This is a genomic window from Kribbella sp. NPDC023972 (genome assembly GCF_040639075.1).
Taxonomy (GTDB): domain Bacteria; phylum Actinomycetota; class Actinomycetes; order Propionibacteriales; family Kribbellaceae; genus Kribbella.
In genome coordinates, this window is the sequence record NZ_JBEZZH010000005.1 from 279,818 (window position 1) to 391,147 (window position 111,330).

The 111,330-nt window shown below is 69.2% G+C and carries 116 protein-coding genes and 1 pseudogene (2 of these 117 only partly in view); 39 read left to right on the forward strand and 78 right to left on the reverse strand.

Annotated features, from left to right (window positions below; genetic code table 11):
• Positions 1–135: the 3' portion of a J domain-containing protein gene (locus AB0F43_RS21925; protein WP_360479613.1), read on the forward strand. It extends 288 nt beyond the left edge of the window; only the last 135 of its 423 coding nucleotides appear in the window; its start codon lies off the left edge, out of view; it ends in the stop codon at positions 133–135.
• A 77-nt stretch (positions 136–212) separates the two neighbouring features.
• Here the strand turns inward: AB0F43_RS21925 and AB0F43_RS21930 are convergent, their stop codons facing one another.
• The gene (locus AB0F43_RS21930) at positions 213–1,169 is read right to left on the reverse strand and encodes a TIGR03557 family F420-dependent LLM class oxidoreductase (RefSeq protein WP_360479616.1); all 957 of its coding nucleotides are present in this window, start codon (positions 1,167–1,169) and stop codon (positions 213–215) included.
• A 278-nt stretch (positions 1,170–1,447) separates the two neighbouring features.
• Here AB0F43_RS21930 and AB0F43_RS21935 point away from each other — a divergent pair, with 278 nt between their 5' ends.
• The 4 genes from AB0F43_RS21935 to AB0F43_RS21950 all read left to right on the forward strand — a co-directional run bounded on the left by AB0F43_RS21935 (position 1,448) and on the right by AB0F43_RS21950 (position 3,890).
• Positions 1,448–1,723, forward strand: a complete 276-nt coding sequence (locus AB0F43_RS21935; protein WP_360479619.1) for a hypothetical protein — start codon at positions 1,448–1,450, stop codon at positions 1,721–1,723.
• Positions 1,724–1,794: 71 nt separating this feature from the next.
• Complete coding sequence (locus AB0F43_RS21940) at positions 1,795–2,028, forward strand: hypothetical protein (RefSeq protein WP_360479622.1); 234 nt, start codon at positions 1,795–1,797, stop codon at positions 2,026–2,028.
• A 64-nt stretch (positions 2,029–2,092) separates the two neighbouring features.
• A complete protein-coding gene (locus AB0F43_RS21945; RefSeq protein ID WP_360479625.1) occupies positions 2,093–2,983 on the forward strand; it encodes a PfkB family carbohydrate kinase in 891 nt (296 codons plus the stop codon).
• Entirely contained in the window at positions 2,976–3,890 is a 915-nt protein-coding gene (locus AB0F43_RS21950; RefSeq protein WP_360479628.1) for a pseudouridine-5'-phosphate glycosidase, read from the forward strand. Before AB0F43_RS21945 ends, AB0F43_RS21950 begins: the two co-directional genes overlap by 8 nt.
• Here AB0F43_RS21950 and AB0F43_RS21955 read toward each other — a convergent pair whose 3' ends face one another.
• The 18 genes and pseudogenes from AB0F43_RS21955 to AB0F43_RS22040 all read right to left on the reverse strand — a co-directional run bounded on the left by AB0F43_RS21955 (position 3,891) and on the right by AB0F43_RS22040 (position 14,542).
• Entirely contained in the window at positions 3,891–4,088 is a 198-nt protein-coding gene (locus AB0F43_RS21955) for a DUF3072 domain-containing protein (RefSeq protein WP_360479631.1), read from the reverse strand.
• A 226-nt stretch (positions 4,089–4,314) separates the two neighbouring features.
• Positions 4,315–5,034, reverse strand: coding sequence for a GAF and ANTAR domain-containing protein (locus AB0F43_RS21960; RefSeq protein ID WP_360479634.1), 720 nt, complete (start codon positions 5,032–5,034; stop codon positions 4,315–4,317).
• A gap of 48 nt (positions 5,035–5,082) precedes the next feature.
• Complete coding sequence (locus AB0F43_RS21965) at positions 5,083–5,517, reverse strand: DUF302 domain-containing protein (RefSeq protein WP_360479637.1); 435 nt, start codon at positions 5,515–5,517, stop codon at positions 5,083–5,085.
• Between the two features lie 149 nt (positions 5,518–5,666).
• Positions 5,667–6,050: a phage holin family protein gene (locus tag AB0F43_RS21970; protein ID WP_360479640.1), complete on the reverse strand. Its 384-nt coding sequence runs from the start codon at positions 6,048–6,050 to the stop codon at positions 5,667–5,669.
• Positions 6,051–6,063: 13 nt separating this feature from the next.
• Entirely contained in the window at positions 6,064–6,402 is a 339-nt protein-coding gene (locus AB0F43_RS21975) for a hypothetical protein (protein ID WP_360479643.1), read from the reverse strand.
• Between the two features lie 9 nt (positions 6,403–6,411).
• The gene (locus AB0F43_RS21980) at positions 6,412–6,705 is read right to left on the reverse strand and encodes a gas vesicle protein K (RefSeq protein ID WP_360479646.1); all 294 of its coding nucleotides are present in this window, start codon (positions 6,703–6,705) and stop codon (positions 6,412–6,414) included.
• Positions 6,702–6,887, reverse strand: a complete 186-nt coding sequence (locus tag AB0F43_RS21985; RefSeq protein ID WP_360479649.1) for a gas vesicle protein — start codon at positions 6,885–6,887, stop codon at positions 6,702–6,704. Before AB0F43_RS21985 ends, AB0F43_RS21980 begins: the two co-directional genes overlap by 4 nt.
• On the reverse strand, positions 6,884–7,651 hold the full coding sequence (locus AB0F43_RS21990) for a GvpL/GvpF family gas vesicle protein (RefSeq protein ID WP_360479652.1): 768 nt from the start codon (positions 7,649–7,651) through the stop codon (positions 6,884–6,886). The genes AB0F43_RS21985 and AB0F43_RS21990 overlap by 4 nt, the downstream gene beginning before the upstream one ends.
• Positions 7,644–7,976, reverse strand: a complete 333-nt coding sequence (locus AB0F43_RS21995; RefSeq protein ID WP_360479655.1) for a gas vesicle protein — start codon at positions 7,974–7,976, stop codon at positions 7,644–7,646. The genes AB0F43_RS21990 and AB0F43_RS21995 overlap by 8 nt, the downstream gene beginning before the upstream one ends.
• Before the next feature lie 10 nt (positions 7,977–7,986).
• Positions 7,987–8,250, reverse strand: a pseudogene (locus AB0F43_RS22000) (gas vesicle protein); the annotation flags it as partial.
• A 201-nt stretch (positions 8,251–8,451) separates the two neighbouring features.
• Positions 8,452–8,691 carry a gas vesicle protein GvpG gene (locus tag AB0F43_RS22005; RefSeq protein ID WP_360479658.1) on the reverse strand — a complete coding sequence of 80 codons (240 nt, stop codon included), beginning with the start codon at positions 8,689–8,691 and terminating at the stop codon, positions 8,452–8,454.
• 8 nt (positions 8,692–8,699) lie between these two features.
• Complete coding sequence (locus AB0F43_RS22010) at positions 8,700–9,455, reverse strand: GvpL/GvpF family gas vesicle protein (RefSeq protein WP_360479661.1); 756 nt, start codon at positions 9,453–9,455, stop codon at positions 8,700–8,702.
• 2 nt (positions 9,456–9,457) lie between these two features.
• The gene (gene gvpJ, locus AB0F43_RS22015) at positions 9,458–9,931 is read right to left on the reverse strand and encodes a gas vesicle protein GvpJ (RefSeq protein WP_360480493.1); all 474 of its coding nucleotides are present in this window, start codon (positions 9,929–9,931) and stop codon (positions 9,458–9,460) included.
• A gap of 74 nt (positions 9,932–10,005) precedes the next feature.
• The gene (locus AB0F43_RS22020; RefSeq protein ID WP_360479664.1) at positions 10,006–11,589 is read right to left on the reverse strand and encodes an SRPBCC family protein; all 1,584 of its coding nucleotides are present in this window, start codon (positions 11,587–11,589) and stop codon (positions 10,006–10,008) included.
• Positions 11,590–11,594: 5 nt separating this feature from the next.
• Entirely contained in the window at positions 11,595–12,545 is a 951-nt protein-coding gene (locus tag AB0F43_RS22025; protein WP_360479667.1) for a histone H1-like repetitive region-containing protein, read from the reverse strand.
• Positions 12,546–12,632: 87 nt separating this feature from the next.
• On the reverse strand, positions 12,633–12,860 hold the full coding sequence (locus AB0F43_RS22030; RefSeq protein ID WP_360479670.1) for a hypothetical protein: 228 nt from the start codon (positions 12,858–12,860) through the stop codon (positions 12,633–12,635).
• 16 nt (positions 12,861–12,876) lie between these two features.
• Positions 12,877–13,089, reverse strand: a complete 213-nt coding sequence (locus tag AB0F43_RS22035; RefSeq protein WP_360479673.1) for a DUF6458 family protein — start codon at positions 13,087–13,089, stop codon at positions 12,877–12,879.
• Positions 13,090–13,282: 193 nt separating this feature from the next.
• Positions 13,283–14,542: a serine/threonine-protein kinase gene (locus AB0F43_RS22040; RefSeq protein ID WP_360479676.1), complete on the reverse strand. Its 1,260-nt coding sequence runs from the start codon at positions 14,540–14,542 to the stop codon at positions 13,283–13,285.
• Positions 14,543–14,691: 149 nt separating this feature from the next.
• On the opposite strand from AB0F43_RS22040, the gene AB0F43_RS22045 reads away from it, so the two are divergent.
• Positions 14,692–15,405: a GAF and ANTAR domain-containing protein gene (locus AB0F43_RS22045; RefSeq protein ID WP_360479679.1), complete on the forward strand. Its 714-nt coding sequence runs from the start codon at positions 14,692–14,694 to the stop codon at positions 15,403–15,405.
• Between the two features lie 379 nt (positions 15,406–15,784).
• Here AB0F43_RS22045 and AB0F43_RS22050 read toward each other — a convergent pair whose 3' ends face one another.
• From AB0F43_RS22050 to AB0F43_RS22075, 6 genes are all read right to left on the reverse strand, one after another.
• Complete coding sequence (locus tag AB0F43_RS22050) at positions 15,785–17,059, reverse strand: hypothetical protein (RefSeq protein ID WP_360479682.1); 1,275 nt, start codon at positions 17,057–17,059, stop codon at positions 15,785–15,787.
• Positions 17,060–17,108: 49 nt separating this feature from the next.
• Complete coding sequence (locus AB0F43_RS22055) at positions 17,109–19,169, reverse strand: AAA family ATPase (RefSeq protein ID WP_360479685.1); 2,061 nt, start codon at positions 19,167–19,169, stop codon at positions 17,109–17,111.
• Between the two features lie 618 nt (positions 19,170–19,787).
• Positions 19,788–20,129 carry a hypothetical protein gene (locus AB0F43_RS22060; protein WP_360479688.1) on the reverse strand — a complete coding sequence of 114 codons (342 nt, stop codon included), beginning with the start codon at positions 20,127–20,129 and terminating at the stop codon, positions 19,788–19,790.
• Entirely contained in the window at positions 20,116–20,412 is a 297-nt protein-coding gene (locus AB0F43_RS22065) for a hypothetical protein (protein WP_360479691.1), read from the reverse strand. The genes AB0F43_RS22060 and AB0F43_RS22065 overlap by 14 nt, the downstream gene beginning before the upstream one ends.
• Positions 20,409–21,638: a divalent metal cation transporter gene (locus AB0F43_RS22070; protein WP_360479694.1), complete on the reverse strand. Its 1,230-nt coding sequence runs from the start codon at positions 21,636–21,638 to the stop codon at positions 20,409–20,411. Before AB0F43_RS22070 ends, AB0F43_RS22065 begins: the two co-directional genes overlap by 4 nt.
• The gene (locus AB0F43_RS22075) at positions 21,635–22,066 is read right to left on the reverse strand and encodes a hypothetical protein (RefSeq protein ID WP_360479697.1); all 432 of its coding nucleotides are present in this window, start codon (positions 22,064–22,066) and stop codon (positions 21,635–21,637) included. The genes AB0F43_RS22070 and AB0F43_RS22075 overlap by 4 nt, the downstream gene beginning before the upstream one ends.
• Before the next feature lie 95 nt (positions 22,067–22,161).
• Between AB0F43_RS22075 and AB0F43_RS22080 the strand changes: the two genes are divergently transcribed.
• On the forward strand, positions 22,162–22,944 hold the full coding sequence (locus AB0F43_RS22080) for a DNA-formamidopyrimidine glycosylase family protein (protein ID WP_360479700.1): 783 nt from the start codon (positions 22,162–22,164) through the stop codon (positions 22,942–22,944).
• Between the two features lie 126 nt (positions 22,945–23,070).
• Here AB0F43_RS22080 and AB0F43_RS22085 read toward each other — a convergent pair whose 3' ends face one another.
• Positions 23,071–25,062, reverse strand: coding sequence for an acyl-CoA dehydrogenase family protein (locus tag AB0F43_RS22085; RefSeq protein WP_360479703.1), 1,992 nt, complete (start codon positions 25,060–25,062; stop codon positions 23,071–23,073).
• 116 nt (positions 25,063–25,178) lie between these two features.
• Between AB0F43_RS22085 and AB0F43_RS22090 the strand changes: the two genes are divergently transcribed.
• Positions 25,179–25,907, forward strand: a complete 729-nt coding sequence (locus AB0F43_RS22090; protein ID WP_360479706.1) for a GAF and ANTAR domain-containing protein — start codon at positions 25,179–25,181, stop codon at positions 25,905–25,907.
• A 2-nt stretch (positions 25,908–25,909) separates the two neighbouring features.
• Here AB0F43_RS22090 and AB0F43_RS22095 read toward each other — a convergent pair whose 3' ends face one another.
• The 4 genes from AB0F43_RS22095 to AB0F43_RS22110 all read right to left on the reverse strand — a co-directional run bounded on the left by AB0F43_RS22095 (position 25,910) and on the right by AB0F43_RS22110 (position 29,679).
• A complete protein-coding gene (locus AB0F43_RS22095; RefSeq protein WP_360479709.1) occupies positions 25,910–27,487 on the reverse strand; it encodes an alpha-amylase family protein in 1,578 nt (525 codons plus the stop codon).
• A 70-nt stretch (positions 27,488–27,557) separates the two neighbouring features.
• The gene (locus AB0F43_RS22100; protein WP_360479711.1) at positions 27,558–28,241 is read right to left on the reverse strand and encodes an NAD(P)-binding domain-containing protein; all 684 of its coding nucleotides are present in this window, start codon (positions 28,239–28,241) and stop codon (positions 27,558–27,560) included.
• A gap of 4 nt (positions 28,242–28,245) precedes the next feature.
• Positions 28,246–29,277, reverse strand: coding sequence for an LLM class flavin-dependent oxidoreductase (locus AB0F43_RS22105; RefSeq protein WP_360479714.1), 1,032 nt, complete (start codon positions 29,275–29,277; stop codon positions 28,246–28,248).
• A gap of 207 nt (positions 29,278–29,484) precedes the next feature.
• The gene (locus AB0F43_RS22110; protein WP_360479717.1) at positions 29,485–29,679 is read right to left on the reverse strand and encodes a hypothetical protein; all 195 of its coding nucleotides are present in this window, start codon (positions 29,677–29,679) and stop codon (positions 29,485–29,487) included.
• Positions 29,680–30,281: 602 nt separating this feature from the next.
• On the opposite strand from AB0F43_RS22110, the gene AB0F43_RS22115 reads away from it, so the two are divergent.
• Complete coding sequence (locus AB0F43_RS22115) at positions 30,282–30,407, forward strand: hypothetical protein (RefSeq protein WP_360479719.1); 126 nt, start codon at positions 30,282–30,284, stop codon at positions 30,405–30,407.
• Positions 30,408–30,662: 255 nt separating this feature from the next.
• On the opposite strand, the gene AB0F43_RS22120 is transcribed toward AB0F43_RS22115, so the two are convergent.
• Both AB0F43_RS22120 and AB0F43_RS22125 read right to left on the reverse strand, forming a co-directional pair.
• On the reverse strand, positions 30,663–31,091 hold the full coding sequence (locus AB0F43_RS22120) for a hypothetical protein (protein WP_360479722.1): 429 nt from the start codon (positions 31,089–31,091) through the stop codon (positions 30,663–30,665).
• A 14-nt stretch (positions 31,092–31,105) separates the two neighbouring features.
• Complete coding sequence (locus AB0F43_RS22125; RefSeq protein WP_360479725.1) at positions 31,106–32,218, reverse strand: NAD(P)/FAD-dependent oxidoreductase; 1,113 nt, start codon at positions 32,216–32,218, stop codon at positions 31,106–31,108.
• 129 nt (positions 32,219–32,347) lie between these two features.
• Here AB0F43_RS22125 and AB0F43_RS22130 point away from each other — a divergent pair, with 129 nt between their 5' ends.
• Positions 32,348–32,782: a hypothetical protein gene (locus AB0F43_RS22130; RefSeq protein ID WP_360479728.1), complete on the forward strand. Its 435-nt coding sequence runs from the start codon at positions 32,348–32,350 to the stop codon at positions 32,780–32,782.
• Positions 32,783–32,979: 197 nt separating this feature from the next.
• On the opposite strand, the gene AB0F43_RS22135 is transcribed toward AB0F43_RS22130, so the two are convergent.
• A complete protein-coding gene (locus AB0F43_RS22135; protein ID WP_360479731.1) occupies positions 32,980–34,713 on the reverse strand; it encodes an FAD-dependent oxidoreductase in 1,734 nt (577 codons plus the stop codon).
• A gap of 165 nt (positions 34,714–34,878) precedes the next feature.
• Between AB0F43_RS22135 and AB0F43_RS22140 the strand changes: the two genes are divergently transcribed.
• On the forward strand, positions 34,879–36,216 hold the full coding sequence (locus AB0F43_RS22140) for an FAD-dependent oxidoreductase (protein WP_360479734.1): 1,338 nt from the start codon (positions 34,879–34,881) through the stop codon (positions 36,214–36,216).
• Here the strand turns inward: AB0F43_RS22140 and AB0F43_RS22145 are convergent.
• From AB0F43_RS22145 to AB0F43_RS22155, 3 genes are all read right to left on the reverse strand, one after another.
• Entirely contained in the window at positions 36,208–36,525 is a 318-nt protein-coding gene (locus AB0F43_RS22145; RefSeq protein WP_360479737.1) for a hypothetical protein, read from the reverse strand. The genes AB0F43_RS22140 and AB0F43_RS22145 overlap by 9 nt on opposite strands.
• A 102-nt stretch (positions 36,526–36,627) precedes the next feature.
• Positions 36,628–36,963 (reverse strand): enolase C-terminal domain-like protein, encoded by a 336-nt coding sequence (locus AB0F43_RS22150; protein WP_360479740.1) that lies wholly within the window; start codon positions 36,961–36,963, stop codon positions 36,628–36,630.
• Positions 36,964–36,976: 13 nt separating this feature from the next.
• On the reverse strand, positions 36,977–37,324 hold the full coding sequence (locus AB0F43_RS22155; RefSeq protein ID WP_360479743.1) for a hypothetical protein: 348 nt from the start codon (positions 37,322–37,324) through the stop codon (positions 36,977–36,979).
• A 125-nt stretch (positions 37,325–37,449) separates the two neighbouring features.
• Between AB0F43_RS22155 and AB0F43_RS22160 the strand changes: the two genes are divergently transcribed.
• On the forward strand, positions 37,450–38,967 hold the full coding sequence (locus tag AB0F43_RS22160) for a hypothetical protein (protein ID WP_360479747.1): 1,518 nt from the start codon (positions 37,450–37,452) through the stop codon (positions 38,965–38,967).
• On the opposite strand, the gene AB0F43_RS22165 is transcribed toward AB0F43_RS22160, so the two are convergent.
• The 4 genes from AB0F43_RS22165 to AB0F43_RS22180 are packed head-to-tail and all read right to left on the reverse strand — an operon-like array spanning position 38,964 to position 42,984.
• Complete coding sequence (locus tag AB0F43_RS22165; protein ID WP_360479750.1) at positions 38,964–39,221, reverse strand: HPr family phosphocarrier protein; 258 nt, start codon at positions 39,219–39,221, stop codon at positions 38,964–38,966. The two genes, AB0F43_RS22160 and AB0F43_RS22165, sit on opposite strands and share 4 nt — an antisense overlap.
• A 12-nt stretch (positions 39,222–39,233) precedes the next feature.
• Positions 39,234–41,240 (reverse strand): fructose-specific PTS transporter subunit EIIC, encoded by a 2,007-nt coding sequence (locus AB0F43_RS22170; RefSeq protein WP_360479753.1) that lies wholly within the window; start codon positions 41,238–41,240, stop codon positions 39,234–39,236.
• An 11-nt stretch (positions 41,241–41,251) separates the two neighbouring features.
• The gene (locus tag AB0F43_RS22175) at positions 41,252–42,220 is read right to left on the reverse strand and encodes a 1-phosphofructokinase family hexose kinase (protein WP_360479756.1); all 969 of its coding nucleotides are present in this window, start codon (positions 42,218–42,220) and stop codon (positions 41,252–41,254) included.
• Positions 42,217–42,984: a DeoR/GlpR family DNA-binding transcription regulator gene (locus tag AB0F43_RS22180; RefSeq protein ID WP_360479759.1), complete on the reverse strand. Its 768-nt coding sequence runs from the start codon at positions 42,982–42,984 to the stop codon at positions 42,217–42,219. Before AB0F43_RS22180 ends, AB0F43_RS22175 begins: the two co-directional genes overlap by 4 nt.
• 127 nt (positions 42,985–43,111) lie before the next feature.
• On the opposite strand from AB0F43_RS22180, the gene AB0F43_RS22185 reads away from it, so the two are divergent.
• Genes AB0F43_RS22185 through AB0F43_RS22195 form a run of 3 tightly spaced genes read left to right on the forward strand, consistent with a single transcriptional unit; the run spans position 43,112 to position 46,561 of the window.
• Complete coding sequence (locus tag AB0F43_RS22185; RefSeq protein ID WP_360479762.1) at positions 43,112–44,761, forward strand: putative PEP-binding protein; 1,650 nt, start codon at positions 43,112–43,114, stop codon at positions 44,759–44,761.
• 58 nt (positions 44,762–44,819) lie between these two features.
• Positions 44,820–45,788 (forward strand): ATP-binding cassette domain-containing protein, encoded by a 969-nt coding sequence (locus tag AB0F43_RS22190; protein ID WP_360479765.1) that lies wholly within the window; start codon positions 44,820–44,822, stop codon positions 45,786–45,788.
• Complete coding sequence (locus AB0F43_RS22195) at positions 45,785–46,561, forward strand: ABC transporter permease (RefSeq protein ID WP_360479768.1); 777 nt, start codon at positions 45,785–45,787, stop codon at positions 46,559–46,561. The genes AB0F43_RS22190 and AB0F43_RS22195 overlap by 4 nt, the downstream gene beginning before the upstream one ends.
• Before the next feature lie 3 nt (positions 46,562–46,564).
• Here AB0F43_RS22195 and AB0F43_RS22200 read toward each other — a convergent pair whose 3' ends face one another.
• Genes AB0F43_RS22200 through AB0F43_RS22230 form a run of 7 tightly spaced genes read right to left on the reverse strand, consistent with a single transcriptional unit; the run spans position 46,565 to position 52,411 of the window.
• Positions 46,565–46,945, reverse strand: a complete 381-nt coding sequence (locus AB0F43_RS22200; protein WP_360479771.1) for a hypothetical protein — start codon at positions 46,943–46,945, stop codon at positions 46,565–46,567.
• On the reverse strand, positions 46,926–48,218 hold the full coding sequence (locus AB0F43_RS22205; RefSeq protein ID WP_360479774.1) for a BNR-4 repeat-containing protein: 1,293 nt from the start codon (positions 48,216–48,218) through the stop codon (positions 46,926–46,928). The genes AB0F43_RS22200 and AB0F43_RS22205 overlap by 20 nt, the downstream gene beginning before the upstream one ends.
• A gap of 60 nt (positions 48,219–48,278) precedes the next feature.
• Entirely contained in the window at positions 48,279–49,244 is a 966-nt protein-coding gene (locus AB0F43_RS22210; protein ID WP_360479777.1) for a zinc-binding alcohol dehydrogenase family protein, read from the reverse strand.
• 8 nt (positions 49,245–49,252) lie between these two features.
• A complete protein-coding gene (locus tag AB0F43_RS22215; RefSeq protein WP_360479780.1) occupies positions 49,253–49,612 on the reverse strand; it encodes a hypothetical protein in 360 nt (119 codons plus the stop codon).
• Positions 49,609–50,472: a hypothetical protein gene (locus tag AB0F43_RS22220; RefSeq protein WP_360479783.1), complete on the reverse strand. Its 864-nt coding sequence runs from the start codon at positions 50,470–50,472 to the stop codon at positions 49,609–49,611. The genes AB0F43_RS22215 and AB0F43_RS22220 overlap by 4 nt, the downstream gene beginning before the upstream one ends.
• Before the next feature lie 11 nt (positions 50,473–50,483).
• A complete protein-coding gene (locus AB0F43_RS22225) occupies positions 50,484–51,263 on the reverse strand; it encodes a citryl-CoA lyase (protein ID WP_360479785.1) in 780 nt (259 codons plus the stop codon).
• On the reverse strand, positions 51,260–52,411 hold the full coding sequence (locus AB0F43_RS22230) for a CaiB/BaiF CoA-transferase family protein (protein ID WP_360479787.1): 1,152 nt from the start codon (positions 52,409–52,411) through the stop codon (positions 51,260–51,262). Before AB0F43_RS22230 ends, AB0F43_RS22225 begins: the two co-directional genes overlap by 4 nt.
• Positions 52,412–52,595: 184 nt before the next feature.
• Between AB0F43_RS22230 and AB0F43_RS22235 the strand changes: the two genes are divergently transcribed.
• The 3 genes from AB0F43_RS22235 to AB0F43_RS22245 are packed head-to-tail and all read left to right on the forward strand — an operon-like array spanning position 52,596 to position 55,757.
• Positions 52,596–54,059 (forward strand): amidohydrolase family protein, encoded by a 1,464-nt coding sequence (locus AB0F43_RS22235; RefSeq protein WP_360479790.1) that lies wholly within the window; start codon positions 52,596–52,598, stop codon positions 54,057–54,059.
• Positions 54,060–54,106: 47 nt separating this feature from the next.
• On the forward strand, positions 54,107–54,931 hold the full coding sequence (locus AB0F43_RS22240) for an IclR family transcriptional regulator C-terminal domain-containing protein (protein WP_360479793.1): 825 nt from the start codon (positions 54,107–54,109) through the stop codon (positions 54,929–54,931).
• Positions 54,932–54,983: 52 nt separating this feature from the next.
• Complete coding sequence (locus AB0F43_RS22245; protein ID WP_360479796.1) at positions 54,984–55,757, forward strand: inositol monophosphatase family protein; 774 nt, start codon at positions 54,984–54,986, stop codon at positions 55,755–55,757.
• Between the two features lie 28 nt (positions 55,758–55,785).
• Here the strand turns inward: AB0F43_RS22245 and AB0F43_RS22250 are convergent, their stop codons facing one another.
• Complete coding sequence (locus AB0F43_RS22250) at positions 55,786–56,226, reverse strand: SRPBCC family protein (protein WP_360479798.1); 441 nt, start codon at positions 56,224–56,226, stop codon at positions 55,786–55,788.
• A gap of 96 nt (positions 56,227–56,322) precedes the next feature.
• Here AB0F43_RS22250 and AB0F43_RS22255 point away from each other — a divergent pair, with 96 nt between their 5' ends.
• Positions 56,323–56,718, forward strand: coding sequence for a hypothetical protein (locus tag AB0F43_RS22255; RefSeq protein ID WP_360479801.1), 396 nt, complete (start codon positions 56,323–56,325; stop codon positions 56,716–56,718).
• A gap of 70 nt (positions 56,719–56,788) precedes the next feature.
• Here the strand turns inward: AB0F43_RS22255 and AB0F43_RS22260 are convergent, their stop codons facing one another.
• The 4 genes from AB0F43_RS22260 to AB0F43_RS22275 form a co-directional block, all read right to left on the reverse strand.
• The gene (locus AB0F43_RS22260; RefSeq protein WP_360479804.1) at positions 56,789–58,036 is read right to left on the reverse strand and encodes a DUF6596 domain-containing protein; all 1,248 of its coding nucleotides are present in this window, start codon (positions 58,034–58,036) and stop codon (positions 56,789–56,791) included.
• Between the two features lie 137 nt (positions 58,037–58,173).
• Entirely contained in the window at positions 58,174–58,533 is a 360-nt protein-coding gene (locus tag AB0F43_RS22265) for a YciI family protein (RefSeq protein ID WP_360479807.1), read from the reverse strand.
• An 81-nt stretch (positions 58,534–58,614) separates the two neighbouring features.
• Positions 58,615–62,040: an error-prone DNA polymerase gene (locus tag AB0F43_RS22270; RefSeq protein ID WP_360479810.1), complete on the reverse strand. Its 3,426-nt coding sequence runs from the start codon at positions 62,038–62,040 to the stop codon at positions 58,615–58,617.
• 44 nt (positions 62,041–62,084) lie between these two features.
• The gene (locus AB0F43_RS22275) at positions 62,085–62,816 is read right to left on the reverse strand and encodes a Type 1 glutamine amidotransferase-like domain-containing protein (RefSeq protein ID WP_360479813.1); all 732 of its coding nucleotides are present in this window, start codon (positions 62,814–62,816) and stop codon (positions 62,085–62,087) included.
• Positions 62,817–62,997: 181 nt separating this feature from the next.
• On the opposite strand from AB0F43_RS22275, the gene AB0F43_RS22280 reads away from it, so the two are divergent.
• Positions 62,998–63,333, forward strand: a complete 336-nt coding sequence (locus AB0F43_RS22280; protein WP_360479816.1) for a hypothetical protein — start codon at positions 62,998–63,000, stop codon at positions 63,331–63,333.
• A 44-nt stretch (positions 63,334–63,377) separates the two neighbouring features.
• Here AB0F43_RS22280 and AB0F43_RS22285 read toward each other — a convergent pair whose 3' ends face one another.
• The 6 genes from AB0F43_RS22285 to AB0F43_RS22310 all read right to left on the reverse strand — a co-directional run bounded on the left by AB0F43_RS22285 (position 63,378) and on the right by AB0F43_RS22310 (position 73,846).
• Positions 63,378–65,645, reverse strand: coding sequence for a transglycosylase domain-containing protein (locus AB0F43_RS22285; RefSeq protein ID WP_360479819.1), 2,268 nt, complete (start codon positions 65,643–65,645; stop codon positions 63,378–63,380).
• 18 nt (positions 65,646–65,663) lie between these two features.
• Positions 65,664–71,168: a carboxyl transferase domain-containing protein gene (locus AB0F43_RS22290; RefSeq protein ID WP_360479822.1), complete on the reverse strand. Its 5,505-nt coding sequence runs from the start codon at positions 71,166–71,168 to the stop codon at positions 65,664–65,666.
• 136 nt (positions 71,169–71,304) lie between these two features.
• Complete coding sequence (locus AB0F43_RS22295) at positions 71,305–72,186, reverse strand: LLM class flavin-dependent oxidoreductase (RefSeq protein ID WP_360479825.1); 882 nt, start codon at positions 72,184–72,186, stop codon at positions 71,305–71,307.
• A 33-nt stretch (positions 72,187–72,219) separates the two neighbouring features.
• The gene (locus AB0F43_RS22300; protein ID WP_360479828.1) at positions 72,220–72,624 is read right to left on the reverse strand and encodes a Rieske (2Fe-2S) protein; all 405 of its coding nucleotides are present in this window, start codon (positions 72,622–72,624) and stop codon (positions 72,220–72,222) included.
• 11 nt (positions 72,625–72,635) lie between these two features.
• Complete coding sequence (locus tag AB0F43_RS22305; protein WP_360479831.1) at positions 72,636–73,187, reverse strand: DUF6529 family protein; 552 nt, start codon at positions 73,185–73,187, stop codon at positions 72,636–72,638.
• An 8-nt stretch (positions 73,188–73,195) separates the two neighbouring features.
• Positions 73,196–73,846: a hypothetical protein gene (locus AB0F43_RS22310; protein ID WP_360479834.1), complete on the reverse strand. Its 651-nt coding sequence runs from the start codon at positions 73,844–73,846 to the stop codon at positions 73,196–73,198.
• A gap of 73 nt (positions 73,847–73,919) precedes the next feature.
• Between AB0F43_RS22310 and AB0F43_RS22315 the strand changes: the two genes are divergently transcribed.
• From AB0F43_RS22315 to AB0F43_RS22325, 3 genes are read left to right on the forward strand one after another with little or no spacing between them, the layout of a single operon-like run.
• A complete protein-coding gene (locus tag AB0F43_RS22315; protein WP_360479837.1) occupies positions 73,920–74,573 on the forward strand; it encodes an alanyl-tRNA editing protein in 654 nt (217 codons plus the stop codon).
• Positions 74,516–74,647 (forward strand): hypothetical protein, encoded by a 132-nt coding sequence (locus tag AB0F43_RS22320; RefSeq protein ID WP_360480496.1) that lies wholly within the window; start codon positions 74,516–74,518, stop codon positions 74,645–74,647. The genes AB0F43_RS22315 and AB0F43_RS22320 overlap by 58 nt, the downstream gene beginning before the upstream one ends.
• A gap of 43 nt (positions 74,648–74,690) precedes the next feature.
• Complete coding sequence (locus AB0F43_RS22325; RefSeq protein WP_360479840.1) at positions 74,691–76,043, forward strand: FAD-binding protein; 1,353 nt, start codon at positions 74,691–74,693, stop codon at positions 76,041–76,043.
• Here AB0F43_RS22325 and AB0F43_RS22330 read toward each other — a convergent pair.
• The gene (locus AB0F43_RS22330; protein WP_360479843.1) at positions 76,040–76,888 is read right to left on the reverse strand and encodes an NAD(P)-dependent oxidoreductase; all 849 of its coding nucleotides are present in this window, start codon (positions 76,886–76,888) and stop codon (positions 76,040–76,042) included. The two genes, AB0F43_RS22325 and AB0F43_RS22330, sit on opposite strands and share 4 nt — an antisense overlap.
• A gap of 109 nt (positions 76,889–76,997) precedes the next feature.
• On the opposite strand from AB0F43_RS22330, the gene AB0F43_RS22335 reads away from it, so the two are divergent.
• Complete coding sequence (locus AB0F43_RS22335) at positions 76,998–78,137, forward strand: pyridoxal phosphate-dependent aminotransferase (protein WP_360479846.1); 1,140 nt, start codon at positions 76,998–77,000, stop codon at positions 78,135–78,137.
• On the opposite strand, the gene AB0F43_RS22340 is transcribed toward AB0F43_RS22335, so the two are convergent.
• Complete coding sequence (locus AB0F43_RS22340) at positions 78,134–79,477, reverse strand: sulfatase-like hydrolase/transferase (RefSeq protein ID WP_360479849.1); 1,344 nt, start codon at positions 79,475–79,477, stop codon at positions 78,134–78,136. The two genes, AB0F43_RS22335 and AB0F43_RS22340, sit on opposite strands and share 4 nt — an antisense overlap.
• A 76-nt stretch (positions 79,478–79,553) precedes the next feature.
• Here AB0F43_RS22340 and AB0F43_RS22345 point away from each other — a divergent pair, with 76 nt between their 5' ends.
• A complete protein-coding gene (locus AB0F43_RS22345) occupies positions 79,554–80,507 on the forward strand; it encodes an MBL fold metallo-hydrolase (RefSeq protein ID WP_360479852.1) in 954 nt (317 codons plus the stop codon).
• A complete protein-coding gene (locus tag AB0F43_RS22350; protein WP_360479855.1) occupies positions 80,500–82,068 on the forward strand; it encodes an FAD-dependent monooxygenase in 1,569 nt (522 codons plus the stop codon). The genes AB0F43_RS22345 and AB0F43_RS22350 overlap by 8 nt, the downstream gene beginning before the upstream one ends.
• Before the next feature lie 38 nt (positions 82,069–82,106).
• On the opposite strand, the gene AB0F43_RS22355 is transcribed toward AB0F43_RS22350, so the two are convergent.
• On the reverse strand, positions 82,107–82,565 hold the full coding sequence (locus AB0F43_RS22355) for a GNAT family N-acetyltransferase (protein ID WP_360479858.1): 459 nt from the start codon (positions 82,563–82,565) through the stop codon (positions 82,107–82,109).
• Complete coding sequence (locus AB0F43_RS22360; RefSeq protein WP_360479861.1) at positions 82,555–82,932, reverse strand: DUF5997 family protein; 378 nt, start codon at positions 82,930–82,932, stop codon at positions 82,555–82,557. Before AB0F43_RS22360 ends, AB0F43_RS22355 begins: the two co-directional genes overlap by 11 nt.
• A gap of 39 nt (positions 82,933–82,971) precedes the next feature.
• On the opposite strand from AB0F43_RS22360, the gene AB0F43_RS22365 reads away from it, so the two are divergent.
• The gene (locus AB0F43_RS22365; protein ID WP_360479864.1) at positions 82,972–83,661 is read left to right on the forward strand and encodes a LysR substrate-binding domain-containing protein; all 690 of its coding nucleotides are present in this window, start codon (positions 82,972–82,974) and stop codon (positions 83,659–83,661) included.
• A gap of 57 nt (positions 83,662–83,718) precedes the next feature.
• Entirely contained in the window at positions 83,719–84,237 is a 519-nt protein-coding gene (locus AB0F43_RS22370; protein WP_360479867.1) for a VOC family protein, read from the forward strand.
• A gap of 15 nt (positions 84,238–84,252) precedes the next feature.
• On the opposite strand, the gene AB0F43_RS22375 is transcribed toward AB0F43_RS22370, so the two are convergent.
• A complete protein-coding gene (locus AB0F43_RS22375; RefSeq protein ID WP_360479870.1) occupies positions 84,253–85,380 on the reverse strand; it encodes a GMC family oxidoreductase in 1,128 nt (375 codons plus the stop codon).
• 163 nt (positions 85,381–85,543) lie between these two features.
• Here AB0F43_RS22375 and AB0F43_RS22380 point away from each other — a divergent pair, with 163 nt between their 5' ends.
• Positions 85,544–86,638, forward strand: a complete 1,095-nt coding sequence (locus AB0F43_RS22380) for an aldo/keto reductase (protein WP_360479873.1) — start codon at positions 85,544–85,546, stop codon at positions 86,636–86,638.
• On the opposite strand, the gene AB0F43_RS22385 is transcribed toward AB0F43_RS22380, so the two are convergent.
• Positions 86,625–87,215, reverse strand: coding sequence for a TetR/AcrR family transcriptional regulator (locus AB0F43_RS22385; protein ID WP_360479876.1), 591 nt, complete (start codon positions 87,213–87,215; stop codon positions 86,625–86,627). The genes AB0F43_RS22380 and AB0F43_RS22385 overlap by 14 nt on opposite strands.
• Before the next feature lie 116 nt (positions 87,216–87,331).
• Here AB0F43_RS22385 and AB0F43_RS22390 point away from each other — a divergent pair, with 116 nt between their 5' ends.
• On the forward strand, positions 87,332–88,291 hold the full coding sequence (locus tag AB0F43_RS22390) for a TIGR03885 family FMN-dependent LLM class oxidoreductase (RefSeq protein ID WP_360479879.1): 960 nt from the start codon (positions 87,332–87,334) through the stop codon (positions 88,289–88,291).
• Positions 88,292–88,301: 10 nt separating this feature from the next.
• Here the strand turns inward: AB0F43_RS22390 and cpt are convergent, their stop codons facing one another.
• From cpt to AB0F43_RS22445, 11 genes are all read right to left on the reverse strand, one after another.
• Positions 88,302–88,832 (reverse strand): chloramphenicol phosphotransferase CPT, encoded by a 531-nt coding sequence (gene cpt, locus AB0F43_RS22395; protein ID WP_360479882.1) that lies wholly within the window; start codon positions 88,830–88,832, stop codon positions 88,302–88,304.
• Positions 88,833–88,879: 47 nt separating this feature from the next.
• Positions 88,880–89,566 (reverse strand): GAF and ANTAR domain-containing protein, encoded by a 687-nt coding sequence (locus tag AB0F43_RS22400; RefSeq protein WP_360479885.1) that lies wholly within the window; start codon positions 89,564–89,566, stop codon positions 88,880–88,882.
• A 29-nt stretch (positions 89,567–89,595) separates the two neighbouring features.
• Positions 89,596–90,840 (reverse strand): MFS transporter, encoded by a 1,245-nt coding sequence (locus AB0F43_RS22405; RefSeq protein ID WP_360479888.1) that lies wholly within the window; start codon positions 90,838–90,840, stop codon positions 89,596–89,598.
• A 51-nt stretch (positions 90,841–90,891) separates the two neighbouring features.
• Positions 90,892–91,506: a maleylpyruvate isomerase family mycothiol-dependent enzyme gene (locus AB0F43_RS22410; RefSeq protein ID WP_360479891.1), complete on the reverse strand. Its 615-nt coding sequence runs from the start codon at positions 91,504–91,506 to the stop codon at positions 90,892–90,894.
• Between the two features lie 49 nt (positions 91,507–91,555).
• Positions 91,556–92,362: a class I SAM-dependent methyltransferase gene (locus AB0F43_RS22415; RefSeq protein ID WP_360479894.1), complete on the reverse strand. Its 807-nt coding sequence runs from the start codon at positions 92,360–92,362 to the stop codon at positions 91,556–91,558.
• Between the two features lie 12 nt (positions 92,363–92,374).
• The gene (locus AB0F43_RS22420) at positions 92,375–94,249 is read right to left on the reverse strand and encodes an FAD-dependent monooxygenase (protein WP_360479897.1); all 1,875 of its coding nucleotides are present in this window, start codon (positions 94,247–94,249) and stop codon (positions 92,375–92,377) included.
• Positions 94,246–95,403, reverse strand: coding sequence for an MFS transporter (locus AB0F43_RS22425; protein WP_360479900.1), 1,158 nt, complete (start codon positions 95,401–95,403; stop codon positions 94,246–94,248). The genes AB0F43_RS22420 and AB0F43_RS22425 overlap by 4 nt, the downstream gene beginning before the upstream one ends.
• 40 nt (positions 95,404–95,443) lie before the next feature.
• On the reverse strand, positions 95,444–97,120 hold the full coding sequence (locus AB0F43_RS22430; protein WP_360479903.1) for a hypothetical protein: 1,677 nt from the start codon (positions 97,118–97,120) through the stop codon (positions 95,444–95,446).
• A 112-nt stretch (positions 97,121–97,232) separates the two neighbouring features.
• Positions 97,233–97,775 (reverse strand): BTAD domain-containing putative transcriptional regulator, encoded by a 543-nt coding sequence (locus tag AB0F43_RS22435; RefSeq protein WP_360479906.1) that lies wholly within the window; start codon positions 97,773–97,775, stop codon positions 97,233–97,235.
• Positions 97,776–97,790: 15 nt separating this feature from the next.
• A complete protein-coding gene (locus AB0F43_RS22440; protein WP_360479909.1) occupies positions 97,791–98,201 on the reverse strand; it encodes a PRC-barrel domain-containing protein in 411 nt (136 codons plus the stop codon).
• Positions 98,202–98,356: 155 nt separating this feature from the next.
• Positions 98,357–99,220 (reverse strand): hypothetical protein, encoded by an 864-nt coding sequence (locus AB0F43_RS22445; protein ID WP_360479912.1) that lies wholly within the window; start codon positions 99,218–99,220, stop codon positions 98,357–98,359.
• 83 nt (positions 99,221–99,303) lie between these two features.
• On the opposite strand from AB0F43_RS22445, the gene AB0F43_RS22450 reads away from it, so the two are divergent.
• The 6 genes from AB0F43_RS22450 (at position 99,304) to AB0F43_RS22475 (ending at position 107,351) form a co-directional block, all read left to right on the forward strand.
• On the forward strand, positions 99,304–100,515 hold the full coding sequence (locus AB0F43_RS22450; protein ID WP_360479915.1) for a helix-turn-helix domain-containing protein: 1,212 nt from the start codon (positions 99,304–99,306) through the stop codon (positions 100,513–100,515).
• A gap of 249 nt (positions 100,516–100,764) precedes the next feature.
• A complete protein-coding gene (locus AB0F43_RS22455) occupies positions 100,765–102,621 on the forward strand; it encodes a PQQ-binding-like beta-propeller repeat protein (protein ID WP_360479918.1) in 1,857 nt (618 codons plus the stop codon).
• Entirely contained in the window at positions 102,618–104,579 is a 1,962-nt protein-coding gene (locus AB0F43_RS22460) for a hypothetical protein (protein ID WP_360479921.1), read from the forward strand. Before AB0F43_RS22455 ends, AB0F43_RS22460 begins: the two co-directional genes overlap by 4 nt.
• A 68-nt stretch (positions 104,580–104,647) precedes the next feature.
• Positions 104,648–105,883, forward strand: coding sequence for a DegT/DnrJ/EryC1/StrS family aminotransferase (locus tag AB0F43_RS22465; protein WP_360479924.1), 1,236 nt, complete (start codon positions 104,648–104,650; stop codon positions 105,881–105,883).
• The gene (locus AB0F43_RS22470) at positions 105,880–106,605 is read left to right on the forward strand and encodes a hypothetical protein (protein WP_360479927.1); all 726 of its coding nucleotides are present in this window, start codon (positions 105,880–105,882) and stop codon (positions 106,603–106,605) included. The genes AB0F43_RS22465 and AB0F43_RS22470 overlap by 4 nt, the downstream gene beginning before the upstream one ends.
• Positions 106,602–107,351 (forward strand): amidohydrolase family protein, encoded by a 750-nt coding sequence (locus tag AB0F43_RS22475; protein WP_360479930.1) that lies wholly within the window; start codon positions 106,602–106,604, stop codon positions 107,349–107,351. Before AB0F43_RS22470 ends, AB0F43_RS22475 begins: the two co-directional genes overlap by 4 nt.
• 55 nt (positions 107,352–107,406) lie before the next feature.
• Here AB0F43_RS22475 and AB0F43_RS22480 read toward each other — a convergent pair whose 3' ends face one another.
• Positions 107,407–107,931: a GNAT family N-acetyltransferase gene (locus AB0F43_RS22480; protein WP_360479933.1), complete on the reverse strand. Its 525-nt coding sequence runs from the start codon at positions 107,929–107,931 to the stop codon at positions 107,407–107,409.
• A 72-nt stretch (positions 107,932–108,003) separates the two neighbouring features.
• On the opposite strand from AB0F43_RS22480, the gene AB0F43_RS22485 reads away from it, so the two are divergent.
• The 3 genes from AB0F43_RS22485 to AB0F43_RS22495 all read left to right on the forward strand — a co-directional run bounded on the left by AB0F43_RS22485 (position 108,004) and on the right by AB0F43_RS22495 (position 110,436).
• Positions 108,004–108,816 (forward strand): endonuclease/exonuclease/phosphatase family protein, encoded by an 813-nt coding sequence (locus tag AB0F43_RS22485; RefSeq protein ID WP_360479935.1) that lies wholly within the window; start codon positions 108,004–108,006, stop codon positions 108,814–108,816.
• Positions 108,817–108,837: 21 nt separating this feature from the next.
• Positions 108,838–109,605 carry a helix-turn-helix transcriptional regulator gene (locus AB0F43_RS22490; protein ID WP_360479938.1) on the forward strand — a complete coding sequence of 256 codons (768 nt, stop codon included), beginning with the start codon at positions 108,838–108,840 and terminating at the stop codon, positions 109,603–109,605.
• A 75-nt stretch (positions 109,606–109,680) separates the two neighbouring features.
• Positions 109,681–110,436, forward strand: coding sequence for a glucose 1-dehydrogenase (locus tag AB0F43_RS22495; protein WP_360479941.1), 756 nt, complete (start codon positions 109,681–109,683; stop codon positions 110,434–110,436).
• A gap of 79 nt (positions 110,437–110,515) precedes the next feature.
• Here the strand turns inward: AB0F43_RS22495 and AB0F43_RS22500 are convergent, their stop codons facing one another.
• Together AB0F43_RS22500 and AB0F43_RS22505 are read right to left on the reverse strand one after the other, a co-directional pair.
• Complete coding sequence (locus tag AB0F43_RS22500; protein WP_360479944.1) at positions 110,516–110,791, reverse strand: hypothetical protein; 276 nt, start codon at positions 110,789–110,791, stop codon at positions 110,516–110,518.
• A gap of 54 nt (positions 110,792–110,845) precedes the next feature.
• Positions 110,846–111,330: the 3' portion of a type II CAAX endopeptidase family protein gene (locus tag AB0F43_RS22505; protein ID WP_360479947.1), read on the reverse strand. The gene runs 313 nt beyond the window's last position; the window shows 485 of its 798 coding nt (coding positions 314–798); its start codon lies beyond the right edge, outside the window; the stop codon is at positions 110,846–110,848.

The following is a 111,330-nucleotide window of genomic DNA, read 5'->3' on the forward strand; positions in this document are numbered from 1 at the left end:
GCCCCGATCCGGGTTGGACCGGGGACCCGCCGAGGCGGGCCGGAAATCCGGGTCGGGCCGGCGATCCGGGTCGGCCCAGTGCACTGGAAGCCACTCGCACAGCCCACCCCACCAAGGGATCCGCCGCTGCGCTGAGCGTCATGAACCGAGTCATCCGGCTGGGTCGCCTCACCGAGCAACATCGCCTGTCCATCCCTGGGTCGCACGAGTGTTCAGAGTTCGCGCAAGGCGGGCGCCAGTTCCTTGGTGAAGAAGTCGAAGAAGCCGTCCATGTCCGGGCCGGCGTTGATCAGCGCGAGGTGGTCGTAGCCGGCCTCGGCGTACTGACGGGCGACCTCGACGTGCCGCCCGACGTCCGGACCGCACCCGAACTGCTCCTTCAGGTGGTCGGCGGTCACCAGCTGCGTCGCGGCGTCGAAGTTCACCGGGTTGGGCAGCTCGGCCTGCACCTTCCACCCCGTCACCCCGAACCGGAACAACCGCCGCGCCGACTCCGCGCCCTCGTCCACCGACGGCGCCCACGCCAGCGGAACCTCGGCGTACCGGGCCCCGCTTCCGCCGGCGTCCTCGTACGCCTCGATCAAGTCCGCGCTCGGCTCGGTCACGAACAGGGCGTCGCCGAGCTCGGCGGCGAGCTGCGCGGCCTCCGGTCCGCCCGCGGCGACCGCGATCTCGGGCAGGTCGTCGGGCAGGTCGAAGACGCGCGCGTCCTCCAGCCGCAGGTGCTTGCCGTCGTACGAGTGGTACCCGCCGCTCCAGAGCAGCCGGATGATCTCCAGCGCCTCGCGCAGCATCTCGTGGCGGGTCGCTACCGCCGGCCAGCCGGCGCCGACGACGTGTTCGTTGAGCCGCTCCCCCGACCCGACACCCAGCGTGAAGCGCCCGCCGGACAGCAGTGCGGTGGTGGCGGCGGCCTGCGCGACGATCGCCGGGTGGTAGCGGATGAAGGGACAGGTCACCCCGGTCGCCAGACCGATCGCCGACGTACGCGCGGCGATGGCGGCCAGCATCGAGAACGCGAAACCCGAGTGCTCGTGCTCACTCACCCAGGGATGAAAGTGGTCGCTCACCTCGACGAAGTCGAACCCGGCCTCCTCGGCCCGCACCGCCTGAGCGACGATCTCAGTCGGCGCGTATGCCTCGGCGATCAACTTGAGTCCCACCTTCATCGAGCACCCTCCTGTCCGGCTCCGGGTTCAGTGGTCCCCGCGACTCCGCAGGTCCCTCGAGATCGACCCAGCCGCCGGTAACCACGCACGTACGCCGTCAAACGCCGCTTCATCCCGAAACCAATCGATGCGCCGAAGCCACGCGTCCACCTGCGCTCGTGCGCCTGCCGCCTGTTCACCGCGGGCCGCGAGGCATCCCAAGCCGCCGGATCGCCCCCGTTTCTCGATGGGTCGCTCGGGCACCGGGGGGTCACCAGCCCGACGATGGAGGAGCGCCGATGTCGATCTGGGAGCGGTTCAAACGCTGGCGCCTGCGCCACAAGCTCAACGAGGCCGACGCACCGGCAGACCCGAGTACGGCGATGACGCGAGCCGAAGGCGGGGATCCTCGCGGAGACACTCCGACCACCACCGGTACAGGTCGCAGCGGCGAGTTCGTCGGCCGGGTCGCGGGAGACGACACCGACACCGGGCAGTCCGGCGCGGAGGCCCGATCCCAGGCGAACGGCCCGCAGGCGCGATCACAGGCGAAGGAGGATGCCGCCGGCGACTGACCGCCGTACGGCGCGTTGAGCGTGATCGACGGGCCTCAGGATAGACAGCGTAGCGACATCTGGAGGCGACAATGAGTTTCGACCGGCCCGGCGTGGACGACAAACACCAGACCGTCAGCGACACCGAACTGAACGAGGCGCTGGAGAACGACGAGCTCGACAAGGGCGGCCTGGACTTCGACCGGGTCGAGCAGGACGAGGACCAGCGATCCCCCGGCCCTGAGCCCAACCCCGGGCGACGGCCGCCGCAAGACCAGGACGTCACCGCCGGCGAACAGGGCCGCCCCGTCGAACCACCCGACTGACAGCCACGAGGTCCTGCACCCCTACCCTTTCACCGAGACGCCCAGCTCGGAGGGAGGTGCAGCCGTGACTGCCGATTCGACGCGCACGCTCGTGTGCATCGGGGACCTGGTCGAGGACGTCGTCGTCTGGTCGGACGGTACGACGCGATCCGGAACCGACAACCCGGCTCGGATCCGCCGTTCCCGCGGTGGCGGAGCCTCCAACGTCGCCGTCTTCGCGAGCAGCCTCGGTACGTCGGTGCGGTTCATCGGCCGGGTCGGTGACGACCCCGCCGGCGGGGCACTCGTCCGAGACCTGGCGACCGCGGGCGTTGACGCCAGAGTCCAGCGTGAGGGCCGGACCGGAACGATCGTCATCCTCGTCGACGGCTCTGGTGAACGCACGATGTTCCCCGACCGAGCGGCCGCGGCCGAACTGGCCGATGTTCCGGATTCCTGGCTCGCCGGCGGCAAAGCCTTCCACATCTCGGCCTACTCGCTCGCCGGACCGGCACGGTCCGTCCTCTGCCGAGCCGCAGAGATCGCTCGCGCCGAGGACGCCATCGTCTCGGTCGACGCGTCGTCGGTCGCCCTGATCGACTCCATCGGCCCGGCGGCCTTCCGTGATCTGATCAGCAGCCTCCGACCGACGTACGTCTTCGCGAACGGAACCGAGGCCGACCTCGGTTCCCTGCGGTCCATTCCCGGTACGACGGTTGTGGTCAAGAACGGCACGCAACCCACCGAGATCCATGTCGACGGCAACAAAGCGGCCACCGTCGCGGTCCCCTCGGTGGACGATGTACGGGACACGACCGGTGCCGGCGACGCGTTCGCGGCGGGCTTCCTGTCAGCCGTTCTCGACGGCGCCGGGGCCGTCGAGGCGGTCGAAGCCGGACACGACCTCGCCAGGCGGGTCCTCAGCGAGCCTGGCGCCACCTTGACCACGAACGCAAAGGGAGCAATCGGTGACTGACACTGCCGGCCGACTCGTCCGATCCGACGATGTGGCGCAAGCGCTGGCCGAGGGTCGTGCGGTCGTCGCGCTGGAGTCGACCATCTTCTCGAACCTCGGGCTGCCTGCTCCCGCGAACGCCGAGGCGCTCGAGATCTGCAAGCAGGCGGTTCTCGACCAGGGCGGCACGCCGGCCGTGACCGCGATTCTCGACGGCCGCCCGTACGTCGGTCTGTCGCCGGACGAAGAGAAGCGGGTGCTGCAGGGTACGCGGAAGGTCGCCGAGCGCGACCTGGCGGTGGCCCAAGCACAAGGCTGGGATGTCGGCGTGACCACGGTCTCGGCGTCCGTGGCACTCGCCCACGCGGCCGGGATCTCGGTCTTCGCCACCGGCGGCATCGGTGGCGTCCATCGCGGATCCGAACTCACCGGAGACATCTCGGCCGATCTCGATGCCATCGCCAACCACCCGGTCATCACTGTCAGCGCCGGCGCCAAGGCGTTCCTCGACCTGCCGCGAACCCTCGAGTACCTCGAGACCGCCGGCGTACCGGTCCTGGGCTGGCAGCACGACTGGTTCCCGGCCTTCTACACCCGGTCGAGTGGTCTGCCGGTTCCGCATCGGGTGGAGGACGAGCGACTGGTCTGCGACGTCCTCCGCTTCCGGACGCGGCCGACGACCGGAGTCCTGCTGACGGTTCCGATTCCGGTCGAGGACGAGATCCCCGAGTCGCGCATCAACGCCGTCCTCGCCGCCGCCCTGGACGCGAGCGCCCGGGCCGGAGTCACCGGCCCCGCCGTCACGCCGTACGTCCTCGAGAGGATCGAGAAGGAGACGGACGGACAGAGCATCCCAGCCAACCTCGCCCTGGCCCGGAACAACGCCGAGATCGCCGCCCGGGTCGCCGTCGCACTTGCAGCTGCCTGATCAGCTGCTCCCCCGGCCGGTGCGGGATTGGAGCTCATCGATCAGGCGCGACGCTTCTGCCTTGCTGAGCTCGTCCGGGGCCTCGACACCGGCCTCTTGGGCGAGCGTGCTCAGGTACGAGTGCTGGGGCCCGGTCATGGGCTCGTCGCCGGTGGTCCACTCGGCCGGATCCTTCTCCGGTACGGGGTGCACAGTCATCTCAACTCCATCCGAACATACGATCGAATACAGCTCCCGTACCCAGCTGTCCCCGAGTCATGCATGCTCTGTCCTCGGCGACGCCTGGTCGTCCTCGGCCGTGTGCCAGCGGTAGAGGTCACGGAGAGAGGGCAATCTCGGCGCCGTTCACGCAACCGCTCCCCGGAGGTCCGCCACTGCCGGTGCAACACACTGACGACGTCCATGCCTACGCAGTACCCCTGGTTCAGCCGGGCAGTTGGCGGGTGTCGATCAGTTCCTGGGCGACGTCGCGGAGCTTCCGGTTGTTCTGCTGTGAGAAGCGCTTCAGGACCTCGAACGCCCGGTCGGGGTCCAGGTCGTAGCGTTCCATCAGAATGCCCATCGCCTGGCCGACCAGCTTGCGGGCGTCGATCGCCTGAGCCAGCGTCACCTCGTGGCGGGCCGTCGCGATCGCGACCGAGGCGTGCCGGGCCAGGATGTGCGCCACGGCCAGCTCGTCGGCACCGAACGCGTCCGGTACGTCGCCGTACAGGCTCAGCACCGCCGCGGCGCGGCCCCCGACCAGCAGCGGCAGGTGGGCGGCGCTGCGGATCCCCACCGCGCGGGCCTGGGCGATCCACTCAGCCGACCACCAAGTCTCCGTCTCCACGTCGCCGATCACCACAGGGCACGGCTGCCGGATCGCGGCGATCAGCGGGCCCTCGTCGGCCTCGATCTGCAGCCGGTGCAGCGCCGCCACCCGCGGATCGGTCGACGCCAGCACCTCCGGCCGGCCGCCGGTCACCAGCAGCACTCCGGCCGCGGTGCACTGCAACGCATGCAACGCGAACTGCACGACCGCCTCGACCGTCTCGTCGATGCCGTCGACGTCATGCAACTCCATCGCAAGCTGCGCGAACTCGGCGGCACCAGCGCGGTCCCCCGGCGCTCCGACAGCAGCGTGCGACTCCCCTACCTCCGCCACAGCGCCATCATCCACCACGACCCGCCGGCGGGGCGCATTCAACAGGCGCTAATCCGTTTCTTCCGCCGTTGCCTGAGCGATCAGCTGCTCCACGCCTTGCAGGGGTACGGCGAGCTCCTCCGGCAGATGGTGTCGCTTGGCCAGCCAGGCCGGGTCGACGTACGACACCCAGACCACGCCGCCGTCGTCCTTCCAGACGAGCAGCCGAAGCGGGAGATCGAGCGCGGCGAGCGGCGACGCGAGCATGATCGGCGCCGCGGTGACCGGGTCCTCGAAGCCCAGCACCTTCGTGTCCCGCAGTTCGGTCCCGGCGCGCTGGGCCTCGCCGCTGTGATCGATGACGAAGAAGGGAGTACTGCCCGCGCTCCGGATCGCGGCGGACAGCCGGAGGACGGTCTCGGCGACGGAGACCGGGCTCCGCTGGTGGGTGACACCGCTCAGCGAGCGCACACCGGCGGGGCCGGTTCGGTGCTCCGTCGCCATCTCGTACCTCCACTGTCGACAGCAGTTGTCAGGCGCGGCGCACGGCCTTCTCGAGTTCCGCCTCTGTCATCCTGGAACGCCTACTTCCCGCCTTTTCGCCCGCTGGCGGTTTCGCCATGATCGCCCCTTCGACGCCGCAAAGAAATGCCTCAGTCGGTTTCGAGTTTGTCCGGGAGGAAAACATTCACCAGCCAACTGACCACGGTGATGATGAGTGCGCCGAGCAGCGCCGTACCGAATCCTTCGACCTCGAACGGTACGTTGAGACCGCCACTGATCCACGACGTGAGCAGTAGCATCACCGCGTTGATGACGAAGATCAGCAGCCCCAGCGTCAGCACGATGAACGGCAGCGACAGCAGCGTGGCCAGTGGTTTCACCAGCGCGTTGACCACCCCGAAGATCGCGGCGACGACGAGCAGGGTGACGACTCGGCGGGTGGTGCTCGTACCGCTGATGGTGATGTCGTTCAGCAACCACGCGGCAACCCCGACGGCGATCGCGTTCACGACCAGCCTCATCACGAGTTTCATGATCAGTCTCCCATCAGCTGTGGACGGCGCCGGACAGCTTCTTCCGAAGCTTGCCGGACTTCTTCCGCAGCTTGCGGCCGGACTTCTTTCCCTGCTTGCCTGCGCGCTTCACGTCGCCGCCGACAGAGCCGTGCGCACGCAGGCCCAGCCGCTTGCGCACCCCGCGCTTGACCTCAGGAGCCCGCGGAATCATCAGCTGTACGCCGTAGCCGTACATCCGAAGTCCGAGCGCCATCAGCGGCAGTCCGAGCGGCAGCAGAATCAGCGTGACGCACAGCAGGGCGGCAACGATCATCACCACCGTGGCCAGCAGCCACACCAGCGCTGCCCCGATCCCTCGAAGAACTTTCATCCTCATCACCTACTCAGCGAGAAGCGAACCCAGCGGACCGAGATCGATGTTCAGATCCGCCGCGCTCAGACCGAACTGCTCCCGCAGCGCGGTCATCGCCTCGTCGAGTCGCATCAGGCCGAGCCCGAGCTCCTCGACCTGCGTCGGGCTGAGGTCGCCCTGGTCCATCCGGCGAATCGCCTGGCGTTCCATCAACTGGCGGACGAGTTCGACGATCGTCAGCACCAGTTTCAGCAGCTCGCGTTCGACGGTGTCCGCGTTGGCCTCGATCCGCTCGGTGAGCGGGAGAAGGGGTTCGGTCATCGGGGACTCATCTCCTTGCGAACCGACTGGATGACGGCCGACAGCTGGATCCGCACCAGGTCGACCTCGGCCAGCGATATGACGACGTCGCCGGAGATGACGACGCCCTTTCCCAACAGCCTGTCCAGCAGGTCCACCAGGCTGGGCTCGGTCCCGACCTTCTGGGCCGCCTCGACCGTCATGGCTTGTCCAGTACGGCGAAGGAGTACGGCGGCCAGGGGCCGTTCACCTCGATCTCGAACGACGGGTACCTGCTTCGCAGCTCGCTGACCAGCTCGAAGAACTCAGTACTGCGGTCGTCGTCGACCAGGAAGGTCGCGTTCAGGGCCATCGTCTCGCGCCGGCCGGTCAGCCGCTGGTCCTGCGGCGCGAGGCGCCGGGTCGCGGCCGCACCGGGCGCCAGGTCCAGGAACAGCTGGTCAGCGAGCACCTGCTGATCCACGGCGGCCTCCTGCCGGCCGCGAATCTCGGCCCGGCGCCGTTCCAGGTAGGCGACGCCGGAGCCGGCCGCCTCGGCCTCGACCGGTGCCGAGGGCATCAATCGCTCCCGGCTGAAGACCTTGACGCTCCACTCGCTGCGCCGCTCGATCCGGTCCAGCGCCAGCACGAGATCGTCGTACAACTCCTCGATCCGGTCCCGCGCGGCATCGTCGGACCGGTAGATGGTGACGAGCCGGAACGGCGCCAGGGCGGTGGTGATGGCGGCCGCTCGCCGGACGATCTCGTCGTGCCGGCGAGCGGTCTTCTCCACCCACGCAAGGCTTTCGAGGTTCTGCCGCAGCGCCTCCTCGCCGAACTCCTCGAGATCGACAGTGCTCACCACCGCGGTCAGATCGCGATGACCGAGCGTCCTGACCGGTGCCTCGCCGACACCCTCCAGCCCGGCGAGCACCTCCGCGTCCAGGTCCCGGCCGACGGCGTAGACATAGGTTCCGGTGTCACTCACGGCCGCGCTCCAGCTCCTCGACGCGCTCCCGGAGTTTGCGGTTCTCGTCCGCCAGCTCCTGGGCGTCGCCGGACAGCATCGGGTCGCGGGTCCACCAGTCGATGCCCATCTCCATCGCCTTGTCGACCGAGACCACCAGCAGCCGGATCTTGATGGTCAGCAGCTCGATGTCGAGCAGGTTCACCCTGATGTCGCCGGCGATGATGATGCCCTTGTCGAGCACCCGCTCGAGGATGTCGGCCAGCCCTTCCGGCCGCGGCGCGGCGGACGCGAAACCGTAGCGGTCCACGCCCGCACGGCGGGGTGAGATCGTCGGTTCGGTCATCGCGCGTCCCTCACTCCTTGATCCGCCCACGGACGTAGCGGTCCATCCGCCGGTAGCCGGTCACCGTGGCGTCGGAGTCGACGTCGACCTCGTAGACGGCCATGATGTCGGTCGTCTCGGGGATCCGGCGCGACTCGACCACTTCGACCAGGACACGCCAGCCGTCCTCGAACTTGTCGACAGCAACGATTCCTTCGGGGGTCTGGCCGATCAGGTCGGCCAGTTCTGCGGCGGCGGTCACCGCGATCATCCGCAGGGACTTCGGTTTCGCCCGGGCGGACTCATCGTGCCCGTTGCTCGACGTCCTGGCCGTACGACGGTTGGCCGGCGCACTCCGTTGGGCGGAGGTTCGGGGCGTCGACTTACCCTCGGTGGACTTGCGCGGCGTGGACTTGCCCGACGCGGATTTTCGCGGCGTCGACTTACTCGCGGTGGACTTTCTCGGGGTGGACTTTCGCGGGGTGGGCATGACAGCTCAGATTCCCCTCTGCAGTCGATCGTTGGCGACCAGCAGCCGGCCGATCAGCTCGTCCTCGAGCGCATCGGCTTCGTCCGGGTCGATCTCGCCGCTGTCCCGCAGCGCGCCGATCTGTTCGAGCTGCAGCCGGATCCGGGCCGGGTCGTAGTACTCGTTCTCGGCCTGCCGCCGGATCTGCTCCGCCAGCGCGACCGTGGCCCGCACCGGCGCCAGCGGCAGCGTGAGAAGGCTCATCATCAGGCCCATCATTCCTCCGCGGCCACGAAGTCGTAGGGCGCGGTCGGCCCGATCAGCTTGAGATGGGCCCGGCCTGCGAAGGCCTCGGCCAACTCCTCCACCGCCTGCTCGAACGCGGCCCGCCGATCGTCCGCGACCAGCAGGGCGACATCGAGCAACCGGTCCAGCCCGGCGCTCTCGCGAATGTTGACGGCGGCAACATGACGCTCGAGCTCGGTCAGCAGCACCTGCCCGTCCTTGGCGCTCTTGGCTTCCAGCGCCCGGGCAACCAACTCGCCCAGCCGGACCCGTTCGCTGTACGACGCGTCGTCCGGCTGATCGCGGGTCGCGGCGCGCAACTGGGCGATCTCCTGGTTCTCCGCGACGACCTCGGACAGGATCTGCTGTTCGTCGTACCGGGCCCGGACGGTGAACTGCGAGTGGCCCGCCAGCTCCGCCAGCATCGCCTGGAAGCGGTCGTGGCTGGGCTCGAGCAGGTCGGTCTTGACCGCGTCGCGATCCTGCAGCAATGAACCGAAGCGGATCGGGAGGACGGGCCCGAGCCCGGCGATCGCGTCGAGTACGCGGCCGTGGGCCAGGAGGTCCGCCCGGCCGGCCAGCGTACGTTCGGTGTCCAGCAGGCTCGTGACCGCCGCGACGTCGCCGTACGGAATCAGGCTGACGGTCTGGTCATCGACGCCCGTGAGGTCCGCCGGTACGACCAGATCCGCCGCCACGATCCCGTACAGATAACACCCGAGGCCGACGTCGCTCGGCGTGGTCACCGTCACTCCTCATTCCTCCGGCGACGAGCCGCGGCCTTCTTGGCGGGCCGCCGGCGTGGCCGTGCTTCCTCGAGCTCGCGCTCGTCCTCGTCCCTGCTCTGGCGGTCCTCCTCCCTGCCCTGGCGGTCCTCGTCTCTGCGCTCGCGGTCCTCAATGCTCGATTGCTCCTCGTCCCGCCCGAACAGCGCTTCCTTGGCGCCGGTGAGAAGACCGCGCGTCTTGCTCTCCGCACCGCCCTCGGTCATGTCGCCCATCAGCTCCGGCAGGTCCTTGCCGCCCTTCTCGTACAGATCGAGGCGGTTGGTGGCCTCGGCGAAGCGCAGATAGGTGTCCACGCTGGCCACCACGATCCGGGCGTCGATGGTCAGCAGCTCGATGCCGACCAGGGAGACCCGGACATAGACATCGATGACGAGACCTTTGTCGAGGATGGTGTCGATGACATCGGCGAGACTGCTCGGTTGGGGCCTTTCCAGATAGCCGCCGCCAGAGCGGCGTGGGCCTGTGGCCGCGACGGTCATGGTTCTACCTTCCAGTCGACTGCATGGGCTCAGCTCGCGCGGCGACGCGGGCGGTCGCCGGGCTCTTCCTCGTACTCGTCCTCGTCGTACTCGTCTTCCTCGTCGTACTCGTCCTCGGGCAGGTCTTCCTCGTCGACCTCGTCCTCGTCCTCGTACTCGTCCTCTTCGTCGTACTCGTCCTCGTCGGCGGCCTCGTCGACCGGCTCTTCCTCGTCGGCAGCCTCTTCCTCGTCGGCGGCCTCTTCCTCTTCGTCGTACTCGTCCTCTTCGTCGTACTCGTCCTCGGGCAGGTCTTCCTCGTCGCCCTCGTCCTCGTCCTCGTACTCGTCTTCCTCGTCGTACTCGTCCTCGTCGGCGGCCTCGTCGACCGGCTCTTCCTCGTCGGCGGCCTCGTCCTCTTCGTCGTACTCGTCCTCGTCGGTGAGCTCGTCCTCGTCGGCGGCCTCGTCCTCGTCGCCGGCCTCGTCCTCCTCGTACTCGTCCTCAGGCAGGTCTTCCTCGTCGGCCTCGCCCTCGTCCTCGTACTCGTCCTCTTCGTCGTACTCGTCCTCGTCGGCCGGCTCTTCCTCGTCGTACTCGTCCTCGGGCTGGTCCTCGTCCTCACCCTCGCCCTCGTCCTCGTACTCGTCCTCCTCGTCGTACTCGTCCTCGGGCAGCTCTTCCTCGTCAGCCTCGTCCTCGTACTCGTCGGCTTCCTCGTCAGCGCCTTCCTCAGCGCCTTCCTCCTCGGCGGCTTCGGCTTCCTCGTCGTCGCCACGCTGCACGCGACCGCGATGGATCTCGCCGCGCCAGCCCTCGACCTCGTCGGGATCGAGGATGACCTTGGTCATCACGTGCCGTTGGAACTGCTTCATCTCGACGCGGGTCCGCCGGCCCTGGGCCCGCCAGATGTTGCCGACGCGCTCGAAGAGCCCCTGCGGGTAGTACTCGAGGACGACGAGAATGCGAGTCAGGTTCGGCGCCAGCTCGTGGAACGTGACGGTGCCGTCGACGTGCCCCTTCTCGCCCTTGGAGCGCCAGACGATCTTCTCGTCCGGAACCTGCTCCAGGATGCTCGCCTCCCAGGTCCGGTGCGACCACAGGATCTTCGCCTTGAAGTCGAGCTTCTCGTCGGACTTCTGCTCGACCCGCTCGACCTTCTTCATGAACCCGGAGAAGTCCTGGAACTGGGTCCACTGGTTGTACGCGACCTCGATCGGTACGCCGACGTCGATCGACTCGATGATGGTGGTCACCTTGGTGGTCTTCTTCTTGTCCCCCGCCCCGGAGCCACCGCCGAGTGCGTCCATCACCATGTCCTTGGCTCCCATGACCCCACCCTTCAGTGCCCCCATCAGCGGTGACTTGCCGGTCACCGCTGCCTTGCCGCCGCCGGCGAGCGCCTTCCCGGCGATCCCGCCGCCCGATGCGACATCGCCGAGCCGATCGGTCAGATCCGAGACCTTGTCGGCGGCAGCCTCAGCCGCGCGCCCGGCGGCCGCGGAGAGCGCGTTCTGGAGTTCACCCTTCAACCGGTCGACCGGGAGCTCGTCGAGGATGGACTTGAAGCCGTTCTGCTCCTCGGTGCGCGATTCCTTGGTGCGCGATTCCTCGGTGCGCGATCGTTCGGCCATGTCGGTCACCCGCGCTTCCTCGCCGCGGAGGTCTTCTTCGCCGCGGTCTTCTTCGCGGCAGTCTTCTTGGCCGCTGTCTTCTTCGCCGCCGTCTTCCTGGGCGGCGACGACTGCTTCGCGGCCGTCTTCTTCGCGGCAGTCTTCTTCGCCGGCGTCTTCTTGGCCGGCGTCTTCTTCGCCGTGGTCTTCTTCGCCGGTGCCGTGCTCTTCTTCGCCGCGGTCGTCTTCTTCGCCGGAGACTTCCGCGCGCCCGAGCCGGAGTCGCTTCCGTTCGAGCCGGAGTTGTTACTGCTCGCGGCCTTCGCGGCTGTCTTCTTGGCGGCGCCGGTGCGACGCGCGCCGGAGCCCTCGCCCGACGAGCGTCGGCGAGTGCCTTCGTCCGACGAGCCGCGGCCTTCCTCCGACGACCTACGGCGACCCGCGCCCTCGCCCGACCTGCGTCGGCGAGTTCCTTCGTCCGACGGGCGTCGGCGGGCGCCTTCGTCCGACGAGCCGCTGTCCTCGTCCGGGGAACCGCCGCCGGATTCGTCCTCATCTGTCGCCGCGCGGCCCTCGCCACCGCGACGCGCACCGCGCCGGCCAGGCTTCATGCGGCGCCGCGGACGCTCGTCCTCTTCCTCCGCCTCTGCCTCGTCCTGACCGCTCCCGGTCGACAGCATCCGGTCAGTCCGGTTCTTGATCGAGTCGCTGACCCGGTTCAGCCGGTTACTGGCAGCTGCCACCGCGGCTTCCCGGCCGGCCGTCACGAGCCTGCCCCGGACCTGGTCGGACAGCTTCGACAGCTCCGGGTTCTGCTCCACCACCGTCGACAACTGCTGCACGATGGCGCGTGGATCCGTTGCGATGCGCTTGCCGGCCAGCAGTCCACCGACGGTGATCGCCAGCCTGAGCTTCTTGGTGCGGCCGAGCAGATAACCGCTCGCGACGGCAGCGGCCACCTTTGCGGTGGTATTCATGGACTCTCCCTCAAACAGTGGTGGTGCCACCCCGGACGGTCTCGCCCAGTGGCCTTCGGCAACGAACGGCAACGTCTGCGGGCCGGATCACTCCGCCAAAGCGGCGATCCGCTGGAGCATTGGAATGCTGGGAAACGTCTCCCGGCGAACCTTTCGCAGCAGCACTCGCGCGTAGATCTGCACCTCGTCCGGTGTGAGCAAGGACTCGATCAGGTCGAGCATCGTGACGGATGGAAAACGGTCCTCGGCCACCTTGTCCAGCAACGCGTCCAGCAACAGCTCGCGGGCTGCGGGTGGCTTGCCTGAATCAGCCATGGTCGCTCCGTCCGGCTCAATCGTGGATGTCGCGGCGCTCGTGCACGGAGGTGTGCGACGTCCGGCCACGCTGGTTCGCGAACAGCAGCGCCACCGCGAGTCCGACCGCTCCCGCACCCATCAGCACCCACCCGACCGCGGTCAGGTCCACACCGCTGAGCCGGTCCGACACCGCGAAGGCCAACACGCCTCCGACGGCGAGCAGGAATACGGACACACCGATTCCCATGGGAATCCTCCTAACGACCCGCCCCGTTTCGAAATTGCGTTAAAAACGCGGTACCCCACCGGGAAAGCAGCAAAACAATGATCAGGACGGCTACTTTCCGCAGAGAAATGAACGCGATACGCGTCAGTTCAAGTAAACGCTCACTTCAAATCGTTTCAAAATTCAAGCAGGGTGGCCCGCGAACAGTGCACGCTCACCCGGCCTTCTTCTTCGGCTTGCCGGGCTTGTCCGACTTCGCCTCCTCGCCGCCCTTCTCCACGCCCTTCTCGCCGCCCTTCTCGACGCCCTTCTCGGCGGCCGGCCTGTCCTGAGGTCCGGCCTTCGCCTTGCCGGGGCCGGAGTCGTCCTGCGTCTGCTGCTGCGTCGTCGGGCGGCTGCTCGATGCGGTTGGGACCGGACCGGTCGTCTTCGGCGTCGCCCGCGTAGTAGGCACCACTGCCGGCGTGGTCGCCGTGCCGTTGCCCGGGAGAAGCTCATTCGTCGTCGGCAACCGCGTTCCTTTGGTGTCCAGGAGGATGCCGAGGGTTGCCGAGACCGCCAGAGCAGTCGCCGCGGCCAGCCCGGCCAGGACCGGCCTCGAGGTGGTCCGACGTACTGGCAGGACTTCGGTTGTCACGGCGTCCAGGTTCGCGGTGATCGGCGACGAGTCGCCGGCGGCAACCTGGGCCGCGGTCGGCCGACGGAGCGGGTCCTTGTCGAGCATCCAGAAGATCAGGTCCTCGAGCTCCCCGGCCAGCTCGGGTCGCAGGTCACTTGGTGGTACCGGCTCGTTCTGCACGTGCTGGTACATGATCGACGCGGGCGCTTCACCCATGAACGGCGGATGACCGGTGACGAGCTGGTAGAGCACGCAGCCGAGCGCGTAGACATCGGACGGCGGTTCCGCCGGCCTGCCCAGCACGCGCTCGGGTGCGAGGTAATGGCTGGTGCCGACGATCTGGCCGGTGGACGTCAGCGTCGTCGTGGTGTCATGCAGAAATCTGACGATGCCGAAATCGGCGACCTTCACCGTCCCGTCATCGGCCAGCAGCAGATTGCTCGCCTTCACGTCGCGATGCACGATGCCTTGCCGGTGGGCGGCGGCCAGCCCGGCCGCGGCCTCTCGTACGACACGCACAGCCTGCTCGGGCGAGAACAAGCCGGTGCGCTTGAGTTCGTCCGCAACGGTACGGCCGCTGACCAGCTCCATCGCGAGGTAGTAACCGTCGCCGTACGCACCGAAGTCATAGGCGGCGACCACGTGCGGGCTGTGAATCCTCGCCGTCGCCCGCGCCTCACGGACAAAGCGTTCCGCCGCGGCCAGGGTGCGCGGAACCGGCAGCATCAGCTTGACCGCGACCTCGCGGCCCAGCAGCTCGTCTGTCGCACGGCGGACCTCCCCCATGCCCCCACGGCCGAGCACCTCACCCAACCTGTACCGGCCGGCTACCAGACCCTCCGTTGATTGGCTCACCGCAAGTCAGTACCCGCTGATCACCAACGCATGTACGTCCCCCAGCAGGCAGCGTAGTGTGGTCTGAACCCGTCAAGATGCGGCGGGGAGCGACATGACCCGACGCGGGCATCGGCTGGCCGGTACACGCGCCTGAACCGAGGCACCGCATGACCCAGTCCATCGTTCCCCCGCGCGTCGATCGGAACGCTCGCGCCTTCGCAGATCTGGCGGTGCAACTCCACGAGTCGCCGACCACCGCAGAGACCGCCGACGCCGTAGTCCGCTACGCGATCCCCGCGATCGCCTGCAGCCACGCCGGCATCGCGCTCCAGGATGCCTCCGGCAACATCACGATCGGCACGGTGAGCAGCGACGTACCCTGCGTGCTCTACACCATCCAGCTCCAGCACGGCGACGGCCCGATGATCGCCTCGATCCAGCACGGCGTGGTTCTCTACATCCCGGACGCGGCGGCCGAGACCCGTTGGCCGGCGTGGAGCCGGCGAGCTGTCGACCTGGGCGTCGGCAGCGTCGTACATCTACCGCTGACGGCCGGAAGCACCACCCTCGGCGTACTCAGCCTCTTCAAGCAGGTTTGCCACGGATTCAGCGATGACGACCTCGCCATCGCCCACGTCCTCGCCCGGCACGCGTCGGTCGCGGTCGCCACCGCCCAGCGGCGCGAGGACATGTCCAGCAGAGTCGACGCCCGCAAGCTGGTCGGACAGGCGATGGGCATCCTGATGGAACGCCACGACCTCGATGCCGACCAGGCCTTCGCCGTGCTGCGGCGCTACGCCGAGAACAACGACCTCAAACTCCAGCAGGTCGCCGAACACCTCGTCGCCACCCGCCACCTCACCGAGCCGACGCAAGGCTGAACGTGTGGACGGCCCCGGTGCTGCTGGTCTGAACACCGGGACCTGGAGCCCCCGGCCTCGCGCGCGACCCGACGCCCCTTCGCCACACCGGTGCCCCAGGCAATTCATCCTTGTGAGCGGTCCCAGGTGCTGCTGAATTCAACACCGGGAACCTGGACAGCCCTGACCCTCGAGAAACCCGGAGCCGTCCTACCCCGCCTGTGCCCCAGCAGCCATCAACTATTCGCTCATGCCCACCGGGCCCTGGCCGAAGGGCGTGGGAAAGGAGCTGAGCCAGGTGGGTGGAGCGACGGGTTGTGGTATCGGCTATCTGGGTCCGGCAGCTGTAGCCGTCATCCGCTAACCAGGCTGCGCGGTGACCATGGCAGCTAGGCGGTATCTAGGCCGGGGGCAGAACGGCGGTGTCGAGCGGCGGGTAGGGGGTGTCGGACAGGCCGAGGTCGCGCCAGACGAAGCGGGGGATGCGGGAGAGGAAGCCGTGGATGAAGGCTGAGCAGTGGGCGATCGTCAGGTGGCTGTGCTGACCTGGTGAGAACCACACCCAGTTGTCGGCGATCCGGAAGCCGACCGGTGGGTTCGCCATCAGGTACTCCATCTGGCGTGGGTGGATCACGTCGTACGCGAACTTGGCGTCCTGCGCGGAGACGGCGAACTGGTCGTTGAACGCCTCGCTCTCGAAACTGATCCCGCGGCCGAAGCCCCGGCGGTTCACCTGCAGCCACGGCATCCAGGCCGGCAGCTCGAACCCGAGGATCGGCTCGCTGTGGTTCTCGGTCACCGTCCGGGTCTGGGTCCGGCCCTCGCTGTCGGTGTAGCTCTCGGTGCGGGTGGTCTTCCAGTGGTGCGTGAAGGCGACGAACGGCGGGCCGTCACCGTCGCGGCCCCGGATCACCTCACTGGTGCTGTGATCATGGCCGGACTGCGTCACGGGAGGCAGGTTCAGCAGGCTGTCGTCGACGCCGATCCAGTGCCAGTCCGGGTGGTGGTAGAAGGTCAGCCGCGGTGGCAGCTCCGGCATGATCCAGCTGTCCAGCGACGCGGAGTCGATAGCGTCCGCGACGGTGGCGAGCTGCTCCAACCATGGACCGAGCAGATCGGCGTCCTTGCGCGGCGGCTCCAGCACCACCAGCTGGTCGGCGTCGATGCTGAGGTTCACACCGCGTTGTCCCGCGGCCATCGCGTTCAGCCGCTCGCACACCTGCGGAGTCAGCACCTCCGCGGCGAACGCCGGATCGAGCGCACCGATCTGCCAACCCGCGCCCAGCTGCGGCGGGGACGGCACACCAGTCGCCGCCACACCGAACCGGGGCTGGGTCTGACCGCCGGTGATCCACAGCTCCGGGAGCCGGCGGCTGAGCGTCACCATGCCGACCCAGCCCGACCAGTGCTCGGAGGTGTACTCGATCACCTGGAAGGCCCGGCCTGAGCTGGTCCGGCCCATGATCTGGTCGTCGGGCCGGCGGCGGAAGCCGATCCCGAACGGCGGATTGCCGAGCCTGGCCACGGCGTCGAACGTCGGGCTGTTCACGAACGTCCAGCCCCGCTGCCGCAGCGACTTGATGTACTGCTGCCGGCGCACGATCGCGACGATGCCCCAGACGATCCCCGCCGCCACGAGCAGCACGAGCACTACCACCACAGTCGTTGAGCTCACGTCCGCCTCCTCGGTCGCTCCGGATCGGAGGATAGCCGGGCCGAGGGCCTCAGGACTCGGACAAGGCCGTGGGCAAGGGTGCCGCGTGGACGATCTGGAGCCGGCTGACGGCTCGCGTGAGTACGACGTACAGCCGGTGAAGTCCGCGTGGTTCGGCGGCCACGATCCGCGCCGGTTCGGCGACCACGACCGCGTCGAACTCCAGGCCCTTCGCCAGGGTCGCCGGAACGCAGACCAGTCGCGCCGTGTCCATCGTGTCCTCAGCCTCGCCGAGCAGCGCCGGCTCGAGCCCGGCGGCGGCCAGCGCGTCCCGCAGGTCGGCGACCTGCTCGTCGGCCGCGATGACGGCGACCGACCCCTCGCCGGCCAGGGCGGACCGGCAGGCAGCGACGAGCTCGTCCGGCAAGGACGGCTCGTCGGTCTGGATGATGCTCAGCGCATCGGCGACCGTCCGGACACCGCGCGGCACGCCCAGCGTTGGCGCGATCTGCGGCAGCAACTTCGCCGCGAAGTCGATGATCTGATCCGGTACGCGGAAACCCCGATCGAGCTCGGCCACCACCCCGTCACCCTTCTCGAGGTGGTCGAGCACCCGGTCCCAGGAACCCGCGGCCCACGGAGTCGTCGCCTGGGCGAGGTCGCCGAGGACCGTTGCCGATCCGGTGCGGCAACGGCGGCCCAACGCACGCAACTGCATCGCGGACAGGTCTTGTGCCTCGTCCAGGACGAGATGGCCGAGCGAGCCGGTACGGCGTTCGATCAGGTCGTCCAGCTCGTCGAGCAAAATGGTGTCCGCGCCCGACCACTTGGCTGACTTCCACGACCTCGGCGGCTTGTTCCACAGCAGCGCGGCGCGTTCCTCCTCCGCGAGGTCGTCGCCGGCCGACTGCGCCAGGAAGTCGGCGTCGGAGAACAGCCGGTACAGCACCTGCTCGGGGACGACGCGGGGCCACACCGCGTCGACCAGCGCCTTGACCGGCTTGGAGCGAGCCACGGCATTCTGCACCCGGTCGTCGGGCGATTCGCCGCGCCGCTCCATCAACACGAGGACGGCGTGCGCGATCCGCTGCGCCAGGGCGTTGCGTCCGGCGGCGTACCTGGTCGACCCTCGCAGCGCGGCCACGATGTCCACCACCTCGTCGTCGTGCACCCGATAACGCTGAGATCCCTTGCTGTAAAGGATTCCTTCGGTCGGCGTACCGACGTACGACCACAGAGCGCGGCGCAGCACACCGGCCATCCGGGCGTCACCTTTGACCCGCGCGGCCTCCGCCTCGTCCGACGCCCCGGCCGGCAGGTTGATCAGCTCGTCGATGGTGATCTGCCGTACGTCGACCTCGCCGAGCGCGGGCAGGACCTTGCGGATGTAGGACAGGAACGAGCGGTTCGGGCCGACGATGACGACACCGCCGCGGCTCAGCCGCTTCCGTTCGGTGTAGAGCAGGTACGCGACGCGGTGCAGGCCGACCGCGGTCTTTCCGGTGCCGGGAGCGCCCTGCACGCAGACAGTCGGGTGCAGCGGTGCGCGGACCAGGTCGTCCTGCTCCGGCTGGATGGTGGCCACGATGTCGCGCATCGGTCCGGTGCGCGGGCGTTCGATCTCCGCACGCAGGAACGCGTCGGCCTGATCGACGTCGGCGGTGCCGGTCATCGGCTCGTCCTCGAAACCGGTCAGCTCCGCCGTGTCTGAGAAGCCGTACCGGCGCCGCAGCAGCACCCGCTGCCGATCGCTGCGCGTGGCTCGGTAGAACGGCACCGACACCGGTGCGCGCCAGTCGATCACGAGCGGGGCGCCGCTGCCGTCGTGAACGTGGCGGCGGCCGATGTAGATCTGGTCGAGCTCCTCGATCGTGCCGTGCTCGTAGTCGAGCCGGCCGAAGAACAGCGGCACGTCCGGCAGGTCGATCAGGGCCTGGGTGCGCTGCTCGTAGGCGCGGGTGCTGGCCTCGTTGGTGAAGCGCTCGTCGTTGTCCTCACCGCCGATCATCGGGATCTCGCGTCCCTCGACGTCGCGATACATCCGGGTGAGGGCGGCGCGTGCCTCGGTGAGGAAGGCCCGTTCAGCCTCGAGTTCGGGGGTGCCGGCAGGGGTCAGTGCGGATTCGACCATCGTGAAGAGCCTCGACTCGGGTTGGCAGATGCGAACGACGGACTGGCGGCGATCACTCGAGATCCCGCCCCGGAGCACCATCCGGTTCGATTCGATCCTTCACAGCTACAGGAAGCCACCGAAGAAACAGCTCCAGGACGCTACCAACCCAACCGTTCCCCCGCCACCGAATTTCCGCGCAACAGAGCTGACCCGGCGCCTTGAGCGGCGTCGGGTCAGGTCATCGGCGTACTGGAACGCCCTACCCGTCGAGCTTCGAGTGAGGCGTTCTCATTTCCAGCGTGGAGCTACGTCGTGGGTCGCGCTGCGGTGTTCTTCGTGCGGCCGTTTCCACTGCGCGTGGTCGGGCCGGCTGGGTGCTGTTCCTGAGCTGCTGTTCTCGGCGCCGGGCACACCGGGCCCCGGCGGATCGGACCGCCGCCGAGTTTGCGGCTCTTCCATTGCTTCTCGTCGTAGTCGTAATACGTATCGACGCCCCCGACTGTCATTGCTCCTCCAGGCAGCCCAAACCTCCCCAAGCGGCCGCTGACTGCTCAACAGACCGGCGTTCGCAGTTTGCCATCCAGCCGCCGTTCCGCACTAGTCCCCTAACTACATCAACCGGATTGCGAACTCCGCTCAGTGCCGTGCCACCTGCTCGAGCGGCGTCAGGTCGTCCCGGCCCGGCCTGATCGTGACGACACCGGCCGAGATCTGCTCGACGTCGTCCCAGGACAGGTACCAGACCTGGCCGAGCCGGCGATGGACGAGCCACCGCAGCAGCGCCGGCCCGACGTGACGCTCGTACCCGAGCAGCCTGGTCGCCCGGTGCTCGACCACGATCAGCCCGTCGACCCGCAGGGCACGCTGCATCGACGGCAGCAACGGCCCGTCCTGGACCAGCCGGACGTCGGCGACGCCACCGATCTCGGCGCCGGCGCGGTCGACCACCCGATGGCCGAGGAGCTCATTCAGTCGCATCGCCGGCTCCGGGGATCTTGTCGATGATGTGCCGCTCCACCCAGTCGTCGTGGCGATCCAGGTCGAGGTCCTGGCGCAGGATCTTGACCGCGGTGTCGATCTCGGCGATCTGGTGTGCGGGGATCCGCAGCCCACCGGAGATCAACGCCGACACCACCGGCGGGCCGGCGTCCAGGTCGAGCTCGACGTCGTCGATCTTGCCGAGCAGGCGACCGGTGTGCTCGTCGATCAGCTGACGGTCGAGGAGGTGGAGCTGCGCGTGCAGCACGCGTCCGGACATCATTGCCCCGCTCTCGTCACGATCATCAAAGGAATGGCGGCGGCCGACGCCAGCGTCAGCAGGCCGAGGTAGATCAGCGCGAAGAAGTTCCGCACCGGCCCGTTCGTCTCCCGGCCGACGTAGTCGGGATCGTTGGCGATGATCAGGATCGGCAGATAGGTCAACGGCAGCGCCATCGCCGCGAAGACCACGGAGTACTCCGTCACCTTCACCGGATCGACACCGGTCAGCAGCGTCAGGATCGCCAGCACCAGGCAGATGATCATCACCACGTGGAAGCGGGACGCCTCCCGCGGCCGGACGAACTTGCCCCACTGCCAGCCACGGTACTGCGCGATCGTGTAGCCGCACGACAACGCCGTCTCCAGGGCGGCGCCGAACGTCGCCGCGAACACGCCGAGCAGCACGATCGCCAGCCCGATCTTGCCCACGGCAACGGCCACCGGCAGCGTCACCTGGCCGAGCGTGCCGACCTGGATCCCGGCCGGCAGGAACACCACCGCCGCACAGCCGGCGATCGCCAGCGAGAGCAACCCACCGAGCGGGAACCCGACGAACACGTTCGTCCGCGCGGTGATCAGATCGCGCGGCCGCCACTTCTCCTCGACCCCGCCGGAGGAGAAGAAGAACACCTCGTACGGCGTCATCGCGGCACCGAACAACGCGATCGCGTAGTACGCGTAGGTACCCCAGTTCTCATGCCCGGCCGGTCGCGGAGTCGTTGCCTGATGCAACAGCTCGCCCCAGTCCGGGCCGAGCTTGAACAGCGCGACCGCGAACACGATCAGCAGCAGCCCGAGCAACCCGAAGGTCTGCTCGAGCCGGGAGAACTTCACCCGCCAGATCACCAGCCAGACCGCGAACGCGGCCAGCGGCATCCACAGCAGGTAGTGCACCCCGCTGGCCAGCTCCAGCGCCAGCGCGACGCCGCCGATCTCGGCGATCAGCGTCAGCAGCGTGACCAGGAACGACGCGACCAGAGTGATCAGTCCGGTCCGCCGCCCCAGCCGCTCCCGGATCAGGTCGAACACCGGCCGGCCGGACATCGCCACCACGCGGCCCGACATCTCGGCGTACAGGCAGATCCCGATCACGCCGACCACGACCACCCACGCCATCCGCATCCCGAACCGGGCACCGACCAGCGCGTTGGTGACCAGGTCGCCGATGTCGACGAATCCGCCGATCGCGGTCAGAATCCCGAGCGTGACGGCGAGGATCCGCTTCACTGGGCGAGCTCCCCGATCCGGTCGAGCGTCTGCTCCGACCGCTGCAGTACGGCGAGCTGCCGGGACGCGGCCCCGAGATCATCGTTGCCCAGGGCAATCCGGGTCGCGGTCACCGCCTGCTGCGCGTCACTCAGCGCCTTCTCGGTCTGGTCGTAGATCCGGCGCGAGTTGTCCGTCTGTGGTTGCTGGGACTCGAAGGAGCTGGTCAGCTTGCCGAGGTTCTTCTCGGCATCACGGACCATCTGGTTCGCCGGCCGTGACCACAACTTGTCCGCGAGCAGCTGCTCGACCGCGAGTTGCGCCGAACCGACTTCCGAGGCTGCCTCCCGGGCCGACTGTGCGGCGGCGTCCGTCAGCTGCTGATCCGCGGACCCGCACCCCGCCACCATGAGTAGGCAGGCGACGCCGGCCACGACCATCCGTCCCATCCCGCAGGTCCTCCTCTGGTCCGATAGTCGAACGGACGACCAGTACCCAGCCCCGCTGGCCCGCACACGCGTCGCGGTTGGGTACGACGGTAGACATGCCGGAGCTACCGGACGTCGAAGGATTCCGCCGAGTGCTGGCCGACCACGCAGTCGGGCGCCGGATTCGCCGTGTCGACGTCATCGACGAGGGCGTCCTGCGCAACGTGAGCAGCGACGGCCTGCAGCGGAGGTTGCGCGGTCGCCGATTCCGTCAGCCTTGGCGGCACGGCAAACGACTCATCGTGCCGGTCACCGGCGGATCGGCCGTGCTGCTGCACTTCGGCATGACTGGCTCGCTTTCCTGGGCAGACAGCGTGCAGGCCCGGCACCAGCACGACCGGGTGGTCTTCGAGTTCACCGGAGGCGAGTTGTGCTACCGGGACATGCGCAAGTTGCACGGCCTGTGGTTCATGCGGGACGACCGTGAGGTCGAGGGGATGCTCGCCGATCTCGGGCCCGACGCGGCAGACGTGTCACGCGACCAACTGCGCGACCTTCTCACCGGACTGCGCCGGCAGGTCAAGGTCGCGTTGATGGACCAGGCTGTCATCGCCGGACTCGGGAACCTGCTCGCCGACGAGATCCTCTGGCGGGCGTACGTCAACCCACGACGCCCATGCACCGGGTTGCAAGCGGACGACGTCGCCAGACTGCACGCCAGGATGCGCACGGTGCTGCGACACTCCATCGAGGTTGGTCGCGTGCCTCCGCGCAAGACGTGGCTGACCGGCCGCCGGGACGAGAAGTCAGGCTCGTGCCCACGCTGCGGCACGACGCTCTCCCATGGCCGGGTCGGCGGCCGAGGCACCGTCTGGTGCCCCAGTTGCCAACCCTCCTAGTGCCGCGTGGCGTACGTTTCCTCGCGAAAGCCGGCCGTCCAACGACTTCGAGGTCCATCCCGCCCCATTTCCGCGACGGTGTGCTGCAGGCCGGCCATGCGCTGAGTGTACGTACGACACGCGGCCCTAGGAGCGGTACCGGCGGGAGACGTTCTCCGCGCTGGACTCGCCGGGTTGCCATTGGGCGATCCACGGGCCGGTCCCCTCGGACGGGTCGAGGATGCCGTCTTCGAGCCAGCGGTAGGAGCCGTCCAGCACCTTCTTCGCCAGCCGCCGATCACTGTTGTCGGTGTTGCTCCACAGCTGGTCGAAGAGGTGGTCGACCCGCAGCCGGGCCTGTTCGCAGAACACAGTGGCCAACTCGTACGCCGTTTCGCCTCGCGACCGATCGTCGTTCCGCAGCATCTCGGCCCGGGAACAGGCCGCCGCCATCGCGAACAGCTCCGCGCCGATGTCCACGATCCTGGCCAGGAAACCCTGGTGGTACTCGAGCTTCGCCTGCCACCGGCCCATGCCGTAGAACGTCTGCCGCGCGAGTTTGCGCGACGCCCGTTCGACGTACCGAAGATGTTTGGCGAGCGGCCCGAACTCGGCGTACGACGTGGGCACCGCTCCCTTGCCGACCGCCAGTTGAGGTAGCCACTTCGCATAGAAGCCACTGGCGCTCACCGCTGCCCGCGCCTTGGCTTGCAGCCTGGCGTCCGGTGACGCGAGGTCGCCGGCCGCGGCCAGGTGTGCGTCGACCGCCTCCCGGGCGATCAGCAGGTGCATGATCTCGGTCGAGCCCTCGAAGATCCGGTTGATCCGCAGATCGCGCAGGATCTGCTCCGCCGGCACCGCGCGTTCGCCCCGGGCGGCCAGCGAGTCGGCCGTCTCGTAACCGCGCCCGCCGCGGATCTGCACCAGCTCGTCGGCGATCTGCCAGGCCATCTCGCTCGACCACAGCTTGGCGAGTGCGGCCTCGATCCGGATGTCCTTGCCGCCCGCGTCGGCCAGTTGCGCCGACAGGTCGAGCACCGCCTCGAGCGCGAACGTGGTGGCCGCGATGAACGAGATCTTCTCCGCCACGGCCGCGTGGCCGCCGATCGGCCGCCCCCACTGGACCCGTTCCGCGGACCACTCACGGGCGATCTTCAGGCACCACTTGCCGGCCGCCGTACAGGTCGCCGGGATGGACAGGCGACCGGTGTTCAGCGTGGTGAGCGCGATCTTCAGGCCTTCGCCCTCGCGGCCCAACCGGTTCTCGGCCGGTACCCGGACCTGGTGGAAGCGGGTGACGCCGTTCTCGATACCTCGCAGCCCCATGAAGGCGTTGCGGTTCTCCACCGTGATTCCCGGCGAGTCGGCCTCGACCACGAACGCGGTGATGCCACCCCGGCTGCCGTCGTGCTCGGGCACTCGCGCCATCACCACGACCAGCTCGGCGATCACGCCGTTCGTGGTCCAGAGCTTCACACCGTCGAGCACGTACGCCGTGCCGTCGTCGGTCGGGGTCGCGGTCGACCCCAGCCGCGCCGGATCCGAGCCGACGTCGGGCTCGGTCAGCAGGAAGGCCGACACCGCCCCGGCCGCGCAGCGCGGCAGGAACTCCTGCTTCTGCTCCGGTGTGCCGAACATCTTCACCGGTTCCGGTACGCCGATCGACTGGTGCGCGGACACCAGCGCGCTGAGGCTCGGATGAACCGACGCGACCAGCATCAGCGCCTCGCCGTAGTACGACGTCGACAGGCCGAGGCCGCCGTACTCGGTGGGGATCTTGATGCCGAACACACCGAGCTCGGCGAGTCCTTCGAGGTACTCGTCCGGGATCTTCGCCTGGCGCTCGATCAGCAGGCCGTCGAGCGTCTCGCAGTACGCCGTGAGCCGGGCGAGGAACTCCTGGCCCCGGCTGACATCGTCCGCGGCCGGCCGTGGGTGCGGGTGGACGAGGGACAGGTCGAACTCGCCGAGGTACAGCTTCTTGGCGAAACTCGGCCGGGTCCACTCGGTCTCGCGCGCCGCTTCGGCGACTTTCCGGGCCTCACGCTCACTGACGTTCCGCGCCGTACCCGGCCCGTTCGCGGCCTGCTCGGCGGTCTGGTCGGCGGTCTGCTCCCTGGATATCCGGTCCGTGGTCATGCCACATCCCTTCCTGGCTGGGGCGCGCACTACCCATCAGTCTTACCCGGAAGTAGCCTCTTGGGAACCGCCTGGCGCGTGCGCTTGCCGATGGACCGGTGGGGCATCATGGGTGCATGGATCAGGCCAGTTTCGAGCGGACTGCTCCCGGTGAGCACGAGACAACGGACCTCAGCGGGACGGCCGAGAGGTTTGCCCGGCTGGCGGTCGAACTGCACGACACCAGCGGTGTGCAGGAGACCGTGCAGGCCGTGGTCGAGTTCGCGCTCCAAGCCCTCAACTGCTCCCATGCCGGCGTGGCGCTGTCCGTTCGCGGTGGGCCCGACATTCCCGCGGTCACCGATCCGGTCGTGGCAGAGATCTACAAGTTCCAGATGGACAGCCGCGAGGGCCCGCTGGTCGAGGTGATGCAGGGCACCACGTCGATCCTGGTCACCGACACCGCGACCGAGCAGCGGTGGCCGGACTGGGCCTTCAAGGTCCGCGAACTCGGCGTCCGGACCGTTCTCGACGTGCCCCTCACCACCTCCGGGGGAACGATCGGCGTCCTCGGCCTCTACAGCACCAAACCCGACGCCTTCGACACCGACGACGAGGCGATCGCGCACATCCTCGCCCGGCACGCGTCGGTCGCGGTCGCGAACGCCCGCCACGACGAGTCGATGGCCCAGGCGATCGACGCCCGCAAACTCGTCGGCCAGGCGATGGGCATCCTGATGGAACGCTACGGGATCGACGGCGACCGGGCCTTCGAAGTCCTCAAGCGCTACTCGCAGGACACCAACACCAAGCTCCGCGACGTCGCCCAGCAACTCATCGACACCCGCAAACTCCCGCAGAGCTAGGCCTAGCGGCTCACCCGAAGCCAGCGGTAGCCGTAGGGGCCCAGGACGATCGGGGCACTGGTGGCGGGCTCGTAGCTGTTGTCGGCGAGGAGGTCGGCTGCGACGTCGTACGGGAGGGAGAGCTGCGCCTCGGTCCCGGCGAGGTTGACCAGCATGAGTACGGCGTCCTCGTCGCGGTGATGCAGCAGGCCGAGAACCGAGCGGGGTTCCAGAGCCAGGGGCTCGCAACGTCGGGGCGGTAGGTCGCCCAGTTCGCGGCGGCGGTGGACCAGTTGCGCAACGCGGCTGAGCAGTGATCCGGAGCGCAGTTCCTGATCGGCCACGTTCACGCGCGTCGCGGCGTACGGGCCGTGCTGGATCGGTGCGGGCTCGACGACCGGCCCGCGGCTGAAGCCGGCGTTCGCCTCGCCCGACCACTGCATCGGCGTCCGGACCGAGACCCGATCCGGGAGCGACAGGTCGTCGCCCATGCCGATCTCGTCGCCGTACCGGACGACCGGGACACCCGGCAGCGACTGGACGATCGCATGGGCCATCGCGACCCGCCGGTCGTCACCGAGCATCGGCGCGAGCCGCCGCCGGATGCCGCGACCGAAGGCCCGCATCTCCTCTTCGGGCGCGAAGGCCGCACACACCTCGTCGCGTTCGTCCGGTTCCAACCGCTCGAGGTCGAGCTCGTCGTGGTTGCGCAGCCAGTTGACGTACGTACAGTCGTCCGGTGGCTGCGGCTGTTCGCGCAGCGCCCGGAGCAGCGGTGCGGCGTCACCCCGGGCGATGGCGAGGAAGAGCAGGTTGTTCATCCAGAAGTTCAGTACGGCGTGCAGCCGGTCGCCTTGGCCGAAGTAGCGCCGGTACTCGCCGGGCGGCGCGTCCACCTCACCCATCAAGGGAGCTCCGTCGGCCGCGGCGGCCAGCTCGGTCAGGAACCAGTAGCCCTCGTCGCGGTCGTCGGACTGCGCGGCCTGCCGCACCATGTACGGCACCGCGTCCACCCTGAATCCGTCCACCCCCCGGTCCAGCCAGTGCCGGACGATGCCGGCGATCTCCTTCCGGACCGCGGGATGCCCGACGTTCAGGTCCGGCTCGTGCCGGTAGAACGCGTGCCGGTAGTACTTCCGGGCCCGGTCGTCGTACGCCCAGATCGAGTCCTCCACGCCGGGAAAGATCGGCCCGCGGATGACCGGATCGTCGCGCGGTTCCGCGGCCCAGACGTAGTAGTCCCGGTACGGCGAATCGGCGTCCTCTCGTGCCGCGCGGAACCAGGGGTGATCGACCGACGTGTGCTGGACGACCAACTCGATCATCACCCGCAACTCCAGTTGGTGGCAGCGCCCGACCAGCTTCTCGAAGTCCGCCATCGTGCCGAAGCGTGCGGACACGTCGCAGTGGTCGACGACGTCGTACCCACCGTCGCGGTACGGCGAGACGTAGAACGGCTGCAGCCAGATGGTGTCGGCGCCCAGCGCACGGACGTGGTCAAGCCGCTGCAGCACACCAGTCAGGTCACCCAACCCGTCCCCGTCGGTGTCGAAGAACGTTGCCGGGTCCACTTGGTAGATCGCGCGTCCATCAAGTTTCACCTCTGTCGAGTACCCGGCACATCCGAGCACAATCAGACACCGCCCGGCCCGCGCGGCCGGGCGGTGCGGACTACGCCGACAGCTCGACGGAGCGGGCTCTGCTGATCAGCTGGCCACGCGGCGTGCCTGGGAAGCGGTCGAGCATGGCGCGGACCTCGGTTGCGGCGACGTTGGCGCCGAACAGTTCGGTGTTCGGCTCGAACCGGACCCCTTCGGCCAGTGGACCGGCGACCACCGGGTCGAAGCCGAGCGCGTCGACGATCTGGGCGACGGTCGCCGCATCGGCCGGCTCGCCGGCGATCGCGATGGCCTTGCGGTCCGGGGATCCGGCCGGGCGGGCGCCGTCCTCGAGGTCGTGGTAGCCCATGTGGTTGAACGCCTTGACCACGCGCGACTCCGGCAGGAAGGCCTGGACCGTCTCGCTGGACGAGGTCCGCGGGTCGGTCAGGTCGTCGCGGACGCCGTCGACCTCCCACCAGTAGTTCATCGCGTCGATCACGAGCTTGCCGCGCAGCGCCTCGGCGGGAATCGTGCGGTACTTGCCCAGTGGCAGCGCGAGTACGACGACGTCGGCCCGCGCGGCGGCGTCGGCCGCGGTGGTCGCGACGGCGCCGGGTGTGACGATCTCGACGATGAGCGCGATCTTCTCCACCTCACCGGAGCCTGCGATCAGCACCTGGTACCCGGCCGCGACGGCGAGCCGGGCCAGCACGGTGCCGACCTTCCCCGCGCCGAGAACGGCGATGGTTGTCATCACGTCACCCGGCCAGCATTTCGCGCACCATCGGGATCACCTTCGTGCCATACAGCTCGACCGCCTTCAGCCGTGCGCTGATCGGCAACGTGCCCGCGGTGTAGATCAGGTCGAACCGCCCGACCCCGAGCCGCTGGATGGCGCCGGCGATCCGGCGGGCCACGGTTTCCGGCGAACCGACGTACATCGAGCCGTGCGCGACGTCGGCGTCGAACTCCTCCCGCCTGATCGGCGGCCAGCCCCGCAACGCGCCGATCCGGTCGCGAACGACCTGGTACCGCGGGTAGAAGATCTCCTTCGCCTCCTCGTCGGTGTCGGCGACGAAGCCGGGCGAGTGCATCCCGACCGGGTGCGCGACCGTGCCGAACTGCTCGGCCGCCCGCCGGTAGAGATCCAGGTACGGCGCGAACCGGTCCGGCGCGCCACCGATGATCGCGAGCATCAACGGCAGGCCGTGGTACGCCGTACGCACGACGGACTGGGGTGATCCGCCGACCCCGACCCACGTGGTCAGCCGGCCGGACTCGGTCTTGGGGTAGACGTCGGCGTTGTCCAGCGCGGCCCGCGTGGTGCCGCTCCAGCTGACCGGCTTCTCGTCGAGCAACTGGACGAACAGCTGCAACTTCTCCTCGAACAGGACGTCGTAGTCCTTGAGGTCGTACCCGAACAGCGGGAACGACTCGGTGAACGAGCCGCGCCCGAGAATGACCTCGGCCCGCCCGTTCGACAGCGCGTCCACGGTGGCGAACCGCTGGAACACCCGCACCGGGTCGTCCGAGCTGAGCACGGTCACCCCGGACCCGAGCTTGATCCGCGACGTGCGCCCGGCGATCCCGGCCAGCACGGTCTCCGGCGTCGAGATCGAGTACTCGGGACGGTGGTGCTCGCCGAGCGCGATCGCGTCGACGCCGAGCTGGTCGGCCAGCACCGCCTCCTCCACCACCTGCCGAATCGCCGCGGCATCCGAAACCGGCGCACCGGTGTCGTCCTCCGGAATGTCACCGAACGTGTCCAGCCCGAACACGACGTCGCTCATGAACCCACTTCTCCTCTGCTCAAAAGTCTAGGTTGACATGTCAACACCTCGGATGTCGGGGTCATTCCTCCCGCCGTAGCAGTAACGGCGTGTAGCCCGGCAACGGACATGTGGTGATGTACGCGTTGGCAACGGCGTGGATTCCTCACTGGTCAGTCATGACGTCATTCACTAACGCCGCGCCCCGGTGGCGCGTACCGGGACGTATCAGTGTTCGGGGTACAGCGGTATCGACGCGAAGGTCCCGCTGCCGGCGTTCCTGCGGGACACGTCCGCGTGGGGTGACGATCCGCCGTACCGCGTCGGCGACGGCTCAGGCAACATCCGGTGGCGGTCCGACCCGTACAGCAAACCGAGTTGGTACATGTGGTTGCACTCGCTGCGCTGCCTGGGCCAGGGCATCGAAGCCGGCCGTAAAGGTGACAAGCGTGCGTTGACGCACGCGATGGCCGTGATCCAGGACTGGGTTCGCGACAACCCGCACTCCTGGAAGCGCGACGTCGGTGCGTGGGAGTCGACCATGCACCGCACCAACGTGCTGATCTGTGCGCGGCAGGCCGTGCTGGCGGGACTGCGGGTCCGCCAACTCCCGCCGCAGTACACCTGGCTTGACCAGGCGCTGCTGGATCACGCGCCACCACAGCGACCGGGCACCTCCCCCAGGTCGGCGACGCCAGCCGCCAGCGACCCGACGCGGTGGCCGGAACGCCCTTGGAGTACGCCGCCTCACTCGGCAAGAAGGGGTCGCGACCGACCCGGAGGACCGCCGTGTTCGACGCCGGTTACGTCTTCGGCCGGACCGGCTGGGGCGAGAGTCGAGCGTTCACGCAGGAATCGTCGTACACCATCAGGTTCGGACCGGTGGGCGCAGGTATCACGGTCACGAGGACCACACCTCGATCACCTACACCTCGCACGGCCGGGACATCCTGATCGATCCCGGTCACTCCGGCTACCAGCTGGACAAGTGGCAGGGCTGAACCAAGAGCCAGTCGGCGCACAACATGATGACGATCCCGTCCGGCAAGGCCACCGGAGCGGAGACCCGACTGCTCAGCGCGGCGATCGCATCACCTGACAACCGCAGCTATGACGACGACGCTCCACTCCTCGGGCTGTCCGTTGTCTGACAGACTGCGGGCATGGTCGAGGCCGCTGGGGTGGTGAACCGGGATGGCCGGGAGAACGATGCGGAGTTCGAGGCGGTCATAGCCGGGTCGAGCGAGAAGGTGCAGAAGCTGGCCCGCGCCGTACGCGCGACCTGGTGTACGACGTCCTGCCCGCAGCCTGAAGATCACGAGCCTCGACGACGTACGCCGACCGGCTCTGCGCGATCTGATCGCCGTCTCAACGCGAACCGGCATCTGAGCGCGACGGACTTCAGGTCAGCTGTGGTTGTCGATCTCTTCGAGCCGGAGGGCCAGGAGTTGGCGCAGGGGCATGGACTCGCCGTCGCGGGCGCCCAGGCCGACGGTCAGTGGTGGGTCGGACGGCAGGATCCGGACGCCGACGAGGCGGGACTTCAGGCTGGCGGGAGTCGCCAGGATGTAGAAGTTGCCGTCGGTGTCGACGCCGAGTGAGTGGTTGCGGCGGAGGTACCAGCCGGTGATCGTCGTGCGATAGGCCGCGCCCGATCCAGAAACCGGCGCGCGCAAGGCCTCCGGCTCGATGCCCCGAGCCTTCATCGTCTGGACGAAGTCGGCGAGCAGCGCCCGAGCCTGCGCGGTCTCTGCCGCCTTCCGCTGTTCGAGCGCGGCGGCATGGGCCGCGGACGCCTCTCGCCGTTTCTCGCGCCAACTGGGCTCACTGTCCACCGTCCCACCCTAGATCACTCGCTGGTGGGGAAAGACCTGTCACCGAAGAGGATCCGGCGAGCCGCCGATTGCCCGAGTGGTGTGCGCAGGAGCTGGAACCCCATCGAGGCAGCAGCAGGCGTCCGCACCTGAGCCAAGCCTCTGCGCAACAAGAGCCGCCCGCGGAAGTGCGCACGCAAAGCGGCCCCGTCGTACTGATCCAAGGCACCCCGCTCACCTCGCAGCGCGTCATCGAGTGCGCGGGCCGCGAGGGAGGACAATCGCAGACACGGATCAAGACCGCCGGCCGTGAGCGGCGAGACCGCCCCGGCCGCATCGCCCACGAGAAGTCCCTCCGCACAACTGATCCGCCGCAGCAGACCACCGACCGGAATCGGACCGCCCCGCCGTTCCACCTCGACCGGACGGTCCGTCCCAGGCAGCCCCGGCGCTTCCTTGCCGAATCGCTCCAAAGCCTTACGCAGACCGTCCGGGAACCGATCGCCGTACCCGGCAACTCCTACGTGAGCGTGCTGCCCGTCGTTGACCACCCACGCCAGATACCCCGGAGCAAGCGAGGGATCGAGTACGCAGTGAAACGTCGGCGGCTCCTCACTTCGGGTAATGGCAAACACCTCTTCGGCCCCGACCAGTAAATGCCGGTTGCGCTCCAGCCCGAGGTCGCGCGCCACCCCTGACCGCGCTCCGTCAGCTCCGACGACGTACCGCGCCCGTACCTGCAACGGCCCATCGCGATCGACCAAGACAAAGACGTCACCGCGCCGACCCGCGTAGCGCGTGCCCAGTGCGATCTGTACGCCGGCTGCGGTCGCGCGCTCGGCCGCGGCCACGTAAAGCGGCGCCATGTCACCCACCCGGTACTCGTCCCGGCCGCTGATCAACGTCACCGGCCGGCGCAGATCAGGCGGATACAGCACCACGCGGCGAATCGGTGGCCCGAGACACTCGGCGGGCAAAGCGAAGTCGTCGAGTGTCTTCCGTACGAAGATGCCCGTGGTGCGAATCGCGGTTGTCAGGCTGGTACGACGCTCAGCCAGCAACACGTCGTGGCCTTGCTCAGCCAGCATCGTGGCGGTGTGGAGCCCCGCCAGCCCGGCTCCCACCACCAGTACGTCGCTTGTGCTCATCGGTCGCGTCGGTCCTGAGCCGTGGTCACCTATCGATAATCGATGATCACCTATCGAGTGTCAACAGGCAACCAATGACTCTCGATCGCGGTAGGCTGCCGACGGATCGGACGAAGGAGGGGGCAGCCAGTGGGTCTCGTGCTGTTCATGCTGGTGGTCGTGGGGCTGGCCGGGGGTGCGGTGTGGTTGTGGGTGCGGGCCTTGGTGGGCGGGCGGTGGTGGCGCAGCGCCGGATGGTTCGCCGGGACGGCGATCCTGCTGGTCCTCGGGATGGGGGTCGTCTATCTCGTCGGGGCGTTAGCGGGGGCGAGCCTGGATCCGGAGGAGGCGTGTCATGCCGATGGGCAGCGGTACGACGCGGAGTACCGCCGGGCGAATCTCGACGAGTACGGGCAGTGGTTTCCGCTGCATGACAAGTGCCACGCGGGCTATGACCTGGTGCCGGTCTGGGTGAATCCGACGCTGGTCGCCCTGCCGGTCCTGGCAGTCGCGTGCCTGGCCTATGCGGTGTGGTGCCGATCACACTCGTGGGATGCAACTATCAAACCCCGCTTTCCCAGCTGACGAAGGACGATGGCCGGCAGGTTGAGCAGCCCGGAGTCCAGGAAGTCAGCGGCGTGGTCGATGTCCTGGAGGTCGAAGCGGCGGCCGAATCGCGCGGTGAGGGATTCGGCCAACGGCTTGAGGTATTCATCGACCGCCAACGCGCTCCTCAGTCCAGGGCGGGAGGGCCCCATGACCAACCACCACCGGGCAATCGGCTACTCGACCAGCTTCCCCTCGGTGGAGATGTCGTCGCGCATGAGCTTGCGGAGCTCCTCCGGGATCGGCGGGATCTCCTCGCGCTGCACCGAGCCGGCGCCGGACCAGACCAGGTTGACCTGGAGGGATTCGTCAAGGTCGGGGTAGTCGGAGCGGTTGTGGCAGCCGCGGGACTCGCGGCGTTCGAGGGCGGCGTCGAGGGTGGCCCGGGCAGCCAGCGCGGACGCCTTCAGGTCGAACGCGTGGGCCAGATCCTGGAAGCCGGCGATATCCGGGTGCACGCCGATCCTCGTCATCCGGTCCTCGATCTCGGTCAGCTCGGAGAGGCCGGCCAGCAGTCCGGCCTCGTCCCGGACGACACCGGCCCGGTTGGTCATCGTGTCGCGCAGCGCCCGCTGCAATGCCCGGACGTTCTCCTCACCGTCAGCTGCCAGCAGCGCGTCGACCTCGGCCCGGGCTTCCGCGATCGCCTGCGCGGATCGCAGCTGCGACTGCCGGCCGATCGAGTACTTCGCCGCTTCCTCCGCGACGATCCGGCCGAACACCAGCAGCTCGATCAACGAGTTGCCGCCCAGGCGGTTCGCACCGTGCAGGCCGCTGGCCGCCTCACCGATCGCGTACAGCCCGTCGACGCCGGTCCCGTGGTCTTCGGGACGAACCCAGACACCGCCCATCGAGTAGTGCGCGGTCGGTGCGATCTCGATCGGCTGCTTGGTGATGTCGAGCATCTGCAGCTCGAGGAGTGTCTGGTAGACCCGCGGCAGCCGGCGCATGATCGTCTCCCGCGGCAGGTGCGACACGTCGAGCCAGACACCGCCGTTCGGCGTACCGCGGCCTTCCTTGATCTCCGTGTACGCCGCCAGCGCGACCCGGTCCCTGGTGGACAGCTCCATCCGCTCGGCGTCGTACCGGGCCATGAACCGCTCCCCCAGCGCGTTGCGCAATTGACCGCCCTCACCACGGGCCGCCTCGGACACCAGGGTCCCGGCCGCGTTCTCGGGCTCGATCAGGCCGGACGGGTGGAACTGGACCAGTTCGGGGTCCCGGATCCGCCCACCGGCCTCGACCGCCAGCCGGAAGGAGTCACCGGTGTTCTCGTCACGACGCGACGACGTACGCCGCCAGATCCGGGTGTGCCCGCCGGCGGCGAGGATCACCGCGTCGGCGTGGATGACGTACCGCCGCCCGGTGGTGAGATCGAAGCCGTACGCGCCGAACACGGTGTTGTCGCGGACCAGGATGCGGGTCACGTAGACCGTGTCCAGGATCGGGACGCCCAACTGGACCGCGCGGTTGATCAGCGTCCGCTGGATCTCGAGGCCGGTGTAGTCACCCGCGAACGCCGTCCGCCGGTAGGTGTGGGCGCCGAAGAAGCGCTGCGAGATCCGGCCGTCGGCCTCCCGGGCGAACGGCATGCCGTAGCGCTCCAGATCGGCGATGCCCTGGGCCGCTCCCTCGGTGACGATCCGGACCGTGATCGGGTTCGCCAGGAGATAGCTCTCCTGCAGGGTGTCCGCGGCGTGCTGCTGCCAGGTGTCCTCGGAGTCCATCGTGGCCAGCGCCGCGTTGATGCCCCCGGCGGCCAGCGAGGTGTGTGCGTCCGCCCGCGGGCGTTTGCCGAGAGCAAGCACCTCGACACCCTGCTCGGCCAGCTCGATCGCGGCGCGCAGCCCGGCACCACCGGTTCCGATCACCAGGACGGACGTGGCGATCTGCTGCTCGGTGGTCTTCATCAAGTCTCCTTTGACTCGTGGCAATGGTCTACACCTAGGACAACTCAGCGCACCGGTCTGTGACTGTCACCGCTGTCACACCCCGCCTGTCTGTCACGTCTCACTCTCTCGTCACAAATCGGCCGGCTGTCTTGTCCTACCTAGTGAACAGACAGAGGAGGCAAGGTGCGCAGGATCGTAGTGGTCGGCGGCGGGTACGCCGGTTTCTATGCGGCGTGGAAGCTGGAGAAGAAACTTCGCACGGGTGAAGCCGAGGTCGTGGTGATCGATCCGCGGCCGTACATGACCTATCAGCCGTTCCTTCCCGAAGTCTTGTCCGGATCCGTGGAGGCACGGCACGCCGCGATCTCGCTGCGGCGGAACCTGCGCCGGACCAAGATCATCGCCGGGGCGGTCACCTCGATCGAGCACGCCCGGCACGTGGTGACGGTCCATCCGGTCCAAGGGGCTGATTTCGAGCTGCCGTACGACATCATCGCCGTGACCGCCGGTGCGGTCACGCGGACGCTCGACCTGCCCGGTGTGGCCGAACGCGCTATCGGCATGAAGCACGTCGAGGAGGCGGTGGCGATTCGCGACCGCCTGCTCACCGCGTTCGACGAGGCGTCCGTCCTCCCGCCCGGTCCGGAGCGGCAACGCCTGCTGACCGTCACCTTCGTCGGCGGCGGCTTTGCCGGTGTCGAAGGCTTCGCGGAGCTCCTCGCCCTCGCCAACGCCCTGCTCAAGTCCTACCCCGAGCTCACGCCGGCCGACCTGGCCTTCCACCTGGTCGAGGCGAGCCACCGCATCCTGCCGGAAGTCGGTGACGGCCCGGCGCAGTGGGTGCGCTCGATGCTCGAGCGCCGCGGCGCGCGGGTCCATCTCGACACCACGCTCGAGTCGGCCGCTGACGGTCAGGTCGTGCTGTCCGACGGTACGACGTTCGCCTCGGACCTGATCGTCTGGACAGCCGGCAACGCCGCGACCCGGCTGGTCCGCGGCCACACCGACCTCCCGGTCACCCGGCGTGGAATGATCCACACCCGGGCCGACCTTCGCGTCGGCACCGAGACAGAGTCCGTGCCGGACGCATGGGCGGCGGGCGACGACGCGGCGATTCCCGACCTCGCGTCGCCAGTGGCGGGCTCGCTCACAGTGCCCAATGCGCAGAACGCCGTACGGCAGGGGAAGCTGCTGGCGAAGAACCTGGTGCGGACGCTGCGGGGCCGGGAGCCGAAGAAGTACGTCCATCACACCCTGGGTGCGGTCGCCACCCTCGGGCTCGGCACGGGGATCTTCCAGTACAAGCGGATCGTCGTGAAGGGCTTCCTCGCCTGGCTCATGCACCGCGGCTACCACGTCCTGGCGGTGCCAACCTGGGACCGGAAGATGCGCGTACTCGCCGTTTGGCTGACCGCCGCGCTCTACGGGCGGGACATCGTGTCGCTGGCCTCGGTACAGCGGCCGCGGGACGCTTTCGTCAACGAGGCCGACGTCCCGGCGCTCACCTCGCGCTCAGCCTGACGGGTTCTCGCAGAGGAACGGCGGGCGCGAGCCGCCGGAGTGGTAGTGGTACTGCTTGCCGCCGGCTTCGAGGATGATGCGTGAGCCGTCGATCAGGGCCTGGGTGTAGACCATGCCGGGCTGCGGGCAGCCAAGGCTGCCGTCGGGCCAGGTGACCTCGCTGGAGCTGACCACCGTGACCTGACCGGGGTCGACACCGAGCCGGTTGGCGAGGTCAGTCCTGGCCCGCTCGACCGGCCCGCCTGTCGGGTCAGGGCTCGGTGTGCTGCTGCTCGGTGTGCCGCCGCTCGGTGTGCTGCTGCTGGTCATCGGTTGTCCTTCCGCTCCAGACTCGTCGCCACACGCAACCAAGAGGCCCGCCACCGCGACGATGACGCCCAAACCGACCTTCCGCATCCCGATCACCTCCCACTATGGACGACCGCCGGGCACGTTTCGTTGCAGCCTCAGCTGTTCAGCCCGCCAAGGGATGCCGAAGCCGGGACGGTCGGAGAGGGTGAGGTGGCCGTTGGACAGGTCGTAGCCGTCGCCGTCGGTGCCGAGGGTGTGACCGGGCACGCCTTCGATGATCGCGACGTTTCCCAGGCCGGCTGCGATGTGGGCCGCGTACAACGTCTTGAGCGGCGCGCCCCAGGCATGCGGTGAGGCCTCAGTGGACACGGCCGCGAGTTGCGGCATGAGCCCGGATGTACTCGGCTCCGACTTCGCCGTACTGACACCAGTCACCACATGCCGGGAAAGGCTCACAGCGCCTCCGTGCTCAACCGCGGTCGATCATGCCGTGCAGGTGGGCCACCGCCCGGTCGATGTCGTCGTACCCCTGCTGCGCGGCCCGGGACTCGGCGGCCAGCAGACCACACCGATGGACCTTCCCGAAGTCGCCGTACGGAAACTTGTAGTGCCCCTTGGTGTCGTCCCCCATCTCGTCGTCGACACCCAGGTACCACAACCCGTAGTCCTTCCACCCCTGCTTGTCCAGGTACTCGTTCTCCTCGTCCGTCGACGGCTGGTCCTCACTCCAGTCGTCCCGCTCGTCCGCGACGAACTTCCCGTCCTTCACCAGCTTCTTGGCATGCTCGAACGCCCGCTCGTTCAACTTCACACTCATCAGCTTCTCCTTCCAGACGCCCCGATCGCCTGGTTCCCCCTCACCCCCATCTCAACCACCGGGGGCGGTGACGACCCTGTGAGGCGGGATGCTTGGGGGGCTGGGTCGGGTGACGGGAGTGGTGGATGTCGGACTGGTACGTGGAGCGGCGGCAGGATCGGGAGCTCGAGGAGCTGCGGAGTGAGATGTCGCTCGCGCTCTCCGAGGCGTCGAGTCTGCGGTCGAAGGTGTCGCAACTGCAGGGCAGTCTGGATTCGCGGCTGCGGCAGTTGAGCGATGCGTTCGATGCCTTCGTGGAGTTGTCCGACATCCGCTACGAGCTGATCGGGTTCGCCGACGCGGCCGAGGTACGGCGGCATGCCGGCCAGGTGCTGGCCGCACTCGCGTCCGGTCAGCAGCCGCCGGCTCCCGGGCCGAAGGTCGCGAACTACTGGTTGCAGCCGGCCGTCGCGACGCTGCACAGCTTGTCGAGCGACGTCACCGAGCTGCCGGACGGACCGTTGTCCGAGGCAATGGCTCTCGACCAGGCCCGTACGTCGGCCTTCCTCTGCCTGGCGCTGGCCGCGCTGGGTCGGCGCGACCTGGTCCGCACGACCTGGCTGGAGACAGCCTTCGGTACGCCGGCCGACGGCAAGGCCACCCGGTTGCAGCGCGCGTTGTGGTCCACCGGTGCCCGTGGTGGACTCGGCGCGGACGGTCTCACGCTGATCGTCGGGCGGTTGCAGGAGCAGGTCAAAGGCCTGACCTGGCTCGACACCGTCGTGAGCCGGGCTCAGCTGGTCCGGCTCGCCGGTCCGGACTTCACCGAGATCGCCACGGCGCGGAACGCCCGGGCCCGGCTCGGCCAGCTCAAGGCCGCCGTCGAGACGATCGCCGGCGATACCGCCGCACGCGAGCCTGACCGTGAACTCGCGTACGGCGAACCCGACCCGGACAGCGCGTCCGCCGTACTGCGGCTGCTGATCTCCGAGGGCAGTGAGCCCGAGCGCGAGCCGCTGGCCCGCGTCACCGAGCTGCGCAGCCGGATCACCGACACCGCGGCCGCGACGGGCGCGATCACCGACCCGGTCGACACGATCGAGAACCTGCTCCGGGCCGACCTGCGCCGCGACGACGAGCCACATCTGTCTGCGACCGCGTTGCGAGTGGTGGCGGACGGCGTACTGACCGACGCCGAGGAGTTGGCCAGGACCGCGAACACCCTCGTCCCGACCGAGGTCGTCTGCGCCTCCGGCCGGCGCGAGGTCACCGTGCTTCCGGATGGTCCGGACCCGCAGTCGCTGGCGGCTGCGGTGGCCAAGATCAACGCGGAGGCGCCGCCGTTGACAGTGCGGGCGCTGGGCGGACCGATCGCGATCGCCGCGACCGGTCTGGCGGTGGCTGCCGGCTTGGGTGGCCTCCTGCACCCGTTCTGGATCGTCATCGGCCTGGTGATCCTGGGCTACGCCGCCGCTCGCTTCTGGCAGGCCCGTACTCAGGCCGCGCAGGCGAAGGCCGATGCCGAGGTCCAGATCGCCGGGCTGAAGGAGAAGGCGAACGAGACCGCCGCGGAGCTGGCGTCGTACAAGGCGAGCACCCGCGACCGCGAGGCCTCGATCGCCGCCGACCTCGAGGCGATCCGCAGGCAGCTGACCCAGACTTAGGCGTCCAGGTCGGCGGCGACCAGGTCGGCCACCTTGCGCAGGACCGCGTCGTCGTCGCACGTCACGGTGACGTCATCGCCACACTTCGCGCCGAGCGTCATGATGAGCAGGGCCGACCCCGCGTCGACCGGTGCGCCGCCGTTCGTGGCGAGCGTGACCGGTACGCCGGCCTCGGTGACAGCGGCTGCGATCACCGCAGCGGGACGGGCGTGCAGGCCCACGGACGAGCCGACGGTGATGGTGGTGCTGGACATTGGATGTTCCTCTCAGACCGTGACAGCAGTAGGAGTTTGAGCGGTGGCGGGTTTGCGGCCGAGTTGCTTGGCGAGCGCCACCGTGGCCGCGGCCACCACCGCACCGGCGATCAGTGCGAGGACGAACCACACGATGTGGCCGATGGCGAAGAAGACGAAGATGCCGCCGTGCGGTGCGGACAGGGTGACGCCGCCCGCCATCACGGCCGCACCGGTGACGGCGGAGCCGAGCATGATCGACGGGATGACGCGCAGCGGGTCGGCGGCCGCGAACGGGATCGCGCCCTCGGTGATGAACGATGCCCCGAGCAACCACGCGGCCTTGCCGTTCTCGCGCTCCGCGGTGCTGAACAGCTTCGGGCGGACGGCGGTCGCCAGCGCCATCGCCAGCGGCGGCACCATCCCGGCCGCCATCACCGCGGCCATCACCTTCAGCGAGGCCGGGTTGTCGACGGACAGACCGGCGGTCGCGAACGCGTACGCCGCCTTGTTCACCGGACCGCCCATGTCGAAGGCCATCATCAGGCCGAGGACGATGCCGAGCACGATCGCCGACGACCCGGACAGGCCGTTCAGCCAGCTCTCCAGACCCGAGGTGATCGCGGCCAGCGGCCGGCCGAGAACCAGGAACATCAGCCCGCCCGCGATCAGCGTCGCACCGAGCGGGATCACCACCACCGGCATCAGCCCGCGGCCCCAGGCGGGCACCTTCAGCCGGCTGATCCACAGGGCGGCGAAGCCGGCCAGCAGGCCGCCGACGATACCGCCGATGAAGCCGGCGCCGACGGTTGTCGCGACCACACCGACGGTGAAGCCCGGCGCGATCCCGGGCCGGTCCGCGATGGCGAACGCGATGTAGCCGGCCAGTGCGGGAACGAGGAATCCGAAGGCGAGCGCACCAAGACTGAACAGCACCGCACCGAGGTACTGCGCGAGGCCACCGCTCGGCAGGTTCGCCAGCGAGTTGTTCGCCACGATGTCGGTCGCGGACGCGTTGATCTTGTAGCCGCCGAACAGGAAGCCGAGCGCGATCAGCAGGCCGCCGGCCGCGACGAACGGGATCATGTAGCTCACGCCGGTGAGCAGGATCTGCCGCATCCGCACGGCCCAGGACACGTCGCCGGAGCGGGCGTCCCTCCGGGGCGGGCCGGACGCGCCGGCCTCGACCCGGGGAGCATCCGGATCGGCCGCGGCCGCCAGCGCGTCCGCGACCATCGCGTCCGGCTCGTTGATCGCCCGCTTCACCCCGGACGCGACCACGGGCTTGCCCGCGAACCGGCCGCGGTCCTTCACCCCGACGTCGGTCGCGAAGATCACGGCTTCCGCCGAGTCGATGTCGTCCGCGCCGAGCGGTGTCGAGGCGCCGGAACCCTGCGTCTCCACCAGTACCTTCACGCCGGCCCGCTCGCCGGCGGCCACCAGGGAGTCCGCCGCCATGTAGGTGTGCGCGATACCGGTCGGGCAAGCCGTGACGGCCACGATCTGCCGCTGCGCAGCCGGAGCGGCCGCGGCAGGCTCGGCCGCGGCAGGCTCGGCCGCGGCAGGCTCGGCCGCGGCAGGCTCGGCCGCGGGCGCGACCGCCGACTGCACCAGGGCGACCACCTCGTCCGCAGATGTTGCCTCGCGCAACGATGCGGTGAACTCGGGCTTCACCAGCGAACGCGCCAGCGCCGTCAGCAAGGTCAGATGGTCGGCATCCCCTCCGGCCGGAGCGGCGATCAGGAAGACCAGATCGGCCGGTCCGTCCGGCGCGCCGAAGTCGACGCCCGGGTTCAGCCGGGCGAACGCCAGGGTGGGCTCGGTGACGAAGGACGATCGGCAGTGCGGGATGCCGATCCCGCCGGGCAGCCCGGTCGCCGCCTGACCCTCACGGGCCAGCGCGTCGCCGTACAGGCCCTCGACGTCGGTGGCGCGGCCGGTGGCCACCACCCGCGACGCTAGCTGCCGGATCACATCCTGTGACGTGCTGCCGAGGTTCTCGTCCAGTACGACGAGTTCGGGTTGGATGATCTGGGACATGGGGGTTCCTCTCAGCCGCGTGGGGTCGCGACGGAACGCGGAGCCAGGGCGACAACGCTGACGCCCGCAGGACGGAGATCGTCGGGCCGCGGCATCGCGGACCCGGCGAGCTGGACCGCGGCGGCGCCGAACGCCACCGCCTGACGCAACCGATCGGCCGGCCCCGCTCCGGCCAGATCGGCAAGCAAGTAGCCGGCCAGGGTGGCATCACCCGCGCCGACGGTGTTGATCGGTACGACGGCCTCGGCCTTCCCGAGCAACGCCGTACCCGAGCCGTCGACCAGCACCGCGCCATGACGACCGAGCGTCGCGAGCACAGCTCCGACGCCACGAGCGATCAGGGCCCGGGCCGCGTCGGCGACGAACGACGGGTCGGCCTCGAGGCGCGCCACGTCGTACCCGGTGAGCTCGGCGAGCTCCTCGGCGTTCGGCTTGAGCAGATCCGGTTGCACAGCCGCCGATGCGACCGCCCGCAGCGGCTCGCCGGACGTGTCGACGGCTACCGCGCATCCCTGCTCACGCAGTGCCGCGACCAGGTCGACGTACCAGTCGGCAGGCACCTCCGGCGGCAGTGAGCCCGACAGGACTGCCCACCGGGCGTCCACGGCCTCCCGCAGGACGGCGGTGACCAATGCGTCGAGCACAGTCTGGGTGAGTGGCATCCCAGCCTCGTTGAGCTTGGTCGTCGTACCGTCGGGCTCGACGACAGTCACGTTCACCCGCACCGGATGCGGTACGTCGACCGCTCGGTAGGCCACAGCCTGGTCGCGCAGCGCGGCCAGCATCCGGTCGTCGGTTCCGGCCGGCAGCACCGCGATCGCGGGCGCACCAGCCGACGTGAGCGCCCGGGCGACATTCACGCCCTTGCCACCCGGCTCGCTGCGAACGGTGATCGCGCGCTGGACCTCGCCGCGACGCAGTTCGCCGGCGAGCTCGATCGTCCGGTCGACACTCGGATTCGCGGTCAGCGTGACGATCATGCGATCACCACCTCTACCTCGCGTGCCTCGAGCTCGCGGACCACCGCCGGGTCGATCCCGTCATCGGTGACCAGTACGTCGACCTCGTCGAGAGACGCGAACCGGACCAGGTGCTCGCGACCGATCTTGGCCGAGTCGGCGACCACGACGACCTGGTGCGCTGCGGCGACCATGGCCCGCTTGACAGCGGCCTCGTCCGGGTCCGGGGTGGTGAGGCCGTGGTCGACCGTCAGCGCGTTGGTCCCGATGAAGGCCAGGTCGACCCGTAGGTCTGTCAACAATCGGACAGTCTGATCGCCGACAGCCGCCTGAGTCTCGCCCCGGACCCGGCCGCCGAGCAGGTGCAGCCGGATGCTGTCCGACCCACCGAGCCGGGCTGCGATCGGCACCGCGTTCGTGACCACCACGAGCCGACGGTCGACGGGCAACAGGGAGGCGATGCGGGCGGTCGTCGTACCGGCGTCGAGGAGGACGCTGCCGCCGCTGCCCGGGAGCAGCTCGACCGCGGCCTTCGCGATGCGGTCCTTCTGGTCCGCCTGGGTGGCGTCGCGCTCGGCGACACCGGGCTCGATCACGGTCAGCGCGGTGGTGGAGACCGCGCCGCCGTGGACGCGGCGGAGCAGGCCGGCCCGCTCGAGCTGGGCGAGGTCGCGGCGCACGGTCTCGGTGGTGACGCTGAGGTCGGCCGCGATGCCGCTGACCGTGACCCGGCCCTGCTCACGGACCTTGCCCACGATCGCCGCCTGCCGCTCCTCCGCGTACATATCGACTCCAGATCTGTGTTTCGTTGGGATTTTGTGTTGTTTCAGTTGGTTTTACGCCCGATCTATTGACATGTCAAGACCTCTGTTCGTAACGTCCTGGCAATCCACCGGAGGTTGAGGACCCGTCATGAACCACATTGCGAAGGGCGTTCCCGTCGTACCGGGTGTCGGCTACGGCCCGGTGATCCGTCCGGAACCGCGCCCCGCGATCCCGGCCCCGACGACCGTCGCCGAGGAGGATCGGGCCGCTGAGATCGCCAGGTACGACGCCGCCGCGGCAACCGTCGCCACCCGGCTGACCGAGCGCGCGGGATTGGCGGCCGGCGCGGCCGCCGAGGTGCTCAGTGCGACCGCCGACCTGGCGCGGGACCGTGGGCTCAGCGCTGCGGCCGCTCAGCGGATCCAGGCCGGCTCCGACGCCGTGCATGCGTGCGCGGCGGCGACGGATCAGTTCGCCGCGCTGTTCACCCAGCTCGGCGGCCTGATGGCCGAGCGCGTCACGGATCTGCACGACATCCGCGACCGGATCGTCGCCGAGCTCACCGGCCAGCCGGAGCCCGGCGTACCGCATCCCACCGAACCGTCCGTGCTCGTCGCCGACGACCTCTCCCCCGCCGACACCGCCGGCCTCGACGAGCTGACCGTGGCCCTCGCGACCCGGCTCGGCGGGCCGACCAGCCACACCGCGATCATCGCCCGGCAACTCGGGATCCCCTGCGTTGTCGCGGTCACCGATCTCCCCGAGATCGGAGTGGGTACGCCGGTTCTGGTGAACGGCGACACCGGCGAGATCCTCATCGAGCCCGACGAGACCACGGCTCGGGCAGCGGTCCGGGCCGCCGCCGACCAGCGTGCGGTGACGGCGTCATGGCACGGCCCGGGCCGTACGGCCGACGGTCACCCGGTCGGCATCCTCGCCAACGTGCAGGACGGGCCGTCCGCCCAGCAGGCGGCCCAAAGCCAGGCCGAAGGTGTCGGACTCTTCCGGACCGAGCTCGCCTTCCTCAACCGGGAGACCGAACCGACCGTCGCCGAGCAGGCCGACCTGTACGCCGAGGTACTCCGCGCCTTCGCGGGCCGGAAGGTCGTCGTACGGACATTGGACGCCGGATCGGACAAGCCGCTCGCATTCACCGGCGCGACCGACGAGCCGAACCCGGCGCTCGGCGTACGCGGGCTCCGCCTCGCCTTCGCCGATCCGGGCATCCTGGACCGTCAACTGGACGCGATCGCCAAGGCCGCGGAACGGACGGGCGAGCTGCCGTGGGTGATGGCCCCGATGGTCGCCACCGTCGCGGACGCACGGTTCTTCGCCGAGCGCGCCCGCAGCCGTGGCCTGGTCGCCGGCGTGATGGTCGAAGTACCCGCGGTCGCTCTCCTCGCCGACCGGGTACTGGAGCACGTGGACTTCCTGTCGATCGGCACGAATGACCTGACGCAGTACACGATGGCTGCCGACCGGCTGTCGCCCGAGCTCGCCACCCTGACCGACCCGTGGCAGCCCGCGCACCTCGCACTGGTGGCACAGGTCGCCCGCGCCGGTCAGGTGGCCGGCAAACCCGTCGGCGTCTGTGGCGAGGCCGCAGCGGATCCCTTGCTGGCCTGCGTTCTCACCGGTCTCGGCATCACGTCGTTGTCAGCGGCAACCGCTGCGCTGCCCGCCGTCGGCGCTCGCCTGGCCACCGTGACCCTCGACCAATGCCGCCACGCCGCAACCGCGGCCCTCGCCGCCGAAGACCCTGCCGCAGCACGGGAAGCGGCTCGAACTGCATGTTGACGCGACGATGATCGAGTAGTCGACTGGGAGGTCAAACCGAGCTTCGGAGGGGCACGGGATGGACCACTCGATCTGGGCGGAAGGACTAACCAAGCGGTTCGGCGACACGGAGGCCCTGGCCGGAGTCGATCTGGCGGTACCGACCGGGACCGTCCTCGGCCTACTCGGCCCGAACGGTGCGGGCAAGACCACCGCGGTCCGCGCGCTGGCGACCCTGCTGCGGGCGGACGGGGGCTGGGCCACGGTCGGCGGGTACGACGTACAGCGGGAGGCGCACCAGGTCCGGCAGCTGATCGGACTCACCGGACAGTACGCCGCCGTCGACGAGAACCTGACCGGAACCGAGAACCTGTTGCTGATCGGACGACTGCTCGGCCAGTCCCGTCGCGAGGCACGCCGGCGCGCCGCCGAACTGCTGCAGGAATTCGGGCTCGCCGAGGCCGCGGACCGCGCCACCAAGACGTACTCGGGCGGCATGCGGCGCCGGCTCGACCTAGCCGCGAGCCTGGTCGGGCGGCCGCGCATCCTGTTCCTCGACGAACCGACGACCGGACTCGACCCGCGTGCCCGGCTGGACCTCTGGAACATCGTCCGCGACCTGGTGCGCGCGGGATCCACGGTCCTGCTGACCACCCAGTACCTCGACGAGGCCGACGCGCTGGCCGACAACATCGCCGTCATCGACCACGGCAAGCTGATCGCCACCGGTACGCCGGACGAACTGAAGGCGAAGGCCGGGGCACAGTCCCTCGCCGTACGACCGGTCGACCCGTCGGACCTGCCCACCGTCGTGTCGGTCGTCGGAGAACTGACGAAGGCCGAGCCCGAGGTCGACCGCGAACTGGTGACCGCCCCCGTCACGGACCCGGCCGTCCTGCCGGCCGTCGTACGGCGGCTGGACGACGCCGGCGTCGTGATCAGCACCCTCACCTTGCGCGGCGCGAGCCTGAACGAGGTGTTCCTGTCGCTCACCGGGCATGCGGTCGAGGAAGAATCTGACGAGACGGCCGAAAGGGTCCGGGCATGAACGCGAGGGTCGGTCCTCTGCAGGGCCTGCAGCAGACAGCCACGTTGGCATGGCGGACGATCGTGCAGATCAGGCACAACCCATGGGAGCTCGGCGACTACAGCTTCCAGCCGATCCTGTTCGTCGTCCTGTTCACCTACATCTTCGGCGGCGCGATCTCCGGCAGCACCGGCGAGTACCTGCGGCTCACCCTGCCCGGCATCATCGTGATGAACATGTTCTTCGTGACGATGTACGTCGGCACCGGGCTGAACACCGATCTGACCAAGGGCGTCTTCGACCGGTTGCGGTCGTTGCCGATCGCCCGCTGGGCACCGCTGGCCGGGCGGATCGCGGCGGACCTGGTCAAGCACGCGTGGTCGGTGTTCCTGCTGCTCGCCGTCGGGTATCTGATGGGGTTCCGGGTGGAGACCTCCGTGCTGAACCTGCTCGCCATGGTCGGTCTGGTGCTGGTTTTCGCGCTGGCGTTCTCGTGGGTCTCGGTGCTGGTCGGTGTGATCGCCCGTGATCCGGAACAGGTTCAGCTCTTCGGGTTCACGGTGCTGTTCCCGGTGACCTTCGTCAGCAACGTCTTCGTCCCCACCGAGACCATGCCGGGCTGGCTGCAGCCGGTCGTCGAGGCGAACCCGGTGACCATCCTGTCCGACGCCGCCCGCGGGCTCCTGGTCGGCGGCCCGGTCGCCGAGCCGGTCGCCTGGACCCTGCTCTGGGCCGGCGCCATCATGGTCGTCTTCGCCCCGATCTCGGTCATCGCCCTCAGACGCAAGGTCTGACCCTCACCGGTCGGCGTCGGACTCGACAATCGCCGCGGTGACGGCGACGAAGATCGCGGCGAACGGGCCGGCCAGCGCGACGAATCCCCACACCCCGTTGCCGGTCCACAACCAGACATGCAGCCCGGCCGGGACAGCCAGCAGGGTTACCAGCATCACCAACCAGATGCAGCCTGCGAACGCGTCGTACTCCTCGGTGAAGATCAGGAACAGCGCGACGATCAGCGGAGCCGCGGTCAGGGCAGCGATGACGGCGGTGACGGCCCAGCGCCACTCGCCGGTCAGCGGCCAGGCCGCCACACCAGCGACGAGGCAGACCACCGAGGCCAGCAGCGGGAGCCAGAGCTCCCGCCACCAGCTGACTTCAGTCTCGCGGTTGGTCAAGGAGGACGACCTCGCAGTTGTAGTGCTGGGACGCCGTCATCACCCCGCGGAACCACAGCAGCGGGACTCGCGCCGGGTCGCCGGGCGCGACGATCGGGCGCAGGTTGTCGACGTCGGAGTTCTCCGTGACCGGCGTCCACGTCGTACCGGCGTCGGTGAGGCGGGCATGGAAGATCTCGTGATGCGGCAACTCGGCGCCGTCACGCGGGTCGACCGGGGTCGAGACGTACAGGGAGGCCAGGTCGTACGGATCGATCGCGACCAGCCCGGTGTAGTCGTTCTCGTGCGGCAGCAGGCCCGGACCGGCCTTGGCCAGTTGCTGCACCTGCCACTCCCCACCCGGGGCCAGCCGCGCGTAGAAGAAACGGTGATCCCGTACTTCGTGCAGCCGCTCGAAAGCATCGGCAGGATTGTCGAGGGTGTCCTGGCGAGCGAGCAGAATGGCGGCGAGCGTCCCGTCGGCGGCGCGCCGGATGTCGACCGTCCAGCAGTGCGTCATCGGCTCGCCGTCCCACAGCGACCCGGCTTCGAGCACCGTGGTCAACTCGGCCTGCGACGGCGCATCACCTTTCAGCGCGACCGGATCCACTACCGTCCCGTCGGTCCGGTGCAACGCGCCGGCCTCGAGATAGCCGTGGTAGATCGAGTTGTTGTAGTCGCGCGGATGGTGATCGGTCGTGACCAGGTCGATCCGTGTCGGCGTCGAGACGTACCGCGTGTAGCCGTTGACGTAGCCCACCTTCGGCCGGGTGAACAGCTTGCCGGCGTACGTCCAGGTGTCACCGTCATCGTCGGACACGAGCGCGCACTGATCGTCGTTGACCGCACGAGCGAAGCAGTACAGCCGCCCGTCGAGCACGTGCAGGTTCGAGTAGGTCACCCCGCGCCCGCCGGTGAACTCACTCCAGTCGAAGGTCCGCTCCGGCCCCCACGTCCGCGGATCCCCGGGCTCACTCACTCGCCACCGAGTCAGGTCGTCCGTTTTGTGCTTCGTGTAGACGGCAAGCCATCGCCCATCCGCCCGCCGCCACAACGCCGGCACGTCATGATCGTCCGCCTCGAGCCGCTCATGCAGTACGACGACCTCACTCGAACCTGACCGCAGATCGACAACGGTCAGCTCGACGTTCCCGGCCCGGTCGTCACCGCCAGGACCCTCCGGCGCCGCGATCGACCCGACCACTAACGTCTGGCTCTCCGGGTCCACCACCGCCCGCTCGTCCTGAAACCAGCACCACGCACCGTTGTCATTGACCACCACAGGCTCACGCATGACTCTGAAGTGTGCCAGCAAACGCTTGCCAAGACATTTCCGACGGCGTGGTCAGGTGGCCTAGGGGGTCAGGACGAGACGGCCCAAGGTCTGACCGCTGGATTGGCGGTGCCACGCGGTGGTGACGTCGGGTAAGGGAGCTGTTTCGTGGGCAACCGCGATGGCGCCTGCCGCCGCGTGCTGGAGAACGGCGGTGAGGGCGTCACGGCGTTGGTTTGGGGTGAGGGCGTTGTTGGTGTAGCCGAGGATGCCGGCGGTGCGGCTGCGCAGGATCGCCGAGGAGAACGTCGCCTCGTCGCCGGCCGCGCCGCCCAGGTTCACCAAGCGACCACCGGGCGCCAGGAGTCGCGCGGCCGCGGTCGCCACCGCCCCGAAGACGGGATCCACGACGACGTCGACGGCACCGCCGGTCGCGTCGGTGAGCGCCCCCTCGAGGTCGTCGGAGGCCAGGCTGACCACTTCATCCGCACCAGCTGCCAGCGCCCGCTGCCGAGCAGCTTCAGAGCGGCAAACGGCGACGACTCGGGAGGCCTTGAGGACTCGCGCCGTACCGATGGCGGCCTGACCGACGGCTCCACCGCCGCCCAGCACGAGCACCCGCTCACCCGGCTGCAACTGTGCCCGCCAGGTCAGCACCATCCACGCAGCAACCCCGGACAACCCGAGGGCAGCCACCTCGGTGTCGGGCACCGGCGTCTCGAGAACAACGAGATCCTGATCGGGTACGGCGCACAGCTCGGCGAAGCTCCCATCACCCGGCGACATACCGGCCGAGGTCGCGAAGAACACCTTGGTGCCGGGAGCAACGACTGCCGACCGCTCGACCACGCCGACCCCTTGCACCCCTGGTACGTACGGGACCTCGGGCGGGCCGAAGTACGACGTACCAGAAGCACACAACAGATCCAGCGGAACGACGGGTGCCGCGGTCACGCGGACGACCGACTGTCCCTCCGACGGGACGGGGTCCGGGTGCTCACCGTGGGACGGCGCTTCACCATGGACGCGCAGGACGGCTGCTCGCACGCGATCTCCTAAGTGGCGATATCCGGATAGGGCAGGGAGAAGTGCTGCAGCGCCTTGCCGTAGGCCTTCTGGTACTCCAGCGGCCCGTGGTCGCGCTCGAACATCGCGATGAACAACGTCAACGTGAGGAACGGATGCGCCCCCAGCCGGAACAGCGCCACATGGTCCTGCTCGACCAGCACCCGCCGTTCCTCGTCGGTGAACGCGAGCCAGGTGGACTTCTCACCGGGTGTGCAGTTGAGGATCTGATTGGCCAGCTCCGCTTCCCACCACGCCACCGTTCCCGCGGGGTCCTCGCGGTACCGCTCGACCAGTTCAGGATCGCGATCGACGGTGAAGAGGAACTTGTCCAACAAGTACTTGCTCATGCCGGTACTCCGTTCGGATACCAGGTGAAGTACGCCTCCATGGTGTGGAACAGGTCGAGCGAGTCGACGTGGTCGGCCTTCGCGCCGGCGCCGGCCACACCCATCATCAGCATGAAGTCCATGAACCCGTGGGTCGCGTTGCCGGGCAGGTGCAGGCTGTCCAGGGTCACCTCGGCCAGGCAGCCGTCGATGTCGCCGCCGGCGATCCAGTCGATCGCCCTCCGGTCGAACTCCGGATCGGGGCCGTGGGCACCGAACTGCCGCGGCCCGCCGAGTTCGAGGGACAGATGCCCGGTGCCGATGATCGCCACCCGCTGGTCGTCCGGCCAGGACTCGACCAGCTGCCGGATCGTCCGGCCCAGCTCGACGAACCGCTTCGGTCGCGGCAGCGGTGGCGCGAAGATGTTGGTGTAGATCGGCACGATCGGCAGGTCCGCCTCCGGCCGGAGCGTGATGATCGGGCAGGTGATGCTGTGATCGATCCGCAGTTCGTTGCTGAAGGCAAGATCGAACCCCGCGTCCAGCCCGTTCCGCAGGATGTGCGCGGCCAGCCGCTCCTCCCCCGGCAGCGTGAACCGCGGCAGCCCGAACTCGCGCTCCTCGTTGTACCAGTTCGCGTCGAAGTACGGCGCTTTGCCGACCAGGAACTGGGGCATGTTGTCCAGCCAGAGCTGGTGGAAGTGGTCACTGCCGACCATCACCAGGATGTCCGGTCGGGCCTTGGTGAGGGTCTCCCGGAAGGCCTCGATCTTGGCCACCCACTCGTCGGTGAACGGCGGCCGGTCGGCGCCGGTCGACGTACTCGCGCGGTAGTAGAACGGATGGTGCGTGGAGGCGATGACCGCGACGACTGTGGCCATGTGCTGCTCCTCTATTCGGTCGGGTCGACGTACACCGCGTTGCGGTCGACAGTGAGGTAGGCATCCATGCCGATCGGTCGGCGGCGCTCCTCAGCCAGTTGGCCGAGCAGCCCGGCAGCCCTTGCCAGTAAGGCGAATCCCCGCAACAGCTCGACCGGCAGCCCGAGGTCGGCGAGGGCCGCGCCGCAGACTCCGGCGCCGTTCAGCGGGAGCTTCCGGCCGAGGACCCGCTCGTGTACCCGCCCGATGGCTTCGAACAACTGCAGGTGTGGCCCGAGCAATCCTTCTGCCGCGGCGATGCCGATCAGCACGGGCGTCCGCGGGTCCCGCACCTTGTGCACCGGATGCCCGAGGCCGGGCACGTACTTGCCGGCCGCACGGGTCTCGGTGACCACCTCGAGCGCAAGCGCGTCCCAGCCCTCGTCGTCGGCGGGCAACTCATGTTCGAGCAGTGCCTCGTGCAGATACATCCCGCAGTCCTCTGTGACCCCGAGAAAGCGGGAACCACCGCCGAGCAGACCGGCGGCGAGCGCGCCCTGCAGAGAGTCCGGCGCGGACAGATAGGTCAGCCGCGCCGCGATCGCCGTCGGCGTGAAGCCGTGGTCGGCCAGCGCGACCAGGACCGCTTCGAAGAGCCGGGTCTCGGACGGCGTCGGCCGGCGCAGAGCCACCAGCCAGAAGGCGAGTTCACCGAATCCGACCTTGCCCATCAGGTCGGCCGTGAGGTCCTTGCCGAGCAGGCGGATCTCGTCGGCGGTCGACGTACCCAATGAGGTCGGAAAAGTCGTCATGCCGAACGCTCCTCGTTTGTGAGCCAGCGGCGGAGTTCGGCGCCGTGTTCGTCCAGCTCCGGTGGTGGCAGGCGATACGAAGGCTGCGTTTCGGAGAAGGTGATCGGGTTCCGCACGGTCGGGATGTCTCCGATGGTCACGACCGGATCGAGCCCGATGTCCTCGGCGAAGGAGACACCGGCGTCGATGGTGTTGATCGGCCCGCACGGGACGCCCGCGGCGATGATGTCGCGGAACCATTCCATCCGCGTCCGGGTCCGCAACCGATCGACCAGCAGGGGCCGCAGCTCCGCCCGGTTCGCCGTCCGCTTCTCGTTCTGGTCGAACCGCGGGTCATCGGCCAGCTCCGGTACACCGAGGACCTCGGTCAACCGGCGGAACTGTCCGTTGTTCCCAGCCGTGATGATCAGCTCGCCGTCGGAGCACGGCAGCGGCTCGTACGGGAACAAGCTGGGATGGCTGTTGCCCATCCGCAGTGGTACGACGCCGCCCGCGACGTACGCGCTCGACTGGTTCACCAGCCCGGACAGCGCTGATGACAGCAGGTTGACCTCGACATGCTGGCCCCGGCCGGTCTCGTGCCGGGCGTTCAGCGCGGACAGTACGCCGATCGTCGCGTGCAGCCCGGCCATCACGTCGAACACCGAGATGCCGGCCCGGAACGGTTCGCCCTCCCGGTCACCGGTGAGACTCATCAGCCCCGAGATCGCTTGGACGATCAGGTCGTACCCCGGCAGCACCGCCCCCTTCGGCCCGCTGCCGAACCCGCTGATCGAGGCGTAGACGACGCGCGGGTTCGCGGCCGCGACCGAGTCGTAGTCGAGCCCGAACCGCGCCAGCCCGCCCGGCTTGAAGTTCTCCAGCAGTACGTCGGCCCGCCGGGCCAGCGCCTGAGCAGCGGCCAGATCCTGCGGGTCCTTCAGGTCGAGGGCGATCGACCGCTTGTTCCGGTTCACCGCGAGGTAGTACGTCGAGACGCCGTCGCGGACCGGCGGCTGCCACGACCGGGTGTCGTCGCCGCCGGGTGCCTCGACCTTGACCACCTCGGCGCCGAGGTCGGCCAGCAGCATGGTCGCATACGGGCCGGCCAGGATCCGGGAGAAGTCGGCGACCAGCAACCCCGCCAGCGGACCTCGCGCATCGGGCACCGTGACAACCTCCTTCGGACAGTTGTCCGCAAACGCTTTGTCGCCTCAGTTTGGGAGTGCGTGCTGCCGCTGTCAAGCAGCCGATGGCGACCCCTTGACACTGCCCACGAGCGCTCGGATAGTGGCGCTATCGCCGAGGTGACCGGGATACGGACGTATGTCCGGCGCGACTCTGGAGGGGATCATGACCACTGCCGAGACGCCGGTGGCGGGACGGCCGGTGCTGCTGCGCGGCGGGACCGTGCTGACCATGGACGACAACCACACGGTGCTGACCGAAGGCGACGTACTGGTGGTCGACGACCGGATCGAGGCCGTCGGCACGTCGGTCGACGTACCCGAGGGCACGCAGGAGATCGACGCTCGCGGCGGGATCGTGATGCCGGGGATGATCGACACGCACCGGCACATGTGGCAAACCGCGATGCGCGCGTACGGCGCCGACTGGACGCTGACGCAGTACTTCGTCTGGTACTACCTCGAGCACGGCAAGACCTTCCGCCCCGAGGACATCCACGCCGGCAACCTGACCTCGGCCTGGGAGTCGCTCGAGGCCGGGGTCACCACCACGGTGGACTGGTCGCACGGGTTGCGGTCCGTCGACCACGCCGAAGCCGCGGTGGACGCGCTCCGGTCCGTCCCCGGGCGGTTCGTCCTTGCCTACGGCAACATTCAGGCCGGGCCCTGGGAGTGGACCGCGGATCCGGCCGTCCGCGCGTTCCTGGAGCGGCTCCGCGACGACGGCGGCCTGGGTCTTCAACTGGCCTTCGATGTCACCGGCGATCCTTCCTTCCCCGAGCGAGCCGCCTTCGAAGTCGCTCGCGACCTCGGCCTCGGTGTGACCACGCATGCCGGTGTGTGGGGTGCCACCAACGACGACGGCATCCGGCTGATGCACGAGAACGGCTTCATGACGCCGCAGAACATCTACGTGCACGCGGCGACGCTGACCGAGGACTCCTACCAGCGGATCGCCGCGACCGGCGGCTCGATCTCCGTTTCCACCGAGTCCGAGCAGAGCGCCGGCCAGGGCTATCCGCCCACCTGGCAGGTCCGCAAGTACGGCATCCCGGTGTCGCTGTCGATGGATACCAGCGTCTGGTGGAGCGGCGACCTGTTCACCGCGATGCGTACGACGCTCGGCGCCGACCGGGCCCGCGAGCACCTCGAGGCCCACCTGAAGGGCGACACCGTGACGCACAGCCACCTGCGCGCCGAGCATGTCGTCGACTGGGCCACCCGGGGCGGCGCTCACGCGATAGGCCGTGACGATCTCGGCAGTCTCGAGCCCGGGAAGAAGGCGGACGTCGTCCTGATCAAGAACGACAACTCGCCGGTGTCCTTCCCGCTGATCAACCCCTACGGGCACGTGGCGTTCCAGGCCCAGCGCGGCGACGTCCACACCGTGCTCGTCGACGGCCGCGTGGTGAAGTACGCGAACCAGTTGGTCGGCGTCGACCTTCCCGCCGTACGACATGCCGTCGAGGCGACCGTGGACTACCTCCGCTCGGCGCTGGGCGACGAGGCCTGGGCGGGTGGGATGAACCCGGATCTGCCCAAGGACGAGGTGCTCGACAACCCGTACCAGTACACCGAGTACAAGTCCGACTCGACGCGTGAGGCACGCGGCACGATCTTCGGCGCGTGACCTCAGTAGGCTGCGGACGTACGTCGTATCACGGGAGGCAGGAACTGATGGCAGGACGCGGCGCGGGCCCTGATTTCGTCGAGTCACTGGCTCGCGGGCTGGACGTGCTCGCCTGCTTCGACGCGGATCACCGCACGATGTCCCTGTCCGAGGTGGCAGCCGCGGCCGGGCTGGCCCGTCCGACCGCACGCCGGCTGCTGCTGACCCTGGAGGAGCTCGGGTTCGTCCGGTCGACCAATGGGTCCTTCCAGCTGACGCCGAAGGTGCTGACGCTCGGCATGGCGTACGTCGGCGCCCTGGGGCTGTGGGATATCGCGAAACCGCATCTCAAGGCGCTGGTGGCCCGCACGGGCGAGTCGTCGTCGATGGCGCAGCTCGACGGTTCCGACATCGTGTACGTCGCCCGGGTTTCGGTGCCGAAGATCATCGCTTTGCGGGTCGACATCGGGACGCGCTTCCCGGCCGCACAAACCTCACAGGGCAAGGTGTTGCTCGCAGCCCTCTCCCCCGACCAGCTGGCCGAGACGCTCGCACTGCCGAGTCGCGCCGGGCTCCCGCCGTACATCGGTCGGACCGCGGAGCAGCTCCGCGACGAGCTGACCGAGATCCGGGCCCGGGGCTGGGCCTTGGCCGACGAGGAGCTCGCGCCCGGCGTCCGCTCGGTGGCGGCGCCGGTCCGCGACGGCACCGGGACGGTCCGGGCCGCCATGAACGTGACCGTCCACGCCGCCGAGACCAGCACCGAGAAACTCCTCCGCGACCACCTCCCACTCCTCCTCCGCACCGCCGGCGACGTCAGCGCCGAATGGGCCCTGTGGCAGTCGCGTCCCCACCACGAACTTCCTCAGCCGACGAGAGAGTCGTCGGCCTGAGCCCACGGGCCCCGGCGTTCGAACCGCTTCGGGCCTGTTGTTGGATGCCGGAATGGACCAACCACGTGATGTCGAGGTAGCGATCGAGGCGGCCGAGGCCGGGGCGGACGTCGTACGACGGAAGTACGGCGGGGCCCTGAACCGGTACGACAAGTCGCCGACCGACTTCGCGACCGAGGCGGACCTGGAAGCGGAGCGGGCGATCCTCGAGGTGATCCGCGCCGCGCGGCCGGACGACGCGGTGATCGGCGAGGAGTACGGCGCGACCGGCGAGGCGGCACGTACTTGGTTGGTGGACCCGCTGTGCGGGACTCTCAACTTCGCGGCCGAGACACCGCTGTTCTCGGTCAACGTCGCGCTGCCGGGTGCAGGTGTCGCCGCCGTTGCTCAGCCCTTGACCGGAGAGGTGTTCTGGGCGGACGGCACGACGGCCAACGTCCGCCTGAACGGCGCCGACTCCCCCGCCACGCCAACCGCCAGGTCACGGCTGGTCGACGTCGACATCGACGCGCCGCCCGGGTCCGACTTCCTCGGCGCGCAACTGCTGACCGACGAGAAGTTCCGTGCAGCGTTCGCCGGGCGCGTCTCGTCCAGCACTCTTACGCTGGCCTGGGTCGCGGTCGGCCGCCGAGCCGCTTACATCACCAACGGCACGCTCACCGACAGCGTTCACTTCACCGCCGGCACACTTCTGTGCGAATCGGCGGGGTGCACCATCACAGACTTCCGTGGCCAACCTCTCCACACCGGTCCCGGCCTGGTCGCAGCCGCCGATCCCGCCACCCATCAGCAACTCCTGGACCTGATCGCGCCGCACCTGACCTGACCCGCAGCCGCGCCCTCCACCACAACCTTCAGCGGGATTCGAGGAGCGATTTGAGGCGGGCGAGGTCTTTGTTGTTGGCGCGGCGCATGGCCGCCGACATCAGGGGCGCCGCGACACCGGCGAAGCCTGACGGCTCGCCGCGGTTGCGAAGGGTCATGTGGGTGGACCGATTGTCCGGAGCGGACCACTGGTAGCTGGTCTCCATCGGGAACGGGCCCTGCGCGGTGCGCATCACCATTCGCTCGTCCGGAACGAACTCGACGATCTCGTAGGTGTAGGCGATCCGGCGGCCGAGGAAGTGGGCAACGAAGTCCATCCGCGAACCGACCGCGACCCCTGGCTCCGTCTGCCACTGCACCGACTCGATGTTCGCGTACCACTCCGGCGCGTTGGACGGATCCGCGACGTACTCCGCCACCACGTGCACCGGCCGGTCGATCACGATCTCGGTCAGGACATCGACTGCCATCGTTTTCTCCCCTCCTGTTGAGCGTACGCCGAAGTGGGCTGTTTTCGTGATCATTGGTTGATCGTCGGCGGGGTGTTTGCGGCTTAGCCTTGAGGTATGGCCACGTACGGGGACAGCCCTCGAGGCGACGTGCTGCAGGACCTTCTGGAAGAGTCGCCCGCGCCGCGGGCGCGGATGTCCGCGGCGGCGGAGACCGCGCTGATGTGCGGTCTCGGAGCGGTGCTCACGGCAACGTTCTCGATCCTGTTCGGCGTGTCGCTGGTGTTCGCCGTACTGGCCGTGCTCGCCGGCCTGATCGGCCTCGTCAGCACCCACCGCGCGGATGTCGCCGGCAGCGCGCTCAACGTCCTGGGCCTCTTCCTCGGTCTGCTCACCCTGGCCGCCGTCGGCGTCCGCTACCTCGGCATCGACACCGCGATCGGCGACCCCCTCGTCCCCTGGCTCACCGAGCAACTCCACCACTGGAACACCAAACTCCCCCAGCCCCGCTAGCGAGGCCGGCCGCGTCGTCAGCGTCAGCGGCGGTGAGTGGGGCGTGGCGGCGCTGGATCACCAGCCGCGACTAGCGGCGGTCGGAGAGCTGGGCGTAGCGGAGTTGGAGGTGGCGCTGTTCGGGCACGCTCGCGGTGAGTTGGGCGGCCCGCAGGTAGGCCTCGCGGGCTTGGGCGCGGTCGCCGGCCAGTTCGAGGAGATGGCCGCGGACGGCATGCAGACGGTGTGAGCGTACGGCGGCAGTGTCGGTGTCGAGGGTGCCGAGCAGGGCCAGGCCGGCGCGCGGTCCGTGGACCCTCGCGATCGCGACGGCGCGGCTCATGGTGACCGTGGGGCCGGGAGCGATGCGATCCAGCGTGTCGTACAGGGCGAGGATCTGCGGCCAGTCCGTCGCCTCCGCCGTCGGGGCTTCGTCGTGTACGGCGGCGATCGCGGCCTGGACCTGGTACGCGCCGACTGGGAAGCGTCCGAGCGTGTTCGCGATCAGCTCCAGGCCTTCGCCGATCAAGGTGGCATCCCAGCGCGAGCGGTCCTGATCCTCCAGCAGCACCAACGAACCGTCCGGGCGGGTCCGCGCTGGGCGGCGAGCATCGGTGAGCAGCATCAGCGCCAGCAGTCCGGCCACCTCCCCATCGGCCGGCCGCAGCCGGTGGAGCAGCCGGGCGAGCCGGATGGCCTCGGCGGACAGGTGGACGCGGTGCAGGCTCGGCCCGGACGTCGCGGTGTATCCCTCGTTGAACACGAGGTAGAGGACGGCCATGACCGCCTGCAGCCGGGCCGGGAGCTCATCCGCGGGCGGTGGCTCGAACCTCAGCCCGGACGCGGCGATGGTCCGCTTCGCTCTGGTGATCCGCTTGGCCATGGTCGCTTCAGGGACCAGGAACGCGCCGGCGATCTCCGCTGTGGTCAGGCCGCCGACCGCCCGCAAGGTCAAGGCGATCTGGGCCTCGGGAGCGAGCGCGGGATGGCAGCACAGGAAGAGCAGGACCAGCGTGTCGTCATCGCCCGGCACCTCCTCCGGACCCGGCCCGGCGACCCGGCTCACCCAGGAATCCGGCGTCGCCCCGACGCGCCGCTCCCGCTCACGCCGCGCCGCTTCGTTGCGCCAGGCATCGATCAACGTACGCCGTGCCGCGGTCAGCAACCACGCCCGCGGATGCCGCGGCACCCCCTCCACCGGCCATTGCCTCAACGCCGCGAGCAGCGCCTCCTGAGTCGCATCCTCACAAGCCTCGAACTGCCCATACCGCCGAGCCAACCCAGCCAGAACCCCCGGCGCCAACCCCCGCAACAACTCCTCAACCCCACGATCACTCACCAACCCCACACCCCCTCACCGGCACCGCCGGTTCGCCGGCCTCCCGACCCGTCGGCAACACGGTCTGCCAGCTCCTCGCGTGGCCGGCCGACTCGCCACGGCCGCAGCTCCTTGACAACACGGCCGACTCATAGGGCTCACAGGTCCGGGGGCTGGTCCATGATGCGGCGTACCTCCATCGGGTACTCGGTGTACTGGACCACCTTGGCCGCGATCTCCAGGGCTCGCTCCTCGGTTCCCTCGACGATCCAGTAACCCGCGACCGACTCCTTGATCTCGGCGAAGGGCCCATCTGTCGGGATCGCCTTGGAGTCGACGAACCGCACCGTCTTCGCGGTCGCCGGGTCGGCAAGCTTCTGCGAGTCGACCAGTTCACCGGTCTCCCGCAACTCCAGGTCGACCCCCATGATCAGCGTCATCAACCCGTCGATCCACTCCGGCGACCGCCCCTGCACGCTCTCCCCGACCCCGCCGGCCATCATGATCATGTACTTCACCACACACCTCCCGCCACGCGACCCCGATCAGGCCGCCTCACCCCCTAGTCGAAGCATCCCACCCGCCACTGGACACCCCGGTCACCTGAAGTCGCGGGAGGTGGTTTTGGCGGATAGAGGGAGGCGTTGGAGGTGGTCGGCGGAGAGGTTGGTGACTTCGCCGGCGCGTTCGACGCGGCCGCGGATGATGAGGGCGCCGGCGGTTCGGGCGACGGTGGCGTGGCGGTGCCAGCAGCCGACGGTGATGACGATGTTCGCCATGCCGGTCTCGTCCTCGAGGTTCATGAAGGTGACGCCGGAGGCGGTGGCCGGGCGCTGCCGATGGGTGACGACACCGGCGACGCGGACCCGGCTGCCCGCGGGCGCCTCGCGGAGCTGGGCGGCGGAAAGGATTCCTTCGGCCCGCAGCTTGTCGCGGATGCGCTGGATCGGGTGGCTGGTGGTGGTGATCGAGGTCGACCACAGGTCGGCCATGTCGGACTCGATGTCGGTCATCCCGGGCAGGGTGGGCGGCGGGCCGGCGGCGGTGATCCCGGCGAGCTGACCGGGACGTTCCTCGGCGGCCCGGCCGGCCTCCCACAACGCCTGCCGGCGATCGAGCCCGAAGCAGTCGAAGGCCCCGGCCGTGGCCAGCGCCTCCACCTGCACGGCGGTGATCCCGGTCCGCCGGACCAGGTCGGCCATCTCGCTGAACGGCCCACCGCGGTCGCGTTCCTCGACGATCAGCTTCGCACCCTTCTCGCCGATCGTGCGCACCTCCGACAACCCCAGCCGGACCGCGAACGCGCCGTCGCGACGATGCAAGGTGGAGTCGAACGGCGCCTTCGGGTCGAACGGACCGACCAACGGCTGCGGATCCACCAGGCAGTCCGGCGAGCCGGTCGGCCCGGTGAGCTGCTGCCCGTCGACCAGTTGCTCGAGGCCTGCGTCGACACCCGAGAGATGCAGGTCGGGCCGGCGTACCTCCACACCGTGACGGCGGGCGTCGGCGACCAGGGACTGGGGTGAGTAGAACCCCATCGGCTGGGCCCGGAGCAACGCGGCCAGGAACGCGGCCGGGTAGTGCAACCGCAGCCAGGTGCTGGAGTAGACCAGCAGGGCGAAGCTGATCGAGTGGGACTCGGCGAAACCGAAGTTCGCGAAGGCTTCGATCTTGTCGTAGATCTCGTCGGCCAGGTCCCCGGTGATCCCGTTGCGGGCCATCCCGGCGTACAGCTTCTCCTTCAGTGACGAGATCTTCTCGATCCCGCGCTTCGATCCCATCGCACGCCGGAGCAGGTCGGCCTCGTCACCGTCGATCTCGCCGACCGCCATCGCCATCTGCATCAGCTGCTCCTGGAACAGCGGCACGCCCATGGTCCGCTCCAGCACCGGCCGCAGCTTCGGGTGCAGGTAGGTGATGGGCTCCTCCCCGGTCCGGCGCCGGATGTACGGATGGACCGCGCCACCCTGGATCGGGCCGGGCCGGATCAGCGCGATCTCGGTGACCAGGTCGTAGAACTTCCGTGGCTTCAACCGGGGCAGCGTCGCCATCTGTGCCCGCGACTCCACCTGGAACACTCCGACCGAGTCCGCCCGGCACAGCTGGTCGTAGACGCCGGCCTCCTCCTTCGGGATCGTGTGCAGCAGCCACGACTCCCCCAGATGCTCGCGGACCAGCTCGATGCAGTACTGCAGCGCGGCCAGCATCCCGAGCCCGAGCAGGTCGAACTTCACCAGCCCCATCCAGGCACAGTCGTCCTTGTCCCACTGCAGGACCGTGCGGTTCTCCATCCGGGCGTGCTCGATCGGCACCACCTCCCCCACCGGCCGCTCGGTCAGCACCATCCCGCCGGAGTGGATGCCCAGATGCCGCGGGAACTTCAGCAACGTGGTCGCCATCTCCACCACCCGCGGCGGGATGTCGTGCTCGGTCGAGGTGATCTCCGGACTCCACCCGTCCACCTGCTTCGACCACGCGTCCTGCTGGCCGACCGAGTACCCGAGGGCCTTGGCCATGTCCCGGACGGCGGACTTCGGCCGGTAGCTGATCACGTTCGCCACCTGGGCCGCGTTCCGGCGACCGTACTTCTCATAGACGTACTGGATCACCTCCTCCCGGCGGTCGGAGTCGAAGTCGACATCGATATCCGGCTCCTCGGTTCGGGTCGAGGCGAGGAACCGCTCGAACGGCAGGTTGTAGAGGATGCTGTCGACCGCGGTGATCCCGAGCGCGTAACAGACCGCCGAGTTCGCCGCCGAGCCGCGGCCCTGGCACAGGATTCCGTGGTCGTGCGCGAAGCGGACGATGTCCTCGACGATCAGGAAGTACCCCGGGAAGCCCTTCTCCTCGATGACGTCCAGCTCCCGCTGCAGCCGCTCGTACGCATCCGGGCGCTCCTCGCGGGTCCCGTACCGCAACGCGGCGCCCTCGAAGGTGAGGTGCCGCAACCAGGACATCGGGTCGTGTCCCTCCGGCACGTCCCGCAACGGCAGCTTCGGTTTCGCCCGGGCCAGGTCGAACGCCAACTGGTCCGCGAGGGTCACCGACCGCGCCACCGCGCCCGGGAACTTCTGGAACCGCGCGGTCATCTCGGCGCCCGACCGCAGGAACGCCATCCCGGCCGGCGGCAGCCAGCCATCCATCGAGTCCAGGTCCCGCCGGGCCCGGACGGCGGCCAGCGCGGCGGCCAGCTTGTGCTGCGCCGGGGTGGCGTAGTGGACGTTGTTGGTGGCAACTATCGGGAGCCCGCGGTCCGCGGCCAGGCCGGCCAGCACCTGGTTCCGGGGCGAGTCGGTCGGCAGGTGGTGGTCGATCAGCTCGACCACCACCCGGTCCTTGCCGAACAGGCCGACCAACCGGTCCAGCTCGCGCCCCGCGGCGGCCGGACCGTCGGCGTACCCACCAAGCTCCAAGGCCTGCCGGATCAGGCCCTTCCGGCAGCCGGTCAGGATCAGCCAGTGGTCACGACCACGCTCAGCGAGATCGTCCAGGTCGTAGACCGGGCGGCCCTTCTCACCACCGGCCAGTTGCGCCTCGGTGATCGCGCCGGCCAGTTTGTGGTACCCCTCCTGGCCCTCCGCCAGCACCAGCAGATGACTGCCCTCGGGATCGGCCACACCGTTCTGCGGGCCGGTCAGGCCGAGGGAGAGCTCGGCCCCGAACACGGTGGTCAACTCGTACGCCGCGGCTGCCTCGGCGAACCGGGCCGCGCCGTAGAACCCGTCGTGATCGGTCAGCGCCAACGCGTGCAACCCCTGCCGGACCGCGGCCTCGACCAGGTCCTCCGGCTGCGACGCGCCGTCCAGGAAGGAGAAGTTCGAGTGCACGTGCAGCTCCGCGTAGGGAACCGCGTGCTCCGGGCGACGGGCGGCGAGCGGTACATACGGCCCGCGGTGCTGCGACCACGCCGGGCTGTCGCCACCGTCGGCGGTTACCGGGCGATTGCCGTGACTGCCCGGCCGTGAGCGGTCCGACAGCTTGCGCTCCAGCTCGGACCATTTGATCGGCGGATTGTCGTAGCCCATCGCACCCACCTCCCGTCAACCACAAGACTAGAACATATTTTCCCTTAAGCTCCGAACTGAGTTTCGGTGGGTGACCTGGGCGGTTGCATCGTGGACGCAGCCGACGGCTCTGCGGGGAAGGCCTTCCAGTGTCCTTCGGAGATGACCTCGACGGTGCCGTCGGTCACCTTGATGGCGGTCTGGTCGTCGATCGCGTACGCCGGACCTGCGATGTCGGTGGCCCATCTCTCCGCATCGGCCATGGTGTTCCCCGGCATGAGTTCGTGGTCCAGGTGCGGGTAGATCGAGAAGTCGACGACCCCGAGCGTGCGGTCGTCCGGCGCGGAAGGCCAGTTGACGAAGTCGTCACCGATCCGCGGCGTCATCACCATGCTGCCGGCACTGAGCCCCACCCAGACCGTCTCGGGTAGCGACGAGATGACGTCCGACAGCCCTGACTGTCGCATCCAGTGGTACAGGTAGGTCGCTTCGCCGCCGTCCACCAGCAGCACGTCGGCCTCTCGGACCCACGGCACCCACCGCTCCTCGCCGATGCTGGGCAGCGCGGTGAGCTCCAGGACGCCCAAGGTCGCCCAGCCCAGGCTGGTCATCATGTGAAACGGAGGCTCGCCGGCGACGGAGCTTCGCACCGAGGCGGGCCCGAGCATCGGGTGGCCCCACTGCGCTGTGGGGATGCAGAGCGCACGGGACTCGGAGATCGGCTTGCCCAGCAGATCGACCAGCGCATCGCGGATGCTCTCGTTCGTAACGCCTCCGGATGTGAGAAGGAGCTTCACAACGCCTCCCGAGTTGAGTGCGACGGCTTGGTGTGACGTATGCACCGCGGATGCGTCATCGCCTGACTCCTTGTCTCGCCCTGTGGCGCCCTCGAATCGACGGATTGTCGTAGCCCATCGCACACACCTCCGTCGACCACAAGACTAGAACATGTGTTCGAAGTAGCGCTAATCTGAAGACATGCTTGGGCGGTTCACGGTGCGACCTTCTGACGACGGATCGGGCAGATTCGGCGTCTGGGACGGCGCGGTCAACGGGTGGCGGGCAACAGACATCGACGACGAGTCGGAGGCCCACCGGATAGCCAGCGATCTCGACGTCCAGTACGACGCTCACGGCCCGCGACCGGCCGACGCCGTCCGGAAGGTGGATCCGGCCCAGCCGGTCCAGCGCGCCCAGTGGCACAACGGCGAGCTGGACGTCTGGATCCGCGACAACGGCGAGTGGATCGGCCGCGTCCGGGACAAGGACGGCCGCGTCTCCTGGATCCCCGGCACCGACCTCCGCCCCCTCTGAAGCGACGAAAGTGGCCGAAAGCACCTGAAAGTGCTGAAAGCGCCTCAGTTTCCGTCGGACAGATAGATGGTGACGAGGGATCCCGCCGGGGCGCCGTCGCGGGATCTCGGGTCGGTGTAGGCGACCGTGCCTTCGGTCTCCGGCGAGTCGACCCGGTCCTCGGCGATGACGACGTCGAAGCCGGCCTGGCGGAGCCGGTCCGCGGCCTCGTCCGGGCTCATGCCGTTGACCGGCGGAATCTCCTTGCGGTCGCCGGCGGCCGCGATCGCCGTGGGAGCGACGAACCGGCGCAGCGGCATGCCCTTGAGCGCGCCCTGCATCGCGGTCTGCCAGAGCGGGCCGGCGGTACCGGAGCCGGTGGGGTCGGAGATGTCGCGGCCGTTCAGAGTGTGGCGGTACATCAGGTTCGTGTACGGCAGGTTCGCGTCGGCGACCACGGCGGCCGCGGCCAGGTTCGGCGCATAACCGGCGTACCAGACGGCCTTGTTCTCCTGGATCGTTCCGGTCTTGCCGGCCAGGTCCCACTTGCCGAAGTTCAGCCGGCCGCCGGTGCCGCCCGGCTCCATCACCGCGCTGAGCACCCGGTTCACCCCGTCGGCCACCTCCGGCTTCAGCACCTGCTGACAGTCCATGCCGGGAGTCTCGATCGGCCGGCGGGCCTTGTCCTTCACGGAGGTGATGAGCAGCGGCGTGCAGTACTTGCCCCGGGCCGCGAACGTCGCGTACGCGTTGGACAGCATCAACGGCGTCACGTAGCCGACGCCCAGCGTGTAGGAGATCACCTGGTCCAGCGGCTCCATGGTCTGCCCGTTGTACATCCCCAGCGACTGGGCGATCTTGGCGATCGGGCACAGGCCGACGCGCTGCGACAGCTGGAGGAAGTACGTGTTCGTCGAGTACCGGGCCGCCTCGACCATCGTGAGGTTGCCGCCCCGGGTCGAGTTCTGCGGCCGGTAGCTCGGGTCCCTGGTCCAGCCCGAGCAGGTCTGGAACCGCTTCCCACTGAGATCGATCTGCTGCGGCGAGTTGATCCGATAGTCCAGCGGGATGCCCTTCGAGATCGCGGCCGCGATGGTGAACGCCTTCATCGTCGAGCCGTTCTGGAACCCGCCGAACCCGCCGGCGTACGACTTCTCGACGTTGTAGTTGTAGGCGGTCTGGAAGCGGCCGCGGCCGTACGGCCTGCTCTGCACCATCGCCTTCACCAGCCCGGTGCCGGGCTCGACGATCGTGATGGCCGCGATGGCGCTGTCGGTTCGCTTGCTGTGCTCGTTGATCGACGCCTGGGCGGCCGCCTGCATCCGGCGGTCCAGAGAGGTCGTGATCGTCAGGCCGCCGGTCTTGAGGTAGTGGTCCCGGTCCTTGGCGGTCCGGCCGAGCGCCGGATTCTGGAGGAGCTTCGAGACGACGTACTCGCAGTAGAAGGGGTACTTCGAGTTGGCGCAGCCGTTCGGCACCTTGAGGACCTTCTCCGGGTCGATCACCGGGGTCTTGAGGGCCTGGTTCGCCTGATGCACGGAGATGACCCGCAACTCGAGCATCCGCTTGATCACCAGGTCGCGACGGGCCTTCGCCCGGGCCATGTCGTTGGTCGGGTCGTAACCGGTCGGGTTCTTGACCAGGCCGGCCAGCAGGGCGGCCTGGGGAAGGGTGAGGTTCTTCGCGCTGGTCCTGAAGTAGTGCTGCGCGGCAACCTGCACGCCGTACGTGCCGTCGCCGAAGTTGACCAGGTTGAGGTACCGCTCGAGGATCTGGTCCTTGGAGTACTGACTCTCGACCGCGATCGCGTACCGCAGCTCGGTCAGCTTCCGCTCGTACGTGACCGCGGTGGCCTTACGGCGCTCCTCGGCGGTCCGCGCCTTCTCGACCAGGCTGAGCTTCACGTACTGCTGGGTGATACTCGACCCGCCCTGCTGCACCTCGCCCTCGGTCTGGTTGCGCAGCATCGCGCGCAGCGTGCCCTTCAGGTCGAGCGCGCCGTGCTCGTAGAAGCGCGAGTCCTCGATCGCCACGATCGCCTTGCGCATGATCGGGTTGATAGAGCTCAATGACACCGGCACGCGGTTCTGCTCGTACAGCGTGGCGATCAGCGTGCCGTCCGCGGCGAGGATCCGGCTCCGTACGGCGACCGGCTCGATCTCCAGCTCACGCGGCAGCGTCTGCACCGTCTCGACGACCTTCTCGCTGCCGATCCCGGCCAGGCCGGCGAACGGGATCACCAGCCCCGCCGCCAGCGCGCCTGACAACACGCTCACGGTGAGGAAGGTCACCAGTGCGCGAACTTTGTTGCCACCGTCCCTGCCGGGGCGCATACCTCCAGGTTAAGTGGGCTAGTCAGCTTGTGCCAGGCCAGCGGCGATTGCCTCGATCAACCGGGGCCGCAACTCGGCCGCGCTGATCACCGCGTCGACCGAGCCGACCTCGACGGCCCGCTGGATGCTGTGCACCCGGTCGAACCCGGTCGCCACCTCGCCGAGCTTCTCGGCCCGTACGGCGGTACGCACCTCGGCCAGCTCGGTCGCCAGCGCGGCCCGCTCGGCCCCGGTCGCCTCCCGCACCCGCTCGGCCAGCGACGCCACCCGCGGGTCCGCCGCGGTCCTGGCGTCGACCTCACCGGCGAACACGACCGCTGCCGCCGGTGCACCGCCGATCACCGACGCGAACGAGCCCTCCACCGCGAGCACTGTCATCGACGGGTTCAACGCCTTGGAGAACACCACGAACGCGCCGCCGTGATAGCGCGACACCACGCAGAACACGATCGGGCCCTCGAAGTTCACGATCGCCCGGCCGATCTCGGCGCCGTACTCGAGCTGCAGGTTCCGCATCGAGTCGGGCGAGCCGTCGAAACCGGACAGGTTGGCCAGCACCACCAGCGGACGGTTGCCGCTGGCCGCGTTGATCGCCCGGGCCGTCTTCTTCGACGACCGCGGGAACAGCGTGCCCGCGGTGTAGGTGTCCGGCCCGTCGGCGGGCGGGAAGCCACGGCGCGGCACCGAGCGGGACTCGATCCCGAGCAGGCAGACCGGGTACCCGCCGAGCCGCGCGTCCTGCACCACCGCGGTGTCAGCGTCGGCCATCCCGGCCCAGCGCTCCAGCACCGGGTGGTCCTGGTCAGTGACGGCCCGCATCAGCGTGCGGATGTCGAACGCCTTCTTCCGCTCCGGGTTCGTCGCGGACGAGAAGATCTCGCCGACGGTGCGGAAGTCGCTGCCGGCGACCTGGTGCGGGTACGTCGTGACGTCGCGATCCACCGGGTCCGACGTCTCGGCCCGGCGCGGACCGGTTTCGCCGGGTACGACGTACGTGTGGTCGTAGTGCGCCATCAGCACGTCCCGCGCACCCTTCAGGTCGGGTGCCCAGTACTGCGCCTGGCCGTTCGGGCCCATCACCCGGTCGTAGCCGCCGATGCCGAAGTTGTCCTCCGCGGACACCCCGCCGGAGAAGTCCAGCGACTGCTTGCCGGTCAGCACCATCGCGCTGTCCGGCGTCATCACCAGGATGCCCTTGGTGTGCATCAGCATCGTCGCCTCGGCGTTCCAGTACGGCTGCGCGCCGACGTTGATACCGGCCACGACGATGTTGATCTCGCCGCCGTCCTGGGTGAACTCGACGATCCGCTTCAGCGCCCTCGCCACCCAGTCCATGTTCTCGGTGCCGGAGTCCATCGAGATCCGGGCACCGGCGGACAGCGAGTACCACTCGACCGGCACCCGCATCCGCTCGGCCAGGTCGAGCGCGGCGATGATCCGCGAGCACTCCGCTTCGGCCACCGCGCCGAGCGCCTTGGTCGGATCGCCACTCAGTACGACGCGGGTGACGCCCTCGGGATGCCGGGAGGTCGGGGTGGTGACCACCCCGACGATCAGGCCGGCCTTGTTCAGTCCGCGTGGCCGCTCCACCGGCACCAGGGCGCCGGCGTCGTCCAGGTCGTACTCCGTCCAGACGCCACCCGGCCCGGCCACCATGCCGGCCACCTCGTACGGGTAGACGGTGTTGCGACGGCGGGACCGCTGGACCTTCTGCGCGTAGTCGTCGAGCGGCTTCAACCGCTCGGTCGGCGGCTGTTCGACCGACGTGACGACACCTGCACCGGGCTGGTAGCAGAACCGCGCGGCCAGCAGGTTGACCGAACCGTCCGGCGTCGCGACCCGGCCCTGGACCAGAACCTCCTCGATGCCGGCCCCCGCGGTCAGCGGGGCGATGTTGCGGCGCAGCGCGGTCAGTTCGTCGACCTGTGCCTTGACCTCGGGCCAGATGTGCACCCAGACATGGTTCATGTCCAGCTTCGCACCGGCCGGGCCGCGTTCGGCGCGGGCCCGCCGGATCGCCTCCAGGCAGTTCGCGATCGCCCGCTCCGCGTGCGGGAGCGACGTCACCTGGCCGTCCTCGTCCCGGACCACGGCGAACTGGCGCACCTGCGCCAGGGCGACGAGGCGCTGGTCGGCCTCGTTGTCGCGCGCCACGCAGTGGTAGAGCAGCACGTCCTCGGGCGCATCCAGCCGGGTGATCCGGAAGTCGTGCAGCCGCCACAAGGTCAGCCGCCGGCCGACCATCGGGTGTACGCCGCGCACGTTGTCGTCCTCGGCCACCGAGCCGCCGGCCGGGCGGTAGGTGAAGTACGACACCGGCCGCTCCTGACCCGGTGCGATCGCGACGGTGAACCGCCGTACCTGCTGGGAGACCGGAAGCGCGTCGACCAGCGCGCGCAGGGTGTCCGACGCTTCCTGCTGCCCCTCGGGCATGTCCGGGCCGTACAGGTAAAGCTCGGCCACTACCTCGTGGCCGGCCGGGCGGGCCTCGACCTGAGCGGTCAGCGCCCGGACCAGCCCGCTCTCCAGGTCGGCCAGCTCGGTGACCGTGCCGACCGTGGTGACCAGATGGCTCAGCCGGTCGTCGATCGAGTACTCCGCGGTCGCGAACGGCCGCCCGTCGACGGCGAACTCACGCAGGTCGTGCAGCTCGTACTCGCGGTAGTGCCGGCGGATGAGCACCTCGAGCATCGGCTCCCGCTCACCCCAGCCGCGCTCGAGCCGCTGAGCGAGGAAGCGCACGATCGGCTCCGGGATGGCCGCCAGCGTGTCGATCCGCTCCTTGCGGTCTTGCGCGGCCGGGTCCGCGGCGAGGGATGCGACCTCGTCGCTCACACCGGCCAGTACCGAGGCGCGGTCCGCGTCCACCAACGGCTGGTCGAACCAGCGGAACCGCACACTCCGGGCCAGGTCGCCGATCACCGGGAAGCGCAGCTGGGTGGCCAGCACCAACCGGTCCAGCAGCTCGTGCGCGCCTTCGTCCAGCGGCGTGGCCGGCCGCGCCTCGGCGATCCAGCGCTGCAGCACCGACATCACCAACAGCACGTCCGGGGTGGACCGCTGCTGGGCGAGGAAGATCCGGAAGACCGCCTCTTCCAGCTCGGTGCTGCGCTCGAAATCGGTCACGCCGTAGTGGCTGAGCACCCGGCCGAGCCGGGCCTGGAACTCCGCCGGCAGACCGCCCCGCTCCGGGTCCAGGCTCTGCAAGTACGTGTGGAAGTGCTCACGCGGGCTGTGCACCCGGTTCTCGGTGCTGATCTCCTCACCGGCCGGCCGGTTGCGGCTCAGCTCGGCGAAATCCGCGAACACCTGCAGCAGCTCGATCTCGGCGGACACCGGCGGCTCCGGCAGCTCCGCCCGCGCGGACAGGTAGTCGGACAGCATGCCGCCCTCGTCCCGCGGGTCGATGTCGAACCCGAGCAGCATGCTGCGCAGGTCGTCCAGCCCACGCTCGGCACGCTCGGCCGCCGACTTCTCCCCCGACCCGTTCGGGAGATCCAGCTGTACGCCGTTCTCCACCGGCGCAGCCTCCTCCGCCACGGCCTCGTCGTCGACAGGCTCCAGCCGGACCAGCGGTGCACCGGTCTCCACCTGGCTGCCGGTGGCGACGAGCAACTCCTTGACGGTGGCCTTGAACGGCGCGTTGAGCACCGTCTCCATCTTCATGCTCTCGAGCACCAGCACCGGCGCACCGGCCTCGACCACGCCGCCGCTGTGGACCGGAGTCGCGACCACGAGTGCCGGTGCGGGAGAACGCAGTACGCCGCCTTCGTCCCGGCTGACCCGGTGGGTGACACCGTCCACCTCGACCAGGTGGACAGGCCCGTGCGTGGCGGTGACCAGCCGGAACCGCTGCCCGCCGACGACGAGCCGGCTGGAGTAGGAGTCCAGCCGCTCCAGCTCAGCGTCCACGACCTTGAACTCGGAGCCGCTGCCGACACCGACGCGGAACCGGTCCGGACCGATGCGCGCGATGGTCACTCGGTATCCGACCCCGCGAAGCTTCAGGTCGATCGCCCGGCCCACCTCGTGCTGCACCTGCGGACGGCCGCCATGGGCGGTCTCCAGCAACCGCGTCCGCTCGACCTGCTCGGCTTCCTCGTAGCCCTCGATCGCCGCCGCGACCAGCGCGATGCCCGAGTGCCGGTGCGAGACGAGCCGGCCTTCGCCGCGGACCCGGTCGATCCAGCCGGTGTCGGCGCTGCCGTCGATCACCTCCGGCTGGTCCAGCAGCTCGAGGATGAAGCTCTTGTTGGTGGTGCCGCCCTCGATCAGCACGGTGGTCGCGGCCACCGCCCGGCGCAGCCGGGCCAGCGCCTCGTCGCGGGTCCGGCCGTAGGCGATGATCTTCGCGATCATCGAGTCGAAGTCGGCCGGGATGGTGTCCCCGGCGCTCACCCCGGTGTCCACCCGTACGCCGGGACCGGCCGGCAGATCCAGTACGGCGATCCGCCCGGGCGACGGCGCGAAGTCGCGGTCCGGGTCCTCGGCGTTCAGCCGGGCCTCGACGGCGTGCCCGGTCTCGGCCGGCTTGATGCCGTCCAGCCGGTGCCCGGCGGCGACGTGGAGCTGGGCCTTCACCAGGTCGAAGTCGGTGGTCAGCTCGGTGATCGGGTGCTCGACCTGCAGCCGGGTGTTCACCTCGAGGAAGGCGAACGTCTTGTCCCCGGGGTGGTACAGGAACTCGACGGTCGCGGCGCCGCGGTAACCGACCGCGAGGGCCAGCCGCTCGGCCGAGGCCTTCAGGTCCTCGACCTGCGCCGCGGACAGCAGCGGAGAGGCGGACTCCTCGATCACCTTCTGGTTCCGGCGCTGCACCGAGCAGTCCCGGACACCGAGCGCCCAGGCGGTGCCCTGACCGTCGGCGATGACCTGCACCTCGACGTGCCGCGCGCCGGTGACCAGGCGCTCCAGGAACACCACGCCGCTGCCGAACGCACGAGCCGCCTCATCACTGGTCCGCGCGTACGCGTCCTCGAGCTCCTCGGCCGACCGGATCACCCGGATCCCCCGGCCGCCACCGCCCGCGGTCGCCTTCAGCATCAGCGGATAGCCGATCGTGGCCGCTGCCTCCAGCGCCGCGTCCAGCGACTCGACCGCGCCGCGACTCCAGGGCGCAACCGGTACGCCGACCTCCTCGGCGATCAGCTTGGACCCGATCTTGTCGCCCAGCTTGCGCATCGCCTCGGCCGGCGGCCCGATGAAGGTCACGCCGATCCGGTCGCACAGCTCCGCGAAGGCGGGATCCTCGGCGACGAAACCCCAGCCGACCCAGGCGGCGTCGGCCTCGGTCTCCCGCAGCGCGCGCTCGAGCACCCGCAGGTCGAGGTACGGACGGGCCGACGCCGGGCCGAGCGGGTAGGCGATGTCGGCCTCCCGGACGAACGTAGCGGTCCGCTCACCGTCGGTGAACAGAGCGATCGTCTCGATCGGCTCACCGCCCTCGGCGTTGACCTCACGCACCGCATTGATCAGCCGCATCGCGGCCTCGCCCCGGTTCACCACTGCGATACGCTTGAACATCGCCCGCCTCCGTGTCTCACCCTGCATTGTGCGGCCGGGCCAGGTTGTTTGTGGCCGTCCGCTGGCACAGGTTTTCAGTCCGGAAGCCCTACCGTCGAGTCGGCCCCCTGATCCGGAGCGTCGTCACCCGTGGTAATCAGTCCAGCAGCGCCCGAGTCGCCGGTACGACGTCCGCCGCGAACCGGGTGAGCTGGGTCAGGTCGTGCTGCTCCGGCCAGAAGATGAACGTCCGGAACGGCTGCTCGGTCGCCAGCCGCGCGAAGAAGGCCGCCCACTGATCCGGCGTGCCCCGCAGCGGCTCGGCGCCCCGCGTGGTGTCAGTGTCACCGGGTACGTCGGTGATCGTCCCGACCACCTGGGCGATCCGGAGCACGTCCGCCGGATCCCGGCCGGCTTCCTTGGCCGCCTCGTCGATGATCGCGTTCGCCCCGGCCCATTCGTCGTACCCGAGGTACTGCGGGATCGGGGCGGCCCAGCCGTCGGCGAGCCGGCCGGTGAGGCGCATCGACCGTGGCCCGACCGAGCCGACCCAGATCGAGATGTCGTGCGCCGGCAGCGGTCCGGTGCGCAGGTTCAGCGGGTAGTACTTGCCGTCAGCAACCACTCGGCCGGGCTCCGTCCACAGTCGCCGGAGCAGCCCGATCCCCTCGGCCAACGCGTCGAGCGCCTCGGCCGGCGTACGGTCCGGGCCACCGATACCGGTGATACCCCGCGGAATCCCGCCCGCCCCGAGACCTAGCTCGAACCGCCCACCCGACAGCACGTCGAGCGCCGCGGCCGCCTGCGCGAGCATCCCCGGCGGCCGCAGCGGCAGCGGTGCCACGTCCGGGAAGAACCGCAGCCGCTCGGTCCTGGCCAGTAGATCTCCGATCAGCGCCATCGCGTCAATTTGGCTGGGCGCGTACGGATGGTCCTGCACCGCGACCAGGTCGAGCCCAGCCTCCTCCGCCGCCGCGACCAGCTCCCGATGCAACCCGATCTCCGGGGTCGGCGTCACCTGTATTCCGAATTCGACCATGCCGGCAGGATGGCAGTTGAAGGGCGCTTGAACTCAAGCGAGCTGGATGGAATCCCCGGAGACGGTGATCCGCTTGGCCGCCAGCGGCTGCGGCGCCGGGTCCTTCACCACCGACCCGTCGTTGATGTCGTACTTGCTGCCATGACAGTCGCAGTTGATCGTGCCGCCCGAGACGCCGGCCACCTGGCACTGCTGATGTGTGCAGACCGAGGTGAAGGCCTTGAAGGTGCCCGCGGTCGGCTGGGTGATGACGACCTGGCTGTCACCGATGACGACTCCACCGCCGACCGGGATGTCACCGGTCTTGGCGATCGCGGTGCCGGCCGGGGCCGAGCTGGCCGGCGCTTGCTGAGGTTCGCCGTACGTGCTGCACCCGGCGACCGCGGCGACGGCGGCAGCACCGGCGGCGAGGACAGTACGGCGACTCGGTTCGTCCACGGCGGGTCCTCTCAACGAATGATGCCGAAGGTGGTGAAGAACCACAGCGACGAGGTCAGCCACAGCCCGACCAGGCCGGTGAAGACAGCCCCGCCGACCACCGGCAGCAGCCAGCGCGGCAGGTCGTTCCGGCTCAGGGTGAGCATCTTGGCCGCGAACGCGCCGTAGAAGAAGCAGCCGAGCAACGAGTGCACCAGCACCCGCGGCTCGTCGTACCGGAATCCCAACGCGTACAGGCAATGCGCGACCACCGGCAGCGTGACCAGAACGGCCGCTCGTCCCGACCACCGGTGCAGCGGCCCGACCCACCGCCGCCCGGCCAACCCCCGAAGGTGCCCGAAGAGAGCCAGCGCAGAGATCAGTTGTACGACGGCCAGCACCAGAGCGAGCGTGGCCAGCCAAGCCTTGACCGACAATGGGCCGGAGAAACCCGCGACGTTCACCGCGACACCGGTCGGATCGTGCAGTCGACCATAGACGCCGAGTACGACGGCCACCGCGGCCCCGACGGACAGCGGGAGCGCGACCCGGCTCGCGGCCCGGACCGGCACAGTCGTCGTCATGACACTCCTCAGAACGTCTCGTCGCCGGTGATCGACGTGGCCGCGACCGCCGTACCGCCGATCGTCGCCGTACTGCTGGCCAGGTCGAGCGGGGGTGCGGGAGCGGCGGTGCCGTCATTGTCGATACCGACCTGACTGCCGTCGGGCAGGACGATCCAGCCGATGGTGTTGCGCGAGGTGCGTGCGCGATACAGGCCCGCCGGCGGGTCCGCCTTGTCGATCGTGAAGGACAGCTGGCGGCCGCGCACCGTGATCGTTCCGGTGACGGCCTCGGTGGCCAGGGTGCCGACCAGCTGGTCACCGGCCCTGGAACGCAGTGTGATCCGGCCGGCGGTCAGCGTTCCGGTCAGCCAGGCCTCGACACTGCGGCCGTCGCAGACGTACGCCGCGGCTCGGCCGCCCTTCACCGCGACCGCGAGAGTGGCCGCGCGTCCCGTCGTACGTCCGGTGAAGACCGCGACGACCTGCTGCGTCGGGGTGGCGGACGGCGTGGTGGGGGTCTCCGTGGGAGTCGGCGGCGGAGACGTTGTCGTGGCGGGTCGTGTGGTCGCGGCGGCACCAGGGGCCGCGGAGTCGGTCTGGGTGCTGTTCACGACGAGCAGCGCGACCAGGCCGGCGGCTGCGGCCGCCAGCGTCACCAGTGGACTGCGTTGCCCCATCTCCCCCACCCCTGAGTCGAGAATCCACGCCGCCCCGCCTGGGCGTCAACGGCTGGTTGCTAGATTCGGCAACGTGAGTCAGCACGGACACACGCATCGGCTGGACCTCGACGACCCGACGCTGCGGGAGTGGGACGCGGTCGTCGTCGGCCTCGACCCGGAACGCGGCATCGTGCTCGATCGATCCGCGTTCTATCCCGGCGGAGGCGGCCAGCCGCCGGACCAGGGCGTGCTGCTCTGGGGCGGGGTGCGGACCCGCATCGTGGGCACGGTCAAGGGTGACGACCTGTACCTGGTGCCGCACGAGGAGGACCCCGTTCCGCCGGCCGGGACCGCGGTCCGCGGTGCGCTGGACGACCAGCGCCGTACCGACCTGATGCGGACGCACTCCGGCCTGCACGTGCTGACCGGTGTGGTCTTCCGCGACTTCGGCGCGCTGGTCACCGGCGGGAACATGGAGCCGCTGACGGCCCGGATGGACTTCGACCTGGCCGAGGTCCCGCCGGACTTCAAGGACCGGGTCGCCGAGGCGGTGAACGCGGAGATCCGGACCGACCGCCGGATCACGGTGGCCAACCTGCCGCGGGAGGAAGCGTTCGCGATCCCCGACATCATCCGCACCGCCACCAACCTGCTGCCCCCGATATCGAGGTCGTCCGCATCGTCGACATCGAGGGCCTCGACACCCAGGCCGACGGCGGCACCCACGTCGCCTCCACCGCGATGATCGGCCGGATGGAGGTCGTGAAGATGGAGAGCAAGGGCCGCGGCTTCCGCCGCCTCCGCGTTCGCATCAGCTGACCCCTTCGAGGGGAAGACTGCTGACCCGGAGAGGGAGGCAGTCATGTCTGAAGTGGTGGAACGGCTTCGGGATGTGGTGGAAGGGCCGGTGTTCGCGCCCGCGGACGAGGGATTCGCCGCGGAGGTGGCGGGTTTCAATCTCGCCGCACGGCACACGCCCGAGGTGGCCGTCGGGATCACGTCGGAGGCGGATGCCGTCGCGGTGGTGCGCACGGCGGCGGACAGCGGAACGCCGCTCCGCGTCCTCGCGACCGGGCATGGTTCAGCGAGATCGATCGACGGTGGCGTCCTGGTGACGACCTCCCGGATGTCGAAGGTCACCGTCGACGGCCGGATCGCGCACATCGAGGCGGGGTGCCGGTGGGCCGAGGTGGTCGCGGCCGCGGCAGAGCACGGGCTCGCGCCGATCACCGGAGCCTCCGACGCGGTCGGCTGCATCGGCTACACGCTCGGCGGCGGACTCGGGCCGCTGTCGCGGACGTACGGCATCTCGTCCGACTGGGCGCGCGGCTTCCGCGTCGTCACTGGCACCGGCGAGGTCGTCACGGCCAACGCCGATGAGAACGCCGACCTGTTCTGGGCGCTGCGCGGCGGCAAGGGCGGCCTCGGCCTGGTCACCTCGATGGACTTCGAGCTCGTCGAGCTCAGCACCCTGTACGGCGGCTCGCTGTTCTTCGGCGCCGACGACATCGAGTCGGTGCTCACCACCTGGCTCGAGTGGACCAGGACCGTTCCCGAGACGGTGAACTCCTCGGTCGCGATCCTCCGGCTGCCGCCGCTGGACGCCATCCCCGAACCGCTCCAGGGCAAGACCACGCTGACCGTCCGGTACGCGTTCGTCGGCGACCCGGCCGAGGGCGAGCGGCTGTTCCAGCCGATCCGGGACGCCGGTACGGCGGTGCTCGGCGGGATCGGCGAAATGCCGGCGAGCGACATCGCGCTGATCCACAACGACCCCAGGGACCCGCTTCCGGCCTGGGACCGCGCGGTGCTTCTGAACGAGGTCGACGCCGACTTCGCCGGCACCTTCCTCGACGTCGCCGGACCGGACCGGCAACTGCCCCTCATCGCCGTCGAGATCCGGCACCTCGGTGGAGCGATGCACCGCGACGTACCGGAAGGCAGTGCGGTCGGCGGGCGCGGCGCCGCCTACAGCCTGGCGATCATCGGCGTTCCGGATCCGAACCTGTTCGCGGAGGTCCTGCCGACGGCGGTCGACGGCGTGCTCGGCCCGCTCGCGGGCTGGATCTCGGCCGAGATGACCGTCAACTTCGCGGGCAGTTTCTCGGTCCCCGGTGTGTACGAGGCGTGCTGGCCGGCCGAGACGTTCGCCCGGCTGGGCGACGTCCGGGCGACGTACGACCCGGACAAGCTGTTCCCCTTCGGACCGGCCTAGTCGCGCCAGGAGTGCTGGGGCTCGTAACCGAGGAGCTTGCGGGCCTTGTCGATGGACAGCAGGGTCTCGTTCGGGCCGAAGGGCCGCTTCACCGGTACGCCGGGGAACACTTCGGCCAGCAGCTCCTCGTTGGGCCGGGTCATCACCGTGTCCGCGTTCGCGATGATGAACACGTCGGTGCCGGTGGCGTCGTACTCGAGCGCCTTGCGGACCGCCTGGGCACCGTCGCGCGCATCGATGTAGCCCCAGAGGTTCCACTTGCGCAGCCGCGCGTCGGCGTCGAACGACGGGAAGGCCGCGTAGTCCTCGGGGTACATCACGTTGGAGAACCGCAGGCCGATCAGCTTGAGGTCCGGGTGCCACCGGACCAGCTGCCGGGCCAGCTCCTCCTCCAGCGTCTTCACCAGGGAGTAGGTGCTGTTCGGCCGCGGCGCGTACTCCTCGTCCACCGGCACGTACGGCGGGAACTCGTCGAACGGCAGGCCCAGCACGGTCTCGCTCGACGCCCAGACGAGGTTGCGCACCCCGGCCCGCAGCGCGGCCGAGAACACGTTGTAGGTGGCCACCATGTTGTTCTCGAAGGTCGCCGCGTTCGGCCGCAGCCCCGGCGCCGGGATCGCGGCCAGGTGGACGACCGCGTCGACACCGTCGTGCCGGTCGTCGATCCCGGCGAGCGCCTCGTAGGTCTGGCCGAAATCGGTCAGGTCGACCCGCGTCGACGTGACGCCGGCCCGCGCCGGCGCGGCCTGGTCCAGGGCGACCACGTCCCAGCCGTTGTCCAGCAGGTGATCGACGACCGCCCGGCCGAGTTTGCCGCTGCTGCCGGTGACCGCTACCCGTGCCATCCGTGCTCCTTCTTCAGCTGTTGGTGCCGATGATTCCACGCGCGGCAATCGGTTTCAGCGCCCAGCCACAGGGTGGACTAGTCTCGGACTTGTGAAACTAGCTGGGCGGATGGAACGTCTCGGGACCGAGTCGGCGTTCGAGGTGCTGGCCAAAGCCAAGGCACTGGAGGCGAGCGGTCGCGAGATCGTGCACCTCGAAATCGGCGAGCCGGACTTCGACACCCCGGCCCATGTCGCGGCCGCCGCGCAGCAGGCCCTGGACAAGGGCCACACGCACTACGTCCCCGCGCCGGGCATCCCCGAGCTGCGGACCGCGGTGGCGGACTTCCTGGAGCGCACGAACCGGCTGACGACCACGCCCGACCGGGTGCTGATCACGCCCGGCGCCAAGCCGATCATGTTCTTCGCCATCCTGGCGCTGTGCGAGGAGGGCGACGAGGTCCTCTACCCGGACCCGGGCTTCCCGATGTACGCGTCGATCGCCGCGTTCGCCGGCGCCAAGCCGGTCCCGGTGCCGCTGCGCGAGGAGAACGGGTTCGTCATCGACCCCGAGGAGCTTGCCTCCCTCGTCACCGACCGGACCAAGCTGCTCATCCTCAACTCCCCGCACAACCCGTGCGGCAGTGCCTCCACACCCGAGCAGCTGGAGGCGATCGTCGAGATCGCGATCCGGCACGACCTGGTCGTGCTCAGCGACGAGGTCTACTGGGCGCTGCGGTACGACGGTGACCACCACAGCGTGCTCGACCTCGACGGGATGGCCGAGCGGACGATCCTGCTCGACGGCTGGTCGAAGACGTTCGCGATGACCGGCTGGCGGCTCGGTTTCGGCGTGTTCCCGTCGCCGCTGATCGAGCCGATCACCCGGCTGGTGATCAACTCGGTCTCCTGTACGTCGGCCTTCAGCCAGCACGCCGCGATCGCGGCCCTCGAAGGTCCCTGGGACGACGTCGACACCATGCTCGACGCCTTCCGGGAACGCCGCGACGTGATCGTCTCGGGCCTGAACGCCGTACCAGGGGTGTCGTGTGTCGAGCCGGGCGGCGCGTTCTACGCGTTCCCGAACATCACCGAGCTCGGCATGTCCGCCGCCACCCTGGCCGACCGTCTGCTCGAGGAGGCCGGCGTCGCCTGCCTGCCAGGGACGGCGTTCGGCGCGTACGGCGAGGGCCACCTGCGGTTCTCGTACGCCAACTCGGTCGAGAACATCCAGCGCGCCCTGTCCGCCTTCAAGGACCTGACGTCCTAGAGCTCAGCCTCGGCCGGCTCGATCTGCAGCTGGCCTGAGTCACGCTCGGGGCTCCCAGCGATCGTGGGCGGCGCCTCCCCCGCGTCGGTCATCCGGCTGATCAGTCTCTCCCGCAGCCGCGCGGCGACGTGCGTGTGTGAGCGGTAGCCGATCAGGTTGTCGAGCTCGTACGGGTCGGCCAGCAGGTCGAACAGGTAGGTCTCGACGTAGTGGTCCGAACCGGGTGCGCCGGGATCGCAGTCCGGTGCGACGACGCCGTACTTCCAGCGCTGGGTTCGCACCGCGCGGGCCGTCTCCGACTCGCTGACCTGGACGAACACGTCATCACCCCACTCGGCGTTCCGGTTGTGCAGCAACGGAACGGCCGACCTACCCTGCATCTCCTTCGGCACCGGCAGTCCGGCGGCATCGAGCAGTGTTGGCGCGAGGTCGACGTGACTGACCAACTGGTTGACCTGCCCGCCACCGGTGAAGATGCCGCCGGTGGCCACAGTCGGCACCCGGATCGAGGCGTCATGCACCGACCGCTTGTACTCGGAGTTGCGGGTCTTGAAGTGGTTCCCGTGGTCGGACGTGAACAGGACGATCGTGTCGTCGCGCCGGCCGAGACTGGTCAGCGCGTCGAGCAGCCGGCCGTACGCCTCGTCGATCCGCTTGACCATCCCGTAGTACCCGGGCAGTTGCCGGTACGACGTCCCACCCAGCGTGGCCAGGTCGGGCGGCGTCCATGCACCGCGGTAGGCCTCTTCGTAACCCTCCGGCGCCGGGTAGTCGTCGCGCCGGTTCTGGTGATGCGGTTCGAGCAGGGACAGGAACAGGAAGAACGGCCGGTCTTTCGGCTCGGCGACGTACCGGATGGCCGCGTCGGTCAGCGCGTCGACGCGGTACCCAGGAAGCTTCACCTGGGCACCGGAACCGTCGTACACGATCGTGTTGTAGGAGTCCGAGGTGTGTTCGAGCGCGTTCGCGGCCAGCCAGTACTCGTAGCCGCCACGCTGCTCAGACCGCACCGGACCACGAGACGACGAGTCGCCGAGGTGCCACTTGCCGACGTACGCCGTTGCGTAGCCCGCGGCACCGAAATGGTGTGCGAGCGTCCTGGCGTCGCCGGGCAGCGGGATCCCGTTGCGGTGCGGGCCGGCGGTTGTCGGGTAGAGGCCGGTCTGGAGCGTCGCGCGCGCCGGGGTGCACAGTGGCTGGCAGGTGAACGAGTTCGCGAAGTGCGTCCCCGCCCGCCCGACTCGATCCAGATTCGGCGTCAGCCCCACCGGATTCCCCTGCAACCCGCTGGTGTCCCAACGCTGCTGATCAGTGAGAAAGACGATGACGTTGGGACTCATGGTCTCGATCCTTTACCGATCCCGCGGCGGGTGTCACGGTGTGTGTCAGGAATCGGTCGTCCCTGAGGAGGTCCGGGTGAAACCGTTTGCGTCTTCGGCCGACCTGGCTGAGAAGACTGAGACGCTGGAGGTCCTCGCTGACGGGGTGTACGCGCTGACTGCCGAGGGCGATCCGAATGTCGGGGCGATCGAGGGTGAGGAGTTCCTGGTCGCCTTCGAGGCCAGGGCCACGCCCGTCGCCGCCCGCGAGTGGCTGGACAAGCTGCGGGAGCACACCACGAAGCCGGTGCGGTACCTGGTGCTCAGCCACTATCACGCGGTGCGCGTGCTCGGTGCGTCCGCGTTCGACGCCGACGTGATCATCACGCACGACAACACCCGCAAGCTGATCGCGGAACGCGGCCGGCAGGACTGGGACAGCGAGTTCGGCCGGATGCCGCGGCTGTTCAAGGACCCGTCCTCCATCCCGGGCCTCACCTGGCCGGACGTGACGTTCTCCGATCGGCTCACCATCGACCTCGGCGGGAACCGCGGCGAGCTGGTCCTGCAGTACTGCGGTCGCGGCCACACCGCCGGCGACATCGTCGCGTGGCTGCCCAAGCACCGCGTGCTGTTCGCCGGCGATCTGGTCGAAGCGCAGGCCGCGCTGTACACCGGTGACGCCTTCCACGCCGACTGGTCGACCGGCACGCTCGACCGCGTGAAGGCGTTCGAGGCCGAGGTCCTCGTCGGCGGCCGCGGCGCCGTACCGCGCGGGCGTGAGGCGGTCGATGCCGCGATCGGGCAGACCCGCCACTTCCTGCTCGTGCTGCGGGAGAAGGTCGGGGCGATCCATTCCCGCGGTGGGACGGTCGCGGAGGCGTTCCAGGCCGCGCATGACGCGCTGGCCCCGCAGTACGGTCGCTGGCCGATCTTCGAGCACTGCCTGCCGTTCGACGTACAGCGTCTGTGGGAGGAACTCGACGGGATCGACTGGCCGCGCATCTGGACCGCAGAACGCGACCGCGAGGTTTGGGACAGCCTTGTCTGACGACCCTCTGGTCGCGGTGATCGGGAACGGACCGGTCGGACAGACCACCGCGCTCCTGCTGGCCCGCTGGGGCATCCGGGTGGTCCTGCTCGACCAGCGCCCCCGCCGCGATGTCGTCGGTTCGAAGTCGATCTGCCAGCAGCGGGACGTGCTCGACATCTGGGCCTCGGTCGGTGCGGACCGGATCGCCCGTGAAGGCCTGGCCTGGACCACCGCGCGCACGTTCTACCGCGACCATGAGCTGTTCTCCTGGTCGTTCGCGGATCCGGGGCCCTCGGCCTTGCCGCCGTGCGTGAACATCTCCCAGAGCCGCACCGAGGCGATCCTCGACGAGTGCATCGCCCGGCAACCGCTGATCGACGTACGGTGGGACGCCGAGGTCACCGCGATCTCCCAGGACGACTCTGGTGTGACGCTGACCTGTGCGCCCGGCCAGTTGAAGGTCCCGTACGCCGTTCTGTGCGCCGGGGCGCGGGCCGACACACTGCGGCAACAGCTCGGGGTGGGGTTCGTCGGTGAGAGCTTCGACGACCGGTTCCTGATCTGCGACATCCGGGCGGACCTGCCGGGCTGGGGGACCGAGCGGCGGTTCTACTTCGATCCGGTCTGGAACCCGGATCGCCAGGTGCTCATCCATCCGTGCCCGGACTCGACGTACCGGATCGACTGGCAGGTGCCCGAGGACTTCGACGCGGACGCCGAGCGCGCGGACGGCCGGCTCGACGCGCGGATCCGGATGATCGTCGGTGATCGTCCGTACGAGATCGTGTGGCAGTCGGTGTACCGGTTCCATTCCCGTTGTGCGGATCGAATGCGGGTCGGCCGCGTCTTGCTCGCCGGCGACTGCGCCCACCTGTACGCGCCGTTCGGCGCCCGCGGGCTGAACTCCGGCGTCCCGGACGCCGAGAACGCGGCCTGGAAGCTGGCGTTCGTCCTGCGCGGCTGGGCACCGGAGGAACTCCTCGAGACCTACCACCTCGAACGGCACGCGGCCGCGCTCGAGAACCTCGAGGTCACCAGCGCCACCATGCGGTTCCTGGTGCCGCCGGACGCGGCGCACTGGTCGCTGCGACGGGCCCTCCTAGACGCCGCGGTCGCCGATCCGGCCAAGGTGGTGGACGTCGACTCGGGCCGCTTCGCCGAGCCCTTCTGGTACGTCGATTCGCCGCTCACCACACCCGATCCGACAAGGCCCTTCGCCGGCCGGCCCGCACGCGGTCAGTTGTCACCACCTGGTCCCGGCATCCTCATTCCTGACGCACCCGTGACCGGAGGCGGCCGGTTGCGCGAGCTGGTCAGGGACGGTTTGTTGCTCCTGACAACAACCTGGTCAGCTCGGCTGGAGGCGTCCGCCCCGCACCGGGTGATCAGCCTGCATGAGCTCGGCCTCGACAACGCCGTACTGGGCGCACGTCCCGGCGAAGCCTGGCTGATTCGTCCGGATGGTCACGTCGCCGCCGTGCTCACCGACGAGCGAGCCGTTCAGCCGGCGGTTCACCGTGTCCTCACCGGCGATCAACTCACACCTCGGCCGGAACGACCATCACCCAGTCGGCGCTGACCACCCGATAGCCGAGGGTGTGGAGCCCGCGGAGTGCCCTACGTTCCTTGGGGATGGCGCACCATGTAGACGTCGACCGGGTCCTGGCCCTCGACGGTGAATCCGTGCCGCTCGTACAACCGCTGGGCGGCGCTGCCCTGCAGGACGTTGAGGCGGACGGGTACGCCGTCGGCGTCGGCCCGACCCAGCAGCGTCCGCAGAACAGCCGATCCGAGTCCACGGCCCTGGTGGTCCGGACCAAGGTAGAAATGCTCCAGCCACCGTCCCTCCTCGGCCGGGCGCACCGTCACGGACCCCGCGAAGGCACCGGCGACCACGATCACCGACGTGTGCTGGGGCGAAAACGAATCCCGGAACCGCTGCCGCACGCGGTGTTCGTCGAACCGCCCCAACCGCTCCAGGTCCGGCCGCATCACCACGGCCCGCAACTCGGCGATCGCCTCGACGTCCGTTGGCTTTGCGGATCGAAACACCCACTCCACCGGACTACTCTTCACGCGCCTGTTCCTTGAGCCGGGCGGCCTCCTTGCGAACGTCGGCCTGGATGGCGCGTTCGTGCTGGAGCCAGTCGGGGTTCTCGGATTTCAGGGCTTCGATCTGGTCGGTGGTGAGGGCTTCGGTGATGCCGGCCCGGGCCAGGCCGCTGATCGAGACGCCGAGTTTCGCGGCCACCACGGCGCGTGGGTGCGGGCCGGTACGTCGGAGCTCGCGCAGCCACTCGGGTGGGTCGGCCTGCAGAGCGTTCAGCTCCTCGCGGGACACGACGCCCTCCTGGAAGTCCGCCGGAGTGGCCTGGAGGTACACGCCCAGCTTCTTCGCCGCCGTGGCGGGCTTCATCGTCTGGGGTGTCTTGTGCGCCGTCATGGCAGCAAGGGTAGCGATCACACCCGGTAACCTGAGCAGGTGACCGGCCCCCCAACGTCCTTCAGGCTCGGGTACGTCCCAGGGGTGACGCCCGCCAAGTGGGCGCGGATCTGGCAAGAGCGGTCCCGCGGCATCCCCCTCGACCTCATCCAGGTCACGGCCGCCGACGCAGACTCCCTGGTCCGCGGTCGCGAGATCGACGCGGCGTTGCTGCGCTTGCCGATCGACCGGACTGGTCTGCACGCCATCCCCTTGTACGTCGAGACGACGGTCGTCGTGATCCCGAAGGACCATGTCGTCACCGCGGTCGAGGAGGTGACCGCCGAGGACCTGGCTGACGAACTGATGCTTCATCCGCTGGACGACGTACTCGACTGGGAGCGCCCGCCGGGCCGGGTGATCGACGAGCGGCCGGCGACCACCGCGGACGCCGTCGCACTCGTCGCGGCCGGGACCGGGCTGGTCGTCGTACCGCAGTCCCTCGCACGGCTGCATCACCGGCGCGACCTCACCTACCGGCCGCTCGTGGACGCGCCGGAGTCGGGAGTCGCGTTGTCCTGGCCGGAGGATGAGACGACCGAGCTGATGGAGCAACTCATCGGCATCGTCCGCGGCCGGACCGTGAACAGCAGCCGCGGCCCCGAGCCCGCCAGGAAGCCCGTCCCGGCCCGGAAGGCCGTCAAGAAGCCCGACCGCCGCGGCGGACAGCGCCGGAGACCAGGCCGCTAGCCTTAAGTTGAGTATTCAACTATCATGGGTGGTGACATCCATGAGAAGGAGTGCGTGATGGCGATCTTCCGGCTGAACCACGCGGTGCTGTTCGTGCGCGACCTGGCCGAGAGCGTCGCCTTCTACCGGGACGTGCTCGGCTTCGGGTACACCGAGACCGGCGACGCGTTCCAGGGTGCGGCGTTCCTGCGCGCGCCCGGCTCGACCAACGACCACGACCTCGGGCTGTTCGAGCTCGGCGCCCAGGCCGGGCCATCCGGCGCCGGGCGGACGACGGTCGGCCTCTACCACCTCGCCTGGGAGGTGGACACCCTCGGCGACCTCGAGGACCTGTCCGCGACGCTGGCCGAGGCCGGCGCACTGGTCGGGGCGTCGGACCACGGCACCACCAAGTCGCTGTACGGCAGGGACCCGAACGGGCTGGAGTTCGAGATCGTCTGGATCATCCCGGCGGACCTGCTCACTGACGAGGACCGGCAGAAGACAGGTGTCGGCCGGCTGGACCTCGCTGCCGAGGTGGCCAAGTACGGTCGTGAGGCCCGTAGCGGCGTCGGCATCTCCCGCGTCCTCAGCTGACAGTCAGCTGAACCGTCAGCTGACCAGGCGCTCGGCGATGCGGAGCGAGTTGGCCAGCACGGTCAGCACCGGGTTCACTCCCCCGTTGGTCACGTGCACCGAGGCGTCGGCGATCCACACGTTGTCGTGACCCCAAACGCGACCGTGAGGGTCAGTGACCGAGCGGCCCGGATCCGCACCCATCCGACAACTGCCGGCCTGATGCTGGCCGCTACTGGCTTGCTGCGTGGTCCCGAGATCCCCGACCGCAGTCCGCACCGCGCCGGCCTCGACCAGCCACTGCCGAGCCTTCTCACTCATGTACGCCTGCGCCCGGACATCCTCAGGATGAATCGACCCGCTGATCACCACGACCGGATTGCCGAACCGGTCCACCACGTCCCGATCCACCCGCACCCTCGACTCCGCTGACGTGACCTCCTGGATCGGCCCGACCACCCGCATCATCCGGCGCGTCTCCCGCCGCATCGCCCGCTTACCGGCCGCACCGGCGCGCGGGATCAGCCCCGCCGCGGTCAGATATTCGTACGTCGCGGCCGGTGTCGGGACGAACTCGTTCGCCAGCATCCCGCCGCCCACGATCCCGTCGTTGCCGTGCCGGAAGTCGCAGATCGCGATCGACACCCCCGGCCCGACCAGGTCGGCCACCTCGTCGTCGAACAGTCCGACCGCTCCGGCGTACACATGAGCCTGCAGATACCGGCCCACCTGGTCCCGGTTGTTGCCGAGGCCGTCGGGCTCGCGGTCATGCGCGCTGTTGAGGAGCAAGCGTGGTGTCTCGGTGGCGCCGGCGGCGACGACCACCTCGGCGCAGTTCACCGTATGACGCCAGACCCGGCCGGTCCCGTCGTACCCGACCAAGGCGACGCCGACGACCCGGCCGTGTGCGGTCACTAGCCGATCAGCCGTCGTCTCAGTCACCAGCGTGCACCGGCCAGTCGCGAGCGCGGCCGGCAGTGCGGTGTTGTGGGTCCCTCCCTTGGCCTCGACCGGGCAGGCGAACCCGACACACTGTCCACACCGCACACAGCCGGATCGGCCCTGGTAGTCGACGGAGTTGATCAGCAGCGGTACGTCGAGAGTCCCCCAACCCAATCGCTCAGCCGCAGCCGCCAGCCGTTGAGCCGGAGCGGTCCGAGGCATGGCCGGCATCGGCAGCGGAATCGACCGCGGGTCATGCCACGCACCTGCGATCCCTTCACCGACGTCGCCCCCACCATAGGCTGGCCCTCATGACCGGCGGGCCGGCACCTGGCCCCTCATTTTGTACTTGTGGGTCCATTTTTTGCGAGCCACGATCAAGGGCATGTCACTTGATCAGTACTACCTCCTCGGCCGGTCCGGACTTCGGGTGAGCCGGCTGGCCCTGGGCACGATGAACTTCGGCACCGGCGGCTTCCACGCGGCGTACGGGAAGACCGAGGATGAGGCCCGGCCCATCTTCCGCCGGTACGTCGAGGCCGGCGGCAACTTCATCGACACGGCCGACTTCTACACCGCGGGCGAGAGCGAGACGATCCTCGGCAATCTGATCGACGAGGCCGGGATCCGGGAGCGGATGGTGCTCACCACCAAGTTCACCAACAGCGTCGACCCCGGCGACCCGAACGCGGGCGGCAACGGCCGCAAGCACATGATGCGCGCGGTCGAGGCCTCGCTGCGCCGTCTGCGCACCGACTACCTCGACCTGTTCCTGCTGCACACCTGGGACCGCATCACTCCGGTCGAAGAGGTCCTGCGCACGTTCGACGACCTCACCACCGCCGGCAAGATCCGGTACGCCGGCCTGTCCGACGTCCCCGCCTGGTACGCCGCCCGCGCACAGACGCTCGCGGATGCGCACGGACTCGCACCGATGGTGAGCCTGCAACTGCCGTACTCCCTGGTCGAACGGACGATCGAGACAGAGCACGTCGCGGCCGGCCAGACCCTGGGCCTCGGCATCACCGCGTGGAGCCCGCTCGGCGGCGGCTTCCTCACCGGGAAGTACCGGCGAGACAACCAGGGCGTAGCGGGTGACGGGCGGCTGACCGGTGACGGTGCTGGGGTGCCGACGTGGTCGGATCGGCACTGGGACCTGTTGAAAACCGTCGAAACCGTCGCGGACAAACTCGGGGTGACAATGGCCCAGGTCGCGCTCAACTGGGTCGCCACCCAGCCCGGCATCGCGTCGGCGATCGTCGGCGCCAGTCGTCCGGAGCAGCTGGACAGCAGCCTGGCGGCCCTCGACTTCGAGCTCCCCGCGGAGTTGCGGGCGGCTCTCGACGAGGCGAGCGCCGTACCGCCGGAGTCGGTCTACCGCATGTTCACGCCGGCGTACCAAGGCTGGCTGGTCAGCCCTGGCGCCAAGGTCGCCGACAAACCCGACGGCTATCGCTCACCCGTCGTCAACTGGAACTGACGCGCAGGTAGTCGAGGCAGAGGTCCAAGGCGTCCTCGAGATGCTTGGACGAGCCCGACGACATCAGGATGACGACCCCGCCCTGGATCGCGGCGATCAACGCCGCCGCGGCCCGGTCGGGGTCGACGTCCGCCCGGATCTCGCCGACGGCCTGCATGTCCTCGATGCCGGCCCGGACCCGCTGCTGCCACTGGGCCAGCAGCCTGCCGGTCACCGCCTGCGCGGCCGGAGTGTGCCGGCCGATCTCCGTGATCAGCACGCCGAGGGGGCAGTTCACGCCCTGGCGCCGGTACCTCTCGACGACAACGTCCCGCCATTCGTGCCACGCCTGCCAGGAGGTCAGGCTCCCGAGCTGCGGCTGCTGATCCTCGATCACCCGGTCGGCCTCGCGCTCGGCCACCGCGAGCAGCAACTGTTCCTTGCCGTCGGGGAAGTAGTGGAACAACTGGCTCTTCCCCGTACCGCTGCGCCGTCCGATGTCGTCGAGCGTCACCGCCGCGATCCCCCGCTCCCGGATCTCCGCGGCCGCCGCCGCCACGATCCGCCCCCGCGTCGCCGCTCCCTTGGCCGTCAGCACCCGCACAATGTACCGACCAGTTCAAACGGCGTGCGGAGCACCAGCGCTCGAGCGGGGGTTTTGGCGGTGACGGGGACGGGCACCGGCAGTCGGATCGAGGATCCGGAGGTTTCTGCATGCCCGTCGTCGGATGGCACGCGTCGCACGAGCAGATCCCGCCCAGCCAGTTGCTGCGGGACATCCAGTCGGCCGAGCAAGCGGGGTTCCAGGCCGCGTGGTGCTCGGACCACTTCACACCGTGGAGCCGACGGCAGGGTGAGTCCGGTTTCGCGTTGTCGTGGCTGGGCGCGGCGATGGCGACCACGTCGATTCCGGTCGGAGTCGTGAGTACGCCGGGACAGCGCTATCACCCCGCGATCGTCGCGCAGGCCCTCGCGACCCTGGCTGAGATGTTCCCCGGCCGGCTGTCCGCCGGGTTCGGCAGCGGTGAGTTCCTGAACGAGCACATCACCGGCGATCCCTGGCCGGACAAGGACACCCGCAATGCCCGCCTGAAAGAGTCCGTCGACGTGATCCGCGCACTGCTCACGGGTGAGGAAGTCACCCACCACGGCTTGGTCCGGGTCGACCGCGCGAGGTTGTGGACGCTACCCGTGCAACCGCCGCGGATGCTTGCGCTGGCGGTGAGCGAGGCGACCGCGCGGTGGGCCGGTGAGTGGGCCGAGGGCCTGGTGACGATCTGGCAGCCGCCGGAGCTGCTGAAGCGGATGGTGGCCGCGTTCCGGGAGAACGGCGGCGACGGCAAGCCGCTCGCGGTGCAGATCCACGTGAGCTGGGCGCCGGACGAGGACGAGGCGCTGAACATCGCCTTCGACCAATGGCGATCCAACGTCTTCGAGGCACCCCTGTGCTGGAACCTCGCGACCGCCGAGGAGTTCGACCTGGCCGCCAAGTACATCCGGCCCGAGGACATGCACCGCAGCGTGGTGATCTCCTCGGACGCCGCACGCTTCGTCGACTGCATCCGCGAGGCGGTAGACCTCGGTTTCGACGAGATCTACCTCCACCACGTCGGCCAGCACCAGCAACCCTTCATCGAAACCTTCGGCCGCCAGGTCCTCCCCGCGTTGACCTAGCGACGGTGGGTCACAGGTGGGCGGCGATGGTGTGGGCGCAGGTGATGGATTCGGTGTGGGTGGTGTCGACTTCTACGTCGTACTTCACGCCTTCGTGGACGACGTCCGCCTGTAAAGCGGCCATGCCGACGACGCGGTCGCCGCGGGCGAGCTCGCGGCCGGAGGCGACCTCCGCATCACAGCGGACGCCGACCCACAGCACGTCGAGGTCCCCGATCGCTTCTTTCCAGCGCTGCTGCGAGGCCGCTCCGCCGAGGAAGACGTCATCGACGATCACCCGCGCCCCCGCCCGGGACATGGCGACGACGCCGGCCACCCAAGCCGTGTCGAGCTGACGGAAAACCGGCCCGACCGCGATGTCGCCGTCCGGCTTGAACTCGATCCCCGCGTCGGAGTCGCGCATCGCGGCGGGCAGCGCGTCGACGAAGTCGTCCACCCCGAACGCCAGCCACGCATCCGGCAGCACCGCCTGCAAACACCGCACGATCCCCGACTTGCCCGAGCTCGACCCACCGTTCAACACAACCATCTGCACAGTCACGGCCCTCAGGGTAGAGGGCAAACCGGCGCGTCAGCCTGTGCTTTTCATCAGAGTTGGCTGCCCTGGCGCTGGAGCTGGTCGACGATCTCCTCGGCGATCCGCCTGAGTTTGGTGTTGCTGGTCTGCGAGAGCCTGGTGAGGAAGGCGAAGGCGCGCTGCTCGGGGAGTTTGTACCGTTCCATCACGATGCCGACCGCCTGGCCGATCGTCGTCCGGGTGCGGACGGCCTCCTCGAGATTCTGGATCTCGCGGGCGTACTCGATCGCGGTCGCCGACTGATGGGCGAACAGCGCGTGGAGGGACTCGAAATCCTCGAACGCCCCGACCGTATGGGAGTACAGGTTGAGGGCACCGTTCGCCTTCGGCGCGTCGAACAGTCGCAGACCGGCCTGCGCCCTGATCCCCGCCGCCAGGGCGACATCGGCGTACCTGGGGAAGCGCTGGTCGGTGGCCAGGTCCGGGGAGATGACGTGCACGCTGTTCTCCGCCGCCATGTAGCACGGCCCTTCGCGCAGCTCGTACTGCGCCGCGTCGACCGGCAGCAGGAGCTCGTCGGTGGGCGCGACGGTCTCAAGCCGCTCGTCCTGATGCAGCAGGGTGATGCTGGCGTACTCGACCTGCGGCAGCAGTTCCACCGCCGCGGCGGTGATATTACTCAACGTCTCGTCCAGCGCACCCGGCGTCAGCGACTTCGCCAGTTGTCGCATCGTCTCGACCAATTGCTCATCCCGCATGCGTAGACCGGTACCCGATCCCGAATCCCTCACGCGGCGACCGGGACCCGTAATTTCTCCACCGTGTGCGAGCGGCGGGCCAGCAGGATGAACGGCAGCGCCAGGAGCTGGATGACCGCGCCGATGACGTACGCCGGGCCGTAGCCCCAGACGTCGGCGGCCCGGCCGAGAGCCGGCTGGATCACCACGCCCCCGCCGGAGGCCAGCAGGCTGTCCGAGGACAACACAGTCGCCCGCTGCGCCGACGGGATCAGCTCGTTGAGGTACGCCTGCCGCACCGGAGCGATCGCCGCGAACAGCACCGCCCACAGAGCCAGCAACACCAACGCACCCCAGAAGTTCGACGCCAACGCGAACAGCACCAGCACGACAACGACCGCCCCGGTGGCAACGAGCATCACCGTCGTACGCCGACGGAACGAGCGCGAGACGTACGCGGCCGAAGCGCCGCCGAGAATCTGCGCACCAGCAACCAAGCCGGCGCTCACACCCACGATCGCATACGAGTCGCTCCTGCCGTACAACTCGAGAAGATAAGGCTGCGCGGCGTAGAAGCCGAACATGCTGACCCCAGCGGTGAACGGCGCGGCGAGCATCACCCACCGGACCGGCGGATTCAGCAGCCCGTGGTCGAGCGAGGCCCGCAGGATCCCGCGGATCTCCGTCACGACCGACACCCGCGGCTTCGGCGTGAAACCGATGTCGTGCATCGCCAGCCAGGCCACCACGAAGGTGACCGCGAGCAGCGCCGCGCGGACGACGTACGGGACACCGAGATTCGTCACGTGCGCGAGCAGACCGCCGCCGATCGACCCGCCGAGCATGGCTATACCGTTCGCGATCTGTCCCTTGGCGAACGCCGCGTCGAGCGAGCCGGTGTACCCGGTCGCCTGCAGCCCGTCCACCAGCCACGCCTCGGTGGCGCCGCTGAAGAACGTGAACCCCAGTCCGAGCAGCACCGACGCCACCGCCCAGGCCGCGAACGGCGCGCCGGTCTGCCACAACAGCAGATACAGCAGCGTGGACCCCGTCAGCGTGACCGTCCCGAGGAGGTACGACGTACGCCGCCCGACCGTATCCGCGACCACACCGGTAGGTACCTCGAACAGCACCATCCCCGCGGTGAAGAACGCATTGGCCGCGAAGGCCTCCCCGATGCTCAACCCGGCGTCGAGCAGGAACAGCGTGTTGACGCCCCAGATCATCGACGAGGCGGCCGTCGACACCGTCATGAGCGTGATGTACGTCCGCAGCACCTGTTCGGGTCTCATCATCGGGCGCCTCCTCCGTAGTCATCTGCTACGTCGGAGCGGCCTCGACGATCTCTACAGCCAGGGCGGCAGAGGCTGCGCAGGTGATCCGTCGGCGGTGGTCACGCTCTCATACGCCCGCCCGGCCAAGTACGCCGCTACCTGGGGCAGTGGCCCGCGCACATCCGGTACGTCGCCACGCTTGGCCCGGATGTCGGCACACAACTCCTCGAGGAAGTCGGTCGGCAGCTCGGCGAACGTCACCCCGGTGCCGAGGTCGACCGCGTGGATCATCACCTCGCGGCTGCGCATCCACGGGATCGCGGTCGCCGGGACCTCCCGGCCTTGGGCGGTCCGCACCCGTGCCTGCCACTGCCCGTCGGTCAGCGTCGCCATGGCGTCCGTCAAGGACCGCGCGGACTCGTCGAACCAGTCGAGCAGCTCGTCAGCCGGCCGCAGCGCACCGGCGTCGATGTCCGCGTTGCGTTGCTCGGGCGATGCGTACATCGGCCGCTCCTCGCCGGTCCTCGCCCAGTGCACGAGGTTGCCGAGCGCCTCGGCGTTCAGCGCGAGATGCGCGGCGACATGCTTCCTGGTCCAGCCGGGCAGCAGCGACTGGCCGTCCAGGTCGACGAGGGCACTGCGGCTGAGCGCCGTACCCTCGGCGATCCATGACATCGTCCTGTTCATGGTCGAAACGTAGCGAACCATGTCGAAGAGCAGCTCGCCGGCGTTGTCACTAGACCTTGGTGGCGACGGCGATCAGGTATTCCCAGTCGCACGCGAGCGTGCCGTCGGCTGCGTGGTTCGCCCCGTTCGCCAGCTCGATCAGGTCGGCTCGGAAGGCACGCCGGCCGTCCTCGTCGAGCCGTTCCGCGGCTTTGTACGTCGGGCCGTAGTACGTCAGGAAGAAGTCAGCGAAATGCTCGGCCGACTCGAACCGCTGCGTCACCTTCGCAACGGTCGTTTCCACAGAACTGACCCGCTCACCGAACAGCTCCCGCAGTACCTCCTCAGTCCCCCAGCGGGTGGGCGGCAGCGCACCAGGCGGCGGTGCCGCGTGCCGCCCGACCGTCTTCAGCAACTGCCCGATGAACCCGGTCGGCGTCCAGCTCGCCAGCCCGATCCGTCCACCTGGCCTGGCGACCCGAACCAGCTCGTCCGCGGCCTTCTGGTGGTTGGCGGTGAACATCACGCCGATGGCCGACATCACGTAGTCGAACGAGTCGTCCCCGAACGGGAGGTTCTCCGCGTCCGCCTCGCGGAAGTCGATCGTGAGCCCCTCCGCCTCCGCCCGTCGTTGCGCGGCGGCGACCAGCTCGGGTACGTAGTCGATACCGCTGACGACCGCGAACCGGCGGGCCGCGGCGAGCGCGACGTGGCCGGTCCCCGTCGCCACGTCCAGCACGGTCGCACCGGGCCGCGGGTCGACCGTGGCGACCAGTGTCTCGGCGACCGGCACGGTCACCCACGCGATCTTCGCATAGTCGCCGCTCCCCCAGGTCGCGCGCTGTTTGGCCTTGATGTCCTCGAATGTGGTGGTCATGGAAACCCCTCCCTAGTCAGGTACGCCGGCCCGGAGTGGGTACGGCGCGATGATCGGCAGGTACGGCGCAGGATCGCCGTACCACTCGTATCCGCGAATCTCCGGCGCACTGCGGCGTCCGGTGATCGCACGGAACAACTCGGTGCGGTCGGCAATCAAGCTGACCGCTGGTTCGCCCCGGCCCAGTACCCAATCCTTGGCACCGTCGGACAGCCGCAGCGGCAGCAGGCCGTTGTCGGCGATCCGGGCCTGCAGCCAGTCCCGGTACGCCGCGAAGCCGAACTGGGCGATGGGTGAGGTCTCGTCGGGTTCGAGGCCGAGGGCTTCCCGAAGATCCGCGAGGTGGACGGCCAGGTCAGCGACCGGTGCCGAGAGCAACCAGTCCGGCCCGTCCGGTCCCTCGCCACGGCGCAACATCGTCACCAGCTGGCCGCCGTACTCGTCGAACTCGCGAAGCACCGACTCGATCGGCCGGTCCGCGCGGGCGGACACCTGGCCGGCCGTCCACGCATCACGCCGCTCGGCGATCTGTGGATCGCGCCAGGCGTCGATGGCGTCCGGGAAGTACGCCCCTCGAAGGGTGTCCCGAGCGATCCCGGCGAGATGCGCGATCAGGTCGCGCACCGTCCACTCCGGGCAGGCCGGCACCTGCAGCGCCGGCCGCTCCTCGTCGAGATCCAGCGCGAGGACCTGGCGCCGTCCGTCGTCGTACGACCAGGCGGCGGTCCAGCGCGCGATGCGTTCCCGGCTGGTGACCTGCGACGGACGGACCCGCTTGGTGAAGGTGTCGAGGAACTCCTGGCCGGCCACGGGATCCGAGGCCAGTCCGGAGAAGGTCGCGGCGGCCCGGCCGCGCGCGAACACCGCCAGGGCGTAGGACCACTCGTAGTACTCGGCGGCTCGCTTGTCCCGCCATTCCTGGTAGCCGTCCAGGTCGCCGCCGGCCGTCAACGTCGTGCCGATGTACCAGGCCTGCTCGATCGCGTCGCCGATGCCCTGTGCCGTCACCGGATGCTTGAAGTGCCCGGCGTCGCCGAGCAGCGCCCAGCCCGGTCCGGCCGCCGTCCGGTAGTGGCCCCGGAGCATCGTCTCCGGGACGACGACGATCGGCGAGATCCGCTCCGCGTTGTCCAGCAGCCGGGCGTTCAGCACGGCCGGGAACTGGTGCAGCGCGGCCAGGTAGCGCTCCTCGCGTTGTGCGGCCGAGCCTCGCGTGATGTCCGGCGTACCGGTCACGGACAACAGGTGGATTCCGTCCTCGCACGGCACCGACATCAACGCCGACTGCTCGTGTACGTCGATGTGGCACCAGTCGGACGGCGGCAACCCACGCCAATAGGCCAGCAGGAACGCCATCTCACCGCGTCGCTCGTCCGTCGCGGGTACACCCAGTCGCCGCGCCACCTTCGACACCCGCCCGTCCGCTCCGAATACCCAGGTGGACTCGATCCGTTCGCCGGTAGCGAGTACGACGCCCTGCACCGGGTCGTCACCGATCAGCCCCGACACCTCGACGCCGGCGCGGAACTCGACCCCGGATGCCTTGGCCACCTCGACCAACGCGGCGTCAAGAGTGATCCGGCGGACGCACGTCGCCCGGTCGTGGCCCCCGATCGGCGTGAAGCCACCGGCCACGTCGTGACCGAGAACCCGCCAACTGAAGTTCACCATCCGCAGCTCGTGCGAGGCCTTCAGCTCAGCCAGCACACCGAGCTCGTCCAGGCGCTGCAGCGTGTCCGGAAACATCACGTGCGTGGACACGGTATCGCTCGGGAACTGATCACGATCCAGCAGAAGGACTCGCCAGCCGGCCCGGGCGAGCAGTGCCGCGAGCGTGGACCCCGCGCAGCGCGCGCCAACGACGACAGCGTCGTACCGCTCCGTCATCGCACACCCACCTTCGCACGGGCGGCTATCCGATCATCCGTCGCCGTCACGACGACGGCAAGGAGCAGCGGTACGGCGAGCGCGACCCCGACCGCCGTCCACCCGCCGAGCGCCAGTCCTACCCCTCCGAGGACGGCGCCGGCCAGGTATCCGGCCTGCATCGAGGCGGCGCGAACACTCATCGCCTGCAGCGGGCCGACACCGGCCAGGTCGAGCCCGGCCGTGCTGCCCGCCATCATCCGCACCCCGGCGAAGAAGGCGGTCACCGCCCACATCAGCACGGAGAAGGCGAAAGACGGCCGGACCGCGCCCAGGATCAGTGCCGCGGCGACCATCGCCGAGCCGGCGGCGAGCACCATCGGCCGGGCCGCCCGGTCCACCCAGCGCCGGGCCAGGAAGGTGGCGACGACATAGGCGATCGCTCCGCCGCCCAGCGCGAGGCCGGTCGCTGCGGGCGACGCCCGGTGGGCATCGGTCAACAGTCCCCCGACGTACACGAGCACACCGGACCAACCGCCGTACGCCAGCAGTTCTCCGACGGCCCAGCGGGTCGCGCCCCGTCCGCGCAGCAGCGAGCGCACAGGGGCGGGTTCCGGCTCCGGCGTACCGCGCTCGCGTCGGGCGACTGCGTTCAGAGTCAGCGCGCTCGCGACGAGTGGGACAAGCCAGGCGAGTCGCCAACTGTGAGCGCCGAGCAGGCCGATCACCGGCATACCGGCGATCCAGGCGCTCGGCGCGCCGACCATCGCCCAGGACAGCAGCGTGGCGCGCTCGCCTTCCGGTGCCCAGCTCGCGGCTGCTGCCAGTCCGGCCGCCAGGACCAGGGACACCCCGGCACCGAGCACGGCTTGTGCGGCCGCGAGCCAGGCGAAGGTCGGGGCGAGCACACTCGCCGAGACGGCGACCGACAGCAGACCCAGCCCCAGCTCGAGCAGTCGCCGGAGCTCCCAGCGCCGGCGGCCAATCACCAGGCCGATCGCGACGAGTGCCGCGGCCACGCCGGAGATCGCCCGGAGCTGGCCCGCCGTGGCGGGTGAGACGCCGAAGTCGGTCGCGACCTCGGACAGGATCGGGCTGAGCACGAGAAGACTCGCCTGCGCGGCGAAAAGTGACCCGAACAGCCTCGCGCTGTCGGCTGCCAACGATTGGTTCATGGCAGCCACGATGACCGCGCGATGTTGAAGCTGTGTTGAGTCAGCGGCCCCTTGCTTTCAACGCAGCCTTCAACGCGGCCGCTCGCCGCCACGGCAGCCGGTACGTCGTGAAGATCTCGACCGCACGCTGATAGGCATCGTCCGCCCCGGTCACCACCCCACGCGCGAGCTCGACCACACCGGCCAGCCCGCGCCAGTCCTCGCCACCGGCCAGAATCTCGTCGCAGCGCTCGAGTTGAGCCGCTGCCTCCGCCGGGTCCGCCAGCAGTTGAGCGAGCTCGGCCCGGGCCGCGAGCTCAGTCGGCACCTGCGGGCCTTCGACTCCGATCGTCACCGCACGCCTCAGCACGTCAACAGCCCCGTCGTGGTCCCCGAGGAGCCTGCGTACGCCGGCGAGCCAGCGAGCGTTCAAAGCGGCGTCATGGAAGTCGCCCGCCTCCTCGTCCCGGTAGAGCGCCGCAGCCCATTCCTGCTCAGCCCGGACCCAGTCGCCGCCCAGAAACGTCAGGACCCGCCGGCTGACGGCATCCGCCGGCAACGGCTCGGCCACCCGGCGCGCATCGTCCAGGTCGCCCATCGCCGCCAACGCCAGCGCGAGCTGATCGACGATGGTGTCGTGCGGATGCTCGAACGTGTCGAACCGCGCCTGCGCGAGGCCGCGCCGGCACCAGGCCCGGCCCGCGACCGGGTCCAGCAGGTACTCCGTCGCACACAACGCGGCACCACTCACCGAGGTCCAGCCGAGGTACGGATCGGCCAGCTCGTGCGCGGTCGCCCACATCGCTTCCCGGACGTTCGCCGCGTCACTCAACCGTCCGCGGTTGAACTCGTACCAGCCCCGGCCCCACGACGCCATCACCACCAGATCCCGGCGGCCCAGCTCGCTCGCCAACGCCTCCGCCCGGCCCGCGGCATCCCCGAGAACTTCGGTGCGTACGCCGTACATCGCGGCCTGCGTCATCCCGCGATGAAGGTGGAAGCGGTCGCCGTTCAATCGCTCCGCGGCGGCGAGATGCTCGATCGCGCGCGGGATGTCCATCACCGAGTGGTTCGTGCACAGGGCACCGCCGAGCCGGCCGTGCACTGTTGCGGCAGCGTCGTCGTCGCCGATCAGGCGGTACAGCTCCAGCGCGGTCTCCAAGAGCTGGACCGCCCGCCGGTCGCCGATACTCGACTTGAGCCGGAGCACGGCGGTCTGCACCGCGGCAGCTGCTCGCCGCTCAGGCCTCGCGCCGGCCTGTTCGAGGACGTCGATCGCCGCCTCGGCATGATCCACGGCCTCATGCCAGGCGTAGAGCCGGGCCGCCTCGTCGGCCGCCTGCAAGCTGAGCTCCGCGGCCCGTTCCGGATCCGCGGCCGGACCGGCCGCTCTCAGCTGCACAGCGGCCGGGCCGACGGTTGCTCCCGGCAACAGCAAGGCCTCGGCCGCGCGGACGTGCAGCCGTTGCCGCCGGGTTTGCGGCAGGTCGCCGTACACGGCCTCCCGCATCAGGTCGTGCGGGAAGCTGTAGGTGGCCTTCCACGAACTTCCCGCCTCCACCAGGAACCCGGCGCCGACAGCGTGATCCAGCGCATCGATCAACGGATCCTCGGCCAGGTCGACCAGCCGCGCGAGCACCCCGAACTCGGCCTCCCGTCCGAGGACGGCGGCACACCGGACGACCTGCTGAACCCCATCCGGCAACGCCTGCAGCCGATGCCGTAGTACGTCGCGCACCCCGTCTGGCCGACGAGCTCGGGCTGGACCCCGGTCCTGCGCTGGCCGCGCTCGAGACCGCGATCCTGCGCGGGGATCCCGCCTTGCTGCTCCCAGGTGCGCAGGCGGTGAGTCAGGCGAGATCCGCGCTGATCCGGGCCTCCACGGCGTCGAGGCGAAGGCCCTCCAGTCGCACGGTCTCGGCTTCGGCGAACAGGGGCCGATCGAGATCCTGCAGAACCGATCCGCGCCACAAGTCGAGTGCTTCGCGCAGCAACCCAGCGGCCCGCTCCGGATCGGCCAGCCCGACGGCTTCCTGCCCCAAGCCGGCGAGTCGCTCGAACCGATAGGCATCCACCTGCTCCGGATCAACCACGAGGCTGTAGCCCGACGGCCGAGTGATCAGTACGCCGTCCGCCCCGATCGAGGCCAGGTGACGACGTAGATGCGACACGTGCGTTCGCAGCGTGACCTCGGCACCGGCCGGCGGGCTGCTCCCCCACAGCGCCTCCGTCAAGCGGCCGGCTGACACGGGCTGGTTCACGTGAATGAGCAGCATCGCCAGCAGCCCGCGCTGTTTCGGTCCCCCGAGCGCGAGCCGCCGGCGATCCACCGTCACCTCGAGATCACCGAGGATCCCGAAGCGCGGTCCTTCATCCCGGCCCCCTGAGGTCACACAGGCAAGGTACGACTAACGCGGCCAGCCTCGGTAGAAGTAGCCGGGACCCCAGAAGGGTGGCGTGTCGTAGTACCCGTAGACGTCCTCGATGTAGTTGCGTTCGGGAACGACGTCCGGGTCGTACACCGGAGCGCCGACGACCCGGTCGCGCTCGGTGGAGATGTGAACGTTGTCCTCGTCGACGCGGGTGATGGCATCGACCGGGACCAGCCTCTTCGTCTCGCCGATCCCGAGGAAGCCGCCTGAACCGACCTCCAGGAACCGCACCCGGCGCTCGTCCTCGTCGATGAGCAACCCGTCGACCTTGCCGGTCTCGTCACCGTTGCGATCCACGACCGTACGACCGCGCAGATCGTCGGCCGGGTCGGCCAGGGTGAGGCCGACATCCTCGAGTCGGACCAGAGTGTGCGTGAGCTCGTTCATCGGTCCTCCCTTCACAGTGCCCTGCAGCGCCCCTCAAGGGACGCTCAAGTGGCGCGGTGCAGCCGGCCGGTGACACGGTGTGCGAGCGAACCATCGGCCGGCGGCACTGCTCCGGTACCCACCGCACCGACTGTCATGCCGCGGTCATGCTGCGGTCATGCCGGGGGCGTGTAGGCGGCTGTGTAGGCGGCGGCGTCCCAAGGTGAGAACGAGTCAGGCAGAGTCTGCGGGTCCACCCAGTCACCGCCGGTGGCGGCGGAGTGGGCCAGCGCCAGCAGCATCAGTTCGGGTTCCACACTGAGATACGGCGGCTTGTCGTGCAGCAAGTGGGCGGACAGGAACGGTTCGTAGACACTTACCGGATCGGGCTGCAGGTACTCGACCGAGTAGGACGTGGCCACGGTGGCGAAGTACGGGTAGCCGTCGTGGATGTCGACCAGCACCTCGGCACCACTCGCATGGCGGAGCAGCCCACGACGGCTCGACTGGTCCAAAGCCCGCGCAGCCGTGAAGCCCGGACCGAGCAGCGCCTCCGCGAAGGACACCGCGTGGACGCCGTAGTAGAACGGGTGCCCGGCGCAACCAACCAGCACGAGGGAGGCCGTCTCACCACGCTCCCGCCAAGCGATCGCCTCCGGGATGCAGCGGAACGAGGACCCGCCGCTGACCGGCTGTCCGGCGGCAGCACGGGCGGCGAGATCGCGCAGGTCGCCGACCCGGCCCGCGAGCGGCTTGTCGAGCAAGACCGCCATCCCAGCGTCCAGCAGCGTGCATGCCTGCTCGTACCGCAGGTCCCAGTCACACCCCAGCAGCATCGCGAGGTCCCCCGGCAAGTCCTCCAGGCTGGTCGCCACGGTCGGGATCCCGTGCCGCTTGGCGAACTCACCGGCGTACGACGGCGGCCGGACGCCCCCTGAGTCGAGTACAGCGGTGACCTCCTGGCCGAGCTCGCGCAGCAGCGGCACGAATGCTGCAGGATGTGAGGTGTCCAGCTCGATCAGGGCAATGCGTCGGGCCATGGGTGCCAGTGTTGTACGGCGAGGGTTCTTGCAGCGCCCTCACGATCTGGTGAGACTGGGCCGATGAAGGAGGGGACGCCGGTATGGTGACGACGATCGGTGTCATCGGGCCGTCCGACCTGGTCACCTCCACCAGCCGCATCGTCGCGGCTCTGCGCGGTGTCGAGGTCGTGCCGCTGCGCTACCGGCGTGAGACCGACACTCCCCGGGTGATGGCCGAGGCGCCGCCGAGTGTCGACGCGTGGCTGTTCACCGGCGTCGTGCCCTACCAGATCGCCGCCGCACACGACCTGCTGGACCGCCCGGCCGCGCACGTCGAGTACACCGGTGCGACGCTGATGCGAGCCCTGGTCCAACTGCTCCGCGAAGGCCAGGACGTCACCTCGATGAGTATCGACGTACTGGCACAGGCGCAGGTCCACGAGACGCTGGAAGAGGTCGGTCTGCCGACGGCCGATGTCAGGGTGCTTCCGTACCGCCGCGGCCTGGGCGCCGATGAGGTGATCGCGTTCCACCGCGAGGCCGGGGCGACGGTCGCCGTCACCTGTCTGCGGTCGGCGTACGAGAAACTCCGCACCGAGCGGACCACCATCCGGCTGGCTCCGTCGGTCCACTCCGTCCGGGCCGCGGTGAACAGCCTGCTGCTCGTTCATGACGCTTTGCGCAGTGACGATGCGCGGATCGCGCTCGGCCTGGTCGAGATCGCACCGGAAGGTGAACAGGCACTGCGGCGCGAGGCCGGCTCCCTCGGCGGCAGCGTGATCCGGTACGACGACAAGCGGTATCTGGTCGTGGCGACCCGCGGACCGCTCGAGCAGGCGACCGCTTCGTTCACCGAGCTCGGCATGCTGACCAGGCTCAAGGAAGAGTTCGGGCCGGTGCGGATCGGGTTCGGCATCGGCGGCTCGGGAACCGAGACCGAGGCGCTGGCGCGGCGCGCGCTCGGCCGCGCGAAGACGGCCGGGCGGACGGCGGCCGTCGTGTCGTTGCGCAACGACATCGATCTCATCCTGGCCGGAGGCGCGGCGCCGCGCGCACTGCAACGGACGAAACTGCAGCTGCTCGCGCAGCGCGCCGGCTTGTCGAAAGCAACGCTGGAGCGGCTGCAGGAGCTCGTGCACGCGACGCCGGAAGGGCTGACCACCCGCACCGTCGCCGATCACCTCGGCATCCAGCCGCGGACCGCCCGGCGCGTGCTGAACCGGCTGGAGCGGGCCGGACTGGCCGATGCCACCGGCACCCAGATCGGCACCGGCAGCGGCCGGCCGCTGGTCGTCTACCGCGTCCACCTCTGACTCGTCTACCGCGTCCACCTCTGACGTTCCTTCCGGCAGTTGTCCACACCCTGGCTGTTGTGCTGTTGACGTGCCGTTTCGGGCGCGCGTACTCTGCCGGGTAATTTCAGCCATGACCGTAAAACTGGCGGCGATGTCCCGGGAGGCCTTGTGGACAAGCGATTTGCGCGGAAACTGCTCGGCGCGTTCGTCATTTGCGCAGCACTCGTGAGCGTTTCGGTCAGTCCCAGCACGGCCGCCGTGAGCGCGGTGACCGTTGACAGCCTCGGCCCAGCCTCGGCGGTCACGTCGACCAGCGTCGCCGAGCAGGTCGGCGACCGGATCTGGACCGTGACCTCCGGCGTCACTCCGATCCAGGTCGGCGCGTTCGACCCCGTCACTCGCACCATCGACCGGACGATCACGCTGCCGACCGGCGCCGGCGCGTGGGCCATGACTCACCTCGGCACGGACCTGTACGTCGGCCTTTACACCCCCGGCGACCTCTACCGGATCGACACCACCACCGGCACGGCGACCAAGGTCACCCGGTTCGGTTCGTTCATCTGGTCGATCGCCGCCACCCCCGACGGCAAGATCGTGGCCGGCACGTACCCGGACGGCGCCGTCCACGAGTACGACCCCGTCACCGGAGCCACCAAGGCGTACGGCGCCGCCGTCCCGGGTCAGCAGTACGTGCGCAGCATCGCCGCCGATGCGACCACCATCTACGCAGGCGTCGGCACGAAGGCTCACCTCATCGCGATCGACCGCACCACCGGTTCGCGCCGCGATGTGCTCCCGGAGGCGTACGCGGACCGCACCTTCGTCGCCACGCTCGACCTGTCCGGGACGACGCTCGCCGCCGGGCTCTCCCCCACCGGGACGATGCTCCTGTTCAACACGGCCGACCTGAGCAAACCGGTCGAGGTGCAGACCCCAGGCGGCGATCAGTACGTCACCGCCATCACGATCGACGCGCCCACCGGTGACGTGTACCTCGGCACTCGTCCGTCCGGCACTCTGTACCGGTACGCCGACTCCAGGCTCGAGCGACTTGGTTCGCCGTACGACGGGGCCTACTTCAACCGGATCTTCGTCAACGGCTCGACCATCCGGGCTGAGCTGACCAGCCAGGTCGTCGAGTTCGACCGGGCCAGCGGCACTTTCAGTGGGACCGACCTTGGCACCGCCGGTCTGCCGCCGGCGCCGGAGCAGGCGATGGGTATCGCTGCCACCGCGACCTCGGTGCTCGTCAGCGGCAAGGCCGGTATCCAGGTGCACGATCTCGCGACCGGCACCAGTACGCGGACTTTCCTGCCCGGCGAGGCCAAGACGCTGACCCCGGTCGGCCGGGAGGTCTACCTCGGCGTCTACACCCTCGCCCGGCTGTGGTCGATGAAACCGGACGGCTCCGGCCTGCACGAGCTCCGCCGGATCGGCAACGAGCAGACCCGCCCGACCGACGAGGCGTACGACGCCGCTTCGCAGACCTGGCTGATCTCCACCGAGCCCGACTACGGCAAGTACGACGGCACGCTCACCGAGCAGCATCTGGACACCGGGGAACTCGAGGTGCACCGCGGCGTCGTACCGCAGCAGTCGGTCCGGTCGGTCGCCAGCCAGGACGGTGTCGCGTACCTGGGCGGCGCGACCCGGAACAGCCTCGGCACCGACCCGATCTTGCCCGAGGCAACAGTCGTCGCCTTCGACCTGCGCCGTAACCGCACCCTGTGGGAGGTCGCGCCGCTGTCCGGCGCGCAGACCTACAGCGACGTTCTGGTCTATCGCGGCCGGCTCTACGCGACCACCGACGACGGGCGGCTCGCCGTACTCGATCCAGGCACCGGCGAGGTGCTCTCGACTGTTGCGATCGGCACGGGTCAGAGCCGGCTGACGATCGCCCGCGCCGGGCTGTTCGGCACTGACAGCAAGCGAGTCTTCCAGGTCGTTCCCCGCCGATCCGGACCCCCAACGGTGATCACTGTCGTGGACGGTCTGGGTGCCCAGATCTACAGCTATCCGTTGATCACGACGTCGCACACCGGCGACGCCCTCTACACGATCAAGGGCCGTCACCTGGTCCGGATCGGCAATCTCCCCGCGAGAAGTGAGGCCCTCCGATGACGATCTCTCGCCGTACGGTGCTGACCGGCGCCCTCCTCACCGGCGCGGCCACCGCCCTGCCGATCTCGGCAGCGCAAGCTGCTGTCCCAGCCGCCGATCCCGTCGACGGGTCGATGCTGCCCAGGTTCGGAGCCGCCTGCCTGACCGCGGCGGTGGTGGCGATGGCCGTGCACGACGGGCATGCGTACGTCATCACCCGCGGGATCGTGCCGCCGAAGCTGGTGGAGGTCTCGCTGACCACCCGGCAGGTCACCCGGACGATCGATCTGCCGGTCGGTGAAGGTGGTTGGGGCATCACCGTTGCCGACGGGAAGGTGTACGTCGGCCTCTACCCGGTGGCGGATGTCTACTGCTTCGACCCGGTGAGTGCTCAGCTGAGCCGGGTTGGCAGCCTGGCCGGCGCGGGTGGCTTCGTGTGGGACATGACGACCGCACCCGATGGGCAGGTCTTCGCCGTCAGCTATCCCAATGGGACTGTCTGGCACATCGATCCCGCGACGAACGCCCTGACCCGGCTCGGCGCTCCGGTGCCGGGCGCGCAGTACGGACGGTACGTCGGCGCTGCGGGCAACTTCGTCTACGCCGGGATCTACACACCGTCCCAGCTCGTCGGCTATGACCGGGCCGCCAAGACCTTCCGTGACCTCACCCCGGCGGCTTTGCGCGGACAGAACTTCGGCCCATTCGCAGCGAGCCAGGACCGGATCTACGCGGGCGCGTCCGGCGCACTGGTGAGCATGGCGTTCGACGGCAGCGATGTTCGCATCGTCCCGCTGCCGGACGGCGAGACCGGAGTCGACGCGATCGCGGTCAGCGCGGGCGGTACGGCGTACCTGACCACCCGTCGGTCGGGCACGGTGTGGTCCTGCGGGCCGAGCGACACGACACTGACCGCAGTAGCCACCCCGGCGCCGGCCGACGAACATCGGCGGCTCGTGCTGCTCGATGAGTCCACGCTCCTCGGCTCGACCGGGTCCGGTGTGCTCTGGTGGCTGGATCTGGCGACCGGCTCGTTCGAGCTGCTCGATCTCGTCGACGCCGGTTTCACCCCCGCGCCGGACAAGCCGCAGTCGATCGAGCTCGGCAACCCGCACCTGTACGTCGGCGGTCACTGGGTCGTCACCGAGCACGCGATCGGCACCGGCACCACCCGCCGGATCCGCGTGCCGGGCGAGGCCAAGACCCTGACCTGGGTGAACGACCGGCTGTACTCGGCGATCTACCCGAGCACGGAGGTGGTCGGCATCAACCCCCGGACCAAGGAAGTGCACAGCTTCGGGTTCATCGGCCACGACCAGATCCGGCCCTGGCAGGCGGCGTACGACGAGAAGACGAAGTTGCTCGCGATCGCCTCGGCACCCGGGACCGGGAAGCTCATCGGCGCTCTCACCCTCCTGGACACCAGGACCGGGGAGCTCGAGGTGTATTACGGCGTGCTGCCCGATCAGAGCGTCATGTCGGTCTCGATCGTGGACGGTATCGCCTATCTCGGCGGCGACGTCGTCGGTGGTGGCGGCATCACGCCGGCCCGGAGCTCCGCCGCGATCGGCGCCTTCGACCTGGCCCGGCGGAAGCTGCTGTGGACCGTCGATCCACTGGCCGGAGAGCGATCGATCCAGAGCGTCGCGGTCAAGGACGGCATCCTGTACGGCGTCCTGAAGCGGACCAGCGGTGGCTGGTTCACCTACAACCTCAGCACGCGCACGGTCGTCCGCGGAACGAACAAGCTATCCGGTTACGGGGAGATCTACACCGACCGGACCGGCGTCTATTGTGAGACGAACTTCGGCGGGAACCTGTACCAGCTCGGCCCGGGTCTCACCGAGGCGAAACTCCTGGTGAACAAGCTCGGCGACGGGTGGTACACGGTGCCCCAGCTGTCGCCGGTCCGCGGCGGAGCACCGCACAGCGTGTGGGGCCTCGCCGACCGCGATCTCGTCCAGCTACCGTTGCCCTGAGCAACTTCAACGACCGCGGGACCCCTGAGCAACCTCGACAGCTTTTCGACCACGTGGGGAATGTTTCGATGGACCAGAACGGACTCGCCCGGGACGGCGGCACGCCGGTGCGCTCGACCCCGCTGCCGTCGGTGATGGACGCCTCCGGCCGGCGCTTCGGTGACGAGGAGGTGAAGGCCGCTGAGCGGGTCCTCCGCAGTGGCATGCTGTCGGCCACCTGGGGCACCGAGGTTCCCGCGCTGGAGCAGGAGTTCGCGGAGCTCCTCGGCGCCGGGCACGCGGTCGCCTGCAGTTCCGGTACGGCGGCCTTGCACCTGGCGGTCGCCGCGGTCGACCCGGCGCCCGGTGACGAGATCATCACCACGCCGATCAGCGACATGGGCACGGTGTTCCCGATCTTGATGCAGAACGCGGTGCCCGTGTTCGCGGACGTGGACCCGGTCACCGGCAACCTCGATCCGGCCGCGGTCGCCGCCGCCATCACGCCACGGACCAGGGCCGTGATGGCCGTGCACCTGTTCGGCAAGCCGGCGCCGATCGTCGAGCTGCGGGAGCTGTGCGACCAGCACGGAATCGTCCTGATCGAGGACTGCGCGCAGGCGTACCTCGCGCCGGTCGGTGACACGCTGACCGGCCGGGTCGGGCACATCGGCTGCTTCAGCCTGCAGCAGACCAAGCACATCAGCGCCGGGGACGGCGGGCTCGTCGTCACCGACGACGCGGCGCTCGCCCGCCGGATGCGGCTGTTCGCCGACAAGGGCTGGCCGCGAGCCACCAACGAGCGGAACTACCTCTTCCTCGCGCTCAACTACCGCATGACCGAGCTGGTCGGCGCGGTCACCCGCGCCCAGTTGTCGCGCCTGGCCGGCGTGGTGGCGGATCGTCGTACGGCGGCTGCCCGGGCCACCGCCGGGATCGGTGACCTGGCCGGGATCACGGCCCCACCGGACACCGGCGACCACGTCTACTGGCAATACCCGCTGATCCTCGATCCGGCGATCGCGGGCGACCTGCAGGAGTGGGCGGCCGCACTCACCGCTGAGGGCATCCCGGCGAACGGCGGCTACCTGACCAGCCCGCTGTACGCCGCACCGGCGCTGCGGGATCGGATCACCTACGGGGATTCCCACTTCCCGTTGCAGGACGTCGAGTATCCCGTCGGCCTGTGCCCGAACGCCGAGGAGCTGATCAACCATCGACTGCTCGTCCTGCCCTGGAACGAGAACTACACCGAGAGCGACGTCGACGACATCGTCACCGCGATCCGCAAGGTCCACACCGCACTGTCTAAGGTGGCGGGATGAACGACGTACCCGTGCTGCTGGACTGCGACGTACTGGTCGGCCATGACGTGACGACGGGTCGCTGGAGCCGGGCCGAGACGGTCCGCGACGTGATGAAGGCGACCGGGATCTCGGGTGGTGTGGTGTCGTCCCTGCGGGCGACGTTCTTCGATGTACCGAGTGGGAACGACGAGGCCGCTCAAGTTGCTGACGGCAACGGTTGGACCGTCTGCCCGGTGCTGGATCTGCGGGATCCGTTGGGAGCCGAGCGCGAGCTCGAGCGACTGCTGGCCGGACCTGAGCGGCCGCGGGCGATCCGGCTGGCGCCGACGTCGCAGGGGGTCGAGCCGAGTTTCCCGGCCTTCGGGCATGTCGTGCGGCTGCTGGTGGACGCGGGGGTGACGATTTTCACCGAGGGCGACGTACGGAAGGTGGGTCCGGCCTTGCGAGGGCTCGGGGCGCGGGTCGTGTTCCTCGACACGCACTTCTACTACCTGGGCGATTTCGTCGTGATGGCGCGCGGTGAGACCGGATTCCACACGTCGACGCGGATGCTGACCGGCCCGGACTCGCTGGAGCTCGTCGCCGCGGAGGTCGGCTCCGATCGGCTGGTGCTCGGTTGTCGTACGCCGTTCCACGAGTCGCAGGCAGTCGTCCGACGCCTGCTCACCTCCAAACTCAGTCCGGAAGAGATCGCCCGCACCGCAGGCGACAACCTCACCAGACTCCTGGAGCAACCATGATCATCGACGTGCACGCGCACTGGGGGCCGTGGTTCTTCTCCATGGACGTCGGCAGTGTCAGTGTGAACAGCGAGCTGATGGACAGGTTCGGGATCGACATCCAGCTGGTGTCCGCGATCGAGGCCATAGTGTACGACGCTCCGGCCGGCAACCGAGCGCTCGCGGCGCAACTCCCGGCGGACCCGCGGTTGCGCGGCATGCTGGTGGTCGACCCGCGACGCCTGGACGAAGCCCGGGCCGACCTCGGCGAGTTGCTCGCCGGCGACGGCCGGACCCGCTGGGTCGGCGCGAAGATCCACACCGAGTACAGCCGGACCCCGATCGACTCCCCCGGAATGCGGGCCGCGATCGAGCTGACCACCGAGTTCGGCCTGCCCACCTTGGTGCACACCTGGGGCGAGAACGTGCTCGACCTGGCCGACGTCGCCGCCCGGGTGCCGGGTGCCCGGGTGATCGCCGGTCACATGGGCGCGAACGGCTGGCCGCTGGTCCCGGAGGCCGCCGACCGCAGCGACCGCATCTGGTTCGAACCCTGCTGGTCCGCCCCCGAGGCCAACCGGATCCGCTGGATCCTGGACCAGCTCGGTCCGTCCCGCCTCATGTTCGGCACCGATGCCACCTTGATCGACCCCTCGGTGGCCCTCGGCGCCTTCGAGGCCGCCAACCTCACCCCGCCGGAGGAGGAAGCCGTCATGTGGCGCAACGCCACCGAACTCTTCAGCCTCACACCGCAGCGGGTTGTGTGACCGATAGCGGGTTACAACCCGCCAGCCATCAACCAACCCGCCGGCTACCGGCCGATCAGGTCGGGGCTACGAAGACGACGACGTCGGTTTCCGGTCCGCGAACCGGAGGTTCCTGCCAGCCGACGCGACGGTAGAAGGCGATCGTGTCGTACGCCTGGTTCCAGGTCAGCAGCCACGCTCGTGGATGCTCGGCGACAGCCGCCTCCAGCAGCCGCCGGCCGAGACCCGTCCCCCGTGCGCTCTTCAGCACGCCGAGCTCGTCGATCTCGAAGGCGCCGACCAGCAACTCCTCCACCTGCTCCTTCCCCAGCCGCTGGAGCACCTTCCCGTACGCACGGTCAGTCCGGAACGGCGACGGCGTCGTCCACCCGGTGACGAACCCCGCGATCGCCCCGTCGGCCGACCGCTCGATCAGCGCCCGGAACCCGTCCCGCCGCGCGTCCCCGTCAAGACGCCCCCGGAACGCGACTCTGGTCTCCTCCGGATCCCGATGCTCCCACGGCGGCGCCGTGAACACCTCCACGTACGCCTCGGTCAACTCGTCCGCAATCTCGAGCACATCGGCCCCATGACTTTCCACCCTCCGAACCTACCTCCTGCGACCCATTCGCAGGTGCGCATGAGCGAATGCGCCCGGGGTACCGCCTGGTGTATGGCTGAGACACTGCGCGTCGCGACACTGAACATCTGGTGCCGGCACGGCGACTGGGCAGCCCGCCGGGATGTCCTCCGCGACGGATTCCGCCTGCTGAAACCCGACCTGATCGCCCTGCAGGAGACGGTGGTCACCGACGACTCGGACCAGACGGCGGAGCTGTTCGGCGACGACTACCACGTGCTGCACCAAGGCCGTCGTACCCCTGAAGGCGTGGGGTGCTCGATTGTCAGCCGATGGCCCGCGGTCGCCGTCGAGGAGATCGATCTGTGCGTGACAGAGCGCGTCGATCCCCAGGACTTCCCGGGCCGGAGCACGGCGGCCGAGTTCGACACACCGGTCGGGCCGGTACTGTTCGTGAACCACAAGCCGAACTGGCAGGTCACGTACGAGCACGAGCGCGAACTGCAGGCGGTGGCCGCGGCCCGGGCGATCGAACGACTCGTCGCCGGCCGCGACCTGCACGTCGTACTCGCCGGGGACTTCGACGCCCGGCCGGAGACGAGCAGCGTGCGGTTCTGGACGGGACGGCAGTCGCTCGGCGACCTGAGCGTCAATTACCAGGACGTCTGGGAGTTCGCGCACCCGGGCGACAGCGGGCACACCTTCACGCTGGAGAACCCGCTCATCGTCGCCGAGGCCGACTGGGGACGCATCCCACCACGGCGGATCGACTACATCATGGTCCGCTGCGACGTCCGCGGCCCGACCCTTCGCATCCACTCCGCCGAACGCCTCTTCGACCGCCCTGTCCGTGGCGTCTTCGGCACCGACCACTTCGGCGTGATCGCGGAACTCGAGCAGCCGTAGCCCACCCGTTAGTCTCGTGGGGTGGCGCGGCGGGAGGAATTGCGAGAGTTCTTGAGGGCTCGGCGCGCGGCGGTGACGCCTGCTGAAGTCGGGCTTCCGGATGCCGGCCGGCGGCGTACGCCGGGGTTGCGGCGGGAGGAGGTCGCGTCGCTGGCCGGGGTCGGGGTCTCGTGGTACACCTGGCTCGAGCAGGGGCGGGACATCAACGTGTCGGGCGACGTACTCGACGCGATCAGCAAGGCGCTGCTGCTGAGTGAGCCGGCGCGGGCGCATCTGTATCTGCTGGCCGGTCTCAATCCGCCGCTGAGCCCGGACTCGGGCAGCGAGGTCTCCCCCGAACTGCAGCGCCTGGTCGACGCCTGGTCGCCGCGGCCGGCCATCCTCCGGGACCGGTACTGGAACCTGCTGTCGATCAACGACGCCACCCGAACGGTCTTCGGGTACGACGACACCGACCACAACTGCCTGATCTCCTTCTTCACCAACGAGCGGTACCGCGGGATGCACCTGCACTGGGCGGCGGTCGCACCGGCTGTCGTCGCCGCGTTCCGCGCGGACGCGGCACGTGCTCCCGGCGATCCCGCGTTCCGGCGGGTGGTGGACGAGGTCAGCGCGGCGAGCCCGGAGTTCGCCGAGTTGTGGGCACGCCAGGAGGTCGGCGTACCAGGGCAGGCGGTCAAGGCAGTGAACCATCCAGAGGTCGGTGAACTGTTCTTCGACCTGACCACGCTGACCGTCACCGGCCACCCCGACTGGTACCTGGAGCTCTACGTCCCGCGGCCGGCCTAGGCCTCGGGTGGTGGTGCCGGACCCAGGTTCACCACACACTGGTTGCCCGGCGCAACAAGCGGCACGCTGGGCGGTATGACGCATCGATTCGAAGGAAAGACCGCACTCGTCACCGGCGGCTCCAGCGGGATGGGCCTGGCCGCGGCCCGCCGGCTGCTGGCCGAGGGCGCCCACGTCGTCATCACCGGACGCGACAAGACCCGGCTCGACACGGCGGCCTCGACCCTCGCGACCCCGGACCGGGTTGTCGCGGTGCCCGGCGACGCGGCCGACCTGGCCGATCTCGACACCCTCGTCACCACCGTCCGGGACCGCCTCGGGCGCCTCGACGTTGTCTTCGCCAACGCGGGAGTGGCCGGGTTCAAACCCGCCGAGCAGACCGGCGAGGCCGAGTTCGACCGGGTCGTGGACATCAATTTCAAAGGCGTGTTCTTCACTGTCCAGAAGCTGAGCCCGCTGCTGTCCGACGGCGCCGCGGTCGTCATCAACGCGTCCTGGACCATCCAGCGCGGGCTGGCGGGCGCATCCGTGTACGCCGCGACCAAGGCGGCCGTGCACAACCTGACCCACACGTTCGCCGCTGAGTTGGCCTCCCGGCGGATCCGGGTCAACTCGGTGAGCCCCGGCTACATCGAGACCCCGATGTTCCACGACAACGTCACCCCCGAGGCCCACGCTGCGGTGGTGGCGGCCGTGCCCGCCGGCCGTATCGGCACCGCCGAGGACGTCGCCGCCGCCGTCGCGTTCCTCGCCTCCGACGAGGCGTCGTACATCAACGGCCAAGACCTCGTCATCGACGGCGGCCTGGTCACCGCGGGCGCGCCGATCTGAATCACACCCGGCAGGCTCGCCGGCGTCGATCGCGTCCCGTCGGCTGGTGAGAGCGTGGTCCGGCGGGTCTCGGGTGGGATCAGGTGGTTGGCGGGGTGGTTGGGTCGGCGGCGATGGCTTCCAGTTCGATGCGGAACTGGGGGAGCATCCAGCGCAGCGGCTGGTCCAGGACCCGGCTGATCGTCGCCTCGTCGACGTGCAGGAGGTCGGCGATCCGGGTCAGTGCGTCCGGCTCGTCGCCCGCGGCGTACAGCAGATGGACCACCTCGTGCCGGTGCGCGAACACCGCCAGTGCCGCGGCCGCCAAACCCGGATCGATCTCCGGCGGACTCATGATCTCCCCGTGAACAGTCACGACACTCACAACCTGACGAAACACCGATCGGTTACGGATCAGCCGCCAGGTTGGTCAGCCCGGCAGCCAGCCCACCTTCCCGATCAGGTACGTCGCACCCACCAGCGCCCCGATGTCGATCAGGGTGTGGGCCACGACCAGCGGCATCACCCGGCCCCAGCGCCGGTAGAGATAGCAGAAGACGGCACCCATGATCACGTTGCCGAAGAACCCGCCGAGACCCTGGTAGAGGTGGTACGAGCCCCGCAGCAGCGCGCTGGCCGCCGTACTGCGGCCGACGGACCAGCCGAGTTGGTCCAGCCGCCGGTTGAGGTAGGCCAGCACGATGACCTCCTCGAGTACGGCGTTCTGGACGGCCACCGCGATCAGGATCGGGATCCGCCACCAGGTGTCCGGCAAGCGGGCCGGGTCGACGGTCAGGTTCGCCCCGGTGGCGTAGGCGGCGAGGTAGAACACGATCCCGGCGCCACCGATCGCCGCGGCGACCGCGGTCCCCCGCCCGAGGTCGCGGAACCGGTCCCGCAGGTCGAACCCCAGGG

What these genes read in the sequence shown, in the direction of transcription:
- AB0F43_RS22115 (WP_360479719.1), top strand. Translation starts at nt 30,282, where the DNA reads ATGATGACGATCCCGTCCGGCAAGGCCACCGGAGCGGAGACCCGACTG.
- AB0F43_RS22470 (WP_360479927.1), top strand. Translation starts at nt 105,880, where the DNA reads ATGAACGACGTACCCGTGCTGCTGGACTGCGACGTACTGGTCGGCCAT.
- AB0F43_RS22240 (WP_360479793.1), top strand. Translation starts at nt 54,107, where the DNA reads ATGGCAGGACGCGGCGCGGGCCCTGATTTCGTCGAGTCACTGGCTCGC.
- AB0F43_RS22475 (WP_360479930.1), top strand. Translation starts at nt 106,602, where the DNA reads ATGATCATCGACGTGCACGCGCACTGGGGGCCGTGGTTCTTCTCCATG.
- AB0F43_RS22290 (WP_360479822.1), bottom strand. Translation starts at nt 71,168, where the DNA reads ATGTTCAAGCGTATCGCAGTGGTGAACCGGGGCGAGGCCGCGATGCGG.
- AB0F43_RS22255 (WP_360479801.1), top strand. Translation starts at nt 56,323, where the DNA reads ATGGCCACGTACGGGGACAGCCCTCGAGGCGACGTGCTGCAGGACCTT.
- AB0F43_RS22280 (WP_360479816.1), top strand. Translation starts at nt 62,998, where the DNA reads ATGCTTGGGCGGTTCACGGTGCGACCTTCTGACGACGGATCGGGCAGA.
- AB0F43_RS22325 (WP_360479840.1), top strand. Translation starts at nt 74,691, where the DNA reads ATGTCTGAAGTGGTGGAACGGCTTCGGGATGTGGTGGAAGGGCCGGTG.
- AB0F43_RS22225 (WP_360479785.1), bottom strand. Translation starts at nt 51,263, where the DNA reads ATGACGACTTTTCCGACCTCATTGGGTACGTCGACCGCCGACGAGATC.
- AB0F43_RS22185 (WP_360479762.1), top strand. Translation starts at nt 43,112, where the DNA reads ATGAACCACATTGCGAAGGGCGTTCCCGTCGTACCGGGTGTCGGCTAC.
- AB0F43_RS22135 (WP_360479731.1), bottom strand. Translation starts at nt 34,713, where the DNA reads ATGAAGACCACCGAGCAGCAGATCGCCACGTCCGTCCTGGTGATCGGA.
- AB0F43_RS22340 (WP_360479849.1), bottom strand. Translation starts at nt 79,477, where the DNA reads ATGAGTCCCAACGTCATCGTCTTTCTCACTGATCAGCAGCGTTGGGAC.
- AB0F43_RS22335 (WP_360479846.1), top strand. Translation starts at nt 76,998, where the DNA reads ATGGAACGTCTCGGGACCGAGTCGGCGTTCGAGGTGCTGGCCAAAGCC.
- AB0F43_RS22390 (WP_360479879.1), top strand. Translation starts at nt 87,332, where the DNA reads ATGCCCGTCGTCGGATGGCACGCGTCGCACGAGCAGATCCCGCCCAGC.
- AB0F43_RS22005 (WP_360479658.1), bottom strand. Translation starts at nt 8,691, where the DNA reads ATGATGAGCCTTCTCACGCTGCCGCTGGCGCCGGTGCGGGCCACGGTC.
- AB0F43_RS22425 (WP_360479900.1), bottom strand. Translation starts at nt 95,403, where the DNA reads ATGAACCAATCGTTGGCAGCCGACAGCGCGAGGCTGTTCGGGTCACTT.
- AB0F43_RS22045 (WP_360479679.1), top strand. Translation starts at nt 14,692, where the DNA reads ATGACCCAGTCCATCGTTCCCCCGCGCGTCGATCGGAACGCTCGCGCC.
- AB0F43_RS21930 (WP_360479616.1), bottom strand. Translation starts at nt 1,169, where the DNA reads ATGAAGGTGGGACTCAAGTTGATCGCCGAGGCATACGCGCCGACTGAG.
- AB0F43_RS22180 (WP_360479759.1), bottom strand. Translation starts at nt 42,984, where the DNA reads ATGTACGCGGAGGAGCGGCAGGCGGCGATCGTGGGCAAGGTCCGTGAG.
- AB0F43_RS21975 (WP_360479643.1), bottom strand. Translation starts at nt 6,402, where the DNA reads ATGAAAGTTCTTCGAGGGATCGGGGCAGCGCTGGTGTGGCTGCTGGCC.
- AB0F43_RS22375 (WP_360479870.1), bottom strand. Translation starts at nt 85,380, where the DNA reads ATGCCTCGGACCGCTCCGGCTCAACGGCTGGCGGCTGCGGCTGAGCGA.
- AB0F43_RS22450 (WP_360479915.1), top strand. Translation starts at nt 99,304, where the DNA reads ATGGTGACGACGATCGGTGTCATCGGGCCGTCCGACCTGGTCACCTCC.
- AB0F43_RS22305 (WP_360479831.1), bottom strand. Translation starts at nt 73,187, where the DNA reads ATGACGACGACTGTGCCGGTCCGGGCCGCGAGCCGGGTCGCGCTCCCG.
- AB0F43_RS22250 (WP_360479798.1), bottom strand. Translation starts at nt 56,226, where the DNA reads ATGGCAGTCGATGTCCTGACCGAGATCGTGATCGACCGGCCGGTGCAC.
- AB0F43_RS21965 (WP_360479637.1), bottom strand. Translation starts at nt 5,517, where the DNA reads ATGGCGACGGAGCACCGAACCGGCCCCGCCGGTGTGCGCTCGCTGAGC.
- AB0F43_RS22460 (WP_360479921.1), top strand. Translation starts at nt 102,618, where the DNA reads ATGACGATCTCTCGCCGTACGGTGCTGACCGGCGCCCTCCTCACCGGC.
- AB0F43_RS22285 (WP_360479819.1), bottom strand. Translation starts at nt 65,645, where the DNA reads ATGCGCCCCGGCAGGGACGGTGGCAACAAAGTTCGCGCACTGGTGACC.
- AB0F43_RS22110 (WP_360479717.1), bottom strand. Translation starts at nt 29,679, where the DNA reads ATGCCCTGGCCCAGGCAGCGCAGCGAGTGCAACCACATGTACCAACTC.
- AB0F43_RS22485 (WP_360479935.1), top strand. Translation starts at nt 108,004, where the DNA reads ATGGCTGAGACACTGCGCGTCGCGACACTGAACATCTGGTGCCGGCAC.
- AB0F43_RS21940 (WP_360479622.1), top strand. Translation starts at nt 1,795, where the DNA reads ATGAGTTTCGACCGGCCCGGCGTGGACGACAAACACCAGACCGTCAGC.
- AB0F43_RS22165 (WP_360479750.1), bottom strand. Translation starts at nt 39,221, where the DNA reads ATGTCCAGCACCACCATCACCGTCGGCTCGTCCGTGGGCCTGCACGCC.
- AB0F43_RS22020 (WP_360479664.1), bottom strand. Translation starts at nt 11,589, where the DNA reads ATGGCCGAACGATCGCGCACCGAGGAATCGCGCACCAAGGAATCGCGC.
- AB0F43_RS22190 (WP_360479765.1), top strand. Translation starts at nt 44,820, where the DNA reads ATGGACCACTCGATCTGGGCGGAAGGACTAACCAAGCGGTTCGGCGAC.
- AB0F43_RS22495 (WP_360479941.1), top strand. Translation starts at nt 109,681, where the DNA reads ATGACGCATCGATTCGAAGGAAAGACCGCACTCGTCACCGGCGGCTCC.
- AB0F43_RS22175 (WP_360479756.1), bottom strand. Translation starts at nt 42,220, where the DNA reads ATGATCGTCACGCTGACCGCGAATCCGAGTGTCGACCGGACGATCGAG.
- AB0F43_RS21955 (WP_360479631.1), bottom strand. Translation starts at nt 4,088, where the DNA reads ATGACTGTGCACCCCGTACCGGAGAAGGATCCGGCCGAGTGGACCACC.
- AB0F43_RS22125 (WP_360479725.1), bottom strand. Translation starts at nt 32,218, where the DNA reads ATGAGCACAAGCGACGTACTGGTGGTGGGAGCCGGGCTGGCGGGGCTC.
- AB0F43_RS22295 (WP_360479825.1), bottom strand. Translation starts at nt 72,186, where the DNA reads ATGGTCGAATTCGGAATACAGGTGACGCCGACCCCGGAGATCGGGTTG.
- AB0F43_RS22170 (WP_360479753.1), bottom strand. Translation starts at nt 41,240, where the DNA reads ATGTCCCAGATCATCCAACCCGAACTCGTCGTACTGGACGAGAACCTC.
- AB0F43_RS21995 (WP_360479655.1), bottom strand. Translation starts at nt 7,976, where the DNA reads ATGACCGAACCGACGATCTCACCCCGCCGTGCGGGCGTGGACCGCTAC.
- AB0F43_RS22380 (WP_360479873.1), top strand. Translation starts at nt 85,544, where the DNA reads ATGTCACTTGATCAGTACTACCTCCTCGGCCGGTCCGGACTTCGGGTG.
- AB0F43_RS22205 (WP_360479774.1), bottom strand. Translation starts at nt 48,218, where the DNA reads ATGCGTGAGCCTGTGGTGGTCAATGACAACGGTGCGTGGTGCTGGTTT.
- AB0F43_RS22405 (WP_360479888.1), bottom strand. Translation starts at nt 90,840, where the DNA reads ATGATGAGACCCGAACAGGTGCTGCGGACGTACATCACGCTCATGACG.
- AB0F43_RS22160 (WP_360479747.1), top strand. Translation starts at nt 37,450, where the DNA reads ATGTCGGACTGGTACGTGGAGCGGCGGCAGGATCGGGAGCTCGAGGAG.
- AB0F43_RS22065 (WP_360479691.1), bottom strand. Translation starts at nt 20,412, where the DNA reads ATGATGTCCGGACGCGTGCTGCACGCGCAGCTCCACCTCCTCGACCGT.
- AB0F43_RS22410 (WP_360479891.1), bottom strand. Translation starts at nt 91,506, where the DNA reads ATGAACAGGACGATGTCATGGATCGCCGAGGGTACGGCGCTCAGCCGC.
- AB0F43_RS22360 (WP_360479861.1), bottom strand. Translation starts at nt 82,932, where the DNA reads ATGACGGCGCACAAGACACCCCAGACGATGAAGCCCGCCACGGCGGCG.
- AB0F43_RS22090 (WP_360479706.1), top strand. Translation starts at nt 25,179, where the DNA reads ATGGATCAGGCCAGTTTCGAGCGGACTGCTCCCGGTGAGCACGAGACA.
- AB0F43_RS21980 (WP_360479646.1), bottom strand. Translation starts at nt 6,705, where the DNA reads ATGACCGAACCCCTTCTCCCGCTCACCGAGCGGATCGAGGCCAACGCG.
- AB0F43_RS22055 (WP_360479685.1), bottom strand. Translation starts at nt 19,169, where the DNA reads ATGGTCGAATCCGCACTGACCCCTGCCGGCACCCCCGAACTCGAGGCT.
- AB0F43_RS22145 (WP_360479737.1), bottom strand. Translation starts at nt 36,525, where the DNA reads ATGACCAGCAGCAGCACACCGAGCGGCGGCACACCGAGCAGCAGCACA.
- AB0F43_RS22105 (WP_360479714.1), bottom strand. Translation starts at nt 29,277, where the DNA reads ATGAGCGACGTCGTGTTCGGGCTGGACACGTTCGGTGACATTCCGGAG.
- AB0F43_RS22060 (WP_360479688.1), bottom strand. Translation starts at nt 20,129, where the DNA reads ATGCGACTGAATGAGCTCCTCGGCCATCGGGTGGTCGACCGCGCCGGC.
- AB0F43_RS22270 (WP_360479810.1), bottom strand. Translation starts at nt 62,040, where the DNA reads ATGGGCTACGACAATCCGCCGATCAAATGGTCCGAGCTGGAGCGCAAG.
- AB0F43_RS22420 (WP_360479897.1), bottom strand. Translation starts at nt 94,249, where the DNA reads ATGACGGAGCGGTACGACGCTGTCGTCGTTGGCGCGCGCTGCGCGGGG.
- AB0F43_RS22155 (WP_360479743.1), bottom strand. Translation starts at nt 37,324, where the DNA reads ATGAGTGTGAAGTTGAACGAGCGGGCGTTCGAGCATGCCAAGAAGCTG.
- AB0F43_RS22310 (WP_360479834.1), bottom strand. Translation starts at nt 73,846, where the DNA reads ATGGGGCAACGCAGTCCACTGGTGACGCTGGCGGCCGCAGCCGCCGGC.
- AB0F43_RS22370 (WP_360479867.1), top strand. Translation starts at nt 83,719, where the DNA reads ATGGCGATCTTCCGGCTGAACCACGCGGTGCTGTTCGTGCGCGACCTG.
- AB0F43_RS21935 (WP_360479619.1), top strand. Translation starts at nt 1,448, where the DNA reads ATGTCGATCTGGGAGCGGTTCAAACGCTGGCGCCTGCGCCACAAGCTC.
- AB0F43_RS22400 (WP_360479885.1), bottom strand. Translation starts at nt 89,566, where the DNA reads ATGCGGGATGAGCAATTGGTCGAGACGATGCGACAACTGGCGAAGTCG.
- AB0F43_RS22220 (WP_360479783.1), bottom strand. Translation starts at nt 50,472, where the DNA reads ATGGCCACAGTCGTCGCGGTCATCGCCTCCACGCACCATCCGTTCTAC.
- AB0F43_RS22025 (WP_360479667.1), bottom strand. Translation starts at nt 12,545, where the DNA reads ATGAATACCACCGCAAAGGTGGCCGCTGCCGTCGCGAGCGGTTATCTG.
- AB0F43_RS22445 (WP_360479912.1), bottom strand. Translation starts at nt 99,220, where the DNA reads ATGGCCCGACGCATTGCCCTGATCGAGCTGGACACCTCACATCCTGCA.
- AB0F43_RS22330 (WP_360479843.1), bottom strand. Translation starts at nt 76,888, where the DNA reads ATGGCACGGGTAGCGGTCACCGGCAGCAGCGGCAAACTCGGCCGGGCG.
- AB0F43_RS22235 (WP_360479790.1), top strand. Translation starts at nt 52,596, where the DNA reads ATGACCACTGCCGAGACGCCGGTGGCGGGACGGCCGGTGCTGCTGCGC.
- AB0F43_RS22080 (WP_360479700.1), top strand. Translation starts at nt 22,162, where the DNA reads ATGCCGGAGCTACCGGACGTCGAAGGATTCCGCCGAGTGCTGGCCGAC.
- AB0F43_RS21985 (WP_360479649.1), bottom strand. Translation starts at nt 6,887, where the DNA reads ATGACGGTCGAGGCGGCCCAGAAGGTCGGGACCGAGCCCAGCCTGGTG.
- AB0F43_RS22415 (WP_360479894.1), bottom strand. Translation starts at nt 92,362, where the DNA reads ATGACCACCACATTCGAGGACATCAAGGCCAAACAGCGCGCGACCTGG.
- AB0F43_RS22075 (WP_360479697.1), bottom strand. Translation starts at nt 22,066, where the DNA reads ATGGGACGGATGGTCGTGGCCGGCGTCGCCTGCCTACTCATGGTGGCG.
- AB0F43_RS22440 (WP_360479909.1), bottom strand. Translation starts at nt 98,201, where the DNA reads ATGAACGAGCTCACGCACACTCTGGTCCGACTCGAGGATGTCGGCCTC.
- AB0F43_RS22100 (WP_360479711.1), bottom strand. Translation starts at nt 28,241, where the DNA reads ATGACAACCATCGCCGTTCTCGGCGCGGGGAAGGTCGGCACCGTGCTG.
- AB0F43_RS21970 (WP_360479640.1), bottom strand. Translation starts at nt 6,050, where the DNA reads ATGAAACTCGTGATGAGGCTGGTCGTGAACGCGATCGCCGTCGGGGTT.
- AB0F43_RS22085 (WP_360479703.1), bottom strand. Translation starts at nt 25,062, where the DNA reads ATGACCACGGACCGGATATCCAGGGAGCAGACCGCCGACCAGACCGCC.
- AB0F43_RS22245 (WP_360479796.1), top strand. Translation starts at nt 54,984, where the DNA reads ATGGACCAACCACGTGATGTCGAGGTAGCGATCGAGGCGGCCGAGGCC.
- AB0F43_RS22035 (WP_360479673.1), bottom strand. Translation starts at nt 13,089, where the DNA reads ATGGGAATCGGTGTGTCCGTATTCCTGCTCGCCGTCGGAGGCGTGTTG.
- AB0F43_RS22215 (WP_360479780.1), bottom strand. Translation starts at nt 49,612, where the DNA reads ATGAGCAAGTACTTGTTGGACAAGTTCCTCTTCACCGTCGATCGCGAT.
- AB0F43_RS22465 (WP_360479924.1), top strand. Translation starts at nt 104,648, where the DNA reads ATGGACCAGAACGGACTCGCCCGGGACGGCGGCACGCCGGTGCGCTCG.
- AB0F43_RS22195 (WP_360479768.1), top strand. Translation starts at nt 45,785, where the DNA reads ATGAACGCGAGGGTCGGTCCTCTGCAGGGCCTGCAGCAGACAGCCACG.
- AB0F43_RS22030 (WP_360479670.1), bottom strand. Translation starts at nt 12,860, where the DNA reads ATGGCTGATTCAGGCAAGCCACCCGCAGCCCGCGAGCTGTTGCTGGAC.